Origin of the sequence: Alteromonas aquimaris (assembly GCF_026183695.1) — a bacterium.
In the GTDB taxonomy this organism is placed as follows: Bacteria; Pseudomonadota; Gammaproteobacteria; order Enterobacterales; family Alteromonadaceae; genus Alteromonas; species Alteromonas aquimaris.
Genome location: NZ_JAPFRD010000010.1, coordinates 105743 through 221085 on the forward strand (window position 1 = coordinate 105743; position 115343 = coordinate 221085).

A 115343-nucleotide genomic window follows, 5' to 3' on the forward strand; every position below is an offset into this window, starting at 1 on the left:
GAAGATTAATACGCGAAAACTTAAATACCCGATGTCGTCCACCAGGTGTTTCACCACCAAAAACAAAACCAAATGCGCCTTTACCGATGAAATGGATCTTGCGGTAACCAAGTTGAGTGAGCTGCTCAATACACAATGCCACCCAGTCTTTTAACTTTTTTGCATCCTGATGAGAAAGCAGATATATCGACTGTTCCTCAGGAATATAAAAATGCTTAAGTGCTTTCGGGTGGTTCATATCTTATTGTTTATTGTGCCACGTTATCCGGCTGAATGCCGATGGGGTCAACTGACAAAACTCAGTTAAGGCTTGGCTTAAGTCGTTTTCTAACGTCCAGCAAGGATTTATCACGCACACCCCAGAACCATACATTCCACAATCGTTGGACTTAGCGTCTACTACTAATTCTGCCGTGAGGGTTTCGAAGCCCAGGTTATTCATTTTAGCAACCATCTGCTCACTCAAACCCGTTTTTTCTTTTGCTCTTTGGGATAAAAGCGGGTACCAGATAATTATTTGCGCCGTTCTCCATTTATGCAACGTTGAGGACACGCATTTCAAAACCGCCTGATACTCTTCTTTTTTCTCGTAGGGAGGATCGATAAGTACCGCTCCACGTTTGGTAGAAGGAGGAGCTAGTGCCAGTAATCCTTCAAGACCATCGCGATGATGAACATACGTCTGTTTATTGCCAGCATGCGATTTTAGCGCTCGCTTCAGGTTGATCACCTCATTTGGGTGCAGTTCCATAACCTGTAACGTGTCCTGATGACGTAGTAATTCAGCGGCTAATATAGGAGATCCGGGATAGAGATTGTCATGCAAAAAAGAACTGCATAGGTCCTGATATTGTTGAAGCAGCGGGGAAGAAAAGTGAGAGCCGATAACTGTACTGATACCACTTTTGAACTCACTATTTTTTTGCGCCTGCACAGAATCTAACGCATACACACCTGCCCCTGCATGCGTGTCAAACAAGGTAAAAGGTTTATCTTTATTTTTTAGATAAGAAATAACATTAAGCCAGCATAAATGCTTAATTACATCCGCATGATTACCAGCATGAAAAATATGATTGTAACTTAACAAGGCTATACAAATTGAATGAAGTGGATTCGCGCAGTGTACCTCGTTGAGAAGCGATCGGACAGGGAAATCTCCCTGCCCGACTCTTGTTATCGCAGGTGCATCAGCATAGTGCTTGGGTTGGTCAAATAACTCATAAACAGATTATTAAATCTCACCATGGTGGCGCCATCAATGATGCGATGATCACCCGACCAGTTCACTTGCATTATATGGTGCTTTTCCACTTCATCATTTTCATTGAAGCGCGGCAAAGCTTGGGTTTTACCTAGTGCAACAATGGCTGCTTCCGGTTTATTAATAACTGGGGTGGCAGTCATACCACCTATAGCGCCAATATTTGAAATACTGATCGTACCCCCTTTAAGAGATTCTCCACCCAACCTGCCTTCTCTGGCTTGATCAATAATGCCCTGCATTTGCTCCGCTATTTCTAATAACGAAAGATTCTGCACGCCTTTGATATTGGGTACTAACAAGCCTATTTTTGAGTCAACAGCAAAACCAATATTATGATCACTGAAATAGGTTAACTCGGTAGCGTCTTCGTTTAACTGAGAATTAATGATAGGGAACTCGTTTAACGCCAGCGATAATGCTTTGGCAAAAAACGGCATAAAACTCAGTTTTACGCCCTGTTTTTCGAAAACAGGTTTAAGTTGCTGGCGTAACGCTATTAATGCATCCATTCGCAACTCATCACTGACAGTGAAATGAGGTATAGTATAAACCGATGCCGACATTTGCTTCGCCATCGCTGCCTGAATGCCACGCACTTTCTCTGTACGGTTTTCCCTATTCGTACCAGCAGATTTGTCAGTAGAAACTGATGAACGTGAAGGTGCAGAGGTGGTATCGGCTTGCCCTTTCACATTTTGAACGTCGACTTTAAGGATACGTCCTTTCTTCCCGGAGCCCGATATTTTTGTCAGGTCAATATCTTGCTCTCTGGCAATGCGTCTAACCGCTGGACTTGCCAGCACTTTACCAGGAATTGTCACCGGAGGCTCATAGGCACCGTCAGGCCAACGCTGCTCAGCCGATTTTACAACTGCCTGATTGGTTGACGAGGCTTGGGATTGAACTGGCTTTTGTGGTGCCGTATCACTCCCGCCTTCAACTTCGAGCGCAAATAATGGCTCGTGTACTTTAGCTATGTCACCCTGCTGATGATAGAGCCGGGCAACTTTTCCTGCATGCTTAGCAGGAATTTCTACCACCGCCTTATCGGTCATCACTTCAACCACGGGCTGGTCTTCTGCAATTACATCACCCTCAGAGACATGCCATTTCACGATTTCGCACTCAACAATACCTTCACCGATATCAGGTAATATGAAGTCTTCTGTGCTAGCAGTTGACTGAGGCTGCATAGTCGGTTTCTCATTACTTTCAACCACCGCTTCAGAAGCAGGCTGACTCGTTGAACCGGTGTCTTCTTCCGCATCTATGTCAATGGCGAACAATGGAGAATGCACTTTAGCAATCTCCCCTACCTTATAATGCAGCTTCTTCACTGTACCTGAGTGCATGGCCGGTATTTGTACCGTTGCTTTGTCGGTCATCACCTCAGCTACAGGCTGATCTTCCTGAATGTGTTGACCTTCCTCGACCAACCACTCAAGAAGTTCGCATTCAACAATACCTTCACCGATATCAGGTAAAATAAAATCTGTCGTCATCATCTTACCCTTAGTACTTTAATGTACGTTTTATTGCTTCGTAGGTCTTGTACTGATCTGGCATATATTCTTTCTCATGCGCCAGCGGATATGGTGTATCCAGGCCACATACCCGTGCAATAGGTGATTCCAGATACAAGAAACACTTTTCCTGGATCGTAGCGGCGATCTCACTGGCAAAGCCACCTGTCTGCGGGGCTTCATGGTTAATCAGCAAGCGTCCAGTTTTCATCACCGATTCGGCTACCGTTTCGGCATCCCACGGCAAAATACTGCGCAAGTCAATGATTTCGCACGATACGCCATCTTCAAGTGCCATTTCGGCAGCTTTTTGAAGAATTTCGATTTGCGCGCCCCAGCCTAATAAGGTGATGTCTTTACCTTCCTGGACAATGTCAGCTTTACCCAACGGCAATTCGTAATCTTCTTCAGGTACATCTGACACTGAGGCACGGTAAAGACGCTTAGGCTCCATAAATAACACAGGGTTATCGTCGCGAATTGAAGCTAATAACAAGCCCTTAGCTTGGTAGGGATTGCGAGGCACTACAATTTTTAACCCCGGACAGTGGGCAAAAAAGGCTTCCGGTGACTGGCTATGATAGAGCCCGCCCGCAATACCACCGCCGTAAGGGGTTCGAATGGTAAGAGTCCCGCAACTGAATTGACCACCAGAACGATATCTGAATTTTGCGGTTTCATTCACAATCTGATCAAAAGCAGGGAAAATGTAATCCCCAAATTGAATTTCGGCCACCGGCACTGAACCTTGTGACGCCAGACCGTTCGCAAAGCCAATGATACCTTGCTCCGTTAGCGGCGTATTAAAACAGCGACCTTTACCAAATTGTTGTTGCAGATTACTGGTGGCACGAAATACTCCGCCAAAATGCCCAACGTCTTCGCCAAACACCATCACTCGCTCGTCTTGTTCCATCACCGTGATCAGGGCATTATTAATAGCTTGCAATAAATTCATTTTTGCCATTATTTAATTCTCCCTGAAGTCTTAGGGTAGACATCCGGATACTGGCGAATGTGCGACTTCAATTGTTCTAATTGATCTTTTAAGTGCCACGGTACTTCTGAATATACATCGTTCACAATATCTTCAATGGGAGGCACATCTATTTTTTCGGCTTGTTTAACCGCTGCTAAAACGTCTTGACGGGTTTTATCTAATAACTTTTGCGCGGCCTTTTCATCAAACCAGCCTTTGCTTTCCAACCATTTTTCCATACGTTGGATGGGATCTTTAGCACGCCATTTATCTTCTTCTTCCCGAGAACGGTATCCGGTCGGATCGTCTGAAGTAGAATGTGCAGCAAGACGATAGGTCATTGCTTCGATCAGTACCGGGCATTCGTCTTTCAGCGCAATTTCACGGGCTAGCTTGGTCGCAGCATACACAGCAAGAATATCGTTACCGTCCACACGAATAGTTTTAATCCCGTAACCTAGTCCACGGGATGCAATACCGTCACCTGCAAATTGTTCATCAGCCGGGGTAGATATGGCATATCCATTATTACGACAAAAGAAAATAGCAGGACAATTCAGTACCGCGGCCATGTTAAGCCCGGCATGGAAGTCGCCTTCTGAAGCAGCTCCTTCACCAAAATAACAGATGGTGACGGCATCTTTGCCAGCCATTTTCTGACCATACGCATAGCCAGAAGCTTGCGGAATCTGTGTCCCTAGTGGGGATGAAATGGTCATGAAATTGAGAGGCTTATCACCGTAGTGAATGGGCATCTGGCGACCTTTATTAGGATCCTTTTCATTACTGAACATCTGATTCATAAATTGTTCAGTGGTGTAACCTCGATACGCTAGTGCACCTTGTTCACGGTACTGTGACATAATCATGTCATCATCCGATAAGGCCGCTGCACTTCCTACTGCTGCTGCCTCTTCACCCGTACTTGCCAGGTAAAAGCTAATTCTGCCCTGACGTTGGGCGGCAACCATACGTTCGTCCAGAACTCGAATATATGCCATAGTGTTATACATTTTTGTGGCAGTATCTTGGTCCAGCTCTGGGGCCACAGCTTCTTTATGCACGCTACCATCTGGTTGCAGAATTTGTAGCATCGGAATATCAATAAGGCCATTTTCGATAACATGAACCTTATGGGTGGTTGATACCCGCGCGAGATGATTTCTGTCTTGCACGATACATTCCTCTTTAAAGTGTGAGGTGAGTAACCTGAATTCAGGCTAAATATTTTTATTTAAATTTGGAAAGTATTACTAATTTGTGAAATATAAAAGTAATAAGTGTGTGTATGCTAGATCATAGCAACATAAAAGACCTTGCTATTTAACGAGGCGAAAGCCTACTGCAAAAAAGTTTGTTTCAAAAATAGCGCAAGGAATAAGATAAGCATCCTAATTTTTTAAAGTGATGTTAAATTTTATGCGATTAGCTTAACAATTTCACCCTATTGTGTCACATCATGGAAAAATGTTCTCGTATCTACGTCATGCTTAAATTAGCATTAAAAAAGTTGAAGTTAAGCAAATGTTCATATTTCGTTGCGATAATTAAACAAATTTAATCGCAATTATTTTCCGTGACCGTACAAAGTTAGGTTGAAGCTTCATAAACCGGTGGTGGCGATGTCATTAAATGGATTGGTATCAGGTAGTAGGAGATTACCAATATGAGAAACAAATTCTTTTACGCTATATGCGCAGCGTTAATATCTATGGCAGTGCATCCATCTGCTGGTGTTACTTCTGGGAATGACACGGACAGGAAACAACTTGAGTCTGTGCTTAGCGCGCCGCCGGTATTAGCGCAAAAAAAATATACGACGTTAACAACGAATAAAATTGTCTCACACCACGGCGTACCGAGCGCATCCCCCAAAAAGTTTATCTATATTGTGCAACTTGACGATAATCCTGTGGCCCTAATGAATGAACCTAAGGGGATATTGTTAAGAACCCCGACTAGCACATCATCTTCTTTCGCTGCGTTAAACAGTAATCTGCGACCCAAAGTAAACGTACATTCCACCACTGCCCAACGTTACAAATCAGTATTAAAGCAAAAGCAAGCCGTTATTGAAGCTAAAATGCAGGCGGCGATACCACGCTATAAACGCATTGCTGATTTTCAATATGCAGTGAATGGGCTTGCCATTTTGGCTACGCCGGCAGAGGCTGAAAAAATAGCGTCGTTAAAAGGCGTAAGCACTGTGGAAAGAGATCGTATTTACCAGCTTGATACCGACACTGGACCACTGCTCATTGGTTCACCAGCCGTATGGAATGGGATTTCCACCGAAAGCGGTCTTGGACGCGAGGGTGAAGGCATAGTGATTGGCATACTCGACTCCGGCATTAATAGTGATCATCCTTCTTTTGCTCAGGTAGGTGGAGACGGTTACACCCATAGTAATCCTCTTGGTTCAGGTAATTACCTAGGTGACTGCGCGAGTAATTTTCCGGACTTATGTAATGATAAGTTGATTGGGGTGTATTCGTATCCAGAAATTACCGATGCTTACGATGATGACGAGGTGTTTTCAGTTTCACTTCCCAAAAATGGTGAAGATTATAATGGTCATGGTTCACATACTGCCGCTACGGCGGCAGGAAATGTGTTATTTAACGTGCCAGAAGTCACGCCAGAATTTGATGTCAACGAAAGTGATGGTGAGCCCACTGGGTTCGTATTTGATCGTATTTCTGGGGTAGCGCCTCATGCCAATATCGTTTCTTACCAAGTATGTCAGCCTGGCAACACAGGTGACACCTACGGCGGCTGTTTGGGTACACCAATGGTTGCTGCGGTTGAAGATGCGATTAATGAAGGCGTGGTGGATGTGATTAATTTTTCCATATCTGGAGGAGGTTATCCGTGGACAGGAGCATTGAATGCGGCTTGGCTATCAGCTCGCAATGCCGGAATTTTTCTCGCCCATTCAGCAGGTAATGAAGGACCCACTCCTTTCTCAACCGCCAAGCACGCGCCTTGGGTGACAGCGGTCGGTGCTTCTTCTACAGGGCGCTCAGTGGAATATGAAAAATTTTTGACAGACTTTAGTGGTGGCAATTCCACTCTTTCCCCTATTGAAGGCAAAAGCAATACAGGGGGCATAACAGCTTCAATCGTCTACGCTGGCAACTTTGCCAATCCGAACGCTGCCGACACGGATCCGGCTCAATGTTTGGAGCCCTTTCCCTCCGGTACATTTAGTGGTCAAATTGTGGTGTGCGATCGCGGCGATATCGCGCGGGTTGATAAGGCAATTAACGTTGCCCAGGGCGGGGCCGGAGGGTTTGTGCTGGCGAATGTTGACGGCGGGCAAACTACTCTGAACAATGATGCCTACATAATACCGGGTATTCACATTAGCTCTGCAGATGGAAATCGGTTAAAGGACTGGCTCGCCTCAGGCGCTAACCATCGTGCGACTATCACTGCTGCGGTAGGTGAATTGGTTATCGATAATACACTGGCCGATATCACAGCTGAGTTCTCCTCCAGAGGACCTAATCGCTCAATAAGTACGTTAACCCCTTCTCTTATTGCTCCCGGAATTGATATCTATGCGGCGTATGCAGACCAGCAATATGGGCAGGATGAAACGGGATCTGCACCTGCTGATTTTGCGTACCTTTCCGGTACTTCAATGGCCAGTCCACACGTGGCAGGGGCCGCTGCATTAGTTAAGCAGGAACATCCTGACTGGTCTCCGGATAATATACGTTCAGCGCTAATGATGACGGCAAACACAGCGTTGCTGAAAGAGGATGGGGCTACCGACGCTGATTGGTTTGATATTGGCGCGGGTCGGCTTCAAGTGGATGTGGCCGTGCAAGCTGGACTGGTGATGGATGAAACCGGCGCCAATTATGCTTCTGCGGATCCAGAACTCGGCGGTGAACCTCGCACCCTTAACCTGCCCTCTGTGACCGACACTGAATGCTTTGGGATCTGTAGTTGGACAAGAACGGTTACCGCTACTAAAGATGGGAGCTGGAGCACTAGCGCATCATCCTTATCTGAGCATCTTTCGGTAACCGTCTCTCCAGCGAATTTCAATTTGAATAAAGGGGAGTCTCAGGTTCTCACGGTGACGGCAGATGCTTCACGAGCAAAATCGGGCGAATGGCAATTTGGCGTCGTCAATATGACTTCATCCTCTTCTCCTGCTCTACATTTACCGGTTTCAGTTAAGCCCTCTAATGGTACCTTACCCGATACGCTTAACTTCACTTCGCATCGTGATCATGATTCCTACCTGGTTAAAGACTTAACCACCATCGAGATTACTGACTTCCAGGTAACCGGCTATGGTTTGAACCCGCCTAAAGAAATTGCTGCAACGATTGAACAGGATTCTGATACGAGTGATTTTTTAGATGATTTGTCAGATGGGGTGTTTATTGAAGAAATTTCAATCAAGGCGAATACATTACGTTTAGTCGTGGAGACGAGACAATCCACTTCACCTGATCTTGATTTGTTTGTGGTATTCGACGCTAACAAAGATGGGGTACCTTCTGAAAGTGAGGTGATAGAGTTTAGCCAGTCTTCCACTGCTGACGAATATATCAGCATCGAAAATCCACAAGCCGGCGATTATCTGATTATCGTGCAGAACTGGCGTGCTTCTTCAGACTCCGCTGTGGATGAGTTTATTTTATCTACTTCCGTCGTAGATAACACCCCCACCTCCAGTCTCACCGCCACCGCACCTTCCAGTGTTGACCGATTTGAATTGTTTGATATGCGGGTAAGGTGGGACTTGGAAAAAAGTAAGGCCGGAAAACGTTATTCCGGCATGTTAGTCCTTGGCACCGATGCCGCTAACCCTTCAATCTTAGGCGCGATCCCTGTGGATATTGTCAGAGGTAAAGACGACGTTTTTATCACGGGTGAAGCCATTAAGGCAGCCAGTGCAAACAGCCAGAAATTAGCATTAAACGTGATGGCGAATTTTACTACTGAAGACAGAAATTATGAGGTTACGTTGCCACTTCCTGAAAATATTCAAGTACAGTCAACGTCCGGCCCGGGAAATATTACTATTAGTGGCAACAGCCTTAAATGGTCGCTTACCCAGGCGTCGCTATTTGGGTTGGAACCCACCTACAGAATGACCACAAACGCAACAGACATGAACTGTAAGAATCCTGATATGGGCACTGGCACAGGCTACATTGACCTGAGTGATTTCGATATTGAGCCTACGGAAATGGATGGCGACACGGTGCTTAGCTCATTTGCTGTTTCGGCGAGTTTATTTGGCAGGCAATATAACTCCATCATTGTCTCTGATGACGGTTTTGTAACGGTTAATAGCGATGTAGGTACGGCGCCATGGGTTAATCAATCCATGCCCGATTCAAATGCACCCAATGGGGTTGTCGCACCATTTTGGCGAGACTGGATACTGGATGTAGAGAATGGCGCGACCGTTTCCATAGCGGAAAGTCAACAAGATGGTATAACAATCATTGAGTGGGACAATGTGACGTTTCCGTTCGAACTCTATAACCTGGAAAATACGTTTAAGGATGTCGCTGATTTTGAAATCGTGTTTAACAATAATGCGGGACCAAACGAGCCGCAGATAATCTTTTCTTATGACAATGTTATCCACGACTATGTTCCGCCTGTCTCCAGTGGCTTGGAAAACAGTACGGGGACGCGTGGAAATACACTCGTCCATCTCCCCTACTTTGAGCAAGCAGAAAGTACCGTGGGCGATGTTGAAAGCCAGCTTATAGAGGGTAGACAGGTCTGTTTTTACTATGCTGATGACATAACCCAACCCACCACGCTTAATATCACACTTACCGGAACGGGTGTGACTAATACTGTTAAATATCAAGCCAGCTCTAATGTTCCTAACATACCGAATACACAAACAGAAAAAACAAACGTGTTTTCCGCATCTACGGTGAATCAACCTCCCGAATTAACAGTGAATGCACCAGAGAATGTTATCGTGGGCCAATCCTTTACAGTTTCTGCTACCGCGGTTGATCCAGAGGGTGACAATTTGACGTTCACGATTAATGGCAATAATGGTGCAAGTTTAACGCGAGTGGCCCCCAACAGGGCCAGCATGACGTTCACGGTTCGTGTTACCGATGGCATACATCGTGTTTCTGAAACAGTCACGGTTAACATCACTCCGCGTGCCCCCAATGTGAACACAGGGGGTGGCGGCGGTGCGCTAGGTTGGCTATTACTGTTGGTATTACCTTTGCTATATCACCGAAGACGGCAGTAATGCACTGAGCGATGGCTTGAAAGGTTCATTTTACGCAGCACTGACATAGGTGGAGTCAGTGCGATGCAGTTTATATGCTTGACGTGTTATGTTAGAGAAACCAGACAGGCCACCAACATTGGATATGGGTGGTAATGTTAATTCATTGCAAAAGACGCCTTGTAACACCAAATATTTCATCCGTTCATCGATATATTACTAAATAGGAGGTCGGTATCTTTACACTCTTACCCGTGCGCTTTTTCCATGTGGTAGCCTAAAGCGACACGCATATCGACACAGAGCAGTAAAATTCACTTTTTGAAGTAACTCAGGAGGCAATATGGGCAATGGGCAGTATCGTATTCCCAGAGATGGACAAAATGATCACAGTAATGAGCAAGCTAAGGTTCGCAGAGATTTTTTGCGTGAACAAACGGGCGCTGAATTAAAATATACAGGGGAATACACAATTGACCCCAACGTCTTGCCTGGCAATATTGAAAACTTTATTGGTATCGTGCAGATGCCTGTAGGCGTTGCTGGTCCTTTGCATATTAATGGTGAACACGCGCAAGGACGGTTTTATGTGCCCCTCGCCACCACGGAAGGCACGTTGGTGGCAAGTTATAGTCGAGGAATGCGGGTGATAAACGAGTGTGGAGGTGTCAAAACCACGGTCGTTGAACAATTCATGCAACGCGCTCCTGCTTTCATTTTTGACGATGCCAGAGAAGCGCGAGATTTTGGCAATTGGCTGGAAGCCAACATGGAAGGTATTCGGCAGGCGGCAGAAAGCACCACCTCTATTGGCAAACTCCAGCATCTGGAACAATGGTCCGTCTCGCGTTTGCGCTATGTTCGATTTAATTACACCACCGGCGATGCGGCGGGGCAAAATATGGTGGGTAAAGCCACATTAGCAGCCTGTGAATGGATTAAACGCCATTATCCGGGAGAATGCGAATACCTGCTATCAGGAAACATGGATACCGATAAAAAGCATTCTCACTTAAATATGTTGCATTCGCGGGGCAAGCGTGTGGTGGCTGAAATTACCCTCGACAAAGATATCATGCGAAAAATGATGAAAGTCGAAACCACGGTTATGGCGCGATCGTCGGTATTGGCCAATATGGGGGCGATGTTAGCAGGGGCTGCCTACAATGGACCCCATTCTGCCAATGGTATTGCCTCGTTGTTTATTGCAACCGGTCAAGATGAAGCGAATGTGGTCGAATCGCACGCAGGTTTATTATCCCACGAACTTTTACCCAACGGCGATCTTTATCTTTCCGTTACTCTTCCTTCCTTAATCGTTGCCACCTATGGCGGGGGCACTGGATTACCTACGCAACGCGAATGTCTGGAGTTATTAGGATGTTACGGTAAAGGCAAAGCGAATAAATTTGCCGAGATTGTGGCTGCAACCGTACTTGCTGGTGATATTTCATTGGCCTGCGCCGTGATTACTGGCCATTGGGTCTCCAGTCATGATCGACTGGGGCGAAATCGCGATTAGCGGTAATACGTTGACGCATCAGCGTGTGATGCGTCTTTTTTAAGATATTTTTTTGATCCGTTTAAACTTTTTGTCTTCTCAGCTCGACATAGCAAAAAACAACTTAAAAATGATTTGCTATGCATATTGCCGATACCAGTGGACAGGACACCCTGATCGCACCCAAAAAATCTCGTAAAACGCTTTATATCATCTGTACCTTTGTGCTCATTATCGCTCTGGCGCTTTACCTCATACCCGTTTTAACTCAATGGGGAAACTCACAAGCAAGTGTTTCCACTGAACGAGTACGAATTTCAACAGTTAAACGAGGTGATCTTGTCAGGGATTTATCAGTTCAGGGCCGTGTCGTGGCTGCTATCAGCCCTAAATTATACAGTCCTGCCCAAGGCACCATTACCTTTGAAGTGGATGCGGGTGATGAGGTCAAGCAAGGACAGCCGTTAGCCACCATTGACAGCCCGGCACTCACCAGTGAGTTAGAGCAAGAACAAGCGGTACTTGACGAAGTCACCACTGCATTGGCGCGCCAAAAAATTCAAGCGAAAAAACAAATGTTGGAGGATCAAAAAGCAATTGATATTGCCCAAGTGGCGCTGACTGCGGCTGAACGAGAAAAACGACGTGCCGATAAAGCGTTCAAAACGAATGCAATTAGCACGATCGATTATGAAAAAGCACAGGATGACCTTCATAACGCTAAACTCGTCCACCAGCACGCGGTGGATGACGCTAAGCTGAATGCTGAAAGCTTAGAGTTTGAAATTCAAAGCCGTTCACATCAACTTAACCGGCAGCGGCTGAGAGTAGCGGATCTTGCTCGAAAGGTGGATGAATTAACCCTGCTCTCTCCAGTAAATGGCATAGTAGGAAATTTGGCCGTCGCGCAGAAAAATCAGGTAACACAACATCAAGCCATTTTAAGTGTGGTGGATTTAAGTGAGTTTGAGCTGGAAATAGACATACCTGAAAGTTATGCCGATGACCTCGCCATTGGCATGGCTGCTGAAGTGGAATTTAACGGTAATAAATTCCCTGCCCAACTTGTCACCATCTCTCCAGAAATTCAGGACAACAAAGTTAATGGACGGGTGCGTTTTATCGCGGCAAGCGAAACGGGAACATCTCACCCCTCGCCCACCGGATTACGCCAAAATCAGCGCCTGACGACCCGAATTTTAATGGAAACTAAAGACGACGTTCTGTACGTCGCACGGGGACAGTTTTTACAAAGTGGTGGGGGTAAAGTCGCGTACAGAATTAATGGCGACGTGGCGTATCTTGTACCCATTACTACCGGTTCGCGCAGTTTATCGAAAGTGGAAATTTTAGAGGGCCTGGACGTTGGCGATAAGATCATCGTTTCCGGGCTTGAACAGTTTAACGGTGCTGACACGGTACTTCTTACACAATAAAAACCAAGGAATGAACATGTTAAAAATGAACAACCTATGTAAGTCATTCAGGACTGAATTGGTCGAAACCCATGCGTTGAGAAACTTTACGTTCAGTGTAGACGAGGGTGATTTTGTTTCTGTAACAGGACCTTCAGGCTCGGGGAAAACCACTTTTCTTAACATAGCTGGACTGCTGGAAAATCATACATCGGGAAGTTATCTGCTAGATGGAATAGATGTAAAAACCTTATCAGATAAGCAGCGCAGTCAATTAAGAAACGAAAAAATTGGGTTTATTTTTCAAAGCTTTAATTTAATTCCTGATTTGAATCTTTTTGATAATGTCGATGTGCCCTTACGCTATCGGGGTTTAAGTCGTGCTGAACGGCATCAAAGGATAGAAGAGAGCCTTGCGCGAGTCGGTCTGGCAAATAGAATGAAGCATTTACCTTCTCAGTTGTCCGGTGGACAGCAACAACGCGTTGCCATCGCCAGAGCGTTAGCGGGTAAGCCAAGATTTTTACTGGCAGATGAACCCACAGGAAACCTGGATAGCCAAATGGCTAAAAGCGTCATGGGGCTATTGCAGGAGATCAATCAGCAAGGCACTACCATTGTCATGGTCACACACGATCCCGAACTTGCTATGCAGACTTCCCGCAACGTGTTTGTGCGGGACGGTCAAATCAGTGAGGCTGAAACTATCATGCCTTTAGCTGCTGCTTCGAATCAATAGCAGGAGCAAAACATGTTTACATACTATTTAAATTTAGCGGTGAAAAGTATCCGCCGTAATATGGGGTTGAGCAGCTTAATGGTGCTGGCGATAGCACTAGGGATAGGCGCATGTATGACCACTGTTACCGTGAACTATATGATGTCATCTAATCCCATTCCGCATAAAAGTGACCAGCTGTTTTATGTGCAGCTAGATAATTGGGGCCCCCACTTCCCTTTTAATGATGAAAATGAACCCCCTAATCAAGTGACCTGGCGAGATGCTAATAATCTTATGCAACACCGCCAGTTCAAGCAAGTAGCTATGGGCACTTCGGGAGCGGTAATTGAGTCTGACAACCGCGAATTAAAGCCTTTTATGGCAGGAATAAGACTCACCTACACCAACTTCTTCAGCATGTTTGAACCACCTTTCTTATATGGCGGCCCCTGGCCATCAGATGCAGATGACAACATGGAACAGGTAGTGGTACTGAGCAAAAAAACAAATCAGCAAGTTTTCGAGGGGGAGAATTCAGTAGGCCGCAGCTTAACTATCGGGGGTAATCGTTTCCGCGTAGTGGGTGTACTGGACGATTATGAACCTATTCCGCGTTTTTATGATGTCAGTACTGGTGCTTTCCAAAGCCCTGAAGATGTCTTTATGCCTTTGACATTAAAACGTCCTTTAGAATTAAGTAGTGGTGGTAACAACAATTGCTGGAAAGACCCTGATGGTGAAGGGTTTGAAGGATATTTAATGTCTGAGTGCATAAATTATCAGTTTTGGGTAGAACTAAATGATATAGCGGAACAGAAGCAATATCTTTCTTTCTTAAATGCGTACGTGGAAGAGCAAAAAACGTTAGGCCGCTTTCCTCGCCCCCTAAACAATCGTATTTCAGCCATAATGGAGTGGATGGAAATTCAGGAAGTCGTTGCTGATGATGCACAGATTATGATGTGGCTGGCGTCGTTGTTTCTGCTAGTGTGTTTATTAAATACAGTGGGTCTACTGCTTTCTAAATATGCCACCCGCACCTCCGATATAGCGTTACGCAGAGCAATTGGTGCAACCAAACAAGCCATTTTTTCTCAATACATTACTGAGTCCGCATTGATTGGAATTCTTGGCGGCATCCTAGGCCTTGCGTTAGCACTGGCTGGCATAGAAGCTGTCAAGTCCATGTATGGTGACTTTATCAGTGAGCATGTGGGAATGGACCTGACAATCGTAGGTATCGCAATCGTACTTTCAATTGTTTCAAGTGTACTGGCTGGCTGTTATCCCGCATGGAAAGCATGCTCAGTGCCCCCTGCCACTCAATTGCGTAATCAATAGGAAAATGACATGAGCAACTTAGAGTTTGGCCCCATCATGCGGGCACTCCTTCGTAATAAAGTAGGCGCAATTCTGATTGCACTACAAATTGCCGTGACGATGACGATTATCGTCAACGCTGTATTTATCATTGTTGAGCGTAAGGCAATGATGGAGCGGGAAAGCGGTTTGGATGAAGCGAATACGTTTTATTTGACGACCACAGGATTCGGCAAAGACTTTGAAAGCAAGCGCGTCACTATCGAAGATTTAGCACTGATTCGAAATACGCCAGGCGTTATCGATGCTATTCAGGTGAACGCTATTCCAATGAGTGGAAGTGGTTGGTCGATGGGGTTAGCTACCCAACCAGGGGAAGAAATTGAAAGTGTAGGTACCGCCAACTACATGGTCGATGATCATGCCTTGAATACCTACGATGCCGAACTGCTAGCAGGCGAAAACTTTAGTCCGGAGGATATAAGGTTTAGAGAGCGTAACCAATCAGATTGGCCCGATTTGGCAATTATCACCCAGGCGCTTGCTAAAAGCTTATTTCCAGAACTCGGCATAGATGAAGTTGTTGGTAAAACCATCTATATCGGGGATAACGAAGCTATGATCATAAAAGGAATAATTGATAAACTGCAAGCGCCTTGGGTTGGCTGGAACAACCTAGATCACGTTACCCTCACACCTGAAATGATGGCATTTCCTAGTATGCGATACTTGATTCGCACAGAACCCGGTATGCGCGATAAGCTAATGACATCATTGGAGGAAACGCTAGCAAATCAATATCCCAACCGAATAATACGTAATGTTGAAACAATCACCGCGACTAGGGATAAAAGTTATCGCCAACATAGTGCCATGATTAACATTCTTACAGCCACCATGATCCTGCTCACACTGATTACTGCATTAGGCATAATTGGCCTGGCTAGTTTTAATGTAAATCGGCGGCGCAAACAAATTGGTACTCGCAGAGCACTTGGCGCCAGTAAACAGGCTATCATCCGCTATTTTATGGTTGAGAATCTGATAATTAGTAGTTTCGGGCTCATTCTTGGGGTGGGTTTGACTATCGGTTTGAATTTTATGCTGATTGAATGGTTTGCCGTTAAAGCACTTGACTGGTACTACATTCCTACAGGAGTAGTATTATTGTTTGTTGTAGGTCAACTTGCTGCCTTTGGCCCCGCATTTAGAGCGGCCCAGATATCTCCTGCCCTGGCCACCCGAACTATTTAAGCAAGCCTAAAAGCGGTGAGTAATTTTACTCGCTGCTTTTGTCAGCAAGTTAATTTACTCACCTCAATCCAAAGCGAAATGTGATTAACATTGCGATAGAGCAACTCATCGTGCCAGATAAAGTTAGAAAAAGGTACAGGAAACCAAGACCTTTCTTACCATGTTAAAAGACAGTTGGTGGATTTCTCTACCTCACTCTGGGCTGCTTACAGCTTCATCCGGTTTGTTATTATTGAGGATTAGCAATCGTTAGGCGTTACTTTTTGCAGTCAAACCATCTACAATAAAGCCTATTTGACTAAACGGCAGGTAGTTTTTTGTTGAAATGGTTTCAGCGACTTTCGCTTTCAGAAGATGAATTTCTCTATAAATCCTCGCTTCGTATTGCCTGCGTCTTTGTGGTTATGGGCCTGCCTTTCGCAATCAATCACTTGATTAACGGCCAGATAACACTAGCGGTCTACTCGTTCGGGATTATTGCAGTTCTTGCGCTTAATGCTATCAGTACGGTCAAGTATAAACGCTACCATACTGATCTGATCTTATTTGGCTTAGTGCCAGCAGTTATCGTATTTTTACTGGAATTACTCATTACTCAGGGCATATTCGGTTGCTTATGGTGCTTTCCAGCCATCATAGCGTGTTTCTTTATGCTACCAGAACGCAGAGCTTGGTTTGCCAGTGCGTTAATGCTGATTATTCTTCTACCTAACATTCTGCTCACGTTTGAACTGACATTAGCCATCAGAATGTCGATCACGCTCACCATGGTAGCAGCTTTTACAGCAATATTTATTCGTGTGATCTCGGTACAACATGATCAGTTAATGCAGCTAGCTGTCACTGACGAGTTAACCGGCCTTCGTAACAAGCGCACGCTAGATGAAGAGCTGTCAAAAGTGGTTGAACAAGCCCAACGCAGTGAAATTTCAATCTCAGCACTGGCCTTTGAAATTGATCATTTCAAACAAATAAGCGAAAACCTGGGACAGGATGTGGCGGACGGTGTGCTAAAGGGTGTAAGCAATTTTTTAAAGCAACGTTGTCGAAAAGTTGATTTACTCTTTCGTCTATCTGACGAAAAATTTTTGGTGGTGTTATTCAATGCTCCCATGGAAAAGGCTAATCTAGTTGCAGAACAACTTCGCTTATCGATCGAAAAATTACATTTGCTCCAGGGTACCAAAGTGACAGCCAGTTTCGGTATTGCCAGCATAAACGGTGAAAGCAACTGGCGTGCCTGGATAAGACGTGCCGAGCAGCGTTTATTGACGGCGAAGCACTTTGGGCGTAATCAAATAGTTACTAGCGACGAACAGATTCAGTAGAACGAATTAACCACGTCGCCAACACAAAGAGACTTGCCAGGATGAGGCACATGATGGGTACAACAATCACTTCCTGATAAGAGAAAGTAATGCCCGCCATAAAAAGGAAACTCAGAGCTGGAATAATAAACGCGGCGAAAAGGCTTCTTGTACTGAAGCGGCCAAACACAACACAGATAGCGCTGAATAACAAAAAACCATGAAATATTTGATTTATCGGGTTATCTGGGCTGCCAACTATACCCACAGCAAGATTCATCCAGGTACTTAGTAGATAGGCGACGAGGCCTGTAGCGACCCCCGCTTTATAACGAAAGCTGCGTGTTTTATTTGCGATAGTCCGATAACTTAATGACGCTACTATTAGTATCAAAGCAACCAAGAGAAAGTCGAACACTCCCCAGTTGACATGCACACTAATTAGAGTGGCGAAAAAGGGAATAAGTAATACAAGGAGCGGCACCAACAATGCGGTGGTCAGCGATATTTTTTTTAATCTGAGATTTTGCGACGTTTGCATGGGCAAGATAGTAGTAGATGCGCGTTATCTAAGCATGGATGATTAGCGACTATTTGCCAAGAAAAATATCGTATGGTGTTAAATGGGTTAGTCACCATTTAATTTGACAGTTTTTAAAAACAGAGCGTAATCAAATTTGACAGTCTCTTGAGTACGTAAAGCGGCAGTTGCCACTTTAGGAGTCGATTTTCGCCTATGAGCGAGTTGCGGATCTATAGCTAATATTGGCAGACGATCTTCTCAGGGAGGAAAGCAGAGGCTCAGAAATAGCGCCCGGATAACGGGCAAAATACCAAGGCTACAATACCAAGCGAAGCGCAGGGAGCCTACGAATTTTCTCCCTAGCGAGCGCAGCGAGTGTTAATGCGCTTTTCATACGCAACTTGCTACATATGTAGCGCATTGCTACAATGTAGTGGTGTACTATTAGGAGACATGTTATGGCAACAGCAAGCGTAAGACTAGACCAAAATTTAGTTGAGAAAGCGACCATTATGGGCAAAGCACTAAACAGAACTATGCCAAAACAAATTGAGCACTGGGCAAAGATAGGCGAAATGATGGAAGATAATCCCGATTTACCATACGAATTCGTGAAACAGGCCATTATTTCCAAAGCTGAAAAAGAGGTAGGAAAATTGGAGCCTTACGATTTTGGCTAAGATTACCAGTGTTTTACAGACAGCTAATTTTAAGAGAGCAGTAAAGAAGTTACATCAGAATCAGAAAAAAGATTTGGATAAAGCTGTAAAGGAGCTGATGGATGATCCTCTTTTAGGAGAGCAGAAAAAAGGCGACCTAGCTTTTCTTCGCGTATACAAGTTCAAGATGGTTAAGCAGCTAACTTTACTCGGTTACAGCTACGAGGATGGCACTGTAATACTTGAATTGATAGCACTTGGCTCGCATGAGAACTTTTACCGCGATGTTAAAAAGTTATTCTGACCAATTGCGTATAACTTTGACTTAAAGGGCAGTAACATAGCGGCGAAAATGGCGAAGCCGCCGCTGTGTTGCTGTCCCAGCGCGCCCTTGCGCGCGTTTTAAAGTGCTTGTTATGTGGCAACTTGCTCACCTTTGCTGTGGGCAACTTTTAAACCTAAAAATGTGCCTGCGAGCAATGCAAGCAAAGTAAAAGATAGCTCTATGGCTGAAAGAATACTGTAGCTCATCCCTCCTAGCACAGCGATATAAAATACAACGCAAAACAGGTGTTGTAAAAGAGCTACTATAAAAGCATGTAAATATGGATTAGGAAGACGTTGAAAGCCCATAAGGAAGAAAACTAAGAACCCCATAAACCCAATTGCAAAATACTCGCCCCAAAACCTTAATAAACTAAGTTCTTGATTTATACCTAAGTAGAGGCTAGTTAATGTAGTCGGAGTTACTTGAAAGATTACAAGTAGCAACGAGAATATAAAAATTTTAAACCAACTCATCTGCTTCCATTGCCACATAACATTTAAATGAAGCGGACCCTAAAAACCGCTTATTAATTTTTAGCCACTCTACTTGCCTAGCTCACTTACTAGCAAGTCAAATGGCTCACTTTCTACACCTGAGTGCGATACAGCAACAATTTGAACAACAAAGTCTATTGTTTGGTTTTGGGTACTGCCTAGGTCATACCACGCAAAGCTCAACTCTCTATCTTTAGCCCTATATGAGGAGATTTTTACAGGTTCTGAAGGGAAAATATTCGCAAAAACGTCATCGTTTTTAACTCTAAATTTGTATCCGGTTGTACCAATTGAATTAGCACCATCGACTTTGATGGTAATAATGCCCGCATCGGAACATGAACCTCCATTACCATCATCAAATCCTCTTTGAATGGAAGTAACAGACGCAACTGGAGCCTCAGGTTGCTTGCCACTTAAATAAGTTGGAGATGTTCTAAATGGCTCATAACCGAGCGCTAAACTGCAAGCTAGCGACTGATTAGAAAATACCAGAAGGAATAAAGCTAAAAAAATATATCTCATACTCACCTAGAGTGGCTAACGCTCCGCACATGGTTGACCAAATAAGCGCAGCGTTTTGGACGTCCCAGCGACCAGCGGGAGCGAATGCTGCGGTTTGTTAAGTGTGGCTAGCACTTTGCCCATTCGTATACACCAGCAGATGCATCAATGACGAACTGAGCTTTGTTTTCAACGCACCATTTCTCGAGCTCCAGCCTTAACTGGGGCCAAAGATCCTGTGCCCAACATGGACCTTTCTTTTCCCACGCTGAGTGTGTTGGAAGATAAGCAGTAAGGATTCCCATAGGAAACTCAAGTATAAATGAACCGCCTGGACCAGTAACGACCAGCTCTTCTTTCCATCTTGGCTGAAACTTGAAAATGCTCATCGAAAATCACACTTAACGGCTAAATAAAGGGCAAAAACGCAGCGCCACAATCGCGAAGCGGCGCTGTGTTTTTGTCCCAGTGCGCAACCGCGCACGTTTTAATTTTTTTGTTATACGCACTCTATTCAAGAGCTTGGCCACAGTCACTACAATACTTAGGCTGTGAAAAAAAATTATAGTTTTTATTTGTTTTCCCACAAGCACTACAAAATTTTGTTGAACGGATATTAAAAAAGGAAATAAGTACAATCATCGGTACCATAAAATATATTTCCTCTTTGTCAGAATCCATTAAATACATAACAACTATAAAAAGAGCACCCGCAAAAATGATAAATGGTACCCAAAGTTTTTTCTTACGCTCTGCATTTTTACTAACAAAGAATACCAAAAAACTTATTATAATTAGAACAATCCAAACACCAGAAAATATAAAAAAAATCTCTTCATGACTCATAGCAATTCCTTGTGCTTATAACATCTTATTATGTAGACCTCACAGTAACACACATAGACTTTCACTGCTGGTCTCCACAATTCTTTATTGATATCACTAGCTTACTTTAAAAATTGAGTGTTTTACCATCAGAATTTCTGCGTGTTACTGCTACTTCTCAGTAAACCAGACTTCAAAAAAATTGTTAACCTTATTATTTTCAATGAGTTAGACACGTTTAACACTCATTTTGTGCATTTAGTGAGACTTCACAGTAATTACATACCCAAATCTGAATCCAAACCCATCCCTAGTACAGGCTACATCGCACTCATGACGATTTTATAATGCGTGTTACTGAGAACTCTCAGTAATTACACACAAAACAAAATTGGAAATATTTCATGGCACAAAGCCCGTTTCTTGAAAGTATACGCAAAATAATGAGGACCAAACATTATTCTATTCAGACTGAGAAGACCTATCTTCTATGGATAAAGCGATTCATTCTTTTTAACCAAAAACGTCATCCGAAAGATCTGGGTGACCAAGAGGTCACTGCGTTTCTCACTCATCTTGCTGTTGACAGACATGTTACCTCCTCAACACAAAACTTGGCACTGTGCTCAATCGTGTTTATGTATAAACACGTCTTTGAGCGAGAGCTAACGCTTTTACCGGATACTGTTCGAGCCAGAGCGCCTAAACGAGTACCTACCGTCTTAAGTCATGATGAGGCAATGCAAATCATTAGTCAGATGAGTGAAAAGTATCGGCTCATGTTTTCTTTGTTGTACGGCTGTGGGCTACGTAAAGCTGAACTGCTAAAACTTAGAATAAAAGATATCGATTTCGCTGCGAAAAGTGTTTTTGTATTCTGTGGAAAAGGCGGTAAAGATAGAGTTACGTTGTTACCAAACAATCTAATCGCCTCTCTAAAGGATCAAATTGACGTAGTTCGACAGGTTCACCAAAAGGACATCGCGGAAGGTGGTGGTGAAACAAGTTTGCCTACCGGGCTGGCAAGAAAGTATCCCTATGCGATTAAAGAGTTCAAATGGCAGTATTTGTTCCCCTCGACAAACCGATGCCAGCATCCAGTCGATGGCTATTATTGCCGCCATCATCTGCACTGGACAGCGTTAACCAAAGTGCTAAGAAGAGCAGTTAAAGCATCAGGTATTACAAAGCATGTGACTGCACATACCTTTAGGCACTCATTTGCAACACAACTGCTGCTTTCTGGCGCTGATATCAGGACTGTTCAAGAGTTACTGGGGCATAATGATCTGAGAACCACGCAGATTTACACTCACGTTATAGGTCAGCATTCTTCTGGAACTACAAGCCCTTTAGATAGGTAATTCTTCAGCGGACAAATGTCCGCTAATCATTGTTTGCCAATCAGATGTCTAGAGAATAGATTTTGGAAATAACGAGAATAGCGAGTTACCGCTTTCTACCCACAGTGATCAGTCAAACCTGAGTTGCTCTGCGTCTGCATATGGCACTTACAGATAGTAAGAGACTACAACAATGAAGGTCTGCTCCTTGTCTTTTGCTGCCTGTCAGATTAAATCGACACTTCCCACCCAAAATGCCTGATCCGATGTATGATCCTACATGTTAAACATTGTGCTTGCATCCCCGCACCTATTTACAGATTTTCAGTCTCGTCATCCAGTTCGTTGTTAACTAATTCACCTGCTAAACGTTTAGATGATTGCACCCCTAAGAGACGAAAATGTTCTACTTGCCGTACCATGTTTCCCCTTCCCTGACTCAATTTACTGAAGGCTCCTTCATAATGTTTCTGAGTCGTCTCCAGTGACTTACCAATTTTTTCCATATCGGTGATAAAGCCAACGAATTTGTCATATAACTTAGTGGCATGTTGCGCTATTTTCTGCGCGTTCTGATTTTGGTACTCATATTGCCAGATGTTATTTATTGTGCGTAGGGCCACAAGTAAATTAGTCGGGCTCACCAACATGATGTTATGTGAAAGCGCCAGATTAACCAGTTCGGGATCTTCTTCGATGGCCAATAAAAAAGCCGGTTCAATCGGAATAAACATCAACACATAATCCAGCGTCTTAATACTTTCAAGGTGCTGATAATTTTTCGCTCCGAGCCCTTTAATATGAGTTCGAATTGAATTCACATGTTCAGTTAACAACCGTTTTCGTTCGATCTCTTCCTCAGCATTATAGAATCGCTCATAGGCAGACAAACTCACTTTTGAATCAATGATGACATCTTTATTGTTAGGCAGATGCACTACAACATCAGGTTGTCGGAGTTTTCCCGCTTCATTACGGGCACTCACCTGAATTTCAAATTCATGTCCTTCACGCAATCCAGATTCAGTTAAAATGCGTTCGAGTACGACTTCACCCCAATTACCCTGTTTTTTATTATCACCTTTTAGGGCTTGAGTAAGTGCGGCCGCTTCCTCAGTGATTTTTTGATTGAGCTCTTTTAAGGTATGAATTTCTGTCTTTAACGATGCACGCTCCTGGCCTTCACGAATATATTGATCACTAACCTGTTTCTTAAATCCTTCGATCTGTTCTTTAAGTGGTGACAATATCGCGGTCAGGCCTGACTCGTTTAATTTGCTAAAATTTTCGCTCTTTTGCTCAAAAATCTTATTGGCTAGATTCTCAAATTGCGTTTGTAAGCGTTGCTCAGCTTGTTCCATGAGGGCTAACTTCTCCTCATGGGACTTTTCAATTTCAATCAGGCGCGCTGATTTAGCTTCATAGCGACCATGTAGCGCCGCGTAATCACGTTTGCTTTCGTTAAGTTCATAACGCAACTGTGACAAGCGTTCTTCATTTTGCTCGAGTTGTTCGGCTTTTGCTGTTAACTCGCCAAGTTGAGTACGAGAATGATAAATCTGCTCGCGATGCGCGTTTAACTCATCTTCAAGTTTATAAATCTGGTGCGCCGATTCAGCTTGAGATTGTGCTAGTTGATGTTTTAACACCGTATTTTCTGCGATAAATTCCTGAATAGCTTTAGCCTGTTTCCTATGCCCAAGTAGCCAGCCAAACATAAAACTCAAAATTACCGCCACACCTATAAGTGCCAGCGAAGGTAGGTGGTCAAAATACATCACGTCTAAATAGTCCGTATAAAAGTAGGGAGCCAGTCGGCCCCCATCAGTATATTATTTGGAAAGTTCAGCGTCTAATGACTCAATATTTGCTTTCCAGATTGCAGGTCCGGTCTCGTGGGCATTAGCGCCCGTACTATCCACGGCTACGGTAACGGGCATGTCTTCGACTTCAAATTCGTAAATAGCTTCCATCCCTAAGTCTTCGAACGCCACCACACGCGCCTTCTTAATGGCTTTTGAGACGAGATAAGCGGCGCCGCCCACTGCCATTAAATATACCGCTTGATGTTGAGCAATAGATTTGACGGTGGCCGGTCCGCGCTCAGCTTTACCGATCATGCCAATAAGTCCGGTTTGCTCAAGCATCATGTCAGTAAATTTATCCATTCGCGTCGCGGTAGTTGGGCCGGCCGGGCCAACCACTTCATCGCCTACCGCATCAACTGGCCCTACGTAATAAATAAATCGATTAGTGAGATCTACCCCTTCGGGGAGACCTTCGCCATTTTCAAGCATGGTTTGAATGCGTTTATGTGCAGCGTCGCGACCTGTCAGCATTTTGCCAGAAAGCAGTACTGTCTCTCCTACTTTCCAATCCTGGATATCGGCTTTGGTTAAATTATCCATATTTACGCGGCGAGTATTTTCGCTGACTTCCCAGGTGACTTCTGGCCATTCTTCTAGTTTTGGCGCTTTCAATTCAGCTGGCCCACTGCCATCAAGATAAAAGTGCGCGTGACGTGTTGCCGCACAATTAGGGATCATTGCTACCGGTTTGGATGCAGCGTGGGTGGGGACAGACTTAATTTTTACGTCGACAACTGTGGTTAAACCACCAAGCCCCTGCGCACCAATACCGAGTTTGTTGACGCGTTCAAATATTTCGAGACGAAGTTTTTCGTCGGTAGTTTGTGGGCCTCGCTCCATCAATTCTTGTATATCCACCGGATCCATCAGGCTTTCTTTAGCTAATACTGCTGCCTTTTCGGCTGTGCCGCCGATGCCCAAACCAAGCATACCGGGTGGGCACCAGCCCGCTCCCATAGTAGGCAAGGTCTTAACCACCCAGTCAGCAATATCATCACTTGGGTTGAGCATCACCATCTTCGATTTATTTTCTGAGCCACCACCTTTGGCGGCGATCATGACTTCAACTTTATCGCCTGTAACCATATCAATATGCACAACTGCTGGCGTATTGTCTTTGGTGTTTTTTCTTGCCCCTGCCGGATCGGAAACAATGGATGCTCGCAACGGATTGTCTGAATTGAGGTAGGCACGACGTGTTCCTTCATCCACCATCTGCTGTACCGTCATATCGTGCTTGTCCCACTGCACGGACATGCCTATTTTCACAAAACAGGTGACAATACCGGTATCCTGACACAACGGCCGTTTCCCTTCCGCGGACATGCGTGAATTGATTAAAATTTGCGCCATCGCATCTTTTGCCGCCTGGCTTTGTTCTTTTAAATAAGCCTGTTCAACAGCTTTCACATAATCCAGCGGGTGATAGTAAGATATAAACTGAAGGGCATCCTCAATGCTGTCAATAAAGTCTTGTTGACGAATTACGGTCATGTCTTCCTCGTGTATTTTACGGCCTGTTTTATCATCTTTGTTAGCAAAGCTATGTTCATCGGCTGCGATATTCTGGCACTAACTGTTCCTGCTTCGACACTGTAACAAGAAAAATTGTGTTAACGGTGAAGCACAGGCTAAAGATAGATAAACGGTTTAATTATAGTCTTGGCATTACAAAAAAGCGTATACTAGCGCAAGTTAACAATGCTCACCAAGCAATTAGCCGTTCAAGGCAAATATATTTTAAAAAAGTATGCTTCGTGTGCCTTTATCGCCCGAATTAAAATCAATTTATTTTTCACTTGTTCATATGTTTGATAATTTGCCTAAAGAAATCACGGTAACTGCACTTACGTGCCCTGCGTCGGTTAACTTACACGCGTTGTTCGAATGCATCGAAAGCTCACCTTTTTCAGTTTTATTTGATTCAGCACAAAGTCGCGAAAGCAACGCCCGATTTAATATAGCCGTATGGGCACCAGCCTTTGTGGTGATGGCAGAACATGGGCGTACCATTATCCACGATCAAATGACGGGTAAATGCAGCCAGAGCAACGAGAAGCCCCTGCAAACGGTGAGCAACCTGTTACAAGCGCACCTTGGACATTTTTCGATTAATAGTGAGCTGGCAGCAGAGACGATCAGCGCCCTCCCCTTTCTGGTCGGCGCAGTGGGGTTATGTAGTTATGATCTTGGAAGATATTATGAACAATTGCCCTCGCACGCATTAAACCAGCTTAGCTGTCCGGATATGGCTATTGGTATTTATGAACATGCGCTCATTGAAGATAGCGTATCAGGGGAAATTTTTGAATGCAGACTTTCGACTCGTCCAGCTATTGATGTTCAAGAATGGCTCAACAGGAAAATAACTCAACCCTCTTTTTCATTGCGATCTCAATGGCAGGCCAATCTATCCCAGTCAGAATATACGCAAGCGCTCAATAAAATTAACGACTACCTGCAGGCTGGTGATTGTTATCAGGTAAATATGGCACAACGGTTCTGTGCAAATTACGAAGGAAGTGAGTGGGACGCCTATCTTAAGTTGCAACGCCAAAATAGAGCCCCATTTTCCGTTTTCATGCGCCTGCCGGACAACTGCGTTTTAAGCATTTCTCCTGAGCGCTTCCTATCCGTCAATCAAACCAATGTTGAAACCAAGCCCATCAAAGGCACGCGACCACGATATACAGACCCTGCCCAAGACAAGGAAAGCAGCGAGTCACTGCTGAACGCTGACAAAGATCGTGCTGAAAACTTAATGATTGTTGATTTGCTGCGAAATGATTTAAGCAAGCATTGTCAGCCCCATTCGGTGGAGGTCCCTTCACTTTTCGCACTTGAAAGCTACGCTGCTGTTCATCATCTTGTCAGTACAGTTAAAGGTAAGTTAAAGTCAGACAGCAGCGCCTGGGATCTGCTGGCAGGCGCTTTTCCAGGGGGCTCGATAACAGGAGCTCCAAAAATAAGAGCGATGCAAATCATTGACGAATTAGAGCCTCACCGGCGGCATGTCTATTGTGGCAGCATGTTATACATGGGCATCCGCGGTGACATGGATTCCAGCATTCTTATTCGCACATTGCTTACCGAAAATAACCGCATTTATTGTTGGGCTGGTGGAGGGATTGTTTTGGATTCCGATGCCGCAGATGAATATCAGGAAACACTGGATAAAGTATCGAAAATTTTACCGGTGTTGGGGGAAATGCATGAATAGAACGGAATTCATCCGTCGCTATCATCATATTGAGCGAGTACGTTCAGAAAGCGATTATCCGCTTTCTTATACGGGTCGGCCCGCCGCAGTTCTCATTCCGCTGGTGGATTATCAAGACGAATTGAAAGTATTGTTAACTGAACGCGCCCATCACTTACGCCACCATGCAGGACAAGTTTCGTTTCCTGGCGGGGGTGCTGAGACCGGTGACAGTTTTCCCGTCGGTACGGCTCTACGCGAAGCCGAAGAGGAAATTGGCTTACCCCCCGAAAATGTGCAAATTATCGGTACGTTACCCAACTATCGTACGATCAGCGGCTATACCATCAAACCCGTTTTAGGATTTGTCGAACCTCATTGCAAATTAACGCTGGATCAGAACGAGGTGGCGAGTGCCTTTGAGGCCCCCCTTTCTTTCCTAATGGACCGTTCAAACCACTTAATCCATCAAACGCATAGACATGGGCAAACGTTTCCCATTTATTTTATTCCTTGGAAGGCTTACATGATTTGGGGGGCGACTGCTGCGATTTTACGAAATCTGTCATTTCATTTAATCGCCGAAGAGACATGAATGAATTGATTTATTTCTGCGCTATTTAACCTTATCAGTTACTTTCACATTGTTCTTTTACTATCAAGTTAAGTTTACAGACGTCCCTCCTCATCTTAAGCTACATTTTCTTAACTATGTTGTAGTTAGCTTGGACTACATGCATGATCACATAAAATATAGTTTGGACTTAGACCCTATGATTAGTATTTTCGATATGTTCAGTATCGGGATTGGCCCGTCAAGCTCGCATACTGTAGGCCCCATGCGGGCTGGCGCTGAGTTTGCTGCAAAACTTAAAAGCGATAATATACTTGAACAGATCACCTCCATAAAAGTAGAACTGTACGGTTCACTAGGGCAAACCGGAAAAGGCCATGGGACAGGCAAAGCGGTTATCCTGGGGTTATTGGGAGAGTTGCCCGAATCAGTAGAGGTTGATTCGATTGAAAGGCGACTTGAAGAAATTCATGACAGTCAAAAATTGCTGCTAAATGGCGAGCATGAAGTTGCCTTCCCAAATAAAAATGCCATTGTATTTCATCGCCGTAAGTCGTTACCACGACATGCAAATGCGCTCACTTTCTTTGCCTATAAAGGGGAGGAAGCCATTCGTCAGCAGACCTACTACAGTATTGGTGGCGGTTTCATTATTAAAGACGAAGAGTTTGAAGAAGTTAAAGATCACGCTTTGTCTCAGCAAGCAAAGGTTCCCTTTCCGTTTAAGAGCGCTAACGAACTGTTGGCAATGTGTCGAGAACATGGGCTTTGCATCAGTTCATTAATGATGAAAAACGAAGCTGTTCATCGGCCGGTAAAAGAAGTCCGTTCAATGCTTTTTGATATTTGGCAGGTAATGCAAGCCTGTATCAATCGTGGCATTGAAAGTGAGGGAATTTTACCTGGCGGTTTAAAAGTGGTTCGACGCGCACCTGGTCTTTACCGCCGCTTACAAAACGAACGCTCTAATGATCCTATGCAAACTATGGATTGGGTAAATTTGTTTGCATTGGCGGTGAATGAAGAAAATGCAGCGGGCGGTCGCGTGGTCACAGCGCCCACCAATGGTGCCGCAGGGATCATTCCAGCCGTCATGCAATACTATGATAAATTTGTTCGTCCTATGGATGCAGAAACCGCGAGTCGCTTTCTTTTGACTGCTGGAGCCATCGGGATTTTATACAAAGAGAATGCTTCTATTTCAGGAGCAGAAGTAGGCTGCCAGGGTGAAGTGGGTGTTGCCTGTTCCATGGCAGCTGGTGCCTTAGCAGAAATTATGGGTGGCTCTGTGGCTGCGGTAGAAAATGCGGCTGAGATTGGAATGGAGCACAATTTGGGCTTAACCTGCGATCCGGTAGGCGGTTTGGTCCAGGTTCCATGTATCGAACGTAATGCGATGGGTGCCATAAAAGCGATTAATGCCTCCCGTTTAGCCTTGCGCGGAAGTGGTGAACACAAAGTGTCGTTGGATAAAGTTATTAAAACGATGCGTGAGACAGGCAATGATATGAAAACGAAATACAAAGAAACCGCGCGAGGCGGTTTGGCAGTGAATATAATTGAATGTTAACACCTTATCTGGGCAGCAAGTAGCTGCCCGTTATTTAACTGGCAAGGTCACACCTTTAAACATTTTTTCCACCTCATCGTTATTTTTACACATCATCGCTTTTTCAATTTTATCTTTGCTTAAGTGTGGCGCAAAACGTTCGATGAAGTCATACATATAACTGCGCAGAAAAGAACCCTTTCTGAAACCGATTTTTGTTGTACTGTAGTCAAACAAGTGACTGGCATCGATTTTTACCAAATCTGCATCCAGCTCTTCACTTACCGCCATGGACGCAATGACACCGATACCTACCCCTAGTCTGACATACGTTTTTATCACGTCAGCATCCGTCGCAGTGAATACAATTTTGGGGGTGAGGCCAGCACGTTCGAATGCCTGGTCAAGTTCACTTCTGCCAGTAAATCCAAATACATAGGTGACTAATGGGTATTTAGCGATATCGCTGATTTCAATTGATTCTTTTTTAGAAAGCGGGTGATTTTTATTTACGATTACACTACGGTTCCAGTGGTAACACGGTAGCATGACCAAATCGTTATAGAGGTGCAGTGCTTCCGTTGCAATAGCAAAGTCAGCTTCGCCTTTCGCCGCCAGATCGGATATTTGAGAAGGCGTCCCCTGGTGCATATGCAAGGAGACTTTGGGGTACTTGTTCATAAACCCCTGGATAACATCCGGTAACGCGTAACGCGCCTGGGTATGCGTAGTCGCAATGTTCAGTTTGCCCTGATCAGGTAAAGTATGTTCGCGGGCAACTGCCTTTATACTCTCGACTTTGGCTAAAATTTCTCTGGATATGTTGATAACATCATGCCCTGCATCGGTAACATGGGTAAGATGTTTACCGCTACGTCCAAAAATTTGAACGCCTAATTCGTCTTCCAACATGCGTACTTGCTTACTTATCCCTGGTTGAGAGGTGTACAAGCTCTCTGCTGTGGCTGAAACGTTCAGATTGTTATTGAGCACTTCAACGATATAGCGCAGCTGTTGTAATTTCATATCAAGGTATCCGCTACCTACTGGAATTTTATTCGGTTAATGATAACGTTATATCGAAATCTCACCATGATTGCTATAAAACTTTAATGTTAGGGAATAAATAAGCCGTGCATTTGCGAACAAGAGAAATATTTCAACTACCTTACGTATTCATTTATTAACGTAGTTATAAGAATATATTTTTTCTATCATTTCCCTTTTAAGTAGCGTATAAAAGGATGAATAGTCGTGTATAAAAAAATCGAATCTGAGCAGATGGATCACACTAACGCCACTTCCAATATAGACTTCTCCTCCGTGTTGGCGGCTGCAGTTCACGATATGAAAAATTCCCTGTGTCTGTTGATACAATCAATCGAAAATCTATCAGACTCTATACCTAGAGAACTTGACGAAGCACATAATCAAGTCGCCAATGTTCATTACGAAGCCTCACGATTAAATACAAACCTCGTGCAGATGCTGTCTCTTTACCGCGCTCAACTTGAAACATTGCCGATCACAGTCGATGAACACTTTATTGCGGATTTGTTTGAAGATGTAACGGGTTCGAATGCGTTATATTCAAATCAGCGAAAAGTGGCCATCGAGGTCAATGTTGCTGACGATTTGAGCTGGTATCTGGATGGGGATTTAGTTTACATGCTAATAAACGATGTAGTGGTAAACGCTTTACGATACGGTACATCAAAAATTCGCCTGAGCGCTAAAGAAGAGCATTCTCATTTAGTCATCAGTGTAGAAGATGATGGTCCTGGCTACCCCGACGATATGATGATTAAAAGCAATACTGAACTATCTGAATTTCACGTCAGCCAAGGCAGAACAGGATTAGGGCTATTCTTTGCCCGACTAATTGCTGCGGCTCATACCCGGGATACTTTGTGTGGAACTATCACCCTATCGAATGGTGGTGAACTAGGTGGTAGTGTTTTTGTTGTCAAATTACCGTAAACTCTGCCGAAATAGTATTAATGAAAAACTGTCGCAGTCGATAATGATGTATGCGCCAAGAACAAGCGAGCTTAACGATTTATGTTCACTATAATAATAATTTTAATCGTAGTGCTGATTATCGCAGCCATTTTTATTAATGCGTTTCAGCAGCATCGTGCAAAGCTGGAGGCTGAAGAACGGGCCGAAGTCGCCAAGCAAAAAGCCATTATCGATGAAACAGAAAATATCATGATGGCCGCGAGTAATATGCCAATATCACCGCGTATCTTACAAATTTTACAGAATCGGATCGTTAATGCTTTAAAAGCGATACGTTCTACCAGACAGTCCACGGCAGATATCAAACAACGTATTTCCGATGCGGAGAACCGCGCCAATGCACTGGAAAATACGGATAGTTTACCCGTCAACGATTTTACTTTGCCTGATAACGACAAGATGATAATTCAATATATACAGGCGGTAAAAAAGCTCAGAATCATGTTGCGGTCCGAGCATTCGAAAGGGAAAGTGGATACGAAGACATTTATCGAAGAAGACAAAAATCTAGAGCGCCTGCAACTAAAAGTTAATGTTGAAACACTCGCGCGACGAGGCCGCAAGGCAATGAATTCTGGAATGTTAGGTTCGGCAAGACAGTATTTTGAAAAAGCAATAATTGCGCTGGAAGCACAAACTCAGCCTGACGAGTACGTCACCTCGCGTCTTCAAACCCTTAAAGACTGGCTGCACGAAATTCAGGATAATTTAAAAAATACCAACGCTGAAGATCGTGCACGTAAAAAAGAAGCTGAGCGAGATGAGCTGGACGAACTTTTTGCTCCGAAGAAAAAGTGGTAAGCATCGAAAGGGATGCGCACTAACGTCGAATCTGTACCCTATGCGCTCATTTGGTGATCGTAGCCTGATCACAACACTGTTCCCAAAGTGTCAGTGAAGCTACTGACATACTGCCCCGCAGCGAACGCACTACTCCTACATTTTTTTGTAGCGGAGAATTGCGTAATGGCAAACACGTAAGCCCTATATTTTCCATTTGCTCCTGACACAATGATGGAACGATGGAAATACCCATGTTCTGTTTGATTAACTGACCTATTGTGCCCAACTGACCCATTTCGGCAACAATGTTCAGTGGGTCATGCCTTAAAGCAATTTCATCAATCCATTTGCGCAGTGATGAGCCACGGTTCATAGCAATAAAATCAGATTGGCAGACGGTTTCCCACTCCACCCCCAATGAGCATTGAGCAAGTGGATGACCAGAGGGCACCACAACAATAAATGCATCTTTAAATAAGGGATAAAAACACAAGCCATCGCAATTTTCTGGCTCAAAGGTAAAACCCAGCTCTACCCTTCCTCCCACAACCAGTTCAATCACTTTTTCCATCACTACGTCCATAACACGTATTCGCACGTTGGGCTGGTTAAGATGAAAGCGCTGAAGGATGCCAGGCAAGCGGGAGGCCGCAAAGGATGGCATTGCTGCGATGGAAAGTGTCCCTTTTTTCATCGCAAATAAGTTCTGCATATCCAGGACGGTATCATCCCACTCATAAATCAATCGTTTTGCTTTTGGCAACAAAGTGCGACCTTCTGGGGTAAGTTGTACGCGACGAGTGCTTCTGGAAAACAATGCCCCGCCTAACTGTGCTTCCATTTTTTTGATGGCAATTGACAGGGCTGGTTGCGTAATGTGTAGTTTGTCTGCAGCCTCGGCAAAAGTGGTGGACTCCGCCACTTGGATAAAAGCATTCATATTACGGTAGGATATAGACATAGATGTTTATAAATTTTATTTATTAATCTTGATATTAAATTAATTTTACAATTTATTTTTACTCCCTGATACTTCCTATTAACAAAAACAATGATTAGGAGAGCAAAATGTCTGGTTTTGATAAGGTAGTCACCAGCTACGAACAAGCCATGCAGGGCCTAAAAGATAATATGACCGTGATCGCCGGTGGTTTCGGTTTGTGTGGTATTCCTGAAGGGCTGATTGCCCAAATTAAAAAGCAAGGGGTGAAAGGGTTAACCATTGTCTCGAACAATTGTGGCGTTGACGGCTTCGGGCTAGGCATCTTGTTAGAAGATAAACAAATTAAGAAGATGGTTTCATCCTATGTGGGTGAAAATGCGTTGTTTGAAAAACAACTTCTCAATGGTGAATTGGAAGTAGAGCTCACACCACAGGGCACGCTGGCAGAAAAAATGCGCGCAGGTGGAGCGGGCATTCCTGCGTTTTATACGGCGACCGGGTATGGTACCCCCGTGGGCGAAGGTAAGGAGGTAAAGGAGTTTAATGGCCGTCCTTACATACTTGAAGAATCAATAACTGGTGATTTCGCCATCGTTAAAGCGTGGAAGGCGGATCGCTTCGGTAACTGCATATACCGTCACACCGCGCAAAACTTCAACCCTATGGCCGCGACCGCGGGCAAAATTACAGTAGTAGAAGTTGAGGAAATTGTGGAACCAGGTGAATTGGATCCCACCCAGATCCATACCCCTGGCATTTACGTTGACCGCGTAATTAAAGGTACCTTTGAAAAGCGCATCGAACGCAAAGTATTGGCTAAGGAGGATCGTTAAGATGGCATTAACCAGAGATCAAATTGCAATGCGCGTAGCGCGTGAATTCCAGGATGGTAGTTATGTCAATTTGGGGATCGGTATTCCTACGCTGGCAGCGAATTATGTTCCGGACGGTATTGAAGTCATGTTGCAGTCAGAAAATGGTTTGCTTGGCATGGGACGTTATCCCACGGAAGACGAAGTGGATGCAGATATGATTAACGCAGGTAAAGAAACCGTCACTGCAATTGCAGGCGCGTCTATCTTTAATTCGGCTGAAAGCTTTGCCATGATTCGCGGCGGCCATGTAGACTTTACTGTGCTTGGAGCCTTTGAAGTGGATGTAAATGGGAATATCGCATCATGGATGATCCCAGGCAAATTAGTTAAAGGAATGGGAGGTGCAATGGACTTAGTCGCCGGGGCGAAGAACATTATTGTTACCATGACGCATGCTGACAAACATGGCAACTCTAAGCTCCTGCCCTCTTGTACTCTTCCGTTAACAGGGGTTAATTGTATTACACGGATTATCACTGATCTGGCGGTGCTAGAAGTGGCTAATGGCGCCTTCCATTTAAAAGAACGCGCTCCCGGCGTGTCGGTGGAAGAAATAAAGGAAAAAACGGCGGGTAAATTAATCGTCGAGGGTAACATTCCAGAAATGACGCTGTAATCGTTGTCACCTTGCGGGCTCCCCTAGCCCGCAATCTTTCTGCTGCAGACTTTATAATGCTGTTACAATAGCGGATAATAACCGTTTTTAAGCAACCGAGCGTTTACATTGCAGATATCTGACCTCCCAGTCCACCACAAAATCGTTTCCCGTCTTGTAGAGAAAGGATTTCAAGAACTTACTGAAATACAGCAGAAAACCATTCTGCCAGCGTTAAAAGGTCAGGATATTATTGCATCGTCGAAAACAGGTTCGGGTAAAACCCTGGCTTTTCTCATTCCCACCGTACATCGATTATTGAGCCAAAAAGCGTTGAGTAAGCAAGACCCCCGCGTGCTTATTCTTGCACCGACCAGAGAGTTGGCAAAACAGGTATTTGGGGAGGTAAAAACACTGACTAGTTCTTTAGGACTTAAAAGCGTACTGGTCTTAGGCGGGGAGAATTTTAATGACCAGGCTAAGCAGTTGCGTAAAAACCCTCATATTATTGTTGGTACTGCTGGGCGGATTGCAGACCATCTTCGCGACAAAGCATTCTTTCTGAATGGGCTGGAACTGCTTATACTGGATGAGGCAGATCGTATGCTGGACCTGGGTTTTGCCGACGCCCTTATTCAGATTAATGAACAGGCTGATCATCGCAAACGACAAACCTTAATGTTCTCCGCTACCGCCGATTCTGTCGCAATGACCTCGTTAAGCAAGCAGTTATTAAAGTCGCCGGTACGCATTGCGGTGGGAGACGCAGGCGCAGAACATGGTGATATTCAACAACAACTTTATTTTGCCGATCATATTGAACATAAAGACGAACTGCTGCAACTATGCATAGATAATGAAACGTTTAATCAGGCGATTATTTTTACGGCAACCCGAGAGGACACCAGCAGGCTGACTGAATTGCTCAACCAAAAGCAACGATTCGCTGTTTCTCTTAGCGGTGAGCTAGCCCAAAGCAAACGCGCTAATATTATGTCTGAATTTGCCCGCGGTAAGCACAGTATTTTAGTTACCACTGACGTGGCTTCAAGAGGACTGGATTTACCCAAAGTGGGATTGGTGATTAATTTTGATTTACCAAAACATGCAGATGAATATATACACCGTATCGGAAGGACGGGCCGGGCTGGAAATAAAGGAAATGCAATATCGTTAGTGGGTCCTCGAGACTGGTCAAGTTTTCTGGAGATTAAACAGAATGTGAGTTATTCCCTTAATTGCGTGCCCCATGCTGATTCGCCTGCTAAATTCACCGGTAAAAAAATCAAAAAGAACAAGACTGATAATTCAGAGGCCGGTAAACACGTTACCCCAACCGCCCCGGATGAAGGTAAAACTACCAAGCGCGTCAAAACCATGTCTGGAGAAGATGCCGGACACATGCCTGTGAAACGCAAGCGCGTGCAATCCAACTTTAAAGATGATTGAACCTAACGCTGAGCTTGTAAAACTCATTGATTGTTAAACTAAATATTGCAATGCTGGTGGTTATTTAACTATATATAAGGGATAAAATTTGGTGGAGCAGTCAGAATTGCTTTTTAGTTTCAGTAGTATTTCGATAGCACTTGTACTTTTCGTGGCCATTATGTCTTTCAACGAACTCAGTTTCCGCCTGGGTCGCGTTGTACAAGCGAGTACAGATGACGAGGTAAAAGCCTTAACGGGTGCAGTTCAAGGCAGTATCCTAGGGTTATTGGCTTTACTGCTTGGCTTTACCTTTAGTATGTCAATGCAGCGGTTCGATAATCGCAGCATGGCATTGATCGATGAAGCAAATGCAATTGGGACAGCCCTCTTGCGGGTGCAACTTCTGCCTGAAGCATACCAACCGCAGGCAAAGTCCCTATTTAAGGAATACATAAAGCTACGGGTTCAGGTAAGCAAAGTCCCCTTAGATGAGAAAAATGTAAGAATGGCATTTGATGGTAAAGTGGCAGAGATACAAAATCAGTTATGGCAGCTAGCTGTGGCCGTCTCCAAAGAGGATCCTCGTCCAGTAACCAGTGGTGCTTTTACGCAAGCATTAAATGCAGCAATAGACAGTCAAGGTAAACGTAATGCTATTTTGCGTTCTCATGTCCCCGAACCCATCCTGTTTCTGCTGTTTGTGGTCTTCGTCGCTTCCGTTGGGATCATGGGCTACTCTTCGGGTTTAACCGGAAAGCGAATTACGCTCCCTTTAACCTTAGTGTCATTTTTGATCACCCTTATCGTATTTATCATAATTGACTTAGATCGCCCCAAAAGAGGTTTAATTAAGGTTAATCAATCGGCCTTGCAGGAATTAATCCTCTTTACTCGTGACTGAAACGAACCCAATAAAAAAGGCAGCGGAAGCTGCCTTTACTTGATTTTGCTTTTTTAAGTTAGTATTCCCACCAACCTTCCTGCCACCAGGAAAGAAATTCTTCAAAATCAATGTAACCATCATTATTACTATCGATAAGCTTAAAGCCCTCTTCCACATGACTGGCTTTGGTTTTTGGAGACAATACCGTTAATAGCTCGATAAATTCAGGTAAATCAATCTGACCGTTTCCATCACGATCAAAGAAATTGAAATCACTTTGTATTTCAGCAATTTTTTTTTCTGAAAGTTGGGCTTCCACTTATATTCCCTACTTGATTACTTCGATAAGAAGCCAGTGTACCGTCCACATGAGCAACTGTCTATGCCTGTTTTTGCTTTGCAGCTAAAGCGCGCTGGCGTTGCTCTTGGGCTTTTTGCTGACGACGACTTTCCATTACGTCTCGCGCCTCTGTACCGACGTGTTCTTCATTACGCGCGCGGGCGAGGTTAACTTGTTTCTCACGTTCTCGAAACCTGGCGATCTGCTCCTCGGTGTGGGTCCCATAACATTGGGGACAACTTACACCCGCTTCATACTGATCACTCTGGCGATCCATTTCAGTAATCGGCAAGCGACAGGCGTAGCATTGATCATAAACACTTTTCTCAAGCTGATGATTTACTGCAACACGATTATCGAAAACAAAACAATCACCTTCCCAGAGCGACTGATCTTGCGGTACATCTTCAAGATATTGGAGGATACCGCCTTCTAAATGATAGACCTCGTCAAATCCCTGCTCTTTAAGGTACGCAGTGGATTTCTCACAACGTATGCCGCCAGTACAAAACATCGCCACCTTTTTATTTTTAGCAGGGTCTAGCTTGGTGTGTACGTACTCTGGAAATTCACGAAACGATTCTGTTTTGGGATTGATGGCATTTTTAAAAGTACCAACCTTTATCTCATATTCATTGCGCGTATCGATGACGGTAACGTCGGGATCGCTTATAAGGGCATTCCAATCCTTCGGTTTAACATAGGTGCCCACTGTATTTCGCGGGTCGATTCCCTCCACGCCCATGGTGACAATTTCTTTTTTCAGCTTAACTTTGGTGCGATAAAAAGGCTGGGTATCGTGAAAAGATTCTTTATGAGAAATAGGATTAATTCGCTCGTCGCGGTTTAAATAAGCAATTAAATTATCGATACCTTCACGGCTGCCAGAAACAGTACCGTTTATACCTTCAGCTGCCAATAACAGCGTACCTTTAATACCATTGACTTCCATCGCGTTAAGTAACGGCTGACGAAGTTGCTGATAATCTTCAAGCGCGACAAATTTGTACATCGCGCATACTACGAATGGGGACATAACATTACCTTTGCTAATTGGAACGTAAAACCAGGGCAAAATGCGGGCGCGAGTATAGCCAAATAGTGCCACAAAATCCAGCCGAGTGCTCCCCTCGCACCGTCTAATTTACTAATTCTACCGAAGCCGCTACGATGTCGCCAAGTAGTGTCTCATCTACCTCAATCTGATTGGAATGCTCATGTTGGAGCAGATGTTGAGTGAGATAACTGCAGTTGGATTTTACATCCGGCGGCAGTTTTTTTGGATTGTCGACCACACTAAGTGGATCGGGGTGCATGGATTGCCATAACAACACACCGGGTGTGTCTCCTTGCTGTAGCAAACGATTAGTATGGCTCAGGCACTTCACCGCTTTTTCACTGCTTGCTCGCGGTGCTCTACGATAATGGTTTAAGGAGGTAACATCGAATTCGCGAGCTTGCTTGGCGTTTGAATGAAACGACAACGGTGACGCCCCGGGCTGGCTATGCATTGCCAAATACAGGGAAAACAGCGACTTTGAATGTACCGCTTCAGCAAGTTTACCTTGCCACTCTATGTTTGCTGGTTGTACTGATTTAACGGAATCTACCACGGCGGATTCACTACCTTGCTATAGCTTGCCTATTTACGCTATCGGTATGTAACGAAATAACTTAATAAACTTTTGTAAATATCACGCTGGTAATGAGTACCGTTCACTCTATATACTGGCTAAATCTATTTTAAAAAAGTCATGCAAAACGGTTCTCCGTAGGAAGTATGTTCACGCGACGGGATTATGTATTTCTTTTGATAAACCATATTTCTGAAGGATTAATAGGTGCTTAACCTAGAACGCGGGTACAGCACAACATTTGAAGTAGCCGTTTGGGGAAAGATAGAATCATTCACCTACTCATCGTTGTTTTGGTATGAAAAACTGTCGGTTTCTCTACTGTTGTTTGAAACGAACGTCGAATAGATGACCTCTCCATCTTTTTGCGAATCACCTCAATGTGAATGAGTATTATGCAGTATAGCGAATAAGAGGTAGTGAATAGCCTATGGATTGTAAGGATAAACACGTACTTATCGTTGAGGATCAACGCCCTTTCCTGCTGTTGCTTCGTGGCCTGATTAACTCTATGGGCGCGACCGAAGTCGATACCAAAAGCTCTGCCGAACAAGCTATCGCGCTGTGTAAAAAACGCAAGTTCGATATTGTTATCGTTGATTTGCATTTAGGTGCCGATCGAAAAAATGGATACGAATTTATTGAAGAGTTGAGGATTAGAAAACTCGTTAAACCCTCTACTATTTTTCTGTTAATCAGCGCGGACAGCGCTCGTCCTGTTGTGCTTGGTTCACTTGAAAGGCGACCCGATGATTATTTGATCAAACCTTTTTCACAATCACAACTTAAAACTCGGCTATCCAGAGCGTGGAATAAAAGACAGTTTCTATTGCCTGTGCACACAGCAATGGTAGAACAGGATTGGCAACAGGCCATTGAACATTGCAAAAGCAAGATGACTGAACCTTCTCCTTTTCAACGATTCTGTTTGCAATTATTGGTTGAACTCTATTGGAAAAGCGGTGTACCCGAAAACGCTTTAGCATTGTTATTAAAACTCAGCAAAGAAAAATCGGCATTATGGTCGCAGATTGCCTTAGCAAAAACCTATTTACAAATGAACGAGTATCAAAAGGCAATTGATACGGCACAGCTTATATTGCAATCAAACCGCTTTTACGCGGAGGCTTATGACATTCTTGCTGAGTCGCAAAATAAACTGGAGAAAGGAGAAGAAGCTGTCTCAGCTATTAAACATGCCATTAAACTTTCCCCCTACTCCCTGCAACGTCACTTTACCGCGTGCGCCATTGCCAGGGAAAACGAAGACTTTGAATTAGCTCAGGAATCGTCGCTTTCTATATGGCAACTTTCAAAACGAACCATTCATCAGGACGTTGCTCACTGGTGCAGCTATATTCGTAGCATTTTGGATGCGGCTGAACATGCCGAAGAAAAAAAAGCGAAAAACAGATGTCAACAAGAAGCTTTACTCGTTTTGCAACGGGGAAAGAGTGATGATGTGCTACAACGCTTAAAAGGTGAATTTGATTTAGATATTTATGAGCAGGTCGTACAAGCACGCATGTGCACGCTAGATGGTAAAATGATGGACGCTAAGCGCAATCTTGCTCAGTCTCAAGTCACATTAGAAAACAAATACGAAGAGTACCCTATTGCTTACGCTCCGGATAGTCTGAAAGTGATGTATGATTTAGGAGAATATGACGATGCATTGGCGCTTGTCAAAATTATGCAAGAGCAAGGTGTAGAACTCGACCCCAATACTCAGCACTTAATGGCATCAGAAACAGCAAGAAGCGAAGAAAAACAAAAGCTGTATCAGCAGTTTAATCGCCAGGGCATTCAGCTTTATCAGGAAGGTAAATTTGAACAGGCTAAGGATGCGTTTTACCTGGCCCAACAGTACGCCCCAGTCAATACAGGTATCGCTCTTAATCTACTGCAGTGTATTTTAAAAATTCTGGCAAAGTTTGATAATCCCGATGCAGCATTGGTAAGCGAATGCCGAAGGGTCTATAAGTTAATAGAGGATGTGCCTCTTAGAAAACAACATCAGGAAAAATTTGATGAACTTAAGGATGATTTATTTACTTATATCAATTAAGTGGAAACACCTGAAAGCGAGTTTAAGCTATTTATCCTTTTCCAGCATTGTGATAATAGCGGGCTGCAGCAGCCAGCCGGTGTGTGAAGATATCGTTGAAGTGAATAGGCAGCAGGAGGAATGTACTCGTCTGGCCAAAGTGATGAGTAATCCGAATTATCCTCAACAAGCGCTAAGTGCGCGAAAAAGGTTTACAGAAGAATGCGAGGGCCTCAGATATCAACGGGATGAACACGATACTATATGCAAACAGTGAATAGTCGTTTGAAAAGTGGCCCTCATCACTACTCGCCCTTAGTGCGGTGACGCGGTAACAATTCATAGAAAAACAGCCTTAGCCGATACTCCTAAGCGGAAGGTAGAATGCCATCAACTATTTTATGGCCCCACCTCGAATTTGTTCGGCATTGATGGGGCTTTGTTTTCCCAGCGCAGTCAAAATTGAACCGGTTATCACCATCGTCCCCCCAAAGTAGGCTACCCAGCCTAGCTCAGGTTGAGTGAACATAGCAGGTTCTAGCGACTCTGCAATGAGCATACTTAGATAGGTAAAAAGGGGCGTCAACGCCAAGATAGCGCTCACGCGTGAGGCATACCACACCCGTAGCGCCTCTGTAAACGCACCATAGGCAACCACGGTATTGATGCAACAAAATAGTAAAGCAGCTGCCTGTAGCGCGTTAATTTGGAAGAGCAAGCTAAGTTCACTGAACGGAAATAGCAGCCCGGCGCCTATCATATATATCAACCACGTCAGTTGCATGGCACTCATCGAACGCATGAGTTTTTTCTGGCACAAAGCGTACATAGCCCATGTCAGGGCTGCAAATAATACTATTACTATGCCCACTGCATCCTCGGTTTCAGAAACAAGGATTTGAGGGAGACGCTGGTTAAAAAATAACAACAAACCGGCTACAAGTAGTACGCTCCCCGCAAGTTGTACACGATTAAATGATTCTTTGTATAGGTAAATGCCACCTAACATCAATGCAAAGGGCGCCACTTGCATAAGTACCTGAACACTAGAGGGGCTCAGATATTTAAGACCGACGACATTCGCAACATAGTTAATAACAAGCATGATGGTTGCGCCGATTGTGAGCGCAATAACCGGGAGACTGAAGTTGACTAAGGGGGGGAGCTTTTTTCGGCGAAAAAGGATGAGACCTACGATCGCGGCTGCGAATAGAAAACGATATAAGGTGATGGTTTTGCTATCCATCACCTGTAAGCAAATGACCAAAAATATTGGCAATACGCCCCATAAAACAGCGGTTAGCAGAGCAAGTAATAGCCCTTTTACCGGGTGTAACTCGTCAACCAATGTATGCTCAGTCCATCAAATCTTCAAGGTCGTCGATAATATCCTGAATTTCGTCTAAAAGCTTTTTCTTTTGTTGCGCACTTAGTGACTGAGCGACCCTGGCAATCAATTCCGCGTTGAGGGCAGAGTTTTTCTCACGATTTATTTTGTATTGCTTACTACGAAAGTCATCAGGGTTATTCATTAAATGAATCAAATCGCTTTTAAAATTTTGATTGCTGGAACGCGTAACAAACAACCGTCGAGATGCTTGTTGAATAGCGCGTCGGTAATTTATCCAGTCGGCATGGGTGGAGACAAACTGGGGGGCATATTCAGAAACTAATGCTTTTTGGGCCGCGGACAATTTACCAATCCGTTCTTCAAGATCTTCGATAATACTTTCAACCCGATCTTCTGTACGTTTTTCCTCAGACATTGCAAGTTTTTCGGCTAGTTCTTCTTCCTCTTCTTTATTATCTCTCTCTAGCGCTGCAAAAAACTGTATTAATTGTTCATCCGTTACTACCAATGCCATTTCAGCAATTTGCGGCGATATTCTTTCGCGCACGCGCACCCAATGCTCAGTAGCCTGTTGAAAATTCGCCGACACAACTTCCTGCGTAAGGTTGTTAGCAATTATATCTTGTCGAAGTTGTTTCAATTGCCCCACATAGCTTGCTAATTCTTCTTCACGATGCCATTTAATCCAAGCCGCTAAATAGCCATCGAATTGTTCTTCCTGATCATCCGTAAACTCTATGTAGTCATCTAAATACCAATAAATCAGCCAATCAACATTGTTATATGCCAGCTTCGATGAACACGCTGAAAGCAAAAAGAGTAAAATGAAACAAGCCAATTTCTTCATAAATATCCTTAACTAAACTCCGAAAACCTTCTTCATACGTATCAGCTTGGCAGATGGTTATCATTCTGCCATGCTGTAAGGGCAGGCTAGAGTTTACCGTCTAAGTTCATTCATTTACATTTTCAAAAGGTTACTATTTGTGACAAAAAAGGTTGCTGTGCTTACTTCAGGTGGTGATGCGCCCGGTATGAATGCGTGTATACGGGCAATAGTCTTGGCCTGCGAACGTGCCAATTATGCCGTTGTTGGATATCAGCACGGTTACAATGGGCTAATTAACCAGGAGTATTGCCTGCTTAATAACAATCAGGTGCACAATCTCATTCAACGGGGCGGAACAATATTGCAAAGTGCGCGTTGCCACGAATTTAAGACCGATGCGGGTGCGAAGAAAGCTGCCGAAAATTTAGCTGAGTTGGATATTGATACCTTGATCGTCATCGGTGGAGACGGCTCCTTTCGTGGTGCAGACCACTTAGGCGCGTTTTGGTCAGGTCAAATATTAGGCTTACCCGGAACCATTGACAATGACATAAGTGGAACCGATGCAACAATAGGTTTTTATACGGCAATTGAAACTGCTGTCAGCTCTATTGATAAAGTAAGAGACACGGCGGATGCATTTGAGCGTATTTTTCTGGTAGAGGTAATGGGGAGACACGCCGGCTTTTTGGCTTTGCGTGCCGCCCTCGCTTCGTCAGCTGACTATGTGATTCTGCCTGAACTATTCGATAACCCAGAAACGACGCTTAACTGCATAACAACACAGTTGAATGAACGTAGAAAACAAAGCGACCACATCAGCTATATTATCGTTCTCGCTGAAAAACTGTGGCCGGGCGGGATAGATAATCTGGCCCAAGCACTGACTGACAAAACCCAATCTGAAGTACGCCCCGTGATTTTAGGGCATGTTCAACGCGGAGGCTCACCCGTCAGTGAAGATCGTATTCTTGCCACAAAACTTGGTGCATATGCGGTAAGTTTAGTTTCCAAAGACATTACCGGTGTCATGCTAGGGGAACAGGAAGGCAAAATCGTCGAAGTCCCCTTTAAAATGACTTGGGGTAAATCAAAACCCCTTGATCAACAGCTGGTTACCACAATGAAGACATTAATGAACGAGCGTTACGCGTAACCAGAAATGAAAGTCTCAGGTTTTCATTGCGGCTTTTACTTTGTCGCGATGTGAGCGACTTACTTTTAGTTCTGTGTCATTCTGCAATATCAGGTGATATTCCCCACTGATGTGGCTCACCAGTTTTTTGACATATTTAATGTTTGCGATGGCAGAACGGTGAACACGAACAAATATTTTAGGATTAAGCTCCTGCTCTAACTCTTTCATCGTTTTACGCATTATGTGCATGCCATCTAATGCATGCACACACATGTAATCTCCTGCGGCATCAATCCACTGGATATCATTCACTGCAACGCGAGTGACTTCTGAGCCATCCTTTATGGCCAATATATCTGGATAAGGATCGGTCTCGATTCGTTCACCCTTAGCTAATTTGCGCAGGATCTCCTCACAGTTATCCCCTGTCAGTTCAGCAACCAGATTAACCAGTTTTTGTGATTGGGCATCTTGATATTGGTTAGCAAAGTAATCGCGAACCTTGCCCAACGCTGAGGCTAGACGTTCATTATCTGCAGGTTTGAGAAGGTAATCCAGGGCGTGCACGTCAAACGCTTTAATCGCATAACTGTCGTACGCCGTAACAAAAACAATTACCGGAATGGGTTGTTGAAGTTCCTTTAGCTTTTGAATGACCTGAAAGCCATTCAATCCTGGCATCTGGATATCGAGAAAAACCAGATCGGGTCTCAGCTGGCTAATTTTACTCACCGCATCAACCCCGTTTTGACATTCGGCCACCACTTCAATATCACTATGGCTATCCAAACGAGTGCGCAACCCTCTACGCGCTAAAGGTTCATCGTCAACAACTATGGTTTTTATAATTTTGATTTTTGTATTCATACATCGTTAACCTCATAAGGAATGCGGATGCGAACCCGTACACCGTTTGGTTTGTTATGTTCTATTGAAAAAGCAAAGTTACGTTGATAAAGCGACTGTAAGCGGTCACGAATATTAGCCAGCCCCACTCCATTTTCTCGCGTCAGCTGACCATTTTGGATATCGGCGCCAGGCCCGTTATCCGCCACATCCATTAATAAATCGTTACCAAAACTACGGGCAGTAATATCAATTCGACCGCCCTCTTCCATTCTTGATATTGCGTGTTTGATCGCATTTTCAATGATGGGTTGAAGTATCATGCTCGGCACAAGCGCAGCTTCACAATTTTGCTCAATATCCCACCCCACATCGAGACGATCATCAAAGCGAACTTTTTCAATTTCCAAATATAACCGTAACGCCTTTATCTCCTGTCCCAAAGGAACGCGCTTAATGGGGTCATTATCTAAAGAATAGCGTAAAAAGTCGCTCAGGCGTGAAACCATGGTTTCAGCGGAATCATTTTCCTTTAATAAAATCAATGTTGAAATTGCATTTAACGTATTAAAAAGGAAATGAGGATTAAGCTGATAGCGCAACATTTTTATATGTGCCTGATGCGCCATAGTGGTTGCTTTTAATGCGTTTTGCTTTTCTTTTTGCAGCATCTGGAAGTTTTTGATTCCAAAATAAACGCCACTCCAACAACCAATCATGATGAGCGAGTTGATGGTGTTGGTAAAATACATGTACCACTCTTCAGGGCGGTAACCGTGCTTATATATTTCCCAATAATTGACGTTTTTCACCACCGCCCAAATCAACGCGACAAAATAGCAGGAAACCACCACTATCAGGATCATTTTAAGAGGGGGTTGTTTTCGCGCCCATCGAAACAGGTAACGCAATGGAATGGTCAGAAGCCAACCAGCATACGCATTCAAAAGAATAACAAATATCCAGATGGGTCTGACGTCGTGTAAGAATGAACCGATATAATAGACAATGGCAAAGCCAGTCCACCCTGCGCAATGAAGTACCCAGAATAATCGTTCGTTACTGTCGAAAAGGCGATGCCAGCGGCTCACAAAACTACCGAAAAATATTAACTTATGGAAATATTATAATGAATTTGAGTGGTGATTTCGCGAGCTTGGTCGTAACACAAGGACGTCTGGTCGCACTTCTCATACAATCGTTCCCTTTTCACTTTTCACTTTTCACTTTTCACTTTTCACTTTTCACTAATAACCGATGTTCATTCTTTTAAGCCAGTGAGTCCACCACCAGGCTGGTCCCACAAGCAGAAAGCGTAGGTCTTCTAAAAAAGACGGCTTTTTTCCCTCAATTTTGTGTCCTACAAATTGCAAAATCCACATGATAATGAAAAGGGCCAAACAGAATTGCCAGACTGAAATATGTAAATATTCAAGTAATTTCACACCGCCAAATGACGCTAGAGTCAGCAATGTCATTGCAGCCCCAATAGGGCCGGACAATTTAAAATAGTAATACAAAACCGGTATAACCACGACGTGTGCCCAGTTTATATTAAATTGGCTTAACCAGTCTGGAGCAGGGACAGACCAGATCAGGCCTACTGTTACGAAAAATATGCAGGGCACCGCAATGGCGTGAATCGCCACATTGGTTCTGTTTTGATGGCTTTCATTATATCGGCTTAACAGCCTTTCAATTTGTCGCATACTGCTATCCCCGCCTTGAGCTTATGTTAATTTACTGTTAACAGACTAAAGTCTACTGCATTACTGCTCGATGAGTATATGTTTTTCTAACAATTTATGGACAGTTTGCTGATTTTCCGCAAACCGGATCCCGTAGTAGTGATGCTCTCTATCCGAGTTTTTATTCTTCACGTTGCCCTTGATAGTGAAGGCTTTCCCGGCTGAATCGTATTGCAGTGTAATACTATCTTCATGGTCAAAAAATGGATAATCTGGGTGAATGGCCAGTGCTACACGACATCCTTTGCTGGAGACATCGACAATAATTCCATGAATTACTGTTTCTCCATCTTGCTGCGCGCATTCAATGGTGACTGCGATGCCTGGCTGGGCACGCTTTTCTTCTCGTAAACCAAAGGTTTGAAGCGACTTTGGAAACGTAGTAATTAACACACCAAATGGTTTGGTAATCAGTTTTATTACTTTTACTCGAAATGCAATGACCTGCCCCACTCCACCTTCCAGGACATAACGCACCACAATATTGTTACCGGGGGTTAATAAATCACGAGTAAATTGCCAGTTAGGAGAATTAGGCACCTGAAAAAATATCCCATTAGGCGCATCCATACCGATATATTGGGTCTTGACTCGCTTTGGCGAGGTCGGAGTGGCGATTTGCAAATCAACCAGGGTACTTGGTTGCAATGCCCGTAGCCATTGGATGTCATTACTGGTTAGTGAATCATAGTCACGCTTGGAACCCATAAGTTGCAATACATATATATTGAGGAAACTTCCTCTAAGCATACTTTAGAATGGCTGACAAAGTTAACCCGCTAATGCATCATAAGGAAATTTAAAATTTTGAGTTTGTTGTTATGTCTTCATCGGTACCTGTAATCGAGTACACCCTGGCGGTTGATTCAATCAGTGAACACCTTTTTCACATCGAAATGCGAATCCCCCCCTTAAACGAGACATTATTGGAAGTTTCGCTGCCGGCCTGGATCCCTGGCAGCTATATGATTCGTGATTTTGCCCGCCACATAGTAGAACTTAATGCATATGGCAAGAAGGGGGCGCTACTGACCTGCAGTAAGGTGGATAAACAATCATGGGCGATTCAAAATCCCAGCGCAGAAGCCATCGTCATTCGGTATAAGGTATTTGCCTTTGACCTATCTGTGCGATCTGCGTACATCAGTGATGAATATGCTTTTTGTAATGGCACCAGTGTCTTTTTAAATATCAATCACGCAGATAGTTTTAGATATCAATTGGAAATTGATCTACAACAACTGCCGGAAAGCTGGCATCTGCACACATCAATGCCTGCGTTAATGGGAAAGGATAAGAGCAATCACTTTGCTTGCGATAGTTATTTAGAATTTATTGATCACCCTATCTTCATAGGTCAATGCCAATCAGCTTCCTTCACAGCGGGAGGTGTTAAGTTTACGGTGTTATTTAGTGGCACAAACCCTATCGATATTGAGCGAATCTGTGCCGATTTAAAGCCCATCTGTTTACATCATATCGAACTATTCGCTGATGAACCGCCCATTTCGAGTTACCTTTTTATCACTTTATTAAGTGACAAAGGATACGGTGGCCTTGAGCACCTCAATTCAACGGCATTACTGTTTCCCCGCTTCGACCTACCGCTTGTAGGCGAAGACAAACAAAATCAAAATAGTTACATCACATTTTTAAGTTTATGTAGCCACGAGTTTTTTCATACGTGGAATGTTAAGCGAATTAAACCCGAGGAGCTGATAAAACCAGATCTTCATGCAGAGGTTTATACCCATCAATTGTGGGTATATGAAGGTTTTACCAGTTTTTTCGATGAACTAGCATTAGTCCGCACTAACCTTATTTCGCCTCAAAAATATATTGAGCTTCTAGCTGAAAATATTACCAAAGTTATACAGACAACAGGGCGATTGAAACAAAGTGTCGCCGAATCAAGTTTTGATGCCTGGACACGTTTCTATAAGCAAGATGCAAATTCTAGCAACCACATCGTGAGTTATTACGTAAAGGGCGGGTTAATTGCCTTAGCTCTGGATCTGTTAATTCGAGAGCAATCAAACAATCAATACAGTCTTGATGATTTGATGAGATTATTGTGGCAACAGCATGGAAAACCTGGTGTGGGTACAGTTAACAATTCGATACTGCTCTTGTGCAAACGTGAATTTAATATCGATATAAAAGACTTTATCGACAACGTGGTATATGGAACAAAAGATGTTCCTCTGACCCAATTGCTTCACATCGCTGGTCTATCACTTCATCAACGCACTAACGCAAAGGATAGTGATAAGGACAAAAGCGAAATTGACAAACTCACCCTCGAAAAAGAGCTGGGCATGCGGGTAAAAAACATGGAATGCGGAATCATCGTTCAACAAGTAACTTCAGGTCTGGCTGCCTGCCAAGCTGGCGTGCAGATAAACGATCGTATCATCGCGCTTAACGGATATGAAATTAATGAGACATTATTTCGACGACTGATGCAGACCACCACCGAGAAGTCGCTCCCCATGGTAATCATTAGAGATGGACGCGTACTAAATCTGTCGTTACCCGTCACTGAAGCACAGAAAAATAATTATTATCTGAAAATTGAAAACGAATCAATTTTTTCGTCCTGGTTAAGTACTTCTCGTTAATTCCTCGGTGGAACCAGTAAAGCCGGGTCAAGGCGCATTTTCCCTAGGTTAATGCGCCAATCAAGGTGGGGGCCAGTGGAGCGACCCGTGGAGCCTATGGTACCGATTTGATGACCCTGTTCAATCAGTTCACCTACCTTCACTTGCATTTCATGTAAATGCAGAAAGGTCGAATAAACCCCCATTCCATGATCAAGAATAATAGTATTGCCTGAATAATACAGGTCATCAGCCAAAACCACGTAACCGGCTGCTGGGGCCACAACAGGCGTACCGGTTGGGCTACCCACGTCAAGACCATAGTGAGGCCATTTCGGCTCGCCGTTTAAGATGCGTTGGCTTCCGTATACACCTGTAACAGGTCCTTCTGCTGGCCATATAAAGCGGGTAAACACGGCATCATAATCGCGCACATTGGCACGGGCGCGAGACACTTTTTGGCTGTCATTTCGGATTCTTTCTGTCACCTCTTTTGGAGGGGTGACCATTTTAGGTGCAAGTCCATCTATGCGCTGAATATCGTATTCCCTGGCCGCAACATGAAGAGTTTTTTCGTGCACCTTTCCCTGTTTATCAGTCCACGTAAGGAGATGTTTTTCTTCCGCCTCGCGCGGAAAACCGATGACAAACTTACCCTGCGCATTGATATTAACGGGCTTTCCATTAAACGTCACTGTGGCGCCAGGCGTTACCTGACCTCTTACCAGACTTCCCTGGGTCAACTCTCCATTCAGCACTAACGCTTCATTTTTTGCCGTAACCTGACTAACCGGGACGATAAAGAAAAATAGTGTCAGGAATAACTTAGTCTGCAACCATCGCACCTTTACCGACTCCTTCATAAGCAATAACCTTTATTTTCTGATTGGGAAAACGTTGTTTTTGTTGCTCAAAAACGTATTGCGCCAAACACTCAACAGTTGAGTCGGTGGTGATCACTTCGCAGTCTGACTTTGGCATAATAAGCTCAAAATACCCTTGTGACGACTCGTATCCAAAACACCAGTATTCATCTTCGTTATCTAATTGGCCGGTTATTCTGCGTTGAGAGAATTCCAAAACATCTTCTTGAGTGGCGATGTAAATGTCCTGCCACCGAGTTGCCCAGTAAAGTTGACTCTCTTGGCACAGTTTATCGTCAACGAATAAATCAATTCTCGATCGATGCCCATGCGCAATACGCTGACAATTGCCATCATGTTTCTTTAAACCGTGGGTGTAATGATAATATGGGACATCAATGACTTCTGTGCGCAAATTAAGCGTAATATTGTCAACATTGTCAGGTAAATGGGTGGCAATAATCTCTTTTAGATAGTCACCCACCGAGGTTTTGGTAACGGCATCACTATATATAAATGCGTAAGCTTCAGCTGGGCACCGCAACATCAACTGACGATGATCAGCACATTGAAAACGAACTTCCACTTCAGTTTCGTCGTGACCATTTATGACAACAGACGCCGGGTGTTCGGCTGGCACCAACAATTTATGATCTACATAGTCGTCGATTAATCGCTTTAAGTTCTTTTTGACCTTGCCGAAATCCTGGACCATGCTCTCTTCATTCAAATCACCATCAAGAATGACATCTACGATCCAACTTTCACCCACCATGCCACGCTCATGGCACAGATATGAAAAATCCATTACTGTAAGGTCATTAACAAATAATTGCATGTTACCCTTATATAGCTGTTGTGCTGTTTGCTATTCACTTTTTAAAAATTAAAAAGTGAATAGTGAAAAGGATTAGTATACGTGTTTTAACTTGCCTTCGCAGGCGTTATTCCGTGCCTGACTGCCGGTTTAACTGATCTTTAAGGTTGGGTGGAATGCCTTTAATCGTCAAGGTGTCAGTACTCGGATCGTAAATTACCCTGTCGCCAAGTAATTTACGTTCAAAGCTTAGACTTAGCCCGCCGCCCTGGCCGGTAAATTTTGCCAATTGCTTAAGTGCTGCCGGATCAGGCTGGAAGGAATCTTCCAATGGGGCCTCCAGAGAGGAGGTGAATGCTTTAAAATTATGTTGCGACGCATCATCACTCGGAAGACGAGAAGACAATTCTGTTACCGACAGATTTTCGCCACTATCAATTTTTTCTTTAAAGTAGGACTTTACTTCCTGACGATGTTGTTCCTGTTCCTGAGGGGCTAGATTTTCGCTGGCCAGGTATGCATCCACGGTGCTTACGAGCTGTTTGTTTTGTTGCTTGATATCCACTAATTCCTCGCAACCAACAAACTGCATAAAGAAATCTGATACCTTTCTGCCCATACGGCCTTTGATAAAAGAAATATACCGCTGCTGTTCAGGCTGAATCTGCCACTGGGTTAAATCAATTCGCACCGCCAGTTGCATTTTAGCCAAATCAAGATGTTCCCGCGCAGATAGTTCAAGCTCTTGGTTAACTTCAACATGGGAGCGGGTATTAAGTAATGTAATCATTAAATACTGGGTCGCCAAATACTCATATTGACAAAAAATCAAGAAACCCGTCTCGACCTGTCCCGTATCTGTCAACGCCTTTATGAGCTGACTGGTAGAAGCTAGCGAAAACTGATGAAACTGTTGCTCTAAATCTTCCCCGCCGGTTTTTTGTGCCGTTACAAACGCTTGTAAAGATTGGTTAAAAGGGAGGCTGTCATCCTCACTGGGTGGGTTGTCAACGAAGTGCCCCACTCCTTTACCTGGTTTAGTATTAAAACTGTGGTTTATTTGATGCGCCAAGTGCTCAATTTCCGGCGTAACAGCAAGGCATTTTTCGCGGGGAATTGCCTGTATTTTGCCTTCATCGTTTACCACGATACGATGAACAACAAAATGATGAATCAGTGCGCTCATAGAGTAAAATTTGCCTTTTTATTAAAAATTGTTTGAAAAATACCCGAGGATAAGGGAGTTTTGTGAATCAATGATTGTTATCACTCAAACAACGATTATAATCATTTTATTCAAGAATTTATTCTTTTTATAAAAGAAAACATAAAAAAGAGACAACACATGCCTCAACAAAGCCGTTATCAGGATAAAGATTTTGAAGCACTCATGAACAAAGTCATTCTGACACTGGAGCAGGAAGGTGCCGACCGTGACTTATCCCTGATGGTTCTTGGGAATGTGGTCACGCACATTATGAATACACAAATTCCGGCCTCAAACCGCAAACAATTCGCTGCACAATTCACCGACATACTCAAAAAAAGTATTAACGAGTAACCTGACGCATTATGATATTAGCTGAATCGCCAAGACGGCAACGCGTTACAAAGCTGGTTAGCTGGGGTCACTGGTTTGCATTTGTAAACATATTTCTGGCTCTGGTCATAGCTTCAGTTTTCATTTTTTCTTCACCAAGCCCAAATTCGGCGATTGGAACTCTTTACTTACTGTCCAACTGGTTTGGACACATAGGGTTCCTAACCTTTGCAGGTTTTGTCATTTTCATTTTACCTTTGTGCTACTTAGCGACCAATGCAAAAGTGATAAAAGCTGCTGCCTCAGTCATTGCGGCAATTGGGCTGGCGCTTTTAGCCTTCGATGCATTGCTATATAACCGCACTGGCTTTCATATCAATTTCAGTTCAACGGACTTGTTGCGCAGTGAGGCGCAGACGCAAATTAGCCAGTTTGGTATTCAGCAGTGGGGATATTTGCTGCTTCTGTTTGTAATTTGGCTTGGCTTTCAGTTGTTATTAGCCAATGCTATCTGGAAGCGCATGGATCGCTTCCAACAGCGTAAAATCGGCATGCTCGTGACCGTTTTTTTCATCGTATGTTTTGTTAGCAGCCATGCGGTGCATGTATGGGCGGATGCGGCTTTATACCAACCGATAATCAAGCAGGACAACATGTTTCCTTTGTCTTATCCTGCCACTGCGAAAACAACCATGTCACGTTATGGTTTGCTGGATCTGGAAACATATGAAGAACGTAAGCAATTGCAATTTGCTCCAGATATTCATCAGATAGTTTATCCGACTGAGCCTGTTTATTGCGCTATTGATATCGCCAATACCATGTATCTCATCGTGCAAACGGACAATGGAAATGGGCTAGAGCTCGACTCGTTGAATTTAAATAAAACCAACAATTATTTTACCAATGCCTCTTCCCTGGACGCCCTAATTATGTCTACTTTATTTGGCGTGCCTGAAATTTACTTTGAAACCCTTACCCAGGAACGGCCAGTATTAATGGAACTGCCGGAAGCGTTAGGCATGCCGGTTGCCATTCATATCGATGAATCATTACCCACCAGTATGCTTAACGATTATAGGCAGGCAATGGAAAATACAGGAGCAGGATTGCACATTGCTTTTCTCCCTGCATCCAAGATAAATGCTTTCTTAGAGGACGAGAAAGTGGATTTTGAAAAAAATGGTCTTATTATTGCGACGGGCTTTGCTACCGGGGCTGGCGCTCAACGTGGAACCTTATTGACGAACTTGGATGTGAAAGCTGACGCGATTAGTACAGAAGATTTGGCCCCCACCATACTAAATTCACTTGGGTGTAACGCGCCTAGTCACTACTACTCTACCGGCCAGGATTTCACAAATCCGCAACGCAACTGGCTGGTAAGTACTTCAGGGGAAAGGGTCGTGGTTATCCATGAAAATCAGCGTATCGAAGTGTTAAGCAACGGCAGTTATGAAATTACTAATATTGATAACGGCAATCGTAGCAACGCTCCATTAAACGTGGACTTGCTTAGTCGAGCTATAAAACAGCTTACGCGTTTTTCCCAACCCCATTAGGATGAATGGTCATAGGATCGATTTCAGATAAAGTGTTATAGCTATGGGTACAGGATGAAGCAATTTGATTTTGTTTTATTTCTGTTACCCAAAGTCTGACAGGTATCCCTGCAGCTTCCGCCGCTTCTAAATCCCTTAAGCTATCACCTATCATAATTGATTGCGACAAATCGACTCTATAGTCCTTAGCAGCTTTAAAAAATAAGCCAGGTTGGGGCTTTCTACATTGACAATCAGCAAGATACTCACCTCTAGCATCGGTGGGGTGATGCGGGCAAAAGTAGACCGGAATCGGTGCAATATCATGTTCTGCAAAGCGTGAATTCATCCACTCACATAACTTTAAAAAGGTTTCCTCTGTATAGAATCCTCTGCCGATACCTGATTGGTTGGTAATAATAATGGGGATGAACCCTAGTTTTGTAAATTGTTTAATTAGCTGAAAGATGCCGTCCATAAATTCAAAATCTGCAACGTTTCCCACATACCCCTTATCAACATTAATAACGCCATCCCGATCGAGAAATAACCCTTTATTGAGCATGTTCAGCCTCGTTTCCATTTTCTGGCAGTTGCTGCCAGATTCTTAGCGTAAAGTCCGCCGTTACGCTAGTAAGCTCAGCATCTATTTGAGCTCGCTTGTGATCGTTTAACTTCCAAACGTAAGGCGTCATATCTAATAATCCTTGCTGTCTGACTTTATCGGTAAGATCGAGGTTGAATGAAAGTGCTTCGGTTGCCACATTTTTAAAATCATCTTGCTGCTGATTTAACTGTTCGTGTTGTCTAGGAGTAGCATAAATTCTTTCTTTTAATTCCCACAGGTGGTTACGGCCAGGATCAACGGTTACAAGGATCCCGCGGGGTGCTAAGACTCTTTTGTATTCACTCATTTTGCCAGGTGCAAATACTTGCAAGATAATATCCTGTGAATTCGCCTGCAGAGGCAATTTAAAATTACTTCCCACAGCAAATTGGCACCCCTTGTAAGCTTTCGACGCTAACTCGATGGCCGGTTTGGAAATATCTATCCCTGCACTCTTCACGCCAGCGCCGTGTTGGGCCAGGCTATCAGCGAGGGCTGCTAAATAGCTGCCCTCGCCACACCCCGCTTCAAACAAAGATAGTTCGCTTACCTCGTGGAAGGGGACAAGCTTCGATATCAAGCGACTTAGTTCATCCATTAGTGGTTGATACCCTTTCGTCGCGTGAAACAGGCGACGTGCTTTGACCATTTGTTTATTATCCCCTGGTACAAGAGAGTGTTTGTGTTGTACGGGTAGTAAATTGACGTAGCCTGCCTTTGCTTCATCATAACTATGTCTATTTTTACACATCCAGATCTTTTGCGTTTTGCGCAAAGACTCTGAACAAAGCGGGCATAACCACATGGTGGGGTAACTCGTGCGGGAAATTAATGGTTTGAATTATATCAAGTTATGCCAAAAGATGAAAAGAGAGGGCTTTGCCCTCCCCTTTAGGATTTGTCAAATAGCTGAAAGATACTAGAAAAATCTTTATTGGCATTGCCTTTATTTTGATGTAGTTTGTATAAACTTTGTGCCGTTGCGGCCATAGGAGTGGAGGATTCGCTGGTCGCCGCCGCGTTCATGGCCAACGTTAGATCTTTATTCATCAGTTTGACCATAAAGCCCCCCTGATAATCTTTAGATGCGGGAACATTCTCCATAACACCAGGGCACGGGTTATATTTTTGCAACGTCCAGTTACACCCTGAGCTTTGCAACATAATATCTGATACCACTTTGGGGTCTAATCCGTTGTCGATGGCAAGCTGAAGTGCTTCTGATGTACCTGCCATTAATACCGCCAGTAACATGTTATTACAAATTTTTGCTACCTGCCCGGCCCCAGTATCGCCAGCGTGGAATAAATTTTTTCCCATACACTGGAGTACAGGGGTAGCTTTGGCGATAGCTTCAGCATCTCCCCCCATAATAAATGTCAAAGTACCCGCTTGAGCACCAGCAGTACCGCCTGAAACCGGTGCATCAACAAAAAGTCTACCCGCTTTTTTCACAGCTTCACCGACTACTCGTGCTGACTCGGCATCGATGGTGCTTGAATCAATCATCAGGGTGCCGGGACGGGTGGCGTTTATTAAGCATTGTTCACCCATATACAGGGATTTTACATGCTTCGCTGCGGGTAACATGGTAATGACCACATCCACGTCTTTCACTGCGTCGGTGGCACTCGTTGCCGCTTTGGCCCCTTTACTTTTTAATGCGGAGACAGCATCGTCCACCAAGTCAAACACGGTTACCTGCATACCACTTCTAATCAGGTTTTCGGCCATGGGAGCACCCATGTTTCCTAAACCAATAAACGCTATTTTATTCATTTTATTCTCCTAACAACGCAAGTGGATGATTTTCGGTCGCCCATGGTGACGTGAAAAAGTGTTCAATCAAGCTCATTGGCACTTCTTCTATCGACTCATAGCGCCAATTCGGCGTGCCATCTTTATCGATGAGCAAAGCTCTTACACCTTCCTGGAACTCACCCACTTCGCCGCATCGGCAAGACATGATAAGTTCCATTTTAAAGCACTCTGCTAAAGACAAATCAGCGCCACGCTTGATTTGTTGATGAACTAAGTGTGCCGTAATGGGTGAGCCAGATAAAAATGTCTTTTGCGCGCGTGACAACCACTTGTCATCGGTGGTCTGCATCGTTTTAATATTTTGCGCTACGTCTGATAAAAAGTTGGAGTTACATAATTCATCGATTAAAGATTGATGACTTTCCACATTAGAATGCGGAATCTGCTCTTCCGCGGGGGCAAAATCGGATAATAACTGACTAAGTTGTGTTGGCACATCATCTTCCGTCAACCAGTCATACGACAATAACGCAGTTAGCACGTCGTCTCTGGAGGCATCGGTGCACACATGGTCGGCTAAACCCAGGTATCGCGCATCGGCTGCATTCATGCTTGCGCCCGTCAGCCCTAGAAATAGTCCACTCTTTCCAGGTAGACGGGGAAGAAAATAACTTCCTCCCACGTCCGGGTATAATCCAATTGTTATTTCAGGCATCGCCAAGCGCGAACTCGGGGTGACAACACGATGGCTGGCACCACATAACAGTCCCATGCCGCCGCCCATTACGATGCCACTGCCCCATACCACCACGGGTTTAGAATAGGTATGAATCGTGTAATCCAACTCATATTCCACAGTAAAGAATTCTTGTAAGAAGCCTGGAATAGCATCGGGTGAGGCTTTCATTGCTTGGTGCATGGAGACGACATCTCCCCCTGCACAAAACGCCTTTTCACCAAAACCGTCAATCAGCACCATGACAACATCTTCCCGATTTTGCCAGCTTTTAAGCGCATCAAGCATGATCTTCGCCATTTCAAGATCAAGAGCGTTAAGAGCTTTCGGTTTGTTCAAGGTTAAATGTGCAAGGATTTGACCCGAAGAGGTCTCTTTTTCCTGCACGAGTACAGGAGACTGCATGTCCAGGCTCTCTACCATTAATTCTACTCCTTATCGAATCTCTCGTTCGTCGCTAATCAATCGTCTACCTATGATCACGCGCATAATTTCATTGGTACCTTCAAGGATTTGATGAACACGTACATCACGAACATGGCGTTCGAGCGGATATTCCTTGATATAGCCGTATCCACCGTGAAGTTGCAGCGCTTCGTTACAAACCTTGAAGCCGATATCGGTAGCGAAGCGTTTAGCCATGGCACAGTACGTTGTTTTGTCTGCATCACCGTTGTCTAATTTAAACGCCGCTAATCGCACCATCTGGCGAGCAGCAACAAGTTCCGTCGCCATGTCAGCCAGTTTAAATTGCAAGGCCTGAAAGGCGGCGATAGGTTTGCCAAACTGTTCTCGCTCCTGCATGTAATTCCGGGCGGTATTTAACGCCTGTTGGGCGGTACCAATTGAACAGGTAGCGATATTGATGCGGCCACCATCTAAACCTTGCATCGCTAATTTAAAGCCTTGGCCTTCATCGCCTAAACGCCAGCTTTTTTCCAACTTCACATTGTCGAAGGTTATCATGCGGGTAGGTTGAGCATTCCACCCCATCTTCTCTTCGGGCTTACCGTAACTAATTCCTTCAGCATCCGCTGGTACCGCGAAGGCCGACACCCCTTTGGGGCCATCTTCTCCGGTGCGGGCCATCACCACTAATACGTCCGTACTGCCGGCACCTGAGATAAACACCTTACTTCCATTTAAAACGTATCCACCATCCTGCTCTTTCGCGGACGACTTAAGCGATGCCGCGTCAGAACCGGCACCCGGCTCTGTCAAACAATATGAGGCAAGTTTTTGACCGGTAACCAAATCATCACACCACTGGTCTTTCACTTCCTGCTGCCCCCAGGTGGCGATCATCCAGGTGGCCATATTGTGAATAGTTAACATGGCGGTGGTAGTGGTACAGCCCATAGCCAGCTCTTCGAAAATGATTGAAGAATCAAGCCTTGACAGACCTAATCCACCACTTTCTTCAGGTGTATACAGACCACAAAAACCTAACTCGCCTGCTTTTTGGATAGCTTCAACAGGAAAGTGGTGCTCTCTATCCCATTGCGCCGCGAACGGCGCAAGTTCTTGTTCTGCGAATTGCTTTGCCGTTTGGGCAAAAGCAATTTGATCTTCTGTTAGCTCAAAGTTCATGCCTTTTCCTGCTTAGTCCAATGAGATAGTCATGTTAGGGCCGCCTGGAATGTCACCTTCCAACCAGCGAGAGGTGATGGTTTTGGTTTCTGAATAGAAACGAATAGCCTGCTTTCCATAAGCATGCAGATCGCCGTAAAACGAATTCTTCCAGCCCGTAAACGAAAAGAAAGGTAGTGGAACTGGAATGGGAATATTGATACCAACCTGACCCACCGTGACTTCACGCTGATACTTTCTTGCCGCCGGTCCGCTATTAGTGAATATAGAAGTACCATTCCCGTACGGGTTAGCATTGACCAATGCTAACGCATCTTCTAATGAGTCCGCGCCCATGCAGGAAAGCACCGGCCCAAAGATTTCTTCTTTATAAATATCCATCTCAGCCGTAACGTCAGAGAACACCGTCGGGCCTATCCAATTACCATTTTCATAGCCTTCCAACGTAAAGTCAGAGCCATCAACTAGGCACTTAGCACCTTGCTCCTTACCTTTTTCGATCATGCTCAATACGCGCGCTTTGGCTTGTGGACTGATAAGTGGACCAAAACCGGCATTTTCATCGTCCCATAAACCAGGCTTAACTTTACTGATTCGTTCAGCTAATTCTGGGATCCACTTTTGTGATTCGCCAACAAACACGGCCACCGAAATAGCCATACAACGCTGACCAGCCGCTCCAACGGATGCGCCCACCAGGTTATTTAACACATGTTCCTTATTAGCATCAGGCATAATGACCGTATGGTTCTTCGCGCCTGCAAAACACTGAGCGCGCTTCATATGCGATGTAGCGGTACGGTAGATGTGTTGTCCAACTGGTACTGAGCCAACGAAAGATACGGCTTTAATGCGGGGGTCAGTAAGAAGAGGCTCGACCTGCTCTTTACCACCGTGTACCACATTCAATACCCCGTCCGGGGCCCCTGCTTCTCTAAATAATTCAGCCAACTTCATCGGCGTCAATGGATCTTGCTCCGAGGGCTTAAGCACAAACGTGTTACCACACGCGATAGCCATAGGGAACATCCACAATGGAATCATTGCGGGAAAGTTAAATGGTGTAATACCAGCACATACCCCTAGCGGCTGAATATAGCTGTAAGTGTCGATACCACGCGCTACATTTTCAACCGTTTCGCCCATCATAAGCGACGGTACATTCATGGCTTGCTCAACCACTTCGATACCACGCCATACATCACCTTTGGCATCATCGAAGGTTTTGCCCGTTTCAGAAGCAAGAATTTTTGCGATGTCCTCTTGATGCTCTTTTAACAACGCCTGATAACGCATCATAATACGAGCACGTTGAGTGACTGGCACTTCTCGCCATGTTTCAAACGCTTTTTCTGCGCTAGCAATGGCCGCTTCCATCTCGGCGTCTGTCGCGCGAGGAGCCTGGGCGATAACTGAATTATCTGCTGGATTTGTTACATCGATAAATGAATCACAGGAGGATTGAACGAATTCTCCATTGATGAGTAAAGGGACCTTTTGCATTGCAACCTCAACATAGTATGGTCTGTAATGGTGATACAGTACCTAAAAGTTACCCTTCACGTAAACGTAAACCTTAGATGCGTTATCCCATTACATGTAAATTTAATGTGACAGCTATGTCATATTAACAGTTCAGTTGCGAATTATCCTATTACGTTTATAGTGGGATGTTAAAAATTGTTCATGTCACTTTGCACTTGTCATCCAGTCGTCGATTATGCTGATGCCGTAGAGGAAATTGAAATGTTGTATCGATTGGCCATCGTTGAAGATAATGCAACTGCGAGAGCAAACTTGCGCAGCCATATATTGCCACTTGGACAATTTGATATCAGTAGCTTTAGTAATGGCACCGAACTTAAAGCAGCGCTAAAAAAACAGAATTTCGAACTCATTCTGATGGATTTTCACTTAGGCCAAAGTAAGACGGGCGTAGAGTGGATACAAGAGCTCAGACAAAGTCGTTATATTAAGCCAAGTACCGGTATCATTTTCATCACTTCCGACAGAATGCCACAAACAATCGGCCAGATAATTGACGTTCACCCAGACCTGTTAATTATTAAACCCTATACGATTGGCAGCATCACTCGGGCGATAATGCATTACATTGACTATAGAGAATATGCTTCCTCAGCGCTGTTTTCGTTAGACAATGATGATCCGCGGGATGCATTAGCCAAACTGACTGCTCTTATGCGAAAAGCCTTACCCCCAAAAATAAAGTCAGATGTACAAAAGCTAAAAGCACGGCTGTTAATTGAAGCCGGACAGGTGAAACTAGCTAAAAATTTATACGATTCAGTATTAGAGCGATCCGAAAAAGTATTGTGGGCTCAGTGGGGTAAAATTAAGTGCGAATATATCAATGGAGATTGGCAACATTGCACGCAACGTCTCCACTCGATGGTAACCACGAACCTGGCTAAGGATAAAGCACTTGAATGGTTGGCTGGGTTAAGTTTTGAGCAACAAAACTGGAATCAGACTGAATACTATCTGGAACAAATAAATGTAAGTGATCTAAGCATTCAGGCCACTAAACTTAAATCCATCGCCTATCAGAAACAAGATAAAGTGATCGAAGGCATCGACCTTTTACAACGTAAACGTGACGTTAATCGAGCCGCAAAAGATAAATACACGGAGTTCACGTTCGAGCTTGCCGCATTTTATTTAAATATTGCCGAACACCAACCGCAAAGTAATCGCGAACAAAGTCTTATGCAAGCGAAACGCTTAGTGGGTGTAGCCGGTCGCAATCAGGGTGAGTTACAACTCGTCCAAAAACGGGATTATCTGCTTGCTCATTCTGCTTTATTAGAGGGTGATGAAGAGAAAGCTCGTCACTATTTAAGCGGGGATAACATGCAAGTGTTTGTCAGAACTGACCCTGCCACTCTTTTAACAGCAGCTAAAGTGTACAGTGCACTGGGAGATAAAGAACGCGCCAAAAGTCTTGTCGTAATGGCCCAGCAACGTAATCAGAAGTCGCTGAGCATCGCGGAGCTAGTAAGCAATAACGATGCGATATTCACTGGTGAAATCAATATGGGCATTGCAGAGGAGCGAGCGGCCGAGCTGAATGAAGAAGGCACCTTATTGTTTGTAGATAAGAAATACGCAGCGGCAATGGATAAGTTTTATCTGGCTTTTCAATTGATGCCTGAAGTAGCAGCCTTCCCACTTAATCTACTGCAATGTATGGTTGAAGCAAAACAAGCCGTATTCAAACGATGTCACGTGACCGAACTGATTAGTTCACTTCAGCAGATGCGTCAAATGAGTGCTCCAAACCTAAAACGATTTGAACAACTGCAGCAGTCAGTAGCAAAGAAGGCGAATATATTTTTAACTCCCCCACCCAGTGGGGATGAGCTGCCCCCGCGGCCATCTAAAGAGAATCACGCTTAGGCGGAAATCCAGCTAGATTTAAGTTAAAACAGTTACAATGTAGGCAGGTGCTCAGTTTGGGCTCACATTCATCATCAAAAAATTCAGGTTAGCCCCTCCTTTCGAAAGTAGAATCAGGCCTCCCACTACACCTAATTAATGCATTATAATTTTTCTCACCGAGCCGATATACAACGCTGATGTGAACCATGCTTTGTAATAATTAATTTTTTGTATGCCGCACTTATGGCAAGGTTAACCACGGCAATTTATCTTATTATATCGATCGACACTGATGTTTGCTCTCTCAGCGCGTGAGCTTTTACACTTTTAACAAGTGACAAGCCAATTGTGGAAAGGTTTAGTGGGTCTAAATCGAGCGTAATGGGAGCCGCGCAAAAGTGTAAAGAGCCGCGTGCAAAGGGAGATAGAGGCGGATATCTATTCTGCATGGCATTGGCTCGTAAGGCTTTAACATTCTTCACTTCTCATCAAAGCCCCTTGACGAGAGACCCGCCTCTATCTCGGCGCTGATCAAACATCAAGGCGGTTTGCTATTATTCATGTATGCATAATATAAGACAACGCAAAGCGTATTCATCACTAGAATGCCTATGAGCATACTCACCAGCCTTTCGCATTTGTTCGGATAAAAAGCAACACCTTCAAATCTGCCAGGCTTTGTCTGTTTATTTTTTATTTAGGCGTGTAAGCAAGCTTGAGGTGTCCCATCGGTTACCACCCAGCTTTTGTACGTCGGCATAATATTGATCGACCAGAGCGGTGAGTGCCAGCGTAGACCCGTTTCTTCTTGCTTCGTTCAGGGCAATAGCAAGATCTTTTCGCATCCAATCTACCGCAAAACCAAATTCATATTCGCCCTTTAACATGGTGTGGGCGCGATTTTCCATTTGCCACGACTGGGCCGCGCCTTTACTGATGACATTAATAACCTGTTCACAGTCTAAGCCAGCCTGTTGACCAAAATGAAGGGCTTCTGCCAACCCCTGCACAATCCCTGCAATACAAATCTGGTTCATCATTTTAGCAAGTTGCCCGCTACCACAGTCGCCCAGTAACTGACTATGTCGTGAATAACATGCCATAACCGGTTCGACCCGTGCAAAGTGTTCCTGCTCTCCCCCACACATAATAGTAAGTTGTCCGTTCTCTGCTCCCGCCTGACCTCCTGAAACAGGGGCATCAATGAAACCTAGCCGGCATTCTTTCGCTTTTGAATGCATGTTGCGGGCAACTTCTGCTGAGGCAGTAGTATGATCAACCAATATTGCCCCTTCTTTCATGTTAGCCATCAACTGACTGGCAACAGCCACCACATCTTTATCATCCCCCACGCACATAAAGACAATATCCTGACCGTTCGCAGCGTCATCAAGAGACTTGGCCACCTTGCCAGGATGAGACCTGGCCCATTCTTGCGCTTTTGCCTCTGTGCGATTAAAAACCGTTACCTCGTGCCCCGCTGCAGCAAGGTGTCCAGCCATGGGAAACCCCATGACCCCCAGGCCCACAAAACTCACTTTGGATGTATTCATGATTTAATGCTTTAAAATAACTTGATTATTGTGAGGTGATACTATCAAAGAATCGCTACATCATATATCTTCAATATAAAGGTTACAGCGAAGAAAACATATGACTAAGTCGGTACACAATTTTACCGCGACTAAAAATGATGGTAGCGAAGTCTCACTGGATAAATATGCGAACCAGGTTCTACTTATAGTGAACACTGCTAGCAAATGTGGGTTTACGTACCAATACGCAGGCTTGGAAAAGTTACATAAGGAGTTTTCAGAACAAGGGTTTTCAGTGTTGGCGTTTCCCTGCGATCAGTTTGGCCATCAGGAGCCTGGTAGCGACGAAGAAATAAAGCAATTTTGCACTACCCATTACGCTACCACTTTTCCGTTATTTAAAAAGATAGAAGTCAATGGTGAGAATACGCATCCGTTGTTTGACTACCTTAAGAATGAAGCACGAGGAATACTGGGATCAAAACGCATCAAATGGAACTTCACCAAATTCTTAGTTAGTCGAGATGGCACAGTGGTTCGACGGTTCTCTCCCGCTATTAAACCTGAATCGTTAGTCAGTGAAATCAGGCGTTATCTGGCAGAGGCTTCTTAATAAGTAGATGGACATACTTCCCCATCCACATGAAGGGCTCCTCTTGACAGTACTTCATCTCCAAATTTAGCAGTTCTTGCTCCTGCTCACCTTCCGGCTTGACTTTCATATAATCATGAAAACAGCGCACGCCAGTGACTTTTTCAACCTGTAAGCCGCAGTTTGTAACGTGCTCAATCACCTGCTTGGGGCGTAACGGATTTTTGGGATTCAAACGGACCTGATTCCTAACTTTCAACCCACGTGCTATGTAATCAAAATTTCCATAGATCGCATTGGTGAACAGGGTCGCATCATGATTAAAGAAAGTTAAACTCAATTGGCTACCTGCCTTCATTTTCACAAGAATATGGGACAAGGCTTCAAGCGGTGAATGCAGCCATTCAAGTACAGCATGACAAATGATCACATCGTATTGAGAAAGGTCGTCTATTTCCTCTAGGGTTTGATGGCGAAACTTAACGTTTGTAAACCCGTCTAAATTTAGCCTGGCATGTTCCAATATTTCTGCCGAAGCATCCGTAAATACGACATTATGGCCGACTTCTAACAGCGCTTTCGCCATTAAACCGGTTCCCCCTCCGATTTCAATGACATTTGTCGGAGGGGAGCGTAAAAGGCTTTCTATGGCATACAAAAGTATCTTATGTCTTAGTTGTCCTTTTGTAGTGCCATAAATGTTGGTGGCAAATTTGTTGGCCAGACCGTCAAAGTGGATGTCAGATTTCTTTTCTTTCATACTTAGGCGGGATTATCAATATCAACAAATTCGACATTCACTTTAAGTGTGGATGCTAAATGCTCACCAACCGCCTTAACACCATATCGCTCGGTGGCATGATGACCGGCAGCGCAATAGAAAATGCCAGATTCCCTTGCTATATGGGTAGTTTGTTCTGATATTTCCCCACTAATAAAGGCATCAATACCTAATTGAACAGCTTGTTCAATAAAACTTTGCCCACCTCCCGTACACCACGCAACCTTAGCGATACGTCTCGTTGAATCACCCACCACCACTGGTGCACGATTAAGTTTCCGTGAAATTAATGCAGTGAATTCTTCGCTTGATTTAGGAAGAGCGTAGTGCCCTTGAAAGACAATACCTTCAGGAACAAACGAAGGTACGGCGTGAAGCCCGTCAATCTCCAATATTTTACCTAGCTGTACGTTATTACCTAGCGTTGGGTGAACATCAATGGGTAAGTGATAGGCAAACAAATTAATGTCATGTTTTATGAGTGACGCAATGCGGCGATATTTTATCCCGGTTAGAGCAGGCGCCTCACCTCTCCAAAAGTATCCATGATGAACCAGCACGGCATCTGCCTTACGAACTATTGCCGCATCGATTAGTGCTTGTGAAGCTGTAACGCCGGTAATAATCGAATCAATACTGGGTTTACCTTCAATCTGCAGCCCATTAGGACAATAATCATTCACTTTATCTGGTTGCAAAAGGTCTGTTAACTCTTGTAGCAAAAGCTGCCTGGTAATGCTCACAATTTCACCTAAAATTAGACATCTCGTTAAGAAAACGTTATAAAAACATAGTCTATAACAATTCGCATTGATTTTATCATTAACCAGGAACAAAGAGTCATAATTAAAATGAGTGATTTAGATAAAGATAAGGTAATAGCTGATTTCACCAAAAACTTTAAAAAAGCCGAAGGGAAAGAACCTGAGATAGAAGCTAAGGGTGGCTGGTACAGCGTTAATGGTGGAAAAAATATGCGTCTTGCTCAGCTTCAGGAATGGTCTGACGAACTAGCAGGTGGCAAAAAAGCTGAGACGGATTCAAGCCCGGCTAAGACGAAAACGTCAACCCCAAAAAGTGAGTCTAAAAAAAGTAAGACTAAACAAAAGACTACTAAAAAAAGCAGCTCGAAGAAGAAGTCTGCCGCTAAGAAAGGCGATTTTTCGGTGAAAGCGTTCTGGGCAGAAAAAACTGAACAGGAAAATCCTGGTTCGCGCCCTCCTCGCTAAGTAAGAACCTATCCCGCCTTCTTAAAATAAGAAGGCGATTAGCCTTTTACTTTCCTTAACGTGCTGTCTAAGAAATTGGCAAAGTTTTGTTTGTCTTTCTGACTAAGTGCTGGTGGACCTCCAGTTTGCACACCACTACTGCGCATGGTATCCATAAAATCTCTTATATTGAGACGCTGCCTGACATTCTGTTTGTCTAACACGTCACCCCTTGGGGTAAGCACCAGCGCGTCTTTTTCAACAACCTCCGCAGCAAGCGGTATGTCAGAGGTGATAACAAGGTCATTTGCACAAACCCGCCGCACGATTTCATTGTCAGCTACATCAAATCCTTTCTCTACTTGCAGAAGATTCACGAAGCGATTAGCTGGTAAGCGGAATGAATGATTCGCGACAAAAGTGGTTTCAGTTTGTGTTCTAAGTGCAGCTTTAAACAATATTTCTTTAATCACCACCGGACATGCGTCTGCATCCACCCAGATTTTCATGTGTCTTCCCTCTTCGTTAGTAGCCACGCTGAGCTAGTAGCCTCGCATTTACCTTTTAGTTTTGCCGGCAACGCTGACGTCTCTAAAGCTGTTATCGAAAATGAGGGCGCATAATACGACCTTATATCTTCACCAGTGATAGCAAAAGGAGGACCATCCATGAGTGACCTGTCGTAATCTACTGTGATGAGTAATTGCGAAGCGTAACTCGAGATAACCGGAAGATGCTGGATATAACGGTTTCTCAACTCAGGTGGTAAAGCGACCAGCGAGGCGCGGTCGTATATACAGTCAACATCCAGCAGGTGAATTTGTTTTAAATCGAAAAAATCCCCTTCATAGACGGTGATGGCAGGAGCGGAATACGCAACAAACTTGCCCATAGTGGTAATTGTCGGCGTAAGCTGAAGTTGTGCAAATAATGCCTCAATAGCTTTGCGGCTTAGTTCGACGGCCGTGACTGTATAACCATTTTCGAGTAGCCAACCGATGTCCAGCGTTTTACCACATAAGGGGACAAATACATGCCCGCCCATCGGACAGATCCGTTGGATATATTTGATTAAGCGTGTATTGACGGTATCTTCATGAAACGCTATTTCCTCGCTTTCCCACCGTTCGATCCAAAACTGTTTTTCCATATATTATCCACTTGCCCTGCTAACACCGCTTTCAATTCCGCACGCTACGAAAGGTACTAAATGCCTGATAACATCTTCCATATTTACTTGTTGATGAAAGTCTGACTCAGCTATCTCTTTTAATGCCTGGCTGGATGACATTGAGAATACGAAACTCCCCAAGGCAAAATGCAGCCGCCAAAAAACTTCCTCATCTTGAATATCAGGCAGACAATTCTTTATCATTGCGATGAGCTTAGAGATTGTCGCCCCATAATGCGCCATGATAAAAGCTCGCAAATGTCCTTGCGTTTCATTGTAGCCCCGTCCGAGTAGCTTCACAAAAATCTCGGTACCGTCAGGACGCAGTTTGTTAAGTGACATCACTGGTTTAACCAGCCGTTCTAACACGGTGTGCACCGTCTCGGTACGAGAAGCTAGCAGAGATTGCTCAACCAAAGGCATGAGCGCATCGAAATAACGCTGCAAAACGGATTGGATCAGGTTTTTTTTATTACCAAAGTGGTAATTAATTGAAGCAAGATTTACTTCTGCTTTGGCTGTGATTTGCCGCATAGATGTTTGCTGAAAACCCTGTTCAGCAAAAAGCATTTCTGCGGCATTTAATATACGTACTTTGGTCTTAGCAGACATGGCTGAAAATTAGAACCAGCTCTTGGCCTGACTTAACACACGCATCACTGTTCGCTCGGCTGCCTGGGCGAAAGAAATCCCAAGTTTTTCCGCCATGTTCTTCTTCACCGTGTACTTCACACTGAATATTTCACGTTGTGGATAGTGAGAGAGTATGTAGTCATCTGACGTCATGATCTCATCGACTAAGTTAAGTTCTTTTGCTTTCGTTCCTGGCCAAAACTCTCCCGTGGCGACTTTGTGAATATCCATTTGTGGACGTTGACTTTGTACATAATCCTTAAACATATCATGAATTTCTTCTATTTCTTCACGGAATTTAGCCCTGCCTGCATCGGTATTCTCGCCAAAAATAGTCAATGTACGTTTGTATTCGCCCGCAGTGTGCTGCTCAAATTCGATATCATTTTTCTTGAGCAATTTATGAAAGTTTGGCAATTGCGCTAACACCCCAATTGAACCAATATAAGCAAATCGAGAAGCAAGTAAATAATCCGCAACACAGGCCATCATGTAACCGCCACTGGCCGCCACTTTATCGACCGCAATCGTCAACTTAATGCCCTTATCTTTAAGGCGCTGTAATTGCGATGCGGCCAACCCATACCCATGCACTACCCCACCACCACTTTCCAGACGTACTAGCACTTCGTCTTTTTCGTTGGCGACACATAAAATAGCAGTGACTTCTTCACGCAAACGTTCGACTTCGTGTGCATCCATTGAGCCATGAAAGTCTATTACGAAAAGACGGGATTGATCTTTGGGCTCATCTTTCTTCGATTTTTCTTCTTTTTTCTGCTCTTTTGCCAGCTTTTTAAGCGTTGCCTTATCTAACAATACCGTGCGAGCGTATTGAGTAATATCTTTTAACTGATTTGTAAGCGATAGAATTTCCAGTTGGCCTTTGCCTTGTTTTTGCTTACTGGCAGCCCCTGCTATGGTTGCCACAATCACGATTAAGGCTACAACAAGGGTTACTGCTTTCGCCAAAAAGAGTCCATATTCGTACAAAAACTCCAAACTTGTCTCCTTCAAAAATAAAACAAAAGGATCACAGCGGTCCTTCTGAACTTTACAATTACCGCTAGTTTACCAGTGTTAACTTTCTCTGACGACAACGTTAACGGGTTAATTTTCTTTTTGTCAATTTTCACTTTAGTGAAAACTACAGATACATCTGGGCAAGACGAAAGCCAGCTAAAGCTGAACCATCGGGATCGAGCAGTGTCGTCGATACATAAGGAAAGCGATATAGTGCTTCATGTTGTTGTATGTACCTAGTTCGGGTTAATAAATATGCTTTTACAATGAGCGGTTAAGTTCATATGTTGACAATGCTTAACGTCGGCGAGCTTTAAATAGTTTGATTATTTGGATACGAGAATCCCTCCTTACACAAACCTATCTCGCAGGCGATAGGTTCATTGCCCATTCGCCTTACGAATGGTACTGAGCAAGAATTCCTTTATCGTCGTCTGGATTGCGTCTCTCGGTTGGGTGGGGAGCGCTAAGCATACCCCTAACTCTCGCCTTCTCCCCCTCTACCAACGCAAACCAATACCCCACCGCATTGCTCTTTAATCAGCTCAGAGATAGAGGCGAGTCTCTAGTCAAAGGGCTTTGGTGAGAAGTGAAGGATGTTAAAGCCTTTCGAGCCAATGCAACGCAGAATAGATATCCGTCTATATCTCCCTTTGGACCCGGCTTTATACACTTTTGCGCGGCACCCATTGCGCTCGATTTAGACCCACTAAGCCTTTCCGCAATTGGCTTGTCACTTGTCGGAAGTGTAAAAACTCACGCGCTGAGTGAGCAAACATCGGTGCGGATTGCTATAAGATAATTAGCCCGACAATTAGTATGTGGCCAATATCGCTTTTCAAAAAAAAAGCCAGCTTACGCTGGCTTTGAACTTTTAACTAGAAGCGTGCATCCCGCCTTATCTAATTCGCTACTACTTCTTCGTTAGTAATAACGATCGCCGTAGCATCACTCGAAATATAGCCGGCAACTTCTCGTTGCATCTCTTCAGTTACATCAGGATAAACTGGATTCAGACTTGACCCATGTACCCCTTTAACAAACTTCACTTGCCCGCTTATTGTGCTCTCACTGGTGACAGTTGATGAAACCTGTTCAAGACCAATAATAGCGGCCAGCGGATTCTGACCAGAAAGCGGCAGCGTTGTGGTAGGTGGAATTACCTGATCCGGCAGATTCTCCTCACTTCCATCTCCAATTACGGTCATCATGTGTACTGGGGTATTTTCACCCAACATTTTGCCGTAATTATTCGGGTCTCCAGCATCTAAAACAGTTTGCGCTGCAAATGCAAACCGACTAAGTGTAGATTGCACTTCAGCGAGTTGCTCTGGTGTGGCATTTTCGTCGAATTCACCAACTGCTGCCACCAGTTCCTCATCCGATAAATCCGCTGGGGCAGTTTCAGGGTAAAGCTGCCCTAAAAGAGCGACAAACTCTGGTGAACTTTCACGCAATAAGGAACCTTTGACCAAATCACCGAATGTCGGCGACTCTAACAAGAATGTTGCGACACCGCCCCCTGGTGACTCTAATGAGGCCTCTTTCACGGCATACATGCCATCAAGCGCGCCTAACTCGTCACCCATAGTTGTATTAGCTACAGCAGCGAAATTACCACCAGTCATCGCGCCTAGCGACACACCCATCACAGAAACTCTGGAAAGATCAAAATCAGCCGCTTCACCGGTGGTCATATCTACAACTGCATTCAGACCAAGACGAAGGCCGAGTAAATCAGCCACGCTTTGACGCAAATTATCACGTGCGGTAGGCAGACTTGCCAGGTTCATATAATGCGTAGCACTTACTGTCGTGGCGTTGATCTCATCGCCTTCTTGTGTTGGGTCAAGATCATAACCACGGCTGCCGTGAAGGGGGTGGTCGATAGCCACCGAGGCAATACCTGCAAGCGCAAGCGTACCAGAAATTGCTAACATATCTTCTTTCTGACTGGTAATACCGTGAACAAGGATCACCACTGGCCACCCTGCTTCAGGCTTAGCAATCGGAGACATACCAACAGAGGCGAGAATTCCATTTGCCACATCTACATTCGGAACCGTTACCTGCACATCTAAGGTAACGTTGCCCTCATCAGATCCCTTTTCTTCTGGGATAGGGTTAAACCGCGTGATATTACGGTCTTTATCCAGCAGTTCACCATTTACCCGCAGGTCAGACAAACCAAGTTGCTGACACATTTCAAAATTAGGTCCTGGTGTAGCTTCGGCTAGCACTTCATCTGGTGCGCCCGCCAAAACAATTCCACTGTCACATGCCGCACTCCAAAAATCCGTTACCGGCGCAGTTGGATTGTCAGCTGTGGGTACACCTAAGTAGTAAGGCAGACTGACAGTCCCTTCGTAGCGCTGAGCGGCACAAAATGGTCCGACTTCGGCTAAAATACCTGCAGATAACTCCGCCGCAAAAGTGTCTAATCCTGCATCAACCGTAGGGATGCCGGTAGTGCTGCCCGTAGCCAGGACAAACGCGCCAGCCTGAGCAGTAAATAAACCATCACAGGTTTGTAATGAACTGAAGTCCGTAGCCGTCACAAATGGCTCGAGTGAAGCCGATTCAGGAGGCAATTCACTGATACCTAGCAATACCGCGCCCGCCAATGTCTCATCATCAACCAGATTTAATGTTTCCATTGAATTAGTTGGGCCTGTTGCATCGGTAATGACAATTGCAGGTAACGCAGTTCCGGCTGTAGGGTCGCCTGCTGCACTTCGAGCTGCAAATTCAGCTACCATTTTTTGTTTGATAGATTGTAAGGCAATATCAGTAGATTGCGTGGTAAACGCAGAAACATACGTGATGTTTTCACGCTCGAACCCTTCTTCGAGTAAGGGGTCAATATAGCTATTAACCAACGTTTGCAACTGCAGTTGTGAATCACTTGATAACGGATTGGTATTAATGTCCTGACGAACTAAATCCCACGAGGTTGAGCCCTGTACTGCGTTACCATTTGAGTCTTTCAAATCGGTGGTCATCACCAGCATATGACCTTGTGATGCCTTTAACGGCCTTAGTGGTACAACCGAGATGGTATCACCGTCTAATAAGCTCAGCACATAGTCAACCCCAAAGGTTAACTTATCGCCTATTTTACAGCCTGAAGAAGGGATTTCCGCTTGAGCGCAATCAGGGTCGGTTTGATCCAGACCTAACGTCGCTTCGAAAATATGCACACCCGCAGACAACGTTGACTCATCAAGGGATGCCCCCTCTACCGTGTTAACATTGATGACGAAGGGATGTTGTGTAGACCAGCCATCCAAAATATTCAATGCATTTTGAGGATCAGAAAAATCAGTAGGGTCTGCCACCGGAATATTCAATGTATAGTCAAAGAATCCATCGTCACCCGGTAACATTAGAAGATCATTTGGCGTGTTTAGCTCACCATTTGCCGGGTCGAAAACTACGCGGGAAGATGGTGCTACGGTAGGTGTTTCTGCCTGAATATCTTCGATGGTTTCACCACCGCCACAGCCTGCAAGTCCAAGTGCAAGAGCAACACTGGAGCTGATAAAGAGTTTTCTCATTGTTTCTCCCTTTAATTCTTTGTTGTTATTCTATCTTTCGCTCTACTCAATATTATTTCAAACTACCTGTTACATAGAAAAAACATCTTTAGAGCGATTTGTAAACATGTTAGACCAGTTGAATATAGCCAATCTTATTGACTTTGCTGGAACTTTGCAAAGGTTTGTTAATACTTTGTAAGTTTAAGTGCTAAAAATGCGATTCAATTGGTTATTTACTTTGTAGGCTTAACAGGTATCATCCTTCGCCTCCGCTGCTGTTCGGCCAGCGTCAGCTGAATAATATTAATTAGCATTGAGGCAATATTTATATGAACGATTATCAGGCAGTACCCGAGCTGTTAAAAGATAAGATTATATTAATTACGGGTGCAGGTGATGGAATTGGAGCTGCGGCCGCCAAAACGTATGCGGCTCACGGCGCCACGTGCATTCTCCTAGGACGAACTGTCAGCAAGCTCGAACAAATTTATGATGAAATCATTGCCGAGGGTTATCCTGAACCTGCCATTGTTCCGTTGGATCTCAACGGTGCCACCCCAACCCACTATGATCAAATGGCGATGACAATAAAGGATCAATTCGGGCGGTTGGATGGCATATTATTTAATGCATCCATCCTGGGGCACATTGGCCCGTTTGGCGATATTGAACCAGATCAATGGCAACAAATTATGCAGGTGAATGTAAATAGCGCTGCGTTTATGCTTAAGTCACTGCTTCCAGTACTGCGTGCATCTGAGCAGGCATCAGTTATCTTTACCACTTCCAGTGTTGGTCGTGAAGGCCGTTCGTTCTGGAACGGGTACGCCGTCTCGAAATTCGCCACCGAGGGGTTGATGCAGGTCTTAGCCGCAGAATATGCAAACCGAAACATTCGGTTTAACTGTATCAATCCAGGGGCAACCCAGACACAGATGCGTGCTAGCGCGTTCCCTGCTGAGGACGCCAGCACTCTGAAAACGCCGCAACAAATAATGCCGCTGTATCTTTACCTGATGGGCGATGACAGTATCCAGGTCAATGGCCAATCTTTAGATTGCCAGCCCAAGAAATAAAAAAACGAGCCAAAATGGCTCGTTTTTATTCGGTTAATCCTGTTTTAGTCTGCAATCTTTGCCCAGGTATCTCGCAACCCAACCGTTTGATTGAACACTAATGCGTCATCACGGCTATCTTTGTCACGGCAAAAATAGCCGGTACGTTCAAATTGCCAGGCGTTAGCTTCGTCGTGGTCTTCGGACAACCCTGCCTCAACCCAGCCTTTTTTAATGACCAGAGAATCGGTGTTGATTGCACTGACAAAATCATCCTGCGCCGCAGGATTGGGCACGGTAAATAAACGGTCATACAAACGAAATTCTGCCGGTGCCCCACTTTTCGCTTCAACCCAATGGATTACCCCTTTCACTTTTCGACCATCGGATGGGTCTTTGCCTAAGGTGTCAGGATCGTATTCGCAATAGACGGTCGTTACATTGCCCGCGTCGTCTTTGTCAACGCGCACAGCTTTTATTACATAAGCGTTGCGTAAGCGCACTTCCTTATCTAATACCAAGCGCTTGAACTTTTTATTTGCTGATTCTCTAAAATCTTCCGCTTCTATCCATATTTCGCGACTAAATGGTACTTGTCTGGTACCCATACTTTCATCGTTAGGATGGTTAGGTGCAGTCAACGTTTCTGTTTTTTCTTCGGGGTAGTTTTCGATCACAAGCTTTATAGGTTCAAGCACCGCCATCGCTCGTGGAGCATTGACATTTAAGTCGTCTCTGATACACGCTTCCAACATGCTCATCTCAACCATGTTGTCCATTTTGGTCACACCGATTCGCTTACAGAATTCGCGAATTGAAGCAGCCGTGTAACCACGACGTCGCAAGCCAGCAATAGTTGGCATACGGGGATCATCCCAGCCGTTAACATGGTTTTCAGTGACCAACTGGATTAACCGTCTCTTACTTAGCACGGTATATTCTAAATTCAGGCGCGAAAATTCGTACTGTTTCGGCTGACAATCGATAGAAATATTTTCGATCACCCAGTCATATAGTCTACGGTTATCCTGAAACTCCAACGTACACAACGAATGAGTGATCCCTTCTAACGCATCTGAAATACAATGAGTAAAATCATACATCGGATAGATGCACCATTTGTCTCCAGTCTGATGGTGATGGGCGAATTTAACTCGATACAAAACCGGGTCTCGCATGCAGATAAACGAGGAAGCCATGTCTATCTTCGCACGCAGACAGCACTCGCCTTCCTTATATTTACCGGCAGTCATATCCGCGAATGCAGCTAAGTTGGTCTTTACATCGGTATCACGATAAGGACTGTTGATACCCGGCGCGGTCAATGTTCCGCGCATTTCCCGAATTTGTTCCTGGGAAGAGAAGTCAACATAGGCCAATCCTTTTTCAATCAGCTCGAGTGCAAATCCATGCAGCTTGTCAAAATAGTCTGAAGAGTATTTAGCTTCGCCATCCCAGTCGAAGCCCAACCACTGCACATCTTGTTTGATTGAATTAACATAGGTGATGTCTTCTTTCACCGGATTGGTGTCGTCAAAGCGTAAGTTACAAGTGCCATTAAAATCTTCGGCAATACCAAAATTAAGGCAAATTGATTTAGCATGACCAATATGTAAAAAACCATTCGGTTCTGGCGGGAAACGAGTTTTGATTGCCGTATGTTTTCCTGACGCCAGGTCCTTATCAATAATCTGACGTATAAAGTTGGTCGGACGAATTTCTGTCTCGGCCATGCTTAGTATCCTCTTAAAACAATTCTTATATGCGTTAATCGTGCAATTATATCATCCGCTACTAAAGAGCAATACCGCTAAATTTACAAACCTTCTTTTCTTCTGATGCGGAATAAGAAAAAACTTGAAAACGGTTGATTATTTAAACAACCTGTAAACCAGTGCATGCACTTGCAAGCCAGAAAATCAGACGAAATTTGTCGTTAAAGGAGTCATGCCGATGTCTTAGGGATCTCAACTGAACCCACTCTATTTATCTACACCGTTAGCGCAGTTAAGATTTTTAGCCAAAAAATTCAGGCTGACGCGCCTGATCGCCACTACCCGATAGCTAATACTCTTTGGTCCTTGGCGATAAATCGCAGTAACGCTTCTCTCCTCGTCGAAGGAGACGAAAAGCGCCCAGACATTGCACAGTATCCATCCCCGGCATAAGCCTAACGAGGTGGTCACCACCTTTCGCTCAGACGGGCTGGTCGTATTAGGCAAACTACCTGAGCAATATATAGATAACCTACGACGAAAGATCGACTATCTTGCGTGGAATGGATATAGGCTTGTTCACGAGGTTGCTGATGAAATTTTTCAATTGAGCCAGGACCCTGCGCTGATATCGTTACTGCTTACGTACTTTAAACGAGAGCCCAAGCTCATTAAAGCATCTCTGTTTGTAACAGGACCAGAGACAGGTCTCCCTGACCATAACCAGAACCTGTTTTATTTCGATTATGCGGGATGGGAATCATTAAACGTATTTGTTCATCTTACAGATGTAAACGCACAGTCCTCCTTTTATATCTATGTAAAAGGCAGCGCACAGAAAATAGGTTTACGGGATGTTATTCGTCATTGTGTTCCCAGTAATGAAATAAATGACAGGTTTAACACATCGGTTACGCCAATAGTGGGCGCTGCTGCTACCATTTTTATCGAAAACGCAGAAGGATTTCACCGTCGTCATAAAGGATCTGAGTGTAGATTATTGTCAAATCTGCTGTATACATCGCACGGAAATCTTCTCAGTTATGGCCGGGCAACCGACAAGGGACAATCCATTTCGCCAGTTAGATAACAACAAATCTGTGGTGACGTAATTATGGCATGTGCAAGCAATCATTTTTCACCAAATGATTGCTTTTCTAAGTGTGGTATCATAATTTTATACAAATTATTGCTTAGCGTTCGCTGTTTGAATTATGAAAGAAAAAGCAACCTCCTTCGATATTGCCCACATGGCTGGGGTATCTCAGTCAACGGTTTCACGAGCACTGAGTAACAGCCCATTAGTTAATAAAGAAACCCGGGAGCGCATTCAACAAATCGCCCGCGAACTTAACTATAAAGTTGATAAAAACGCCAGTAATCTTCGCAAGCAAAAAAGTAATACCATCGCCTTACTCCTGTTTGAAGACCCCACCTCAGACGATTCAATGATTAATCCGTTTTTTCTTTCGATGCTTGGCAGCATTACCCGGGCATGCGCGAACGCAGGGTATGATTTATTAGTTTCCTTTCAGAATCTGGATGATGACTGGCACGCAGAGTTTGAAGACTCAAACAAAGCAGATGGAATTATATTATTAGGCTACGGTGATTACGTTTCATACCGAACAAAACTTGCACAGCTTGAAGAGCAAGGCACACATTTTGTTCGTTGGGGAGCCCACGACGCGGCTCACCCAGGGATTAGTATCGGCTGTGACAACTTTCAAGGCGGTTATGATATTGCCGAGCATCTGTATCAATCAGGTCATAGAAAATTTGCTTTTCTCGGCGATGCCGCCAGCCATGCGCCTGAATTTCTTGCTCGTTTTACCGGCTTCACTATAGCGCTAAAAAATCACCAGATTGCCCCTTCGCATGTTACCCAATTAGATGCTATTTCTACTGAAGACTCAGGCTCTGAGGCAATGCATCGTTTACTAAAACAAAGCGAGCTTCCGGATGCTGTATTTTGCGCATCTGATTTAATCGCTATTGGTGTGCTTAGAGCATTAAGAAAGACGTCATTGCGTGTACCCGAGGATATTGCTGTGGTTGGTTACGATAACATCCCAGTGTCAGCCTTTACCACCCCAGCGCTCACCACGGTACAGCAGAACACTAAGAAAGCGGGCGAGATTTTAGTGGAAACGTTACTTAAAGCGATAAACAAGGAAGAAGTGCAAGATTATTTGATGCCGGCAGAACTGATTATTCGTCAATCCTGCGGTAGCCAGAGTAAATAGATCTCTGCGAAGATTTAAACGGGTGGATAAGCAATGGGAATAGCGCGGTAAAATGGCGTTTATTTACTTCTCCGCCTTTTTCCTCATCAAGATCACATGCGTTACCGATAAGCAGCAAGGAATTGAATAACCGGCGTCTGGTTGGAAGAAGTTGCTGGCCAGGATTTAGTCCGTCCTGCCCAGCACAATTCAAATCTCAAAGCGAAAGTTAAATAACTTCACCTTCTTCATTGACCAGAGGTGCCGCCTTGTGTTCTTTTACGAAAAAGACGGCTATTGCACCGCAGATCATGGAGACACCCGCCACCACGATGATGTATTTGGCGTCATTGTCAAACACAGAACTCAGTATCCAGCCTGCGACTAATCCTGACACGATTTGCGGCAATGCCACAGTGAAGTTAAAGATCCCCATGTAGACACCGGTTTTATTTGGCGGTAGCGCCCCCGCCAGCATGGCATATGGCATGGCTAAGATAGCAGCCCAGGCGATACCAATCCCAATCATGGGTAACAGTAAATCGACCGCCCCGGCGGGAACAGTAACCTGTGTGATTAGCAGGTTTACATCGACCGGTGTAAGGTCCTGAAAAGCCAGGAAGCTCACATAGCTGATACCGCCTAGTAACAGTGAGGTAGAATAAATAAACTTGCGACCGAACGTGTCTGCCAACTTTGCCAGAAATACCGAGAACACCGCTGCGAATACTGAATAGGCCGCGAATAATATCCCAACCCAATCACCTGCCGCCCCTTTTGCTGCTATCACCGCATCCGGCACCATGCCAACCTGCGCAATATAGTCGGGGTCAAACCACTGTTTATCAATACCCCAGATATGTTGGGTAATGGCTGGCATCGTATACACCCACATAATGAACAGTGCAAACCATGAAAAAAACTGCACGACAGCCAATTGTTTCATTGTTGTAGGCATGTTTACTACCAGGGCGAAAAACTGCGTAAGCCTGTCTTTTAGAGGAGCCTTATGGGCCGCCTCTGCCTCTGCCAGTTTGGGATCTACCCCTTTGTATTGGTAATATTGTGAGGGAGAATATTCTTTGGTGCGTATAACTGTCCACAAAACAGAACCTAGTAAAATTGTCGCACCTAAATAAAACGCCCAAACAACTGAGGGTGCCACTTCGCCGGCGTTGGCGGTATTTGACAATCCCACCACGTTTGTCAGTACAAAGGGAAGAAGAGATCCGATCACCGCGCCAATATTAATCAGCAAAGACTGAATCGAATATCCTATATTGCGTTGTTCTGCAGGCACCATATCTGATACCAGAGAACGAAATGGCTGGAAGCATACGTTGAAGGAGGCATCCATTAATGCGAGCATTAATGCACCAAATATCATAGGCGCCATGAAGGCCACAAACAGCGGTGCATTTGGCATTAAAAACATGCCCACAGCCGCTAGAATAGCCCCTCCTAAAATGAATGGCCTGCGCCGGCCCAGCCTGTTCCACGTTCTATCTGACGCTGCGCCCACTATGGGTTGGACCAATAAACCCATTACGGGTGCAACCAGCCAGAAGAGTGATAGAGAATGCAGGTCTGCGCCTAAATCTGATAAAATTCGACTGACATTTGCATTTTGTAACGCAAAGCCAAACTGAACGCCTAGAAAACCAAAGCTGACATTCCATATCTGCCAAAAGCTTAATTTGGGTTGATTCGATTGCATAATTTACTCGTAATTTTTGTTATTTTAAAAAACAGATTTACTGTAATAACCATACGGTGGCACTTTGAGCCGGTACAGTTATAGGGTTGTCTAACGTTGTGGTCTGATCGCTTTCCACACTCCGTGCCTGCTTAAAATCTTTTAGCATTGATTTGAATCTTTCTAAAACGACCTCTTCTTTTTCTTTATTCTTATTTATTACTACCATAAGCGCTTTATTCGGACTTTGCTCAGCATGGCGAAAATACACATACACACCGTCTTGCGGACCGTAGTGGGTCAATTCCCCTGCGAGCAATTCCGGATGAGCTTGGCGCAGCATTAATAACTGTTTAATTCGGTCCTGCGCCCAGATTTGATCCGTGCCAAGCCCCTTGCGCGTAAATGCATTGACCTTATCGCCTTGCCACCCCCCAGGAAAATCGCTACGAATTAGCCCGTGATCATCAGTGCCGGGATTGCTCATAAGTATCTCTGTACCATAAAATAGTTGGGGAATACCACGTGTAGTGAGAATGAAGGTGACCGCCATATCCCACAGCGACTTATCTTCATTCAGCTGGGTATAAATCCTGCTCATATCATGATTATCCGCAAACACAACCAGGTTGCCCGGATCCCCGTAAACAAAATCGCTGGCCAGAACCTCATAGAGTTCTCGTAATCCGGATGCCCAGGTTTCGTCACTGGATAACGCGCTCACTAACTTGGATTGTAAAGGAAAGTCCATAACACTGGGTAACGCGCTTGTATATTTATCGTGCCGTTGGCTCCCTTCCTGCCAATAAGCGGTGATGAGTGGATTTACAGACCATTCTTCAGCCACAATATTTAGCTGGGGGTATTCTGTCATTACTCGCGCAGTCCAATCACTGAGAAACGCTTTATCGGAATAGGAGTAGGTATCTACGCGTATTCCGCTTAAGTTGGCATGCTCTACCCACCATATGGAGTTTTGAATTAAGTATTGGGCAAGATAGGGATTTCTTTGATTTAGATCAGGCATCGTGGGGACAAACCAGCCATCACTAAATGCAGCTTTATCCTCATGAGCCGCATGTGGGTCATGCAGCACCTCCCGACGATGTGATGTCGGAGTAAACGTTTCGTTATTTATCCAATCTGCGCTGGGTTTATCCTCCATCCACGGGTGTTCACTCCCGATATGATTGAGAACGACATCAATGATGATACCGATTCCTTTTTCTGCCGCTTTATCTGAAAGTTCCCGATAAAGCGCGTTAGTTCCAAAGCGGGGATCGATAGTGTAAAAATCTGTCGTTGAGTAACCGTGATATGAATATTGCGGCATCGCATTTTCAAGCAAAGGCATTGTCCAGATTTGCGTAAAGCCGAGTTCAGCGATGTAATCAAGATGATTGATTATGCCCTGAATATCCCCCCCATGACGGCCACCTTTATAGTCGCGATTTGATTTGTCAGCGTACCCTTCGACGGTATCATTTTCATAGTCACCATTTGCGAAACGATCAGGGGTGATCAAGTAAATACTGTCAGTTGCTGCAAACCCTTCGCGATTTGCAGCGTCTGGAATTCGCCTTTTTAACTCATAATTAATTTCTTCTATCAGGTCACCATCTTTAAAAAAACGGATGGGAAAAGTACCAGGTGGGGCATCGGTGACCAGCAAATCAATAAATAAATAATTTGCACTATCCAGCGCATTAACCGATTGCACCTTTATACCTGGATAATCAATTTTTACCTCAGCGTCAGCAATACCTTTCTCGGTAATCATCAGTTGTAGAGATGTGTGTTTCATGTTCGCCCACCAATTTGGGGGCGATACTTCAATCGCACTTGCTGGTAATGAAAAAAAACACAGACTGGTTAACAAGAGTAAATTACGCTTAATCATTGAAGGGGCTCCAACTTAATTGCCACGCCGCCACTACTTGCCAGGAATTGAATTAATTTAGTCTGGCTGTCCACCCGCCGCTTAATCACTTCTAATGCATAGGGATTGCTACGCCAGTTGGCCTCTTTTGTATCTTGGTAGATGGTGGCCTGAAAAGCTTTGTTGTTTGGTAGAAACGAAAAATCCAGTGTCACCGTTCGTTCGCTTTCGTTGGTGAGCGCGCCGACAAACCAGAGGTCAGTTCCCCTTTGTTGACGAGCCATCACAATATATTCGCCAACACCTCCTGCAAGCGCAATACTCTTTTCCCAGTCGGTAGGTACGGCTTTGATAAATTCCAGCGCCTGCATTTGTTTTTCATAATGTTCTGGTAAATCTGCCGCCATATGTACGGGGCTATATAACACCACATACAAGGAAAGCTGCTTGGCTAGCGTAGTACGAACGCGATTTTCTGCGTCCAAACCATTAAATGCCAAATTCACAATGCCCGGGGTAAAATCCATCGGCCCAGCCAGTAGACGGGTAAATGGAAGGATAGCGGTATGCTCTGGAGAATTAGGCGGCGAACCCCATGCATTAAACTCTTGTCCTCTGGCCCCTTCACGGGTAAGCCAGTTAGGATAGGTTCTGCGTAACCCGGTGTCTTTTATAGGTTCATGGGTATTTATGCTGATTTTATATTTCGCTGCAAGCTGGATACTGCGTAAATAGTGGTTAACCATAGGTTGACTGTCATGCCATTGAAAGACAGTTTTGCCATCCTGCTCCCATTTCGTTTGCCCGCCATCGGCTACATAACCTGTTTTGACTTGCCTAACGCCATGTTTGGCATACAAAGCGTAAGCCTCCTCCATTTGCTTTTCATAATTTGAAATACTGCCCGATGTCTCGTGGTGCCCAATCAGCCTTACTCCCTTTCGTGCACCGTATTCAGTGACTTCTTTGAGGTCAAAATCAGGGTAGCTTTGGGTGAAACTAAACACGTCGCCATTGTTAAACCATTCCCCATCCCATCCTTTGTTCCAGCCTTCGACCAACACCCCATCGAATCCGTGTTCTGCAGCAAAGTCCATATATTGTTTAGTTCGCGCTGTAGTGGCGCCATGCTCGCCATCCGTGCCCCAGGTATATTTTCCCAGATGCATCCCCCACCATATTCCAACATATTTACCTGGCTGAACCCAACTTACATCTCCGAGCTTATTGGGTTCATTCAAATTTAAAATTAACCTTGAATTAACTAAACCGGTAGGCTTTTTAGCTACTTGAATGGTGCGCCATGAAGATACAAAATCAGGCTTGGCTTTGACCTTTGTACCGTCTGCCCGCGGCACCAACATTGATTTTAAAACTCCTGGTCTACGCTGTTCCAGATACATGGCAGCAAAATCTATCAGAGCTGCCTCATGGATCGCTACGTATGCGTTTTCATTCAGTTTAAGTGTAACGGGTGTGTGTACCCGTTTAATTTTATCAAACCCTGTTTGACTGTATTGATATTCGTAACGATTCCAGCTTTGCGCCGGTATCCACCACGCTTTGGCTTGTTGCCATTGGGCAAAATTAAATTCTGTCAGATCATCCATAATCGAAATGGGTGCTATGCCTTTGCCTGCTCCCTCATAACGAAAACCAATGCCATCGTTAAATACGCGAACACGGAGGTTGATGCCAGCATTGTCAAATTTTACCAATAATTCATTGAAGTGTTCGCGAATAAAACGCGCTTCACCCCAAGGCTGTTCCCACGTATTCTCCACCGTATTTCGCTCCACCTCAGATACACTGAGTCGGCCAGCAAAATCGGGGGAGTCTGCAAACCTTAACCCTAAACGAGAAGCTTGTATAAGCGGGGCATTGTTGAACTTAACCGAATAAAGCAAATCATCTTGAGTGGTCTGCAGTGTAAACACCACCGCGGAATCAGGAGAGCTAACGGAGAGCGTCTGGCTGATCGCTTGAAAAACAACACTCAGATTAACCAAAAACATTAATGTTAATTTATACGCTATTCTTCGTTGCCTCATCACCGCATCTCTGTTGTTAACAAACCGTTAAGATTTAGCGCATAGTACCGTTTAGCTATGTCGTACACCAACTACCTGCATACGTATTCAGATTTAGTTTTCTTATGTATTTCGGAGAATGCGGTCTTTAGAACTGAGCCAATTTAGCATAAGTGCGGCAGCCATCCCTGTTGAACCTAATAACATTGCCATGATCATAATCTGATAGCGTACGGCGATCATCGGTTCCACCCCTGATATAATTTGTCCTGTCATCATTCCCGGAAGGGATACTAGCCCCACAGCAAACAAACCATTGACCTGCGGGATCATGCTCGCTTTGAACGCTCGCTTTTTTGCCTGACTTTTATAACAGCCCCCTCTCCTTTCAGCAAAGTAACGTTCAGCACTTAAGCTAATCACATTCATGCTGTTGGCGAGATACATGCCGGCTAACGGGATAATGAAACTGGGTTTGAACCAAGGCGAGATCGCTAATACCCCCAGCATAGTGATAAGCAGACAAATACCTACTCCTATGACTAGCGCGATGACCGCACCCAGCCAGCTGTGCGGTGAAAATTCAGCGAGTTTTCTTAAGGGTCGTATCGCTATCCATGCGGCGATCCCAAGCATGCCAAGAATGACAGCCACACTGATATAGGCATCAGGATGGTCGAACAACCAGATTAACGCAAAACCAACGAGTGCCAGCTGGATCACCATACGTAGACACGCGTACAGTACCTCAAGTAAATCCTCTGCGCACCAGCATGCATAAATAGCGGCCACTATTGCGACAGGAACTATACACCACAATAACGACCACCAACTGATAACCATATTCAACCTAATTGTTAGTAATGGATAACCACTTTACCTTTATTACCCGCAACTATGCTAGAAAGCAAAGTGAGTTGGTTGGTATTTTCGTTCCATGCTATGCCTTGCTCGGAGAAATGTTCCCGCCTGACTGACCTACCTTCACTAAGTTCAATGTGGGTTGGTTTATTTGGGAGCCCGTGCACAATCCATTCAATGTCTCGATTTTTTGGTGCACCTTGGTAAGTTCCTTTGACATCAAACATCAATTCAACGCTTTTCGCAGTGGGTTGCGCCATAAACCGTATTGTTTGATAACGATTCTTTTCGATTGAAAGTGGATCATTTCCATTGTCTTCATAATAAATGAAGTTTGACGCTTTATTATGGTTCCAATAGTGCAATTGCATAGTGGACCACCTAATGTCTTCACTGGTTTTCGCCGAGCCGACCATGGGCACAATCGACCCTGCTTTCACGAAAACCGGAAAAGTGTGTGTAGATAAGGGGTAGGCAATAAACTGCTTACCCTTATATAACGTACTCGACCAAAAGTCGTACCATTCCCCTGCAGGAAGTTCCACTTTCCATTCGGACTGATCTGCTTCGGTAACAGGCGAAATCAAGAATGCCTCGCCCCACTGGTAGCTCTCTTTGTTATCAAACCACTTATGTTGGTCGAAATGATAAGTCAGAGGGCGCATCAATGGTTTGCCAAACATTGCGTTTTCAAAACTGAGAGTATAGTTATAAGGCATCAATTGATAACGTAAATCGATGAGTTTCTTCGCTGCATCAATTACTTTAGGTCCATGCATGACAGGTTCGGGCGGGATATGTTCCTGCGCATGAGGCCGAAATACAGGTGAAAACACTCCAAATTGCAGCCAACGTAAATAAAGCTCTTCATCGAAGCTCTCGCCACCAGCGAAACCTCCTAAATCACTATGAATATAACCTAACCCAAACATTCCCATTTGCAACGCCAGTTCCACCTGGGGTTTGAATCCTTCCCAACTGCGACTCACATCACCTGTCCAGGGCATCATACCGTAGCGCTGACTGCCTAAATAACCCGCTCGCATCAATACAAATGGGCGCTTTTCAGGCTGCGCTGCTAACGTCCGCTCATACACCATTTTGGCCCATTGATGACCATAGATATTATGTACTTCGTCTGCGGTGAATAGTTGATTGTTCCAAGTATGGAGCGTATCTGCTGGATGGACTTCGGGCTCACCCAGATCGCCCCACCAGCCTGCAACGCCTTGCTTCATTAGCTTGTCATAAAACTGCCAGAACCAATTCTGTCCCGTAGCATTGAATACATCGACAAGCCCTGTATGACCAAAATAGAAATCGAACATCTTAGGTTCGCCGGCCACGTTAGTCGCCAGCGCATGGGAGCTAATCGCATCCTCATAGGTGGAAGAGGAGTCAAGAATAAACGGCTCGGTGATCACCACCGTTTTTACATTTTGCTCAGCGAAATCGGTAATCATGCGTTCAGGATCAGGAAAGGCATCCCTGTCCCAGTCTAAATTACCCATATGGCCTTTAATATCTTTACCAAACCAATACAAGTCGAGTACCACCGCGTCCAGGGGGATATCGTGAACCGCATAAGCGTTAACAATATCTCGGGTTTCCTGTTCAGTATGGTAGCCAAACCGCGAAGCAAAATTTCCTAGCGCCCATCTCGGTGGCAAAGGCTGGTGACCAAGAGCTGCCACTAACTGCTGGGAAGCCTCAGCCAATGATTCTCCCATGCTCACGAGGTAACGCAATCTGCCCGCTACTGCTTCAAACTGTAAGATATCGTGCTCAGATTTACCTATATCTAAAAACCCCCGTGCCGTGTTATCAAAGGCGATGGCATAGTTATGACTGGACAACACAGCCGGTAAGCTATAGTACATCTGGTTTGACTCGGTACCGTAGCCATAATGAGCTCGGTTATATAACGGCATACGATGGCCACGGCGATCCATTCCTAACACACGCTGACCACCGCCCATCAGCTTTTCGCCAGGCTGTAAGGCAAATCGAAAACCACGCACTGTCCGCTGTGAAAACACCCCAATCTCTTCTTGAGTTTTCAAGATCCCTTTGTACTTAAAGGCCAGCGAGAAGGGTGATTTATGTGCGACGACTTGTAGATCACCACTATGAAATTTGATGGTATCGGCTTTATCTTCCACCCTAAACTGAAGTGAACCGGCAGCTTTCATTAGATCAAGCGCCGGCGGTACAAGTTGATCGTCGACTCGATAATTAACCGCAATGGTTTGTGGGTTGATTAATTGAATCTCAACCTGGGTCTGGTTGCTTAATACAATTTCGACAGAGTCTTTTTTATGTGTGAATGATTGAAAATCAGCTGCCAACAATGGGCACGTAATCAACCATATGAGCGTAACTGCTATACATCTTTTAATCATTATTTTGCCTTACGATCCCAAGCCATTTTACTGCAAATGCAAATTGCTGTTTCCAGAATGTTTCATTGTGTTGACCACCTGCTATGGCGGTGGAGTAGAGATTGCTTTGTGGATGCTGTTGGGCCAAATGCAAATTCACCATAGAATTCATGTCATTTATCATTTGTTCACCTTCTTCACTTCCTGCAATAAACAGAAGACGATGGGTGGACGGCACAGGGTTGCTTTCTGCAAATGTAAACGCCTGTTGTGAAAACCAGAATGAGGGCGAAAACATGGCTGCTTTCCCGAAGGTATCCGGATAAGCGACCAACATATAGTGAGATATCAATCCGCCAAGCGAACTGCCCATTATGCTGGTATCAGACGCCCCCGGTAAGGTGCGATATTTGGCATCAATCTTCGGTTTCACCTGGTTGATGATGAACTCGGCGTAGGCTTTACCCACCACCTCAGGATATTTTTCGTGCGCCCATGGGCTTAACTCATTCACTCTTTCTTCGTTGCCGTGGTTTATTGCCACTACGATAGGAACCTGCCAGCCTTCTCCAGCAAGGGTATTAAGTGTCTCATCTACTTCCCATTCGCCCACGTAACTGGTAGCGCTATCAAAAACATTTTGGCCATCGTGCATATAAAGTACTGGAAAACGCTTAGTGGAGCTTTCGTATCCAGGCGGCAGATATATCCAAACCTTCCGACCTTTACCCTTGGGAAAATAAAAACTGCTGGTTTCAATTATCACATTCTGACTACGTGTAGAGGGATTAGAGTCAGCCGCTGATGTTGGCGCTGCTTTCACTGGCGCCTTTTGGGGAGTTGAAAATTGACATGCAAAGAGGAGAATACTCAACACAATGATCAAAAATGATTTATTCAATAACATACACTTTTGACTCCCAAGGCTTCATTTCGGTAGTGATGGTGGCTTGACCTTCGTCAAAGGTCAGTGTAGTGGTTTCGCCCGTAAGCAAATCAGATAACTGAGCGCTTTCCTGCAATCCCCATCGCTGAGCCACCGATTCAGGTAACACAACCTGTACGTTTGCATTTGACTTGTCTGCGAATTGACTGACCACGATGAGTTTACTGGCACTACTATCTCGAGCGAAAGCGAAATGTTGTTCTGAATAGTCACTCTTTGCTGTCAGCGACGAATCATGCAAACTAATAAAGTCCCCCTGCATTGACGGATGGAACGCCGCAATATTGAGTACTTTCTTGTAAAACGCGCGTAATGATTTTTCCTCGTCAGTAAGCTGCCCGCCATCAAATTCTCCTTCGTTCATCCAGCGTTGGTGAGCAGGTACACCAATGTAATCAAAGATAGATGTACGTGTTGGCTTGCCGAACCCAGCGTATTCGCTGCCATCCTCGCCAACTTCCTGGCCAAAATAAAGCATGAACGGAGATGCGCTGATCAACGATGATACCACGAGCGCGGGCTTGCCAATTTCGGCTGCCCCCGCAAATTCAGGTGAGGCAATTCGTTGTTCATCATGGTTTTCGAGAAAGTGCAACATATGGTTACTGATATCAGCAACACGTTTGTGCGCCTGAATGACTGTGGATACCTTACCGGTGCCTTGCATGACGGCTTTTAACGTATCGTAAAAGCCTACCTTGTCATACAGATAATCCATTTTACCGGCATGCAGATAGTCGCGGTATTTATCTGGCTGATATACCTCTGCCAATAGAAACGCATCGGGATTTTTATGTTTGATAGAGGAATTGAGAAAAGACCAAAATTCTACTGGCACCATCTCTGCCATATCAAAGCGGAACCCGTCCACGCCTTTGTCTAGCCAGTAATGCACAATGTCTTCGAATTTATACCAGGAATCAGGTAATGCCTTATCACGCCAAAAATTATAATGAGCGGATGTCGGTTCATCTTCATACCCGGTCGGCAACACCGGGAAATCATAAGTTCCGTCAGGTTTTACACCATAGTTGACTTTAACCGTTTCGTACCAGTCATTGACATCGGGTTGCGCGGCTCTCGCCCCATTACCCGTCCACTTGGCTGGGTTTTCGTCAAAATTATTGTCTACTAACGGATGCTCAGCCCCTCCCAGCGGTATGGTGTCTTCAGAAAACACAGGCACTTTGAACGGCTGTCCGGGGACGTAATAAAAATTATTGTGGCGGGAATAAACTGTATTTGTGTCGTCATTTGCTCCAAAATCATCGACGCCTTCGGGTTTTGATAGCGAATGATAGTGTCGGGCCACATGATTTGGCACGATGTCAATAATGACCTTCATTCCATGGGCATGAGTACGCTGAATGAGTGCTTCAAATTCTTCGAGACGGCGTGATGGATCATCGGCGAGATCGGGATTAACATTGTAATAATCTTTTACTGCATAAGGTGACCCTGCTCTACCCTTTATTACATCAGGATCATCTAACGAAATTCCAAACTCGGTATAGTCGGCGGCCATTGCATGATGAGGCACACCTGTATACCAGATATGCGACACACCAAGCGCACGAATTTCGGATAAGGCAGTTGGGCTAAAATCGGAAAATTTACCTACGCCATTTTCCTCTTTTGTACCCCAGGTCACATTGTTTGTATTCTTATTGCCAAATAAACGTGTAAATACCTGATAGACGACAGGCCGCTGTGCCAATCTGTCCTCCTCAACGGTTTCATTATTTTCTACTACAGTAGCCCTTGTTTTGGGGGATTCCATCGAGCATCCAAAACTAAAAAGGAGAAGAGGAATAGAAATTGAAGCTAATCGATTTAGTTTGTGTTTCAACATTATAAGCCATTAGATATATCGCTGATGTTGAAACAAAGCATACCCGTTAATGGAATGTTAAACAAAATACATACGATTTCATAAGGCTTGAAAAAGCCCTAAACCCAATGAGTTAAGTTATGCAGCCCGGCTTTGTTTAGATGATCGTTTGGGCGATGTAACGGCTGAAAACGGATTATAAATGGCACCAAAATTTGGCACATCCTCAATTTCTTTTAGAATGCTGCGTTGGAACTTAAGTAGCGCTGGAGAAAGTTGGCTAACAAAGTCGTCGGGAGAAATAAGAAACGCTGCACGTTTACCATGATAATCCACTTCATGCCCCAATTGGGCGAAGCGCACTCCTATAAACTTTAAACTTCGTGCTAATCGAGGCTCCATCATCATGTAAACGTTTTCTATGTCACGTAAGATGCAAATGGTAGCGGCGAAGAAATACAGTGCTAACGATAAGTAGGGGAAGTTACGACTTAATTCCTTATCCATCTTACCATTCTTATGATTGGGTGTGCCCCCCACGGGTGACAACTGTTGGTCGGCTGCACGGCGTCTAAACCGCTTAGGGATCGCCAAACGAGAGACTTCGCAGATAGAATGACGGGGTAGTTTTCCAGGGCTATGTTCTGCCAGCCTGATGGCACCTGGACAACTACTTTCTAATGGGAGCAATTGTCCTGCGTGTTGGGGCATGACTAGTCGAATTGTACCAGCGCACTCTCCGGATGCTCGGTGCTTGATATAACAACTTAATGAGTACTCATCAAATTCGTCAAATTCCATTTTTGACTTTCGTGCTTCCTCAAAACCCAACTCTTCGCAATAAACTTCATGTCGGGTCCTGAAGCAGGTTTTTACATCTTCTTCTTCACTGGCAATGACTAAGCTAAAGTGTTCAAAAAAATGTGAAGCAACAGCGTCTATCGTTTTATTAACTTTATATTTAATAACCGGCTTTACAACTCGATTTAGACCGGGTACGTGCTTGACCTTTCGAAGCGCGTTCAGCAAACGTCTTTTCACACGATTTCCCCTATAATAATAGTTATATATTTAATTCCTTCATACGCCCCCACTCGTCCACTACAGATCATTTCGGATCCACTACTACATTGGGACCTTACACTGCACGATCTTGAGATCGATGTAAACAGTCCTGACTCTGGATCGACCAATCTCATTACAATTAGTTCGATTAATAAACCAGTCTAGCATTACTTCTTTTTAATGCTTTTAGATCAAATCCCCATCCGAATATATAGCCAGCAACGGCGGGATCATCGAATATTTAAAAAATCTTTTATCTAGGATCTTACGAAACTCGTCAAGGAAGGTTTGATCAGACTTTTTGATTATTGTTTGTGTCCCGGCTTTCTCTTATTAAAGAAGGATTAATGGGCTCATTCATTTTGACTAGTCTGTCATACAGCACAACATTGACCGTTGCGGCTAAATTCATACAATGTCGGGTTGGAATATAAACGATATCGTCGCACCAGCTTAGGGTATTTTTCTTTAACGATCCGTCCTCTGGCCCTAAAATATAAAAGGCATTGATGGGATGGTGATAATCAATTAATGACTGTGCACCTTCAACTAATTCTATCGCCACTGCTTTAGCGCCACGAGGACGCATCGACTCCAAGTCGTCCACTCCGACCGTGGGAATCTTCTTGTAAAAATCCTGTGTGTCTGCCTGAAACTCCTTGGCATATCGATAGCGCTGTCCGGTATAAAATACGCTACTTGCACCATAACAACCTGCTGCCCTTAAGACGGAGGCAACATTTACCGCCGATTTAGGGTTAATAAGGCCAATACTGAAGGTGTGTGAGTTATGCATGGTGATTTCCAGATAAACAGGGCGAAGAAAAATTCGCCCTGTTCCAAGTTTATGCGTAAATGGCGGTGTGTATATGTGATTTTACCAAATCTGCAAGCGCATGCTCAGCAATAAGATCCCGTGCCTGCGCAATATCAGGAGCAAAATACCTATCCTTGTCGTAGAAAGCTACCTTACTTCTTAATAACGCGTGTATTTGCTGTAGAGGTTCACTGGTTTTTCCAGGCGAACGAAAGTCGATACCCTGGCCAGCGGCAAGCCACTCGATAGCTAAAATGCCCGCCACATTTTCAAAAATATCTTTTAATCGTCTCCCAGCAAACGTTGCCATCGAAACATGGTCTTCCTGGTTGGCTGAGGTAGGTAACGAATCAATTGACGCCGGGTGAGCGTAGGTTTTGTTCTCACTGGCTAACGCCGCACTGGTTACCTGTGCAATCATGAAGCCTGAATTCACGCCACCGTTCTCCACTAAAAATGGCGGCAGTCCGCTTAAATTGGAGTCAATCAATAATGCCATGCGTCTTTCAGACAGCGCGCCAATCTCAGACAGTGCGATAGCCAGCATATCCGACGCCATAGCGATAATTTCTGCGTGAAAGTTCCCACCCGATAAAATATCTTGTTGCTCAGAAAACACCAATGGATTATCAGACACCCCGTTCGCTTCAGCAATAAGGGTATGTTCTGCATAGCGAATTTGTTGCAAACACGCCCCCATCACCTGAGGTTGGCAACGCAGTGAATAAGGATCCTGTACTTTCGCGCAGCCTTCGTGAGACTTACCAATTTCAGATTCCTGAAGTACATCACGAAACATTGCGGCCACATCGCGTTGCGCCTGCTGACCTCTGACCTGATGGATACGATCATCAAATGGCACTCGCGAGCCCTGCGCTGCATCGACGCTGAGCCCACCAATGGCGATACCACATAATAAGGCGTTTTCAGTATAAAAAAGTCCTTCAAAAGCGAAAGCCGTGGAAGCCTGAGTACCATTAAGCAAGGCTAACCCTTCTTTGGGTGCCAGGGCTAAGGGCGCTAAATTCGCTTTTTTCAACCCTTCACAAGCCGGTAATCGTTCCCCATCAACCAGTACTTCACCCTCGCCCAGTAACACCGCACTCATATGCGCTAACGGTGCTAAATCTCCTGATGCACCTACCGACCCCTTTTGCGGGATCGCCGGCCATACCTGATGGTTAAATAAGGTAATTAACGCATCTATGACCTCTCTTCTGACCCCCGAAAAGCCTCGCGCGAGTGAATTGATTTTTAGCAGCATTAACAGCCGTACCGTCGAAACCTGCATAAGATCACCGATACCGGCTGCATGGGATAACACGATACTTTTCTGAAGTAGCTCTAATTCCTCTTCAGCGATGCGAGTATTGGCGAGCAAACCAAAGCCGGTATTGATTCCATAAACCGTTCGACCTTGTTTTAGCACATTTAAAACAGTTTGCTGAGCTTCATCTATGGCAGCATAAGCCTCAGCATCTAAAGAAATAGGTTGGTGTTGACGAAAAAATTGGTAACAGTCCGCTACGGTTAACTGACCTGGCTTTAATACAAAATGCTTTGTCATGTTTATTTCCTGTTGAGCATAGGTAGGTCGAGGTTATGATTAGTGGCGCAGTCTTTTGCAATGTCGTAACCGGCATCGGCATGGCGCATTACCCCTGTAGCAGGGTCATTATGTAAAACTCGCGCAATTCTGGCGTCTGCATCTTCACTGCCATCGCACACGATTACCACGCCTGAATGTTGACTAAATCCCATGCCGACACCCCCTCCATGGTGTAAACTCACCCAGGTCGCTCCCCCAGCAGTGTTCAATAGTGCGTTCAATAAAGGCCAGTCGGATACTGCATCAGAGCCATCTATCATTGACTCAGTTTCCCTGTTTGGCGAAGCGACGGAACCCGAATCCAAATGATCACGCCCTATCACCACGGGGGCTTTAAGCTCACCGTTTCGCACCATTTCATTAAATGCGAGCCCCAACTTCTGGCGTTCACCCAAGCCCACCCAGCAGATTCGTGCGGGTAGTCCCTGAAACTGAATTCGTTCTCGTGCCATATCCAGCCAATTATGTAGATGAGGATTGTCTGGAATTAGTTGCTTAACTTTGGCGTCAGTCTTGTAAATGTCTTCTGGGTCCCCTGAGAGTGCCACCCAGCGGAACGGCCCTATGCCTTGACAGAATAGAGGTCTGATATAGGCAGGGACAAAACCGGGAAAATCAAACGCATTCCTGACCCCTTCTTCCAGCGCCATCTGACGGATGTTATTACCGTAATCGAGGGTAGCGGCACCACGTTCCTGCATGGCCAACATAGCGTTAACCTGCAACGCCATCGACTGCTTCGCTTGCTTGACCACCGTATGAGGGTCGGATTCGCGCAATGAAGCGGCTTGCTGCAGACTCCATCCTTTAGGCAAATACCCATTCAGTGGATCATGGGCACTGGTCTGGTCAGTTACCACGTCAGCGATGACATTGCGCTTTACCAGCTCAGGAAAGACGTCTGCCGCATTGCCTAATAAGCCGACAGATATCGCTTCACCTGTAGATTTCGCTTCTTCAATTATCGCCAGCGCATCATCTAACGATTTCGCTTTCTTATCCACGTAACCCGTTTTTATACGAAAATCTATGCGGCTTTCATCTACCTCAACAGCGATCATTGAAAAGCCTGCCATGGTAGCTGCCAGTGGTTGTGCGCCGCCCATACCGCCAAGTCCACCCGTGAGGATCCAACGTCCTGTTGCGTCACCATTAAAGTGAGTTTTCGCTACACTGACAAAGGTTTCATAGGTTCCCTGAACGATACCCTGCGAGCCAATGTAAATCCAGGAACCAGCGGTCATCTGGCCGTACATCATTAAACCTTTTTTATCCAGCTCATTGAAGTGTTCCCAGTTTGCCCAGTGGGGGACAAGATTTGAATTGGCGATCAAAACTCGGGGGGCATTTTTATGGGTTGGAAAAACCCCGACAGGCTTGCCAGATTGCACTAAAAGCGTTTCATCTTCCTCCAAGCGTTTAAGTACATCAACAATGGTATCAAAAGACTCCCAATCCCTGGCTGCACGGCCAATACCACCATAGACCACGAGAGACTCGGGGTGTTCTGCAACTTCAGGGTCGAGATTATTCATCAGCATGCGCAGCGGCGCTTCTGTAAGCCAGCTTTTGGCAGTAAGTTGCGTACCAGTAGGCGCAGTAATGGTGCGACCAGGATCATGTCGTTTCATTTTGTCTCCTTTGGGGCGGTCGTAAAGTTAAGGTGACCGCCCAATCTATATCGATTACCAGGATGAGTGAGTAAAGCAAAACTCACCACTCCCCTGGCAGAAAATGTACGTCGTTTAATTTGTAAGCAAGGTTGGTGATAATCAATTTTTAACAATGCTGCTTGAGCCGGGGTAGGCAAGATTGCTTCTACTGTATGATCAGCCTCGGTCAACGGTGCTACTTTGGATAAATATTCATGTGCGGTAATTTCATTCAAATTCTGGTCGATAAATCCCGGAGCCCATTGCGGATTAACAAATCTGTCTTCCAATTGAACCGCATTACCATTTTCGTAATGTACCACCTGTGCGCGAAATGCTTGGCTGCCCTTCTCAAGCCCAATCCACTGGCTTTGTTGAGCTGAAATTTCCATTTTTTTATGTAATAGTAGTTGGTTGCTATATTGATGTCCTCTGGACTCAATTTCGTGTTGTATATTATTGATGGTCAATATCGAACTCATCGGTCTGGCATCGGCCACAAAGGTCCCAATTCCCTGGCTTCTAGCGAGAATCCCCTCTTCGACCAACTCTGATACCGCTCTTCGCGCGGTCATGCGGCTAACCGAATAGTCACTGGCAAGTTGATTTTCAGAGGCCACCTGCTCACCAGCCTTTAGATCACCGGCTTCTATGCGTTGCAGCAAATCTGACTTGATATATAAATAGCGAGGAACCATGAGCAGTAGACTTCAGTTGACAGTGATAACACCTTACTCATGTTAACTTGTATATACAAGTGTAGACAAGTAAACTAAATAAAAGTCTTTTACCTGAGAGCCTCTATTATGTCTTCCACGTTCATCAAAAATGCACGCATAGCTACTGCAAATGAACACGGCGACTTTGTTCATGTTGATGCAACTGAAATGTTGCTTAAAGACGGAAAAATCTACGCGATGGGTAATAACTTAACCGTTGAGGCTGAGACCACGGTTGATGCTAACGGCCAGTGGTGCTTACCCGGGTTTATCGATTGTCATACTCACCTGGTTTACGGGGGCAACCGCGCCAATGAATTTTCTCAGCGTCTGACTGGAGTGAGCTATGAAACCATCAGTAAGCAAGGAGGGGGAATCAAAAACACTGTGCGCGCCACACGAGCATTGGATGAGGATTCGTTGCTCACCCAAACCCTTAGAAGAGCAAAACGTCTTGCCGAAGAAGGAGTAACCACGGTTGAGATAAAGTCAGGCTACGGTCTAGATAAAGAAACTGAAATCCGTATGCTAAACGTGGCGCAGAAAGTGGGCGAACTCGCCAATCTCAATATTCAGCGTACATTCCTAGGGGCGCATGCTCTTCCCCCTGATTCCGAATTATCTGCAGAAGAATATATCGATTTTGTTTGTCAAACGATGATCCCGTATGTCGCCGAACATCAATTAGCAGACGCAGTGGACGTATTTTGTGAACGTGTAGGTTTTAATCTGGCTCAAACCGAACGGGTCTTTATGGCAGCGAAACAATCAAATTTACGCGTAAAAGGCCACGTTGAACAATTGAGCGACAGTAAGGGGGCGGCCCTTGCAGCAAAATACCATGCACTGTCGGTAGATCACATTGAATATTTGGCCCAGGGCGATGTCCCTCTGTTAGCCGAAGCAGGCACGGTTGCTGTGTTGTTGCCGGGGGCATTCTACTTTTTGAAAGAAACCCAGCTACCACCGATTGAGACTCTCAGAAAATATAAAGTTCCGATGGCGGTTTCCACCGACATGAACCCGGGCACCTCGCCCATTGCATCGCTGTTAACGTGCACCAATATGGCTTGCGTTTTATTTGGCCTCACCACTTCAGAAGCATTGACAGGCATAACAGCCCATGCAGCAAAAGCGTTAGGGTTGACACGAAAAGGGATAATTAAAGAAGGGTTTGATGCGGACGTTTGTTTGTGGGATATCGGGTCGCCTGATTCTCTGGTATATGAAATTAACGGTTATCGCCCCACAGCTAAATGGATAGGAGGTAAACGTGTCCTTTAAAACTTTGTGGCAAGGTAGAGTCGATGCAGAAGATGGTGCAACAGGACAGCGCTGGCATCAGGTTGTAAAATTCGAACGCTCCTGCGTCTCAAAAGAGACAACTACCCTAATAGGCTATCCGAATGATCTGGGTGTGGCGGCTAACAAGGGTCGAGTAGGCGCATCGGGAGGACCGAACGCTATCAGGCAGTTTCTTGCCAACTTACCCTGGCATCAAAACAGTGAACTGTTAGATGCGGGTGACGCGCCCATTTCAGATGAGCTTGCAACAACCCAGTCGGCTTTTGCCGCTAAAGTAGTAGAAGCACTAGAAAATGGTCAAAGTGTGCTGGGCCTGGGGGGCGGACATGATATTGCATGGGGCAGTTTCCAGGGGTTGGCCCAACATTCTGCTAAACGCATTGGAATAATTAATTTTGATGCCCACCTCGACTTGCGCAAACCGGCTCCAGCCACCTCATCGGGCACCCCCTTCAGACAAGTGGCAGAATACTGTCAACACAATGGACTGCAATTTCACTATGCCTGCTTAGGCGTTTCAAAAGCTGCAAATACTCAAGCCCTATTCGATTATGCTGAAAAAACACACACCAGCATGCTGTTTGATATTGATTTTACCTTGAGCAATGCCCAGCAAGCGATATTGCCTATGCTTAGAGAGGTTGATCAGCTTTACGTTACCGTGTGTATGGATGCCTTTCCGGTATCTTTGTGTCCTGGTGTTAGTGCTCCGTCCGCGCTGGGCATTTGTCCAAATGAAACCATAAAAGTCATACAGTGGCTCAGTAACGCATGTACCGAGCATGATGTAGAGTGGCGGCTAAGTGATATCGCCGAATTAAATCCAAGTTTGGATAGCGATAACAAAACAGCACGTTTTGCTGCGCGCATTGCTTTTGAATTGACCAGCGCAATGAGTCGCTTTTAAATTCCCTGGCCAATAGGCGGGCGCAACTAACTTTTATTATGGAATGAACGAGCGGACGGATAGCACCACTCCATGCCCCATCTTGTCGCGCAAAAGTGGTTAGGGGCTTTTGAATACGTATTCATTGATTTCGTCCTCCTACGCCTACCACGCTTGTTAAATTCCAAACTTTGTCTTAACAATTTGGGTCTTACAAACATGGCTACAGATACTGCTGGACAATTGGTTGGCTACCCCACACACTGCTACAATAATGATAATTCTGAAGGTTACGGAAGATTTATAAAACTGTTGCATAAAGCGCATGTCCATACGCATATTTGTTAAGTTTTTGTTACCCAGACAGGATGAATACGTATGCAGTCGCTTGTGTCGCTAAAACCACAGGCGGTACTATTTCATCGTCCTAATAGATGCATTTTAATCTAGAACAATAATGCTTGAAATAAGCAAAGAAAACACACATTACTACTCAGGATTCTGATATGAAAACATTCAAACCCAATTTAATTACCACGGCTATTGTTGCCAGTGGAATTACACTTGGCTCGTTGCCAGTTATGGCACAGCAAAATGATACCAGTCTAACTGACGCAGAAGAGCAAACTGTTGAGGTAATTGAAGTTTCAGGTATCCGTGCAAGTTTACAAAAATCTCAGGCAATCAAAATGTCTGAAACATCTATTGTAGAAGCGATTACTGCCGAAGATATCGGTAAGTTACCCGACTCAAGTATCGCTGAATCAATCGCTCGCCTACCCGGTCTGGCCGCTCAGCGTTTAAACGGCCGTTCAAGCTCAATCTCTATTCGTGGTTTAGGTGAAGACTTCAGTACTGCGACGTTTAATGGCCGCGAACAGGTAACCCTTGGTGACAACCGCGGTGTTGAGTTTGACGTATACCCTTCTGAAATCATGAACGAAGTTATCGTTTATAAAACACCAGAAGCGACACTGATGACGCAAGGCATCGGTGGTACTATCGATATGCGTACCATCAAGCCACTTGCCCATGGCGAACAAACTGTTGCGGTAACCCTGCGCGGAGAGAAAAACGATATTGGTGCATTAAACCCGGATGGTGAAGACACTGGCTGGCGTGGAAGTTTCTCTTATATTGACCAGTTTGCAGACGACAAAGTAGGCCTGGCTTTCGCCTATTCTCACATGGACTCACCTAATAACGAAGAACGTTTTAATACGTGGGGTTGGCCCGATGGCACCATTGGCGGTATGAAGCCGTTTGTTCGCTCAGCCGAATTAACTCGCGATACGTTAATGGCAGTAGTAGAGTTTAACCCTTCTAACGATTTACGTGTTAATGCCGATGCACTGTACATTGATTTTGAAGATAATCAGGTGCTACGTGGTATTGAGATCCCTGCTGCGTGGGGTGATGCGGGTATTCGTGTAGACGAGACCTTAAATGGTCAAAGCTTAACGGGTCGAATCGGTGGACCTGGTTCACCTGTTGGTGGTGTTGTGCGTAATGACGTTACCGTTCGTGAAGCAGAACTATTCGCTTTGGGCTTAAACATGGAATACGACCTGAACGCAGACTGGGTACTGGAATTTGATGTTGCTTACTCACAAGTGGAACGTAACACCTGGGCCCTTGAGACCTATGCAGGTTCTGGCCGTGGTTTTGCAGATCGTCAGCCTGAGCAAATCAATTTTAGTTTTGCTCCAGACTTCCAAAGCGTCAACCTTAATCCAATGCTGGATTACGGTGATCACAGTGTAATCCAATTAGGTAACCCGCAAAGCTGGGGTTGGGGGAACTTAACTGATCTTGAAAGCAATGATGATCAGGATGGCTTTATCAATACGCCAACCATTGACGATGAGTTGACTACGTTGAAGCTAGCCGCTCAGCGCGTGATTAGCAATGACTTCATTAGCAGCATCGAATTCGGTACCTATTTCAGCCAACGTGAAAAATCTAAACAAGATCTTGGTTTATTCTTAACCCTGCCAGGTGCGTTAGACAGCGACGGCAAAGTCATTCCTGGATATCGGATGCCGGTTCCTGAAGAATATCGCCTGCCAAATACCTCTTTAGCCTTCATTGGCATAGATGACATGATTTCATTTGACTCGTTCAGATTCTGGAGTGATGGCAACTATGTTGAATTTGATTCAAGAGTGGCCGACCCGGCACGTTGGGAAAACACTTGGGATGTATCTGAAGACATTTCGTTAGCCTTTATAAAAGCCAACATCGACACGGAACTTGGCAATGTACCGGTGCGCGGAAATGTGGGTGTTCAGGTTGTGCATACCGACCAAAGCTCTGACGGTTTCACTACACGCCGCCTTGCGAATAGAAGAGTAGTGGTGAGTAATACATCAGGGGGAGATGACTACGTCGAAGTATTACCTAGCTTGAATCTGATATTTGATATTGCAGATGATCAGGCGGTTCGTTTTGGTGTGTCTAAAACCATGTCGCGTTCTCGTATGGATCGTATGAACGCAAGTACAGGTGATCTGAACTATAACGAGCAAGTGGGTATTTGGTCTGGCTCGGTTGCAAACCCTGGCCTGAAGCCCGTTACTGCGAATCAGTTAGACTTAACCTATGAGAACTATTTCCATGCTGAAGGTTATTTTGCTGCTGCGTTGTTCTATAAAGACATCAGTGACTGGCAGGAAAGACTACCCTCTTTCGTAGATACATCTGACCTGACTCCTCCTACTGGGCAGCCTGTAGCGCCAATCGGTGTGCTTTCATCCTGGCAGAACGTCGGCGACGGTGAAGTGTCTGGTGCCGAGTTCACCGTTTCTTTACCAGGTGTGATGTTCTCTGACGCTCTGGAAGGGTTTGGTGGTATTTTCTCTGCTACATTCTTAGACAGTGAGTTAAGCTATCAGTTAGAAGTACCTACCGACCTTGATGGTGGTACGCAAGTGATTGAATTTACCAATAACGTACCCGGCCTTTCGGACGAAGTGTTCAATGCAACTGTCTATTATGAAAGACATGGTTTCCAGACACGTGTAAGTATGAGAAAACGTACCGATTTCTTAGGTGAAGTAGCGGGTCTAAGCTTAAACCGTGAACCAGTAAACGTGAATGGCAGCACCTTAGTAGATGCGCAAATCAGTTATGACTTCTCTGAGTCTGGTATTGAAGCACTTGATGGACTGACTGTAACCCTTCAGGCGCAAAACCTGACTGATGAAGAGTTCATTACTTACCACTCGGTTGATGGCGGAACTGACGTACGCGACGTTCAACGTTTTGGTCGCAACTACTTATTTGGTATCAACTACACCTTCTAATAGTTAGTTTTAGCTAAACATTAGTAATGCAAATACCCTTGCGGGACTCGTCTCACAAGGGTATTTTTGTTTCTGGCAAGTGCAAACATTGGGCACAAAAATAATATGAAAGTAGTTATCGTTGGCGGGGGCTCTTCTGGCTGGATGGCGGCAAGTCTGTTATCCCGTCTTATGGGTAACCAATTGCAAATTACCCTGATAGAGTCAGATCAAATCCAGACCGTGGGAGTGGGTGAAGCTACCATTCCCGCTATTCAACATTTTAACCGCGTATTAGGAATTGACGAGAGAACCTTTCTGAGTAAAACCAAAGGATCAATAAAACTGGGGATCAATTTCAACGGCTGGTTTAATGCCGATGAAAGTTATATGCATGCGTTTGGAGCGATTGGAAAAGATATGGGACTTGCGGGGTTTCATCATACCTGGTTAAAAGCCAGAAGTTTGGGTGAAACAAAAAATCTGTGGGACTATTCGTTAAACTTCCAGGCAAGTAAACAAAATAAATACACCACGCTGCCCACTATCCCTAATACTAAAATGTCAGGACTGGTGCATGCGTATCATCTTGATGCCGGTCTCTATGCCGCTCATTTACGCCAGTTAAGTGAAGCGTCAGGCGTTAAACGCATTGAAGGCAAAGTAAACCACGTTAAGCTTGAACCTGCTTCAGGTTTTATTGAGTCGTTACAGCTTGAGTCCGGTGAAGTCATCAGCGGAGACCTCTTTATCGACTGTTCTGGCTTCAGGGCTTTACTTATTGAAGGGGCGCTTAAAACAGGTTACGAAGACTGGCGTCACTGGCTACCCTGCGACAGGGCAATTGCTGCGGGCAGTGACAGGCTTTCTCCCCTGCCCCCTTATACATCATCAACCGCACATGAAGCTGGCTGGCAGTGGCAGATCCCGCTGCAGCATCGCACAGGTAATGGCTCGGTTTATTGCAGTGACTTTATGGATGATGACACGGCTTTAAATAATCTGCTTAATAATATAAACAGTGAACCGCTCAACGAACCTAAAGTCATTCGTTTTATCACCGGTCGCCGGCAAAAGCAGTGGTACAAGAACTGCGTATCACTAGGCTTGTCCAGTGGTTTTATTGAACCATTGGAATCGACGAGCTTGCACTTGGTGCAAGCAGGGCTGGTTCGGTTAGTTAAGTTTTTCCCCCACAAGCGAATTAATGCCGTAGACGTTGACGAATATAATAAACAGTCAAAAATTGAATTTGAGCGCATTCGTGACTTTATTATCCTGCATTATTACCTGAATAATCGAAACGGTGCGTTTTGGGAGCGCTGTCGTCACATGGATATTCCCGACTCCCTTGCCAGTAAAATAGCGTTGTTCAAAGAATCGGGCAGAGTTTTCCGGGAACAGGATGAATTATTTACTGAAATCGCCTGGATCCAGGTGATGCTGGGCCAAGGGATTGTACCCAGGCAATTTCATCCCCTTGCTGACAGTTTGTCAGATGCGCAGCGAAGTGATTTACTGACAAGTCTGAAGCAGTTGATTGACGGTACGGTAAATCAACTACCCACCCATGAATCGTTCTTGCAAACCATGGTGTAGTTGTGTTTTCTAATGGCGAGTAACCGCCATAGTGCTTGCTTATTTCAGGAACGGGCGGGCATTAAGAAAAAAGCGCCACCGCACTGTTCTGTGTGAAGTGGCGCTTTTGTTAATTCTCAGAACCAGACAACATCACCTTATATTCCCACGGTTTTAGTTCGTAGCTGGATTGCGCATCCACAGTGATTTGATTGCCGTTAAGATCACTGTACTTCCCAAAATGCTTCTTATCGTCAAACGTCACCGCTATGTTCTTTGAGGTGAAATTAAACAGAGCGAACACTTTGTTGCTATCCTTTTCCCTTATAAACGATAGCACTTCATCCGGAGCACTGTTTTTAACACGCAGCATAGTAGCTCCTTCTTTGCCGTGCCACAGCGCAGGGTTATTCTCTAAAACGGTATTTAGTTGCGTAATCAAATCGGCGAAGTGATGAGATTTCCATTGAATAGGGTCCTTTTCGAAAAATGCTAAACGCTTATCATTGCCAGCCTCAACCCCATTGTAAATTAATGGCATGCCCTCGCCGATGAAAGACAAAACCAGTGCAGCTTCCACGCCATCACCTAGGCGCTCATACATGGTACCTTCCCAGGCATTGGCATCATGATTGGACACATAGGTCATACGATAGGCATCTTTTGGATAGGCACTTTCGTTCCATGAGTAATAAACGAACAGTTTGCTCATTTCCCCTTCATGCTTGATCACGTGCATAACAGCTTCGTGCCAGCTCCAGGCATAGGTCATATCAAAGGCGTGAGCATGCAAGTCGCGGGACTCCCATTCTGCCAGCATGAAAACAGGTTTAATCGCATCCAGTTCTTTACGCGTATTGTTCCAGAAATCTACAGGCACAAATCCAGCGACGTCAGCGCGGTAGCCATCGATATCAAATTCTTCAACCCAGTACTTGAGCGCGCGCGTCATATACTGACGAAGTTCGGGTTTACTGTAATCCAGATCAATAATGTCCGACCAATCCCACCAGGGAGTCGGACGGAAATTGCCGTCGTAATCCCGTTCATACCAGTCTGGATGGTTTTCAACTAAGTCACTGTCCCAGGCGGTGTGATTCGCAACCCAGTCTAAAATGACATACATGCCCTGCGCATGGGCCTCATCAATGAATTGTTTAAGCTCGTCGGCTGTACCAAATTCTGGATTGACTGCGAAATAATCCTTAACCGAATAAGGGCTCCCTAATTCCCCTTTTCGGTTTTTTGCACCAATCGGATGGATCGGCATCAACCACAGAATATCTACGCCTAGCTTCTTGAGTCTGGGTAGTTGCTGCTGCGCAGCCTTAAAAGTCCCCTCGGGCGTAAACTGTCTGGTATTGATTTGGTAGATAGAGGCATTTTTTGCCCACTCAGGATGAGTGAGATGAATATAAGGCGCAGGCTGATATGCGGCTAACGTCTGGTTTTTAGCATCCTGAGCTTGCAGCATAAAACTGGCAAGCAACGTAACTAAGAGTGTGAAGCGTTTCATAAGCATCCATTATCATAGTGGTTTACTTTTACGATCGAAAGTGATGTGTGCTTTTCTTCAGAAGAGTACAACACGCTTTTTTTTCCAACGTTCGATAATCCAACAGTCTAGTTATTCAGCTATCTGCGTGTCGGATTACACATTCTTCTACTCTCTATGCGCTATACATTTTGAAATCACGAAGCGTCGCTTCAGCGTGTAAACACATTTCATCACAATCAGATACTAGCCTACTGCAGATTTAACTGACGTGCTGTTGAATACGTTTGCAGCAAAAAAAAGCCCGCTTTAAAAAGCGGGCTTTTATCAACCGTTTAAATTACCAGCCAGTAGCTTCGCGTAACGCTTTACCGATGTCTGCTAATGAGCGTACAGTTTTAACCCCTGCCGCTTCTAACGCTTTGAATTTCTCATCTGCCGTTCCTTTACCGCCAGCAATAATGGCGCCTGCGTGGCCCATACGCTTACCTGGAGGCGCAGTCACACCAGCAATATAAGAAACAACCGGCTTAGTCACATTTTCTTTAATAAATGCCGCCGCTTCTTCTTCTGCTGTTCCACCGATTTCACCGATCATGACAATCGCTTCTGTCGCTGGATCTTCCTGGAATAACTTTAAGATGTCGATAAAGTTTGAACCCGGAATAGGGTCACCACCAATACCAACACAGGTAGACTGACCAAAGCCTTCGTCTGTAGTCTGCTTAACCGCTTCATAAGTCAATGTACCAGAGCGGGATACAATACCCACCTTACCCGGCTTATGAATATGACCAGGCATGATACCAATCTTACACTCGCCAGGCGTGATCACACCGGGGCAGTTCGGGCCAATCATGCGTACACCTTTCGCGTCCACATACTCTTTTACATAAAGCATATCAAGCGTAGGAATACCTTCGGTAATACAAACTATCAGTTCGATACCAGCATCAGCAGCTTCGACGATAGAATCTTTACAGAAAGCAGCTGGAACATAGATAACAGAAGCGGTTGCGCCCGTTTCTTCTACCGCTTCTTTAACTGTATTAAAAACAGGTAAGCCCAGGTGCTCAGTACCACCTTTACCAGGTGTGACACCACCGACCATTTGCGTACCGTATGCAATGGCCTGTTCAGAGTGAAAAGTCCCTTGTCCACCGGTAAAGCCCTGACAAATAACTTTAGTATTTTTATCGATTAAAACTGACATTATTTGCCCTCCGCTGCTGCAACAACTTTTTGTGCTGCATCTGTTAACGATTCAGCTGCAATAATATCCAGACCAGAGTTAGCTAGTACTTCACGGCCTTTTTCAGCATTTGTTCCTTCAAGACGTACAACTACCGGAACATTAACGCCGACTTCTTTAACAGCGCCGATGATACCTTCGGCAATCATGTCACAACGCACAATTCCACCGAAAATATTAACCAGAACCGCTTTTACGTTGTCGTCAGACAGGATAATTTTGAACGCCTCTGCGACACGCTCTTTGGTTGCGCCACCACCAACATCAAGGAAATTGGCAGGCTTACCACCGTGCAGGTTTACAATATCCATGGTGCCCATGGCCAGACCTGCACCATTGACCATACAGCCAACGTTACCATCCAGAGCTACGTAGTTAAGTTCCCACTGAGCCGCATGTGCTTCACGTGCATCTTCCTGAGAAGGATCGTGCATATCTTTCACTTTTGGCTGACGGTAAAGCGCATTACTGTCGATGCCCACTTTGGCGTCAAGACAGTGCAAGTTGCCATCTGCTTTAATTACTAACGGATTGATTTCAATTAGAGCAACGTCAAGCTCTTCAAACATTTTCGCCAACCCAAGGAAAATTTGGGTAAACTGTTTGATTTGTACGCCTTCCAAACCAAGTTTGAAAGCCATCTGACGAGCCTGATAGGGCTGAGGGCCCACAATTGGATCTATTTCGGCTTTAAGAATCTTCTCTGGCGTTTCTTCAGCAACGGTTTCTATTTCAACCCCGCCTTCTGTTGAGGCCATAAACACTACGCGACGAGAGGTACGGTCTACTACAGCACCTAAGTACAATTCGTTTTTAATATCTGTGCAGGATTCAACTAAAATTTTGCTAACTGGCTGACCTTTTTCGTCAGTCTGGAAGGTCACCAAATTTTTGCCTAACCATTTCTCAGCAAATTCGCGAATGTCGCTCTTATTTTTTACCAGCTTTACGCCGCCCGCTTTACCGCGGCCACCAGCGTGCACCTGGCACTTTACTACCCACTCATTTCCGCCAATGCGATCAGCGGCTTCCATTGCTCCTTGAGGAGTATCTGCTGCGTATCCTTCAGAAACAGGCAGGCCGTATTCTTTGAATAACTGCTTACCTTGATATTCATGCAAATTCATGGTGTTTCTATCCGATTTTTATTAAGACAAAAGCCGCGTTAGCGACTTGATTCAAAGTGCTGATATTATAGGCCGAATATCAGCGTGTGGAGAATGAAACGTATATTAAATACGTTTCATCTCACTTTTTACTGTTTTATAGGGAAAGTCCCTTATACATCCAGTAAAAGACGTGCGGGATCTTCCAGCATTTCTTTTACGGTTACCAGAAATCCTACAGATTCTTTACCATCTATGATTCTATGATCATAAGATAGCGCTAAATACATCATAGGTAGAATTTCTACTTTACCATTTACCGCCATAGGACGATCCTGAATCTTATGCATACCCAGTATTGCACTCTGAGGCGGATTGATAATAGGTGTAGACATTAATGAACCAAACACACCGCCGTTGGTAATGGTAAAGTTGCCGCCTTGCAAATCTGCCATAGACAACTTGCCATCACGTCCCTTAAGTGCAAGGTCTTTAATGCCCTTTTCGATACCAGCCATTCCTAGGGAATCGGTGTCTTTCAACACAGGCGTGACCAATCCACGTGGAGTCGAAACCGCGATCGAAATATCAAAATAATTGTGATAACAAATATCATCACCATCGATGGAGGCATTGACTTCGGGGAATCGCTTCAGTGCTTCTGTTACCGCTTTAACATAGAATGACATAAAGCCTAAACGGATACCGTGGCGCTTTTCGAAACTTTCCTGGTACTGCTTACGCATATCCATAATAGGTTTCATGTTAACTTCGTTAAATGTAGTTAACATGGCGGTGGAATTCTTCGCTTCTAACAAGCGATTAGCTATCGTCTTACGAAGACGTGTCATGGGCACACGTTTTTCAGTTCTCTCACCGGTAGGCAAGTTCGCGCTTGACGTATCAGCCTGTGTAGTAGCCGCTTTGCTTTCACCTTTATCAGACTTCAGGTGTTGTTCCACATCTTCTTTGGTGATTCGACCGTTCTTGCCGCTACCCTTGATTTTCGCAGGATCAACGCCTTTCTCTGCAAGTAAGCGTCGGACGGACGGGCTTAAAGCATCATTATCGTCACTGGCTGATGTATCTTCCTGATCAGAAGAAGGTTTTGCACTGTCACCGCCCGCAGCACCGGCTTTAAATTTACCGATGACTTCTTCGGCACCCACAGTAGTCCCTTCATCTGCAAGGATTTCAGATACAATACCATCTGCAGGGGCAACCACTTCAAGTACAACTTTATCCGTTTCAATATCGACCAGGTTCTGGTCACGGCTAACTGATTCACCAGGTTGAACGTGCCAGGTTGCAATAGTGGCGTCAGCGACTGATTCAGGTAGCACTGGCACTTTTATATCCGACTCTTTACCTTCACCTTTAGGGGCTGGTTTGGAGTCAGCTTTGCTTTCTTTGCTACTGCTATCTGACTCAGATGATGAATCAGACTTAGGTGCAGACGATGCAGCCTTTCCTTTTTCATCAAGTTTAGCAATGACTTGTTCACCAAGTACCGTTTCACCTTCACCGTCAATGATTTCACTAATAACACCATCGGCCGGAGCTACAACTTCCAGCACAACTTTATCAGTTTCAATATCAACCAAATTCTGGTCACGCTTTACCGAATCACCAGCCTTAACATGCCAGGTTGCAATCGTGGCATCAGCAACTGACTCAGGTAGGACCGGAACTTTTATCTCAATTGTCATCATTGTTCCTTATTTAATCGTAAGTGCGTCTTCAACCAGCGCTTTTTGTTGCTGATTGTGAACCGAAACATAACCTACTGCAGGCGAGGCAGCAGCTTCACGGCCTGCGTATCTCAAATGCGCCCCATCAGGAATGGCTTGCCAGAAGTGATGCTGACTATTGTACCATGCCCCTTGGTTTTGCGGCTCTTCCTGACACCAGACCCAATCTTTTACATGACCATAATTTGCCACGATTTGTGCACACTCTTCCTGAGGAAACGGATAAAGTTGCTCAAATCGAATAATAGCCACATCTGTTTGTTCATTTTTGCGGCGTTGTTCAAGCAGGTCGTAATATACCTTACCTGAACACATTACCACGCGTTTAACGTTGTCAGGATTCAGCTCATCAATTTCGCCAATCACATTATGATAAACACCTTCTGCCAACTCATCTAATGTTGATGTAGCAAGGGGGTGTCTTAAAAGTGATTTTGGTGACATTACAATTAATGGCTTACGCATCGGTCTTAAAACCTGACGACGTAACATATTAAATACCTGTGCTGGCGTGGAAGGAATACACACCTGCCAGTTATGATCCGCACATAGCTGTAGGAAGCGTTCAAGTCGCGCTGAACTGTGCTCAGGCCCCTGCCCCTCGTAACCATGAGGAAGCAATACGGTAAGACCACATAAGCGGCCCCACTTGGCTTCACCTGAGCTTAGAAACTGGTCGAAAACAACCTGCGCACCATTGGCAAAATCGCCAAACTGAGCTTCCCAAATAGTTAAACACCCAGGTTCCGCTGTCGCATAACCATATTCAAACGCCATCACCGCTTCTTCAGATAAAACAGAGTCATAAATATCTATTTTACCCTGCTTATCATGAAGGTGTTGAAGAGGAATTAAACAAGCGCCATCTGTTTGATTGTGCAAAACCGCATGACGATGGAAGAAGGTGCCTCTTCCAGAATCCTGGCCGGTTAAGCGAATGGCGTTGCCAGCATCCACGATAGCTGCATATGCCAGGTTTTCTGCCATTCCCCAGTCGAGATTTTTATCCCCTGCTACCATGGCTTTGCGGTCTTGATATAGCTTGTTTACCCGGGAATGTAGCTTAAAGTCATCCGGATAGGTGGTAATTTTTTCACCCAGTTCTTTCAGTTTTTCGACACTTATGGCGCTGTCGTAATCAACATCCCAATCGTGCCCCAGGTAAGGACTCCAATCAACTGAATGTTCAGTCATTGGACGCCACTCTTCAACCACACATGCACCATGGTCCAGTGCGGCTCTGTATTCATCGGTTAACCGCTCAATTTCACGCTCTTCAATGCTGCCTTCAGCTGTTAACTGGTCTGCATAGATTTGGCGGGGAACTGGGTGTTTTTTAATTTTCTGATACATCAACGGCTGGGTTGCATTAGGCTCATCTGATTCGTTGTGACCGTGTCTGCGGTAGCACACCAAATCAATAACCACATCCCGTTTGAACTTGTTACGATAAGCAAGTGCCAGTTTGGTCACAAACAATACCGCTTCAGGATCGTCAGAATTTACATGAAAGATGGGTGCCTGTACCATTTTTGCGATATCGGTACAGTATTGTGTTGAACGCGTATCTTCGGTTTTTGAAGTAGTAAAGCCAACCTGATTATTGATCACAATCCTGACTGTACCACCCACCGCAAATCCGCGGGTTTGCGACATATTAAATGTTTCTTGCACCACCCCTTGTCCCGCGATCGCCGAATCACCGTGAATGGTGATAGGTAATACTGCGTTAGGGTCATTCTTGCGACGTTCCATACGGGCTCGTACAGACCCCATTACCACTGGATTAACGATCTCAAGATGTGAAGGGTTGAATGCCAGCGCTAAATGAACATTTCCACCTGGGGTAGCAAAATCGGAAGAGAAACCTGCATGGTACTTAACATCACCTGCGCCAAGCGACTCATCATGCTTACCAGAAAATTCGTCAAAAAGTACAGAGGGATTTTTGCCTAGTACATTCACCAGAACATTCAATCTTCCTCGGTGCGCCATACCCACCACGACTTCTTTCGTGCCCGTGGTGCCCGCCTCAGAAATAAGCCCTTTAAGCATGGGGATTAACGAGTCTCCCCCCTCTAGCGAAAATCGCTTTGCGCCTGGAAATTTGGAGTTAAGATATTTCTCCATTCCATCTGCAGCAATCAATCCTTTCAGTATCTGACGCTTTTCATCTTTACTGATTTCAGGTTTCGCTTGCACTGATTCGAACTGATGTTGAATCCAACGTTTCTGTTCTGTGTCAGTGATATGCATGTACTCTGCACCAATGCTTCCGCAATAAGTGCGATTAAGTGATTTAAATAAATCACCTAATGACATGGTCTCTTGACCCACCGCATATGAGCCAACGTTAAATACGGTATCAAAATCGCTTTCACTTAGTGAATGATGCGACAACTCCAGGTCTCGAACGCGATCTTGTTTCCATAAACCTAAAGGATCCAGATTGGCATGTTGATGCCCGCGAAACCGGTACGCATTAATTAACTGAAGTACTTTTACTTGTTTTTCGTCCGAGCCGCCAGTACTGGTGGCTGGAGCACTGCTCATGCGCGCCACTGGTCCTAACGAGGCCAGTTTGCGGAACTGGTCACGAATAGTAGTATGATTATCTTCCAGTTGAGTGCCTTCAACTTTTGGCAGACTATCGAATACCTGACGCCACGCCTCTTCGACGCTTTGCGGATCTTCAAGATAAGCCTCGTATAACTCTTCAACATAAGGCGCATTTGCCCCTGCCATGTGTGAAGAGTCCCACCACGCTTTCATCACGCTGTCTTGCATTTTTGTGCCTTGCTTCGTTAAAAACTTACTAGTACGAGAAGTTCTAAGCGATTGTTTATTTATTAAACAACCCTAATCCCTTAAATAAAAATAGCCATCCAATACGGATGGCCATTTAGTGCATTACTACTATCAACAAAATGTTGAAAATGCCTAACTAAACAGCCCGTTGTAAAAGCATCGACTTAATCTGGCCGATTGCTTTGGTCGGGTTCAACCCTTTCGGACAAACGCTTACGCAATTCATGATGCTATGACAGCGAAATACGCTGAAAGCATCATCAAGATCATTTAAGCGCTCTTCAGTGGCAGTATCGCGACTATCAACTAAGAAGCGATATGCGTGCAACAATCCTGCCGGGCCGATAAATTTATCAGGGTTCCACCAGAATGACGGACATGATGTCGAACAACACGCGCATAATATGCACTCATAAAGACCATCAAGCTTAGCACGCTCTTCAGGAGACTGCAGGTGCTCTCTTGCAGGAGGCTGTTTACTGTCGTTAATCAGGAACGGCTTGACTTTTTCATACTGGGTATAGAATTGTGTCATATCGATAACCAGATCCCGCACTACTGGTAACCCGGGTAGAGGGCGGATTGTTATCTTACCTTTACCCAACGCGGATAATGGCGTAATACATGCCAGACCGTTCTTTCCGTTCATATTGATACCGTCTGAACCGCAAACGCCTTCTCGACATGAACGTCTGAAAGATAAAGTTGGATCTTGCTCTTTAAGCGCCAGAAGAGCGTCGAGCACCATCATATCTTGCCCTTCATCTACTTCAAGCGTGTAATCCTGCATGTGCGGCTTTGCATCGACATCAGGATTGTAACGATATATAGAAAACGATAATTTCATGCTACTCACCCCTTATTAATATGAACGCACTTTTGGCGGGAATGCTTCCCGCAATTTTGGCGACATATTGACTTCACGCTTGAGCATTGACTCGTCCTGCGGACGATAGATGCTATGACATAACCAATTATCATCATCACGGTCAGGGAAATCGAATCGGCTGTGTGCGCCGCGGCTTTCTGTACGGAAATTAGCTGCGACAGCGGTACAATAAGCAGTTTCCATTAAGTTATCTAACTCTAAACACTCAATACGCTGCGTATTAAAATCGGAGCTCTTATCATCTAATCTTGCGTGCTGTAAGCGTTCACGTATATCTTTGAGCTGCTTAAGACCGTCAGCCATGGCATCACCTTCACGGAACACAGAGAAATTAAGCTGCATACATTCTTGCATGTCTTTCTTAATCTGCACCGGATCTTCACCTTTACCTTTCTCTGATGTTTCCCAACGGTTAAAACGTGACATCGCTTCATCAACATCAGATTCAGATGCATCACGAGTAGAACTCATCTGGCTTAATGTTTCACCAAGGTGTAAGCCCGTTGCACGACCAAACACGACTAAGTCCAGTAGCGAGTTACCGCCTAAGCGGTTTGCACCGTGCACAGATACACAGGCAATTTCACCACATGCGAACAATCCATTTACTACCTGCTCCTGGCCATTACCATCTATGGTAAGCGCTTGGCCATGGACGTTAGTAGGAATCCCTCCCATCATATAATGACAAGTAGGGATAACCGGAATAGGCTCTTTAACCGGATCAACGTGAGCAAAGGTACGTGATAGCTCAAGGATACCCGGAAGACGAGACTCCAACACTTCTTTGCCTAGATGGTCAAGTTTGAGCTTGATGTGAGTGCCCCATGGGCCTTCACAGCCACGGCCTTCACGAATCTCGGTCATCATTGAACGTGCTACAACATCCCGACCTGCAAGGTCTTTCGCGTTGGGCGCATAACGCTCCATGAAGCGTTCGCCATCTTTATTGAGCAGGTAACCACCTTCTCCACGACAACCTTCAGTAACCAGGGTACCCGCACCCGCAATACCTGTGGGGTGGAATTGCCACATTTCCATATCCTGCATGGAAACGCCTGCTCGGATCGCCATACCCACACCATCACCGGTATTGATATGCGCATTAGTGGTAGAAGCAAAAATTCGACCCGCGCCCCCCGTAGCCAGCACGACTGCGCGAGATTTGAAGTAAACCACTTCACCTGTCTCAATATCAATGGCAGTACAACCCACCACATCGCCGTCCTGATTTTTTACTAAATCTAAGGCATACCATTCACTAAACACTTTTGTTTTGTTTTTAACATTTTGTTGGTACAACAAGTGCAATAGTGCGTGACCAGTCCGGTCCGCTGCAGCAGCGGTTCGAGCAGCCTGTTCGCCGCCAAAGTTTTTTGATTGGCCGCCAAAAGGACGCTGATAAACTTTACCGTTTTCAAATCGTGAGAACGGTAACCCCATATTTTCCATTTCTATAATGGCTTCTGGGCCATTTTTACACATGTATTCAATAGCATCCTGATCTCCAATGTAATCAGAACCTTTTACTGTGTCGTACATATGCCATTCCCAATTATCTTCATGGGAATTGCCAAGCGCTACAGTAATACCACCTTGTGCTGAAACGGTGTGCGATCGTGTAGGAAACACCTTGGATAACAACGCACAGGATTTTCCTGATTGAGAGATTTGCAGAGCGGCTCGCATACCAGCGCCACCGGCACCGATAACAACGGCGTCAAACTCATGAACAGGTAACTTCATATTAGACTCCCCACAATACGATTAAACCAACTACCACATAGGCGAAAGCAATGATGTTCAAGACATACTGCATTACCGCACGCAAAAGTGGAGCTTTGACGTAGTCAGTTAACACCTGCCACAAACCGATACGCGTGTGGGTCATAATGGCTACCAATGTGAGTAACGTAAAAGTTTTCATCGCAATAGATGAAAACAATTCTTGCCACACTGAGTAAGTGATATTTTCAGTTGTTAGGAAAAACCACCCCATGAAAATAACATAAGCAGTGATTAATACTGCAGTTGCACGTAGAGACACAAAATCTTGCACCCCATTACGCTTCATACTTGCCTTATTCGTTACCATAGTGCAATTCCCCAAACAACGGTCAGAATAACCCAAAGCGCTATGAGAATTTTCGCGCTAAGATTGCCTGATTGAATTTCTTCCCAATACCCTGCTTCCATTACCACATGACGGAGACCGCCAAGCAGGTGGTAAGTCAACGCTGACAGCGTGCCTATGGCTATCACTTTACCCCAAATACCGGAAAGCGCGGTCTGAACGTCTGCAAAACCTTCCGCAGACGAAAGTGACACAGCCCATGCACCGATTACAAATAAAAGTGCAAAGAACATAGCGACACCGGTAATACGATGGAGAATTGACGAAATAGCAGCAGGAGGAAATTTAATGGTAGAAAGATCTAAATTTACTGGTCTTTGCTTTTTCACAATTTATGCCTGTTTAATCCGTAGGGATAATGAATTACTCAATATTTTATTGTGTCCTGATGGAGCAATTCGGTTTTTATCTGTTAAGAGTCTCATCCTTTGAGATGTTAACAATTTGTGAACATATTTTTAGTTTATTTACAGTTACTCGCGCAGAGTCGCTGCCACACGCAGAGTATATCCAGCACATAGTATAATTACAATTTTTTGTGCCATATTAAGGCGTTACTTTGCTCATTGTGGCACAAAAAACCACCAATGCTCAAAATGTGGGCAATTTTAGAATTAATTGATTAAATTTTTGTCAAACGGAGTTATTTAGGCGCGCTGAAATGTAAGCCGTATGAGTAAAAAGGAAAGGAAGGTTTTTACAGCGACCAATTTTCGGAGTTTAATTTGCGGGGGTAAAATGGCTAAGGTTATACATAGTATCAATATACCTATCCATTTGTGCGAGTTGGTGACGAATAGGGTCTCGCCCTAAGTTTTTACCGGTAGCAAGCGTTACTTCTATATACCGGGGAAGAAGATACTGTCACGCCACTTTCTACCGTTTTCACGGATATAATAGAGTTTAGATCTTCACGTGTGATAACCGCTGTCATTATTGGCAGAATGCACAATGCTAAAAGTAAAGATAAGGTGCTTGATTAAATTTCACTGGGAAGTTGAACGAAAATCACCATCAAACGAATAAACAACAATCAATTCAAAAATTTTTAGCGTATTTTTGATATGCATATAGAATATTTATTGTGCATATCCGCATTTAAATTGACTTATCGGTACATAATAAAGTAAATATACGCCACTTTTTTCAAAGAAGCGGACATTTTCGTGTCGTTTCGATGCAAACAGAACTATTCTGAGGAGAGCTTTTATGGCAGATCAGAAAGCCATTCTTACGGTGAACGGGAAGGAAATTGAACTCCCGATTCACTCTGGTACTGAAGGACAGGACGTTATTGATATACGTTCTCTGGGAGCGAATGGCTACTTTACTTTCGACCCTGGCTTTATGGCCACCGCTTCGTGCGAGTCAGCTATTACTTATATTGACGGTGCCGCGGGTGTGTTACTTCACCGTGGATATCCTATTGATGAATTAGCCCGGGATGCAGATTATTTAGAAGTCTGTCATATGCTGTTACACGGTGAAGCACCCACGGCTGAGGAGTACGAAGAGTTTAAGAACACAATTACGCGTCACACCATGGTTCATGAACAAATCAACATGTTTTTCCATGGTTTTA

General features: G+C 44.6%; 97 protein-coding genes (2 of these 97 running past the window's edge). 35 read left to right on the forward strand and 62 right to left on the reverse strand.

The window, feature by feature from the left end:
- The 5 genes from OPS25_RS08160 to OPS25_RS08180 form a co-directional block, all read right to left on the reverse strand.
- Positions 1-238, reverse strand: partial view of a protein kinase domain-containing protein gene (locus OPS25_RS08160; protein ID WP_265617187.1) — the beginning only. The gene continues 1592 nt to the left of window position 1, outside the view; 238 of the gene's 1830 nt are visible here — the first part of the coding sequence; the start codon lies at positions 236-238; the stop codon falls past the left edge of the window.
- 3 nt (positions 239-241) lie between these two features.
- Positions 242-1090 carry a 23S rRNA (adenine(2030)-N(6))-methyltransferase RlmJ gene (locus OPS25_RS08165; RefSeq protein WP_265617188.1) on the reverse strand — a complete coding sequence of 283 codons (849 nt, stop codon included), beginning with the start codon at positions 1088-1090 and terminating at the stop codon, positions 242-244.
- 86 nt (positions 1091-1176) lie between these two features.
- Positions 1177-2769, reverse strand: coding sequence for a dihydrolipoyllysine-residue acetyltransferase (locus OPS25_RS08170; protein ID WP_265617190.1), 1593 nt, complete (start codon positions 2767-2769; stop codon positions 1177-1179).
- Positions 2770-2779: 10 nt separating this feature from the next.
- Complete coding sequence (locus tag OPS25_RS08175) at positions 2780-3757, reverse strand: alpha-ketoacid dehydrogenase subunit beta (RefSeq protein WP_265617191.1); 978 nt, start codon at positions 3755-3757, stop codon at positions 2780-2782.
- Positions 3757-4944, reverse strand: a complete 1188-nt coding sequence (locus tag OPS25_RS08180; RefSeq protein ID WP_265617192.1) for a thiamine pyrophosphate-dependent dehydrogenase E1 component subunit alpha — start codon at positions 4942-4944, stop codon at positions 3757-3759. Before OPS25_RS08180 ends, OPS25_RS08175 begins: the two co-directional genes overlap by 1 nt.
- A 491-nt stretch (positions 4945-5435) precedes the next feature.
- Here OPS25_RS08180 and OPS25_RS08185 point away from each other — a divergent pair, with 491 nt between their 5' ends.
- The 7 genes from OPS25_RS08185 (at position 5436) to OPS25_RS08215 (ending at position 17546) form a co-directional block, all read left to right on the forward strand.
- The gene (locus OPS25_RS08185) at positions 5436-10028 is read left to right on the forward strand and encodes a S8 family serine peptidase (RefSeq protein WP_265617194.1); all 4593 of its coding nucleotides are present in this window, start codon (positions 5436-5438) and stop codon (positions 10026-10028) included.
- Positions 10029-10350: 322 nt separating this feature from the next.
- Positions 10351-11529 (forward strand): hydroxymethylglutaryl-CoA reductase, encoded by a 1179-nt coding sequence (locus tag OPS25_RS08190; RefSeq protein ID WP_265617196.1) that lies wholly within the window; start codon positions 10351-10353, stop codon positions 11527-11529.
- A 119-nt stretch (positions 11530-11648) separates the two neighbouring features.
- Complete coding sequence (locus tag OPS25_RS08195) at positions 11649-12944, forward strand: efflux RND transporter periplasmic adaptor subunit (RefSeq protein ID WP_265617197.1); 1296 nt, start codon at positions 11649-11651, stop codon at positions 12942-12944.
- Positions 12945-12960: 16 nt separating this feature from the next.
- A complete protein-coding gene (locus tag OPS25_RS08200; protein WP_265617198.1) occupies positions 12961-13662 on the forward strand; it encodes an ABC transporter ATP-binding protein in 702 nt (233 codons plus the stop codon).
- A 12-nt stretch (positions 13663-13674) separates the two neighbouring features.
- The gene (locus OPS25_RS08205) at positions 13675-14985 is read left to right on the forward strand and encodes an ABC transporter permease (protein ID WP_265617199.1); all 1311 of its coding nucleotides are present in this window, start codon (positions 13675-13677) and stop codon (positions 14983-14985) included.
- A 9-nt stretch (positions 14986-14994) separates the two neighbouring features.
- Complete coding sequence (locus OPS25_RS08210) at positions 14995-16218, forward strand: ABC transporter permease (RefSeq protein WP_265617200.1); 1224 nt, start codon at positions 14995-14997, stop codon at positions 16216-16218.
- 317 nt (positions 16219-16535) lie between these two features.
- On the forward strand, positions 16536-17546 hold the full coding sequence (locus tag OPS25_RS08215; RefSeq protein WP_265617201.1) for a GGDEF domain-containing protein: 1011 nt from the start codon (positions 16536-16538) through the stop codon (positions 17544-17546).
- On the opposite strand, the gene OPS25_RS08220 is transcribed toward OPS25_RS08215, so the two are convergent.
- Complete coding sequence (locus tag OPS25_RS08220) at positions 17524-18066, reverse strand: hypothetical protein (protein WP_265617202.1); 543 nt, start codon at positions 18064-18066, stop codon at positions 17524-17526. The two genes, OPS25_RS08215 and OPS25_RS08220, sit on opposite strands and share 23 nt — an antisense overlap.
- Positions 18067-18506: 440 nt before the next feature.
- Here OPS25_RS08220 and OPS25_RS08225 point away from each other — a divergent pair, with 440 nt between their 5' ends.
- Both OPS25_RS08225 and OPS25_RS08230 read left to right on the forward strand, forming a co-directional pair.
- Positions 18507-18728, forward strand: coding sequence for a TA system antitoxin ParD family protein (locus OPS25_RS08225; protein ID WP_265617203.1), 222 nt, complete (start codon positions 18507-18509; stop codon positions 18726-18728).
- Complete coding sequence (locus OPS25_RS08230; RefSeq protein WP_061997674.1) at positions 18721-19011, forward strand: type II toxin-antitoxin system RelE/ParE family toxin; 291 nt, start codon at positions 18721-18723, stop codon at positions 19009-19011. Before OPS25_RS08225 ends, OPS25_RS08230 begins: the two co-directional genes overlap by 8 nt.
- A 110-nt stretch (positions 19012-19121) precedes the next feature.
- Here the strand turns inward: OPS25_RS08230 and OPS25_RS08235 are convergent, their stop codons facing one another.
- The 4 genes from OPS25_RS08235 to OPS25_RS08250 all read right to left on the reverse strand — a co-directional run bounded on the left by OPS25_RS08235 (position 19122) and on the right by OPS25_RS08250 (position 20879).
- Entirely contained in the window at positions 19122-19508 is a 387-nt protein-coding gene (locus OPS25_RS08235) for a hypothetical protein (RefSeq protein ID WP_265617206.1), read from the reverse strand.
- Positions 19509-19577: 69 nt separating this feature from the next.
- Positions 19578-20054, reverse strand: coding sequence for a hypothetical protein (locus OPS25_RS08240; protein ID WP_265617207.1), 477 nt, complete (start codon positions 20052-20054; stop codon positions 19578-19580).
- Positions 20055-20161: 107 nt separating this feature from the next.
- Positions 20162-20422, reverse strand: coding sequence for a hypothetical protein (locus OPS25_RS08245; RefSeq protein ID WP_265617208.1), 261 nt, complete (start codon positions 20420-20422; stop codon positions 20162-20164).
- A gap of 121 nt (positions 20423-20543) precedes the next feature.
- Positions 20544-20879 (reverse strand): hypothetical protein, encoded by a 336-nt coding sequence (locus OPS25_RS08250; RefSeq protein WP_265617209.1) that lies wholly within the window; start codon positions 20877-20879, stop codon positions 20544-20546.
- Positions 20880-21262: 383 nt separating this feature from the next.
- Between OPS25_RS08250 and OPS25_RS08255 the strand changes: the two genes are divergently transcribed.
- Positions 21263-22222, forward strand: a complete 960-nt coding sequence (locus OPS25_RS08255) for an integron integrase (protein ID WP_265617210.1) — start codon at positions 21263-21265, stop codon at positions 22220-22222.
- 293 nt (positions 22223-22515) lie between these two features.
- Here the strand turns inward: OPS25_RS08255 and rmuC are convergent, their stop codons facing one another.
- On the reverse strand, positions 22516-23979 hold the full coding sequence (gene rmuC / locus OPS25_RS08260) for a DNA recombination protein RmuC (RefSeq protein ID WP_265617574.1): 1464 nt from the start codon (positions 23977-23979) through the stop codon (positions 22516-22518).
- Between the two features lie 54 nt (positions 23980-24033).
- Complete coding sequence (locus tag OPS25_RS08265; RefSeq protein WP_265617211.1) at positions 24034-25563, reverse strand: fumarate hydratase; 1530 nt, start codon at positions 25561-25563, stop codon at positions 24034-24036.
- Between the two features lie 313 nt (positions 25564-25876).
- Between OPS25_RS08265 and pabB the strand changes: the two genes are divergently transcribed.
- The 3 genes from pabB to OPS25_RS08280 all read left to right on the forward strand — a co-directional run bounded on the left by pabB (position 25877) and on the right by OPS25_RS08280 (position 29412).
- Positions 25877-27289 carry an aminodeoxychorismate synthase component I gene (pabB, locus tag OPS25_RS08270; RefSeq protein ID WP_265617212.1) on the forward strand — a complete coding sequence of 471 codons (1413 nt, stop codon included), beginning with the start codon at positions 25877-25879 and terminating at the stop codon, positions 27287-27289.
- A complete protein-coding gene (locus OPS25_RS08275) occupies positions 27282-27863 on the forward strand; it encodes a CoA pyrophosphatase (protein ID WP_265617213.1) in 582 nt (193 codons plus the stop codon). Before pabB ends, OPS25_RS08275 begins: the two co-directional genes overlap by 8 nt.
- Before the next feature lie 178 nt (positions 27864-28041).
- Positions 28042-29412: an L-serine ammonia-lyase gene (locus OPS25_RS08280; protein ID WP_265617214.1), complete on the forward strand. Its 1371-nt coding sequence runs from the start codon at positions 28042-28044 to the stop codon at positions 29410-29412.
- Positions 29413-29442: 30 nt separating this feature from the next.
- On the opposite strand, the gene cysB is transcribed toward OPS25_RS08280, so the two are convergent.
- Complete coding sequence (cysB, locus tag OPS25_RS08285) at positions 29443-30417, reverse strand: HTH-type transcriptional regulator CysB (RefSeq protein ID WP_265617216.1); 975 nt, start codon at positions 30415-30417, stop codon at positions 29443-29445.
- Between the two features lie 255 nt (positions 30418-30672).
- Between cysB and OPS25_RS08290 the strand changes: the two genes are divergently transcribed.
- Positions 30673-31371, forward strand: a complete 699-nt coding sequence (locus OPS25_RS08290) for a sensor histidine kinase (protein WP_265617575.1) — start codon at positions 30673-30675, stop codon at positions 31369-31371.
- Between the two features lie 81 nt (positions 31372-31452).
- On the forward strand, positions 31453-32214 hold the full coding sequence (locus tag OPS25_RS08295) for a hypothetical protein (RefSeq protein WP_265617217.1): 762 nt from the start codon (positions 31453-31455) through the stop codon (positions 32212-32214).
- Between the two features lie 46 nt (positions 32215-32260).
- Here the strand turns inward: OPS25_RS08295 and OPS25_RS08300 are convergent, their stop codons facing one another.
- Entirely contained in the window at positions 32261-33157 is an 897-nt protein-coding gene (locus tag OPS25_RS08300; protein WP_265617218.1) for a LysR family transcriptional regulator, read from the reverse strand.
- Positions 33158-33264: 107 nt separating this feature from the next.
- Here OPS25_RS08300 and OPS25_RS08305 point away from each other — a divergent pair, with 107 nt between their 5' ends.
- The 4 genes from OPS25_RS08305 to OPS25_RS08320 all read left to right on the forward strand — a co-directional run bounded on the left by OPS25_RS08305 (position 33265) and on the right by OPS25_RS08320 (position 36941).
- Positions 33265-33972 carry a CoA transferase subunit A gene (locus tag OPS25_RS08305; protein WP_265617219.1) on the forward strand — a complete coding sequence of 236 codons (708 nt, stop codon included), beginning with the start codon at positions 33265-33267 and terminating at the stop codon, positions 33970-33972.
- Position 33973: 1 nt separating this feature from the next.
- Positions 33974-34630 (forward strand): CoA transferase subunit B, encoded by a 657-nt coding sequence (locus OPS25_RS08310; RefSeq protein ID WP_265617220.1) that lies wholly within the window; start codon positions 33974-33976, stop codon positions 34628-34630.
- Between the two features lie 108 nt (positions 34631-34738).
- Complete coding sequence (locus OPS25_RS08315; RefSeq protein WP_265617221.1) at positions 34739-36058, forward strand: DEAD/DEAH box helicase; 1320 nt, start codon at positions 34739-34741, stop codon at positions 36056-36058.
- A 91-nt stretch (positions 36059-36149) separates the two neighbouring features.
- Positions 36150-36941 (forward strand): bestrophin-like domain, encoded by a 792-nt coding sequence (locus OPS25_RS08320; protein WP_265617576.1) that lies wholly within the window; start codon positions 36150-36152, stop codon positions 36939-36941.
- 58 nt (positions 36942-36999) lie between these two features.
- On the opposite strand, the gene OPS25_RS08325 is transcribed toward OPS25_RS08320, so the two are convergent.
- The 3 genes from OPS25_RS08325 to OPS25_RS08335 form a co-directional block, all read right to left on the reverse strand.
- Complete coding sequence (locus OPS25_RS08325; protein ID WP_265617222.1) at positions 37000-37242, reverse strand: EF-hand domain-containing protein; 243 nt, start codon at positions 37240-37242, stop codon at positions 37000-37002.
- Positions 37243-37303: 61 nt separating this feature from the next.
- Positions 37304-38299: an oxygen-dependent tRNA uridine(34) hydroxylase TrhO gene (trhO, locus tag OPS25_RS08330; protein WP_265617223.1), complete on the reverse strand. Its 996-nt coding sequence runs from the start codon at positions 38297-38299 to the stop codon at positions 37304-37306.
- Between the two features lie 103 nt (positions 38300-38402).
- Entirely contained in the window at positions 38403-38876 is a 474-nt protein-coding gene (locus OPS25_RS08335) for a VC2046/SO_2500 family protein (protein ID WP_265617224.1), read from the reverse strand.
- 451 nt (positions 38877-39327) lie between these two features.
- Between OPS25_RS08335 and OPS25_RS08340 the strand changes: the two genes are divergently transcribed.
- On the forward strand, positions 39328-40965 hold the full coding sequence (locus OPS25_RS08340) for a tetratricopeptide repeat-containing response regulator (protein ID WP_265617225.1): 1638 nt from the start codon (positions 39328-39330) through the stop codon (positions 40963-40965).
- Between the two features lie 373 nt (positions 40966-41338).
- Here OPS25_RS08340 and OPS25_RS08345 read toward each other — a convergent pair whose 3' ends face one another.
- Both OPS25_RS08345 and OPS25_RS08350 read right to left on the reverse strand, forming a co-directional pair.
- Positions 41339-42292, reverse strand: a complete 954-nt coding sequence (locus OPS25_RS08345; RefSeq protein WP_265617227.1) for a DMT family transporter — start codon at positions 42290-42292, stop codon at positions 41339-41341.
- Positions 42293-42299: 7 nt separating this feature from the next.
- Entirely contained in the window at positions 42300-43142 is an 843-nt protein-coding gene (locus tag OPS25_RS08350; protein WP_265617228.1) for a DUF6279 family lipoprotein, read from the reverse strand.
- 139 nt (positions 43143-43281) lie between these two features.
- On the opposite strand from OPS25_RS08350, the gene OPS25_RS08355 reads away from it, so the two are divergent.
- The gene (locus tag OPS25_RS08355) at positions 43282-44280 is read left to right on the forward strand and encodes an ATP-dependent 6-phosphofructokinase (protein WP_265617229.1); all 999 of its coding nucleotides are present in this window, start codon (positions 43282-43284) and stop codon (positions 44278-44280) included.
- A gap of 15 nt (positions 44281-44295) precedes the next feature.
- On the opposite strand, the gene OPS25_RS08360 is transcribed toward OPS25_RS08355, so the two are convergent.
- The 4 genes from OPS25_RS08360 to OPS25_RS08375 all read right to left on the reverse strand — a co-directional run bounded on the left by OPS25_RS08360 (position 44296) and on the right by OPS25_RS08375 (position 47564).
- Entirely contained in the window at positions 44296-45129 is an 834-nt protein-coding gene (locus tag OPS25_RS08360; protein WP_265617230.1) for a LytR/AlgR family response regulator transcription factor, read from the reverse strand.
- Positions 45126-46199, reverse strand: coding sequence for a sensor histidine kinase (locus OPS25_RS08365; RefSeq protein ID WP_265617231.1), 1074 nt, complete (start codon positions 46197-46199; stop codon positions 45126-45128). The genes OPS25_RS08360 and OPS25_RS08365 overlap by 4 nt, the downstream gene beginning before the upstream one ends.
- 156 nt (positions 46200-46355) lie before the next feature.
- Positions 46356-46817 (reverse strand): Mpo1 family 2-hydroxy fatty acid dioxygenase, encoded by a 462-nt coding sequence (locus OPS25_RS08370; protein ID WP_265617233.1) that lies wholly within the window; start codon positions 46815-46817, stop codon positions 46356-46358.
- Positions 46818-46877: 60 nt separating this feature from the next.
- Positions 46878-47564, reverse strand: coding sequence for a flagellar brake protein (locus OPS25_RS08375; RefSeq protein ID WP_265617234.1), 687 nt, complete (start codon positions 47562-47564; stop codon positions 46878-46880).
- A gap of 113 nt (positions 47565-47677) precedes the next feature.
- Here OPS25_RS08375 and OPS25_RS08380 point away from each other — a divergent pair, with 113 nt between their 5' ends.
- Positions 47678-49477 (forward strand): M61 family metallopeptidase, encoded by a 1800-nt coding sequence (locus tag OPS25_RS08380; RefSeq protein ID WP_265617235.1) that lies wholly within the window; start codon positions 47678-47680, stop codon positions 49475-49477.
- Here the strand turns inward: OPS25_RS08380 and OPS25_RS08385 are convergent.
- The 3 genes from OPS25_RS08385 to yejK form a co-directional block, all read right to left on the reverse strand.
- Positions 49474-50319 carry a M23 family metallopeptidase gene (locus tag OPS25_RS08385; protein ID WP_265617236.1) on the reverse strand — a complete coding sequence of 282 codons (846 nt, stop codon included), beginning with the start codon at positions 50317-50319 and terminating at the stop codon, positions 49474-49476. The two genes, OPS25_RS08380 and OPS25_RS08385, sit on opposite strands and share 4 nt — an antisense overlap.
- The gene (locus OPS25_RS08390; RefSeq protein ID WP_265617238.1) at positions 50282-51157 is read right to left on the reverse strand and encodes a 6-carboxytetrahydropterin synthase; all 876 of its coding nucleotides are present in this window, start codon (positions 51155-51157) and stop codon (positions 50282-50284) included. Before OPS25_RS08390 ends, OPS25_RS08385 begins: the two co-directional genes overlap by 38 nt.
- A 106-nt stretch (positions 51158-51263) precedes the next feature.
- Positions 51264-52322 (reverse strand): nucleoid-associated protein YejK, encoded by a 1059-nt coding sequence (gene yejK / locus OPS25_RS08395; protein WP_265617239.1) that lies wholly within the window; start codon positions 52320-52322, stop codon positions 51264-51266.
- A gap of 159 nt (positions 52323-52481) precedes the next feature.
- On the opposite strand from yejK, the gene OPS25_RS08400 reads away from it, so the two are divergent.
- Both OPS25_RS08400 and OPS25_RS08405 read left to right on the forward strand, forming a co-directional pair.
- A complete protein-coding gene (locus OPS25_RS08400) occupies positions 52482-52697 on the forward strand; it encodes a YejL family protein (protein WP_265617240.1) in 216 nt (71 codons plus the stop codon).
- 11 nt (positions 52698-52708) lie between these two features.
- On the forward strand, positions 52709-54238 hold the full coding sequence (locus tag OPS25_RS08405) for a DUF3413 domain-containing protein (protein ID WP_265617241.1): 1530 nt from the start codon (positions 52709-52711) through the stop codon (positions 54236-54238).
- On the opposite strand, the gene OPS25_RS08410 is transcribed toward OPS25_RS08405, so the two are convergent.
- The 6 genes from OPS25_RS08410 to OPS25_RS08435 form a co-directional block, all read right to left on the reverse strand.
- Positions 54213-54782 carry a D-glycero-alpha-D-manno-heptose-1,7-bisphosphate 7-phosphatase gene (locus OPS25_RS08410; RefSeq protein ID WP_265617242.1) on the reverse strand — a complete coding sequence of 190 codons (570 nt, stop codon included), beginning with the start codon at positions 54780-54782 and terminating at the stop codon, positions 54213-54215. The genes OPS25_RS08405 and OPS25_RS08410 overlap by 26 nt on opposite strands.
- Complete coding sequence (locus OPS25_RS08415; RefSeq protein ID WP_407080223.1) at positions 54772-55629, reverse strand: putative RNA methyltransferase; 858 nt, start codon at positions 55627-55629, stop codon at positions 54772-54774. Before OPS25_RS08415 ends, OPS25_RS08410 begins: the two co-directional genes overlap by 11 nt.
- 86 nt (positions 55630-55715) lie before the next feature.
- The gene (gene mmsB / locus OPS25_RS08420; protein ID WP_265617244.1) at positions 55716-56603 is read right to left on the reverse strand and encodes a 3-hydroxyisobutyrate dehydrogenase; all 888 of its coding nucleotides are present in this window, start codon (positions 56601-56603) and stop codon (positions 55716-55718) included.
- Between the two features lies 1 nt (position 56604).
- Positions 56605-57744, reverse strand: a complete 1140-nt coding sequence (locus OPS25_RS08425) for an enoyl-CoA hydratase/isomerase family protein (protein WP_265617245.1) — start codon at positions 57742-57744, stop codon at positions 56605-56607.
- Positions 57745-57756: 12 nt separating this feature from the next.
- On the reverse strand, positions 57757-58911 hold the full coding sequence (locus tag OPS25_RS08430; protein ID WP_265617246.1) for an acyl-CoA dehydrogenase family protein: 1155 nt from the start codon (positions 58909-58911) through the stop codon (positions 57757-57759).
- A gap of 12 nt (positions 58912-58923) precedes the next feature.
- The gene (locus OPS25_RS08435) at positions 58924-60414 is read right to left on the reverse strand and encodes a CoA-acylating methylmalonate-semialdehyde dehydrogenase (protein ID WP_265617247.1); all 1491 of its coding nucleotides are present in this window, start codon (positions 60412-60414) and stop codon (positions 58924-58926) included.
- A gap of 183 nt (positions 60415-60597) precedes the next feature.
- Between OPS25_RS08435 and OPS25_RS08440 the strand changes: the two genes are divergently transcribed.
- Positions 60598-62328, forward strand: coding sequence for a response regulator (locus OPS25_RS08440; protein WP_265617248.1), 1731 nt, complete (start codon positions 60598-60600; stop codon positions 62326-62328).
- Positions 62329-62996: 668 nt separating this feature from the next.
- Here the strand turns inward: OPS25_RS08440 and OPS25_RS08445 are convergent.
- Complete coding sequence (locus tag OPS25_RS08445; RefSeq protein ID WP_265617249.1) at positions 62997-63863, reverse strand: NAD(P)-dependent oxidoreductase; 867 nt, start codon at positions 63861-63863, stop codon at positions 62997-62999.
- 100 nt (positions 63864-63963) lie between these two features.
- Between OPS25_RS08445 and OPS25_RS08450 the strand changes: the two genes are divergently transcribed.
- Positions 63964-64458, forward strand: a complete 495-nt coding sequence (locus OPS25_RS08450) for a glutathione peroxidase (RefSeq protein WP_265617250.1) — start codon at positions 63964-63966, stop codon at positions 64456-64458.
- On the opposite strand, the gene OPS25_RS08455 is transcribed toward OPS25_RS08450, so the two are convergent.
- A complete protein-coding gene (locus OPS25_RS08455; protein ID WP_265617251.1) occupies positions 64430-65197 on the reverse strand; it encodes a methyltransferase in 768 nt (255 codons plus the stop codon). The genes OPS25_RS08450 and OPS25_RS08455 overlap by 29 nt on opposite strands.
- Positions 65198-65199: 2 nt before the next feature.
- Positions 65200-65961: a Nif3-like dinuclear metal center hexameric protein gene (locus tag OPS25_RS08460; protein WP_265617252.1), complete on the reverse strand. Its 762-nt coding sequence runs from the start codon at positions 65959-65961 to the stop codon at positions 65200-65202.
- 108 nt (positions 65962-66069) lie between these two features.
- On the opposite strand from OPS25_RS08460, the gene OPS25_RS08465 reads away from it, so the two are divergent.
- The gene (locus OPS25_RS08465; protein WP_265617253.1) at positions 66070-66447 is read left to right on the forward strand and encodes a hypothetical protein; all 378 of its coding nucleotides are present in this window, start codon (positions 66070-66072) and stop codon (positions 66445-66447) included.
- Positions 66448-66485: 38 nt separating this feature from the next.
- On the opposite strand, the gene OPS25_RS08470 is transcribed toward OPS25_RS08465, so the two are convergent.
- From OPS25_RS08470 to OPS25_RS08490, 5 genes are all read right to left on the reverse strand, one after another.
- Entirely contained in the window at positions 66486-66935 is a 450-nt protein-coding gene (locus OPS25_RS08470) for a YaiI/YqxD family protein (RefSeq protein WP_265617254.1), read from the reverse strand.
- Positions 66932-67576 (reverse strand): thiopurine S-methyltransferase, encoded by a 645-nt coding sequence (gene tmpT, locus OPS25_RS08475; protein ID WP_265617255.1) that lies wholly within the window; start codon positions 67574-67576, stop codon positions 66932-66934. The genes OPS25_RS08470 and tmpT overlap by 4 nt, the downstream gene beginning before the upstream one ends.
- Positions 67577-67579: 3 nt before the next feature.
- Positions 67580-68209 carry a TetR/AcrR family transcriptional regulator gene (locus tag OPS25_RS08480; RefSeq protein ID WP_265617256.1) on the reverse strand — a complete coding sequence of 210 codons (630 nt, stop codon included), beginning with the start codon at positions 68207-68209 and terminating at the stop codon, positions 67580-67582.
- Positions 68210-68218: 9 nt separating this feature from the next.
- Positions 68219-69232: a protease SohB gene (gene sohB / locus OPS25_RS08485; protein ID WP_265617257.1), complete on the reverse strand. Its 1014-nt coding sequence runs from the start codon at positions 69230-69232 to the stop codon at positions 68219-68221.
- 923 nt (positions 69233-70155) lie between these two features.
- Positions 70156-72810 carry a VolA/Pla-1 family phospholipase gene (locus OPS25_RS08490; RefSeq protein WP_265617259.1) on the reverse strand — a complete coding sequence of 885 codons (2655 nt, stop codon included), beginning with the start codon at positions 72808-72810 and terminating at the stop codon, positions 70156-70158.
- Between the two features lie 311 nt (positions 72811-73121).
- Between OPS25_RS08490 and OPS25_RS08495 the strand changes: the two genes are divergently transcribed.
- Complete coding sequence (locus tag OPS25_RS08495) at positions 73122-73868, forward strand: YciK family oxidoreductase (RefSeq protein ID WP_265617260.1); 747 nt, start codon at positions 73122-73124, stop codon at positions 73866-73868.
- Positions 73869-73912: 44 nt separating this feature from the next.
- On the opposite strand, the gene glnS is transcribed toward OPS25_RS08495, so the two are convergent.
- Entirely contained in the window at positions 73913-75580 is a 1668-nt protein-coding gene (gene glnS / locus OPS25_RS08500; protein WP_265617261.1) for a glutamine--tRNA ligase, read from the reverse strand.
- A gap of 409 nt (positions 75581-75989) precedes the next feature.
- Between glnS and OPS25_RS08505 the strand changes: the two genes are divergently transcribed.
- Both OPS25_RS08505 and OPS25_RS08510 read left to right on the forward strand, forming a co-directional pair.
- Positions 75990-76652 (forward strand): hypothetical protein, encoded by a 663-nt coding sequence (locus tag OPS25_RS08505; RefSeq protein WP_265617262.1) that lies wholly within the window; start codon positions 75990-75992, stop codon positions 76650-76652.
- A gap of 124 nt (positions 76653-76776) precedes the next feature.
- Entirely contained in the window at positions 76777-77808 is a 1032-nt protein-coding gene (locus tag OPS25_RS08510) for a LacI family DNA-binding transcriptional regulator (RefSeq protein WP_265617263.1), read from the forward strand.
- 208 nt (positions 77809-78016) lie between these two features.
- Here the strand turns inward: OPS25_RS08510 and OPS25_RS08515 are convergent, their stop codons facing one another.
- The 12 genes from OPS25_RS08515 to hutC form a co-directional block, all read right to left on the reverse strand.
- The gene (locus OPS25_RS08515) at positions 78017-79504 is read right to left on the reverse strand and encodes an MFS transporter (RefSeq protein WP_265617264.1); all 1488 of its coding nucleotides are present in this window, start codon (positions 79502-79504) and stop codon (positions 78017-78019) included.
- Between the two features lie 37 nt (positions 79505-79541).
- Positions 79542-81383, reverse strand: coding sequence for a glycoside hydrolase family 13 protein (locus OPS25_RS08520; protein WP_265617265.1), 1842 nt, complete (start codon positions 81381-81383; stop codon positions 79542-79544).
- Positions 81380-83413 (reverse strand): glycoside hydrolase family 97 protein, encoded by a 2034-nt coding sequence (locus OPS25_RS08525; RefSeq protein ID WP_265617266.1) that lies wholly within the window; start codon positions 83411-83413, stop codon positions 81380-81382. The genes OPS25_RS08520 and OPS25_RS08525 overlap by 4 nt, the downstream gene beginning before the upstream one ends.
- Positions 83414-83515: 102 nt before the next feature.
- Complete coding sequence (locus tag OPS25_RS08530) at positions 83516-84235, reverse strand: ABC transporter permease (RefSeq protein ID WP_265617267.1); 720 nt, start codon at positions 84233-84235, stop codon at positions 83516-83518.
- Between the two features lie 14 nt (positions 84236-84249).
- Positions 84250-86655: a TIM-barrel domain-containing protein gene (locus tag OPS25_RS08535; protein WP_265617268.1), complete on the reverse strand. Its 2406-nt coding sequence runs from the start codon at positions 86653-86655 to the stop codon at positions 84250-84252.
- On the reverse strand, positions 86648-87541 hold the full coding sequence (locus tag OPS25_RS08540; protein WP_265617269.1) for an alpha/beta hydrolase: 894 nt from the start codon (positions 87539-87541) through the stop codon (positions 86648-86650). Before OPS25_RS08540 ends, OPS25_RS08535 begins: the two co-directional genes overlap by 8 nt.
- Positions 87528-89360: an alpha-amylase family protein gene (locus OPS25_RS08545; protein WP_265617270.1), complete on the reverse strand. Its 1833-nt coding sequence runs from the start codon at positions 89358-89360 to the stop codon at positions 87528-87530. Before OPS25_RS08545 ends, OPS25_RS08540 begins: the two co-directional genes overlap by 14 nt.
- Positions 89361-89549: 189 nt before the next feature.
- Positions 89550-90452: a PEP-CTERM/exosortase system-associated acyltransferase gene (locus OPS25_RS08550; protein WP_265617271.1), complete on the reverse strand. Its 903-nt coding sequence runs from the start codon at positions 90450-90452 to the stop codon at positions 89550-89552.
- A 316-nt stretch (positions 90453-90768) separates the two neighbouring features.
- Entirely contained in the window at positions 90769-91272 is a 504-nt protein-coding gene (locus OPS25_RS08555; RefSeq protein WP_265617272.1) for an RNA methyltransferase, read from the reverse strand.
- A gap of 49 nt (positions 91273-91321) precedes the next feature.
- Positions 91322-92860 (reverse strand): histidine ammonia-lyase, encoded by a 1539-nt coding sequence (gene hutH, locus OPS25_RS08560; protein WP_265617273.1) that lies wholly within the window; start codon positions 92858-92860, stop codon positions 91322-91324.
- 2 nt (positions 92861-92862) lie between these two features.
- Positions 92863-94533 (reverse strand): urocanate hydratase, encoded by a 1671-nt coding sequence (gene hutU, locus OPS25_RS08565; RefSeq protein WP_265617274.1) that lies wholly within the window; start codon positions 94531-94533, stop codon positions 92863-92865.
- Positions 94530-95252 (reverse strand): histidine utilization repressor, encoded by a 723-nt coding sequence (gene hutC / locus OPS25_RS08570; protein ID WP_265617275.1) that lies wholly within the window; start codon positions 95250-95252, stop codon positions 94530-94532. The genes hutU and hutC overlap by 4 nt, the downstream gene beginning before the upstream one ends.
- A 108-nt stretch (positions 95253-95360) precedes the next feature.
- On the opposite strand from hutC, the gene hutI reads away from it, so the two are divergent.
- The 4 genes from hutI to OPS25_RS08590 all read left to right on the forward strand — a co-directional run bounded on the left by hutI (position 95361) and on the right by OPS25_RS08590 (position 102347).
- A complete protein-coding gene (gene hutI / locus OPS25_RS08575; protein ID WP_265617276.1) occupies positions 95361-96557 on the forward strand; it encodes an imidazolonepropionase in 1197 nt (398 codons plus the stop codon).
- A complete protein-coding gene (hutG, locus tag OPS25_RS08580) occupies positions 96547-97485 on the forward strand; it encodes a formimidoylglutamase (protein WP_265617278.1) in 939 nt (312 codons plus the stop codon). The genes hutI and hutG overlap by 11 nt, the downstream gene beginning before the upstream one ends.
- 485 nt (positions 97486-97970) lie before the next feature.
- Positions 97971-100769 carry a TonB-dependent receptor gene (locus tag OPS25_RS08585; protein ID WP_265617279.1) on the forward strand — a complete coding sequence of 933 codons (2799 nt, stop codon included), beginning with the start codon at positions 97971-97973 and terminating at the stop codon, positions 100767-100769.
- Positions 100770-100874: 105 nt separating this feature from the next.
- The gene (locus OPS25_RS08590) at positions 100875-102347 is read left to right on the forward strand and encodes a tryptophan halogenase family protein (protein ID WP_265617280.1); all 1473 of its coding nucleotides are present in this window, start codon (positions 100875-100877) and stop codon (positions 102345-102347) included.
- Between the two features lie 109 nt (positions 102348-102456).
- On the opposite strand, the gene OPS25_RS08595 is transcribed toward OPS25_RS08590, so the two are convergent.
- The 9 genes from OPS25_RS08595 to sdhC all read right to left on the reverse strand — a co-directional run bounded on the left by OPS25_RS08595 (position 102457) and on the right by sdhC (position 114090).
- Complete coding sequence (locus tag OPS25_RS08595; protein ID WP_407080229.1) at positions 102457-103800, reverse strand: alpha-amylase family glycosyl hydrolase; 1344 nt, start codon at positions 103798-103800, stop codon at positions 102457-102459.
- A 361-nt stretch (positions 103801-104161) separates the two neighbouring features.
- Positions 104162-105034 carry a succinate--CoA ligase subunit alpha gene (gene sucD / locus OPS25_RS08600; protein ID WP_265617282.1) on the reverse strand — a complete coding sequence of 291 codons (873 nt, stop codon included), beginning with the start codon at positions 105032-105034 and terminating at the stop codon, positions 104162-104164.
- Complete coding sequence (gene sucC, locus OPS25_RS08605) at positions 105034-106200, reverse strand: ADP-forming succinate--CoA ligase subunit beta (RefSeq protein WP_265617283.1); 1167 nt, start codon at positions 106198-106200, stop codon at positions 105034-105036. The genes sucD and sucC overlap by 1 nt, the downstream gene beginning before the upstream one ends.
- 152 nt (positions 106201-106352) lie before the next feature.
- Positions 106353-107888, reverse strand: coding sequence for a 2-oxoglutarate dehydrogenase complex dihydrolipoyllysine-residue succinyltransferase (gene odhB, locus OPS25_RS08610; RefSeq protein WP_265617284.1), 1536 nt, complete (start codon positions 107886-107888; stop codon positions 106353-106355).
- A 9-nt stretch (positions 107889-107897) separates the two neighbouring features.
- On the reverse strand, positions 107898-110717 hold the full coding sequence (locus OPS25_RS08615; protein ID WP_265617285.1) for a 2-oxoglutarate dehydrogenase E1 component: 2820 nt from the start codon (positions 110715-110717) through the stop codon (positions 107898-107900).
- A 157-nt stretch (positions 110718-110874) separates the two neighbouring features.
- A complete protein-coding gene (locus OPS25_RS08620; RefSeq protein ID WP_265617286.1) occupies positions 110875-111585 on the reverse strand; it encodes a succinate dehydrogenase iron-sulfur subunit in 711 nt (236 codons plus the stop codon).
- Positions 111586-111600: 15 nt separating this feature from the next.
- Positions 111601-113373, reverse strand: coding sequence for a succinate dehydrogenase flavoprotein subunit (sdhA, locus tag OPS25_RS08625; protein ID WP_265617287.1), 1773 nt, complete (start codon positions 113371-113373; stop codon positions 111601-111603).
- Between the two features lies 1 nt (position 113374).
- Positions 113375-113722: a succinate dehydrogenase, hydrophobic membrane anchor protein gene (gene sdhD, locus OPS25_RS08630; RefSeq protein ID WP_265617288.1), complete on the reverse strand. Its 348-nt coding sequence runs from the start codon at positions 113720-113722 to the stop codon at positions 113375-113377.
- Positions 113716-114090 (reverse strand): succinate dehydrogenase, cytochrome b556 subunit, encoded by a 375-nt coding sequence (sdhC, locus tag OPS25_RS08635; RefSeq protein WP_265617289.1) that lies wholly within the window; start codon positions 114088-114090, stop codon positions 113716-113718. The genes sdhD and sdhC overlap by 7 nt, the downstream gene beginning before the upstream one ends.
- Positions 114091-114970: 880 nt before the next feature.
- Between sdhC and OPS25_RS08640 the strand changes: the two genes are divergently transcribed.
- A protein-coding gene (locus OPS25_RS08640) for a citrate synthase (RefSeq protein WP_265617290.1) crosses the window boundary here: on the forward strand, positions 114971-115343 show its 5' end (the start). Its footprint extends 908 nt past the window's final position; the window shows 373 of its 1281 coding nt (coding positions 1-373); it begins with the start codon at positions 114971-114973; its stop codon lies off the right edge, out of view.

What these genes read in the sequence shown, in the direction of transcription:
- OPS25_RS08170 (WP_265617190.1), bottom strand. Translation starts at nt 2,769, where the DNA reads ATGACGACAGATTTTATTTTACCTGATATCGGTGAAGGTATTGTTGAA.
- OPS25_RS08175 (WP_265617191.1), bottom strand. Translation starts at nt 3,757, where the DNA reads ATGGCAAAAATGAATTTATTGCAAGCTATTAATAATGCCCTGATCACG.
- OPS25_RS08185 (WP_265617194.1), top strand. Translation starts at nt 5,436, where the DNA reads ATGAGAAACAAATTCTTTTACGCTATATGCGCAGCGTTAATATCTATG.
- OPS25_RS08190 (WP_265617196.1), top strand. Translation starts at nt 10,351, where the DNA reads ATGGGCAATGGGCAGTATCGTATTCCCAGAGATGGACAAAATGATCAC.
- OPS25_RS08195 (WP_265617197.1), top strand. Translation starts at nt 11,649, where the DNA reads ATGCATATTGCCGATACCAGTGGACAGGACACCCTGATCGCACCCAAA.
- OPS25_RS08200 (WP_265617198.1), top strand. Translation starts at nt 12,961, where the DNA reads ATGTTAAAAATGAACAACCTATGTAAGTCATTCAGGACTGAATTGGTC.
- OPS25_RS08205 (WP_265617199.1), top strand. Translation starts at nt 13,675, where the DNA reads ATGTTTACATACTATTTAAATTTAGCGGTGAAAAGTATCCGCCGTAAT.
- OPS25_RS08210 (WP_265617200.1), top strand. Translation starts at nt 14,995, where the DNA reads ATGAGCAACTTAGAGTTTGGCCCCATCATGCGGGCACTCCTTCGTAAT.
- OPS25_RS08220 (WP_265617202.1), bottom strand. Translation starts at nt 18,066, where the DNA reads ATGCAAACGTCGCAAAATCTCAGATTAAAAAAAATATCGCTGACCACC.
- OPS25_RS08225 (WP_265617203.1), top strand. Translation starts at nt 18,507, where the DNA reads ATGGCAACAGCAAGCGTAAGACTAGACCAAAATTTAGTTGAGAAAGCG.
- OPS25_RS08235 (WP_265617206.1), bottom strand. Translation starts at nt 19,508, where the DNA reads ATGAGTTGGTTTAAAATTTTTATATTCTCGTTGCTACTTGTAATCTTT.
- OPS25_RS08240 (WP_265617207.1), bottom strand. Translation starts at nt 20,054, where the DNA reads ATGAGATATATTTTTTTAGCTTTATTCCTTCTGGTATTTTCTAATCAG.
- OPS25_RS08245 (WP_265617208.1), bottom strand. Translation starts at nt 20,422, where the DNA reads ATGAGCATTTTCAAGTTTCAGCCAAGATGGAAAGAAGAGCTGGTCGTT.
- OPS25_RS08250 (WP_265617209.1), bottom strand. Translation starts at nt 20,879, where the DNA reads ATGAGTCATGAAGAGATTTTTTTTATATTTTCTGGTGTTTGGATTGTT.
- OPS25_RS08255 (WP_265617210.1), top strand. Translation starts at nt 21,263, where the DNA reads ATGGCACAAAGCCCGTTTCTTGAAAGTATACGCAAAATAATGAGGACC.
- rmuC (WP_265617574.1), bottom strand. Translation starts at nt 23,979, where the DNA reads ATGTATTTTGACCACCTACCTTCGCTGGCACTTATAGGTGTGGCGGTA.
- OPS25_RS08265 (WP_265617211.1), bottom strand. Translation starts at nt 25,563, where the DNA reads ATGACCGTAATTCGTCAACAAGACTTTATTGACAGCATTGAGGATGCC.
- pabB (WP_265617212.1), top strand. Translation starts at nt 25,877, where the DNA reads ATGTTTGATAATTTGCCTAAAGAAATCACGGTAACTGCACTTACGTGC.
- OPS25_RS08275 (WP_265617213.1), top strand. Translation starts at nt 27,282, where the DNA reads ATGAATAGAACGGAATTCATCCGTCGCTATCATCATATTGAGCGAGTA.
- OPS25_RS08280 (WP_265617214.1), top strand. Translation starts at nt 28,042, where the DNA reads ATGATTAGTATTTTCGATATGTTCAGTATCGGGATTGGCCCGTCAAGC.
- cysB (WP_265617216.1), bottom strand. Translation starts at nt 30,417, where the DNA reads ATGAAATTACAACAGCTGCGCTATATCGTTGAAGTGCTCAATAACAAT.
- OPS25_RS08290 (WP_265617575.1), top strand. Translation starts at nt 30,673, where the DNA reads ATGGATCACACTAACGCCACTTCCAATATAGACTTCTCCTCCGTGTTG.
- OPS25_RS08295 (WP_265617217.1), top strand. Translation starts at nt 31,453, where the DNA reads ATGTTCACTATAATAATAATTTTAATCGTAGTGCTGATTATCGCAGCC.
- OPS25_RS08300 (WP_265617218.1), bottom strand. Translation starts at nt 33,157, where the DNA reads ATGTCTATATCCTACCGTAATATGAATGCTTTTATCCAAGTGGCGGAG.
- OPS25_RS08305 (WP_265617219.1), top strand. Translation starts at nt 33,265, where the DNA reads ATGTCTGGTTTTGATAAGGTAGTCACCAGCTACGAACAAGCCATGCAG.
- OPS25_RS08310 (WP_265617220.1), top strand. Translation starts at nt 33,974, where the DNA reads ATGGCATTAACCAGAGATCAAATTGCAATGCGCGTAGCGCGTGAATTC.
- trhO (WP_265617223.1), bottom strand. Translation starts at nt 38,299, where the DNA reads ATGTCCCCATTCGTAGTATGCGCGATGTACAAATTTGTCGCGCTTGAA.
- OPS25_RS08340 (WP_265617225.1), top strand. Translation starts at nt 39,328, where the DNA reads ATGGATTGTAAGGATAAACACGTACTTATCGTTGAGGATCAACGCCCT.
- OPS25_RS08350 (WP_265617228.1), bottom strand. Translation starts at nt 43,142, where the DNA reads ATGAAGAAATTGGCTTGTTTCATTTTACTCTTTTTGCTTTCAGCGTGT.
- OPS25_RS08360 (WP_265617230.1), bottom strand. Translation starts at nt 45,129, where the DNA reads ATGAATACAAAAATCAAAATTATAAAAACCATAGTTGTTGACGATGAA.
- OPS25_RS08370 (WP_265617233.1), bottom strand. Translation starts at nt 46,817, where the DNA reads ATGCGACAAATTGAAAGGCTGTTAAGCCGATATAATGAAAGCCATCAA.
- OPS25_RS08375 (WP_265617234.1), bottom strand. Translation starts at nt 47,564, where the DNA reads ATGGGTTCCAAGCGTGACTATGATTCACTAACCAGTAATGACATCCAA.
- OPS25_RS08380 (WP_265617235.1), top strand. Translation starts at nt 47,678, where the DNA reads ATGTCTTCATCGGTACCTGTAATCGAGTACACCCTGGCGGTTGATTCA.
- OPS25_RS08385 (WP_265617236.1), bottom strand. Translation starts at nt 50,319, where the DNA reads ATGAAGGAGTCGGTAAAGGTGCGATGGTTGCAGACTAAGTTATTCCTG.
- OPS25_RS08390 (WP_265617238.1), bottom strand. Translation starts at nt 51,157, where the DNA reads ATGCAATTATTTGTTAATGACCTTACAGTAATGGATTTTTCATATCTG.
- yejK (WP_265617239.1), bottom strand. Translation starts at nt 52,322, where the DNA reads ATGAGCGCACTGATTCATCATTTTGTTGTTCATCGTATCGTGGTAAAC.
- OPS25_RS08400 (WP_265617240.1), top strand. Translation starts at nt 52,482, where the DNA reads ATGCCTCAACAAAGCCGTTATCAGGATAAAGATTTTGAAGCACTCATG.
- OPS25_RS08405 (WP_265617241.1), top strand. Translation starts at nt 52,709, where the DNA reads ATGATATTAGCTGAATCGCCAAGACGGCAACGCGTTACAAAGCTGGTT.
- OPS25_RS08410 (WP_265617242.1), bottom strand. Translation starts at nt 54,782, where the DNA reads ATGCTCAATAAAGGGTTATTTCTCGATCGGGATGGCGTTATTAATGTT.
- OPS25_RS08415 (WP_407080223.1), bottom strand. Translation starts at nt 55,629, where the DNA reads ATGTGGTTATGCCCGCTTTGTTCAGAGTCTTTGCGCAAAACGCAAAAG.
- mmsB (WP_265617244.1), bottom strand. Translation starts at nt 56,603, where the DNA reads ATGAATAAAATAGCGTTTATTGGTTTAGGAAACATGGGTGCTCCCATG.
- OPS25_RS08425 (WP_265617245.1), bottom strand. Translation starts at nt 57,744, where the DNA reads ATGGTAGAGAGCCTGGACATGCAGTCTCCTGTACTCGTGCAGGAAAAA.
- OPS25_RS08430 (WP_265617246.1), bottom strand. Translation starts at nt 58,911, where the DNA reads ATGAACTTTGAGCTAACAGAAGATCAAATTGCTTTTGCCCAAACGGCA.
- OPS25_RS08435 (WP_265617247.1), bottom strand. Translation starts at nt 60,414, where the DNA reads ATGCAAAAGGTCCCTTTACTCATCAATGGAGAATTCGTTCAATCCTCC.
- OPS25_RS08440 (WP_265617248.1), top strand. Translation starts at nt 60,598, where the DNA reads ATGTCACTTTGCACTTGTCATCCAGTCGTCGATTATGCTGATGCCGTA.
- OPS25_RS08445 (WP_265617249.1), bottom strand. Translation starts at nt 63,863, where the DNA reads ATGAATACATCCAAAGTGAGTTTTGTGGGCCTGGGGGTCATGGGGTTT.
- OPS25_RS08450 (WP_265617250.1), top strand. Translation starts at nt 63,964, where the DNA reads ATGACTAAGTCGGTACACAATTTTACCGCGACTAAAAATGATGGTAGC.
- OPS25_RS08455 (WP_265617251.1), bottom strand. Translation starts at nt 65,197, where the DNA reads ATGAAAGAAAAGAAATCTGACATCCACTTTGACGGTCTGGCCAACAAA.
- OPS25_RS08465 (WP_265617253.1), top strand. Translation starts at nt 66,070, where the DNA reads ATGAGTGATTTAGATAAAGATAAGGTAATAGCTGATTTCACCAAAAAC.
- OPS25_RS08470 (WP_265617254.1), bottom strand. Translation starts at nt 66,935, where the DNA reads ATGAAAATCTGGGTGGATGCAGACGCATGTCCGGTGGTGATTAAAGAA.
- tmpT (WP_265617255.1), bottom strand. Translation starts at nt 67,576, where the DNA reads ATGGAAAAACAGTTTTGGATCGAACGGTGGGAAAGCGAGGAAATAGCG.
- OPS25_RS08480 (WP_265617256.1), bottom strand. Translation starts at nt 68,209, where the DNA reads ATGTCTGCTAAGACCAAAGTACGTATATTAAATGCCGCAGAAATGCTT.
- OPS25_RS08490 (WP_265617259.1), bottom strand. Translation starts at nt 72,810, where the DNA reads ATGAGAAAACTCTTTATCAGCTCCAGTGTTGCTCTTGCACTTGGACTT.
- OPS25_RS08495 (WP_265617260.1), top strand. Translation starts at nt 73,122, where the DNA reads ATGAACGATTATCAGGCAGTACCCGAGCTGTTAAAAGATAAGATTATA.
- glnS (WP_265617261.1), bottom strand. Translation starts at nt 75,580, where the DNA reads ATGGCCGAGACAGAAATTCGTCCGACCAACTTTATACGTCAGATTATT.
- OPS25_RS08510 (WP_265617263.1), top strand. Translation starts at nt 76,777, where the DNA reads ATGAAAGAAAAAGCAACCTCCTTCGATATTGCCCACATGGCTGGGGTA.
- OPS25_RS08515 (WP_265617264.1), bottom strand. Translation starts at nt 79,504, where the DNA reads ATGCAATCGAATCAACCCAAATTAAGCTTTTGGCAGATATGGAATGTC.
- OPS25_RS08520 (WP_265617265.1), bottom strand. Translation starts at nt 81,383, where the DNA reads ATGATTAAGCGTAATTTACTCTTGTTAACCAGTCTGTGTTTTTTTTCA.
- OPS25_RS08525 (WP_265617266.1), bottom strand. Translation starts at nt 83,413, where the DNA reads ATGAGGCAACGAAGAATAGCGTATAAATTAACATTAATGTTTTTGGTT.
- OPS25_RS08530 (WP_265617267.1), bottom strand. Translation starts at nt 84,235, where the DNA reads ATGGTTATCAGTTGGTGGTCGTTATTGTGGTGTATAGTTCCTGTCGCA.
- OPS25_RS08535 (WP_265617268.1), bottom strand. Translation starts at nt 86,655, where the DNA reads ATGATTAAAAGATGTATAGCAGTTACGCTCATATGGTTGATTACGTGC.
- OPS25_RS08540 (WP_265617269.1), bottom strand. Translation starts at nt 87,541, where the DNA reads ATGTTATTGAATAAATCATTTTTGATCATTGTGTTGAGTATTCTCCTC.
- OPS25_RS08545 (WP_265617270.1), bottom strand. Translation starts at nt 89,360, where the DNA reads ATGGAATCCCCCAAAACAAGGGCTACTGTAGTAGAAAATAATGAAACC.
- OPS25_RS08555 (WP_265617272.1), bottom strand. Translation starts at nt 91,272, where the DNA reads ATGCATAACTCACACACCTTCAGTATTGGCCTTATTAACCCTAAATCG.
- hutH (WP_265617273.1), bottom strand. Translation starts at nt 92,860, where the DNA reads ATGACAAAGCATTTTGTATTAAAGCCAGGTCAGTTAACCGTAGCGGAC.
- hutU (WP_265617274.1), bottom strand. Translation starts at nt 94,533, where the DNA reads ATGAAACGACATGATCCTGGTCGCACCATTACTGCGCCTACTGGTACG.
- hutC (WP_265617275.1), bottom strand. Translation starts at nt 95,252, where the DNA reads ATGGTTCCTCGCTATTTATATATCAAGTCAGATTTGCTGCAACGCATA.
- hutI (WP_265617276.1), top strand. Translation starts at nt 95,361, where the DNA reads ATGTCTTCCACGTTCATCAAAAATGCACGCATAGCTACTGCAAATGAA.
- OPS25_RS08585 (WP_265617279.1), top strand. Translation starts at nt 97,971, where the DNA reads ATGAAAACATTCAAACCCAATTTAATTACCACGGCTATTGTTGCCAGT.
- OPS25_RS08590 (WP_265617280.1), top strand. Translation starts at nt 100,875, where the DNA reads ATGAAAGTAGTTATCGTTGGCGGGGGCTCTTCTGGCTGGATGGCGGCA.
- OPS25_RS08595 (WP_407080229.1), bottom strand. Translation starts at nt 103,800, where the DNA reads ATGCTGCAAGCTCAGGATGCTAAAAACCAGACGTTAGCCGCATATCAG.
- sucD (WP_265617282.1), bottom strand. Translation starts at nt 105,034, where the DNA reads ATGTCAGTTTTAATCGATAAAAATACTAAAGTTATTTGTCAGGGCTTT.
- sucC (WP_265617283.1), bottom strand. Translation starts at nt 106,200, where the DNA reads ATGAATTTGCATGAATATCAAGGTAAGCAGTTATTCAAAGAATACGGC.
- odhB (WP_265617284.1), bottom strand. Translation starts at nt 107,888, where the DNA reads ATGACAATTGAGATAAAAGTTCCGGTCCTACCTGAGTCAGTTGCTGAT.
- OPS25_RS08615 (WP_265617285.1), bottom strand. Translation starts at nt 110,717, where the DNA reads ATGCAAGACAGCGTGATGAAAGCGTGGTGGGACTCTTCACACATGGCA.
- OPS25_RS08620 (WP_265617286.1), bottom strand. Translation starts at nt 111,585, where the DNA reads ATGAAATTATCGTTTTCTATATATCGTTACAATCCTGATGTCGATGCA.
- sdhA (WP_265617287.1), bottom strand. Translation starts at nt 113,373, where the DNA reads ATGAAGTTACCTGTTCATGAGTTTGACGCCGTTGTTATCGGTGCCGGT.
- sdhD (WP_265617288.1), bottom strand. Translation starts at nt 113,722, where the DNA reads ATGGTAACGAATAAGGCAAGTATGAAGCGTAATGGGGTGCAAGATTTT.